A 115343-nucleotide genomic window follows, 5' to 3' on the forward strand; every position below is an offset into this window, starting at 1 on the left:
AGCTCGTACGCAAGTACGGGCTTTTTTTTTCGCATATTTCACAGCCTGGCGGGGATGAGAAGCCCGGACCGGGTTCGACTACTGGCGCAGCCAGTTGGACAGACTGAGAGCGCAGCGAACAGGCTGCCCGAAGGGCGAGCGAAGCGAGTCAATCCCCCCCTCACCGCCATATTCGAGAAATAGCTCGTACGCAAGTACGACCCTGGCGGGGATGAGAAGCCCGGACCGGGGTTCGACTACTGGCGCAGCCAGTTAGACAGACTGAGAGCGCAGCGAACAGGCTGCGAATCCCCGCCTCACCGCCATATCTTAAGAAGAGCTCGTACGCAAGTACGGGCTTTTTTTTCGCATATTGCATTTGCCGGATGCGGTGCAAGCACCTTATCCACCTTATGAATGACGAACAGCCTGTAGGCCTGATAAGCGAAGCGCCATCAGGCATAGCAGTTATTGTCGGCTGAGCAGCGTTAATACTTCATAATGTGCGGTGTGTGGGAACATATCGAAAAGCTGGACACGTTCAATGCGGTACCCTTGCAACTCGTGGATATCCTTCGCCATGGTTTGTGCATTGCAGCTTGAATAGACAATAAAACGTGGCGCCATGCGGGAAAGAAAATCGCACAGCGGTTTGCCAATCCCGCGACGCGGTGGGTTTACCAGCACCAGATCGGGGGCTTCGTCCTGGGCGGTAGCAAACTGAGTCGAATCCAGCGCCTGAAAATGCAGATTCTGCAACCCAAGCTCCTGCGCCGACTGTTTCGCACAGTTAATCGCCTCTGGCGCGATTTCAATACCTGTTAGTTTCATCTGCGACGTGGCGCAATGCAGACCAAAGCCCCCTACGCCGCAAAACAGATCCCACATATGAGTAACCGGAAGCTGACGCACCCAGTCGCGTGCGGTGGCATATAAATGCCCCGCCACCACTGGGTTGGTCTGAAAAAAGCTCTGCGGGCGTATCCACAACGGCACATCGTTAAAGCGTTCCGCCAGCGCCTGCTGTTCGGTCAGGAAGATTTCTGTCTCCCCTTCCATAATCGCCATATGCACCGGTTGAATATTAACAGTGATCACTTTTAACTGTGGCAATTGTGCCTGCAACCACGGTAGGGCTGCACGCAACTGCGCCAGTTTGGCGTCTGAACGCAGGACAAAGCGCAGCATCATACCGCCATCAAATCGGCTTTCCGTTAACAGCAGATATTTCAGCTCCCCGCGTTTACGCGCCACGTTATAGGGCGTTAACCCCGCCCGGGCGATAAACGGTTTGAGCGCGGCAAATACGGGCGCAAAAGAGGCGGGATAGAGCGGACAATCACACAAATCTTCCGGCGTACCGTCACGATGCAGCATCCCAAGCAGTGGTTTTTCCACGCTGCCGCTGACCACCATTTTGGCTTTGTTGCGAAAAGCGCGTTCCGGGCCGCTGACCGGTGCGCACCATTCTCCGACCGAATAATCAGCCAGCAGATTCTGCAGATCGGCTATTTTTGAGAGGAGTTGATCGGCGACAGGCTGTGTTATCCACTGACAGGAGCGGCAGCGCTCAGCGTCATATAGTGCGCACTGCATACAAAAACCTATAAATTAACAGGGGGCCAATATTATACACGTTATTGCAAACGGAAAAACCGCCGACTGGACGCGGGAACAAACAGTAGCAGCAACACCAGCATATCCGGCAACTTTTGCATCACCAGCGTACGCAGGATCTCACGTCTGGACTCTCCCGCAATGCTGAACAGTTCCGGATAACCATAGCCCAACGAGGCCGCCCACAGATAAACGCTGGCGATAATCTGGGTCAACAGATAGACCCAACGTGCCCAGTTCCGTCCTTTTACCAGCGAAAATGCGCAGTAGATTTCGATAAACAGCAGCGCCAGGCTGCCCAGAAACACCAGCGTCAAATTCCAGGTCTGCACGCTGCGATGAATAAATTCGCTGGTGCCACGCAACCCTAGCGTATTAAAAATCATCAACAGATCGAGACAGCGGATCATGATAATAGCCAGCGCCGCCACCTGCACCAACGCAGGGACGTTTAAGCGAGCATGTGATGTGGATGATTTCTTAAAAAATCCCAACGAGTCGTCTTCCATGAAAACGGCGCAGCCACCACAGCTGCGCCGTATAGACAGGTTGGCAGATTTTAGTTTTTTCAGCCGCGTCTTGCACGTTGGATATCGCGGATCCGTTGTTTTTCTGTTCGCGCCATCAGATACCACGCGATAAATCCGATAATTCCTACCACACCAAGGATCAGCGTCGCCAGCGCGTTGATCTCCGGGTTCACCCCCATACGTACGCTGGAGAACACCAGCATCGGTAACGTTGTGGCGCCAGGACCAGAGACAAAGCTGGCGATAACCAGATCATCAAGCGACAACGTGAAGGCCAGTAACCAGCCGGAGATCACCGCAGGCATAATCATCGGCAGCGTGATAACGAAAAAGACCTTCAGCGGCGTAGCGCCAAGATCCATCGCCGCTTCCTCAATGGAGTGATCCAGTTCGCGCAACCGTGAGGAAATCACCACCGCCACGTACGCCGTACAGAAGGTGACGTGCGCCAGCCAGATGGTCAACATACCGCGATCCGCAGGCCAGCCGATGGCGTGCGCCAGAGCTACAAACAGCAGCAGCAGCGACAAACCGGTAATGACATCCGGCATAACCAGCGGTGCGGTAATCATAAAAGCAAACCCATTCGATCCGCGAAAACGGCCAAAACGCACCATTACCACGGCGGCTATAGTGCCGAGGATTACCGCCATCGTCGCCGCACCCGCGGCAATCGTTAAACTCATGCCGACGGCGCTTATCATCGCGGTATCGTGGAAAAGCTCACCATACCAACGCGTTGACCACCCCGCCCAGACCGTAACCAGCTTCGAGCTGTTAAACGAATAGATAACCAGCATCAGCATCGGGGCATACAGGAAGGTAAAGCCCAGTACCAGAATAAAAATACGCCACGGCGAGCGAACGACCGGTAAGTTATTCATCCGTGTTCCCCCATGCTTTTTTGCTGATATTTGTGGAACCACATGATTGGCACAATCAGTAACAGCAGCATAATAATGGCAACGGCAGACGCCACCGGCCAGTCGCGGTTATTGAAAAATTCCTGCCACAGCACGCGACCAATCATGATGCTATCCGGGCCGCCCAGCAGTTCCGGAATGACAAACTCACCCACAGCCGGGATAAACACCAACATCGATCCGGCGATAATCCCGCCTTTGGTCAATGGCACAATCACGCTAAAGAAGGTTTTCAACGGTCGGGCACCCAAATCCAGCGCCGCCTCTACCAGCGAATAATCAATACGCGTCAGCGCGGTGTAAATCGGCAGCACCATAAAGGGTAAATAGGCGTAAACAATCCCGATATAGACCGCCAGATTGGTGTGCAGAATCGTCAATGGTTGATCGATAACGCCCAGCCACATCAGAAAGTTATTCAGTACACCGTTATTTTTCAGGATCCCCATCCAGGCGTACACGCGAATCAAAAATGACGTCCAGGACGGCAGGATCACCAGCAACAACAGAATATTGCGTGTCGAGGGTTTACTGTGTGCGACAGCCCACGCCAGCGGATATCCCAACAGCAGACAACAGATCGTCGAAATCCCCGCCACCTGCAAAGATTGCAGGTAGGCATCAAAATAGAGCGGATCGTCCGTTAACTGCAGGAAGTTGGCTAAGTTGAGCGTGATGGATAGCTGATCGTCAGCCCATGAAACGAGGTCGGTATAGGGTGGAATAGCGCGCGCCATTTCAGCCAAACTGATTTTGAAGACGATCAGAAAAGGCAGCAGAAACAGGAGCAGCAGCCACACATACGGCAGCGCAATCACCAGCTTGCGCCCGTGTTTCATTTGCAGCCGCGACATAAACAGCGTGAATCGCCCTGCTTTATCCACGCGTGCCGGAGGTTCAAGTGTACTCATCTTCGCTCCTTAAACCGTCAACACCACACAACTGTCTGCATCCCAGCACAAACGGACCTCGTCACCCCAGGTGGGTAATCCCTTGCGATAACGATGTTCATTTTGTAGCTGAGCACTCAGCATCTGGCCGCTTTTCAAACGTACGTGATATACCGACAAATCGCCCAGATAGGCAATGTGCACCACTTCGCCTACCGCGAAGTTATAACCATCTGGCGGAGGAGCCTCACAGAGCATGATTTTTTCCGGGCGCAGCGCAACATACACCGGGACGTTATCGACAATAGACGCATCTGCGTCCACTTTGAGCGGATGCACCAGTCCAGGAGATTCAATAATCAGACCATCTTCCTGGCGTTCTTTCAGTAGTCCCTCAAAAACGTTAACCGAACCGATAAACTCGGCGCTATAGCGCGTAGTCGGATGCTCGTAGATCTCTTCCGGTTCGCCAATCTGCACAAATTTGCCACGGTTCATGATCGCAATGCGCCCTGCCATCGTCATGGCTTCTTCCTGATCGTGCGTTACCATCACGCAGGTCACGCCGACGCGTTCAAGGATATCCGCCACTTCCAGTTGCATGCGGTCACGCAGCTTTTTGTCCAGCGCCCCCATGGGTTCATCCAGCAGCAGTAACTTCGGCCGTTTCGCCAGGCTACGCGCCAGGGCCACACGCTGACGCTGACCGCCAGAAAGCTGGTGCGGTTTGCGTTTGGCGAACTCCTGCATATGCACCAGGCCCAGCATCTCATTCACCCGGCTGGCGATTTCAGCCTTTGGCAGCTTGTCCTGCTTGAGGCCAAAGGCAATGTTCTGCTCAACCGTCATGTGCGGAAACAGGGCATAGGATTGAAACATCATATTGATCGGACGCAGATAAGGCGGGACGTGCGCTAAATCGACGCCATCAAGCATAATTTGCCCGGTTGTCGGCTGTTCAAATCCCGCTAACATGCGCAGCAGAGTCGATTTGCCACAGCCGGATGCGCCGAGCAGGGCAAATATTTCACCTTTGTAGATAGTAAGGTTGACGTCATCGACGGCGTGTTGGCCGTCAAACGACTTGGTCAGGTTGCGAATTTCAAGCAGCGGGGTAAGCGCCTTGCGGATTTTCGCGTGTGGGCGTGGGGTTGCATCATTCACTCAGGTGCTCTCCGGCATAAAACAAAGAAACAGTGCAAATAACGCACCACTGTGGTGCGTATTGCCGGGTTATATGTGTTTAGGATCAACACTGCCCGGCAGGCATCAATCCTGCCGGGTCATGTCCCAAACATCAGGTTATTTTCCGCTTTTTACCTTCGTCCACGCTCGGGTACGGACACGGTCGATCTTCGGATCCTGTACTTTCAGCGTGAACAGCTTGGCGCGCACATCCGCAGGCGGGTAGATGCCAGGGTTATCACGAACTTCCTGACTAACCAGAGCCGTCGCTTCTTTGTTGGCATTGGCATAGAACACGTGGTCGGAAATATGCGCAATCACATCAGGACGCAGCAGGTAGTTGAGGAACTGATAGGCTTCGTCTTTGTTTTTGGCATCGGCTGGCATCGCGAATACGTCAAAGAACGCCATTGCCCCTTCTTTAGGAATTGAGAAAGAGATATTGACGCCATTTTTCGCTTCTTTTGCACGGTTCGCCGCCTGCCATACGTCCCCCGCCCAGCCAATCGCTACGCAGGTGTCACCGTTTGCCAGGTCATTAATATATTGCGAAGAGTGGAAGTAGCGAATATTCGGACGCAGTTTCAACAGCAGGTCGGTCGCCGGTCCGGTGTAATCATCTGCTTTGGTACTGTTTGGATCTTTACCCAAATAGTTCAGTACGGTTGCAAACACCTCTTCAGGCGCATCAAGGAAAGAGACACCGCAACTTTTGAGTTTTTCCAGATTTTCCGGTTTGAGGATCAAATCCCAGCTATCAACCGGCGCATCTGGCCCCAGCACCGCTTTCACTTTGTCCACGTTATAGCCAATACCGGTCGTTGCCCACATATACGGCATCGCAAACTTGTTGTCCGGATCGTGTTTGCCCACCAGCTTCAGCAGTTCGGGATCGAGGTTTTTCCAGCCCGGTAATTTGCTCTTATCCAGCGGCTGGAAGACGCCTGCGGTTAGTTGACGTTCGAGGAAACTGGCGGAAGGAACAACGAGGTCAAAACCGGTGCTGCCCGCCATGAGTTTTCCTTCCAGTACTTCATTGGAATCAAATACGTCATAGATAACTTTAATTCCGGTCTCTTTTTCAAAGTTAGCCACCGTATCCGGAGCAATATAATCAGACCAGTTATAAATATGCAGCGTTTTTTGTTCAGCAGCGAGCGTGCCGGCAGAGATGGACATCAGAGCACCCACAACCAGGCCTGATAACCATTTTTTATTTAAGGCGGTCATAATCTCTTTCCTTCTGAAAGTTCGTTAACAAACGAACAAAAATGTCACACTCTAATGATATGCAAGAAACGTGCATATTCTTTCATGCGGCATCAATGAAAAGAGAGACCTCTCCCGATGCCGCTATCGCCCGCAGATATGCGCCCACTCATTCACCACGTATTGTAGCCACAGCTCAGGTCATACGGGGCAGTTAGAAAATTGACGTCTATATGCTTCGCAAGAATAACTTTAGCCAGGTTTTGTGGATATAGCCCAGATTAAAAAACGTCTTTTATCAATTTTTTATGCAGGAATTGTCTATGACATAAAGCAGAAGGAGCAGAATGGAAGTGAATAATTCTTTAATAAAAGGTTAAACACAGAATAAAAACAGGCCGTACGCAACCGCTCTGGTAGCGGCTGCGCAAAATGCGTCCAGATTCAGGGGGAATTAATGGAGGAAATGGACTTCAGCGTTGCTGTTTTGCGTATCTTCTTCAGCATTAAATAACAGCTGATGCGCCCCAGCTTCGAGGATCACCATCGATATCTGCTCTTCGCTCTGGCGAACAAAACATTCAAACTGCTCAAACGTTACGCCCGGCGTAACGGATAAAGACTGGCAAACCACCAGCTTTGGCAGATTATCATCCTGCATATCCAGAAATGCTTTTACCGTCAGTGAACTGGCATTAATCGCGGACAAATCGGCGGCCAGGGGCAGCAGTGCGGAAGGTCTGACTTCCGCCATCGCAGAAAACAGGATGACGTTATCCACCAAATCAACTTTTGCATCAAAGATGCCGTCGAAGTTCTGCATATGAGGTAAATGCAGCGCCTGACAGGTATCGCATTCAAAAAAACTCATGCCCAGGTCGTCGAGCCATTGACGCAACGTATCCAGAGTGGGAACGACCAGTGATGTCATAATAATGTGCGACCTCTAATGATGAAAAAAATACCGGCACAGCTTACGCAAAAAGAGCGTGTCATACCACGATCGCAATCGATATTGTGTTTAGCCGCCGATTTTAAGACAAAATTCAGGCGTAGCATGGCGCTCGATCCACTGGATCATCTTGCCGGCAATGTCTATCCCGGTGGTTTTCTCGACCCCTTCCAGACCCGGTGAAGCGTTAACCTCCATGACCAGCGGCCCACGTTCTGCACGCAGAATATCAACACCTGCAACATCCAGCCCCATTGTCTGAGCGGCTTTGAGCGCAATTTTTCTTTCGCGCGGCGTGATATTCGCAATCGTAGCAACCCCGCCGCGATGGAGATTAGAACGAAAATCGCCCTCTTTCGCACGGCGTTCAATGGCAGCCACCACCTCGTCACCCACCACGAAACAGCGAATATCCCGCCCTTGCGCTTCTTTGATATATTCCTGAACCAGAATATGAGCATTCAGCCCACGAAACGCATCCACGACACTTTCCGCGGCCTGCCGTGTTTCCGCCAGCACCACGCCGATCCCCTGTGTGCCTTCAACCAGTTTCACCACCAGCGGCGCGCCGCCAACCATATCAATCATGTCGCTGGTATCGTCCGGGGAGTGAGCAATCCCGGTGATGGGTAAATCAATCCCCTGACGCGCCAGCAACTGCAGCGAACGCAGCTTATCGCGCGCGCGAGTAATCGCTACCGATTCATTTAACGGATAGCTACCCAACATTTCAAACTGACGCAGCGCCGCCGTACCATAAAAGGTAATCGCTGAACCAATCCGTGGGATCACAGCGTCAAAATGGGGAAGCTGGCGGCCCTTGTAATGAATAGATGACGCCGCCGGGCTGATGTTCATATAGCAAGAAAGCGGATCGATAATTTCAACCAGGTGACCGCGCTGCATCGCCGCTTCACGCAGGCGCTTACAAGAATAGAGCGTTCCGTCCCGGGACAAAATGGCAATTTTCACCCTGCACCTCTCAATGACCTGGTAAAAGCAGGCGTATCATACACTGGGTTGAAATCTTTAGCGCGTGGCCCATCCCTGTTTATGCAAATATTCCAGGATAAAGGGACGACTTTCTTTAATGATGGTTCGACGAATGTGATCGCTCCAGGTGTCACGACGCGTATTGCTGCCGCGGGTCAGATAGTACTGCGCAAGCTGTTCGTCATACTGCGACAAAACGTCTGTATTGAGCGGCTGATACTGGTTTTCGTGCACAACCAGCGACGCAGGCAGGCGCGGCTTGATATCCGGGTTATCCGCAGGCCAGCCAAGGCACAAACCAAACAGCGGCAGAACATGCTGCGGCAATTTCAATAATTCCGTGACCGACTCAATATTGTTACGCAACCCACCAATATACACACCGCCAAGTCCCAGCGATTCTGCCGCCGTCAGCGCATTTTGCGCCATCATCGCCGTATCAACCACACCCAGCAGCAGTTGCTCTGCCAGCCCCAACTGCGCGTCAGGGCAAATCTGCAAATGACGGTTGAAGTCAGCGCAAAACACCCAGAATTCAGCGGCCTGCGCCACGTGCTTTTGACCACCAGATAAGGTAGCCAGCGATTCACGCAGCGTTTTATCGGTTATCCGAACAATCGTTGTGCACTGTAAAAAACTGGAGCTTGAGGTGCCCTGAGCGGCGGCAATGATTGCCTCTCGCTGTGCGTCAGAAATAGCTTCATCGGTAAAATGGCGAATGGAACGGTGGCTGCGGATTAAATCAATGGTTGGCGTCATCTCTTTTTTCTCTGTCTGAACGGGAAGAATCTTCGGGAGCGCACGACAGGAGCTGCGGCGCCAGCAGTTGAGCAATGCGCCACATCAACATCACTGCGGCGGGTAACATCAGCAGTACGCCCAGAAATATCATCACCACGCAGGCTAACGGGCTGTTAAGCGGCGCGGGTAAGGTCAGGTAATCATTAAGCGACAGCAGCGCCAGCGATAACAAAACCATCCCCATTATTTCCAGCATCAATACGCTTTTCGGTAATACACCGATGGTGCGCATAAGTGACCTCCCGGCGAAATGGCTTTTATTATAAAACGTTCCGGCTCGTCGTGTTTAACAGTTATAGCTTGAGGATATCAAAGCAACAGGCCGAACCTGCTTTCCATCCGTCACAAATCGCGGCATCATAATAAGTATTCGCCATCCGGCCTGATAAGTTCGAGGAGAGAGAGATGTTTGCCGTTATTTTTGGTCGCCCAGGGTGCCCGTATTGCGTGCGCGCAAAAGAATTAGCAGAAAAATTAAGCAATGAGCATGACGATTTTAACTTCCGCTACATTGATATCCATGCCGAAGGTATTACGAAAGCCGATCTGGAAAAGACGGTAGGTAAGCCGGTTGAAACCGTTCCGCAGATTTTTGTTGATCAAAAACACATCGGCGGCTGCACGGATTTTGAGGCGTGGGCAAAAGAGAATATGAATCTGTTCGCCTGATAGCTGTTTCTACGCCCTCCGCTGGAGGGCGTGATCAGTTCTTTTTCCGTCGTTGATGCTGATTGAACAAGCTACTGATAAACAAAAAACACAATGCGCCAAGCGCGCACCAAAACACCGCACTGAATAACCACGCCAGTTCTTGCCACAATGAACGCGTCGGCATAAAAACGAACCGCATTAGCAACAGACAGCATGGAGCCGCCAACATTGCACCCAGAAGAGGTCTGAGCACCTCCCGACGGTGGGAGAAAAAGCTTGCTGCAGCACCAGGCAAGATAAAAAACAACAACCCGACCTCAGGATGCCCTGCCGCTCTGAATGCCCCTTTCACGTTTAGCGTCAATGAAAGGCACACCACAATAAAGAGCACAAAGCAGCAGATCGCCCCCGCCCAACTTTGCTTATGTTTCAATCGTTCCTCCTGACACATTCTCTATCGAACACTCTTTTCGCCCGCAGGCGTCCAGTCAGATAAAGTAACTCGGCATTCCATGCCAAAAACACACCCACACGATTCTTATAGCCGTTGATACGTAATGAGATTAAACTATCCGCATATATTGTTATGCTGCATTAATCGGGGCTGTGTGCGGTGCTGTCGCCCCTTAATTTCTGGCAAAAACATTAGCGTAAATTGCCATTTCTTTCAATAGCTTACTAGTAAACAAGAAGTTAGCCTCAGTGAATATAAACGTCGCAGATTTGTTAAATGGGAATTACATCCTGTTATTATTTGTGGTCCTGGCTCTGGGCCTCTGCCTGGGTAAATTACGCCTGGGTTCAGTCCAACTCGGTAATTCCATTGGCGTTTTAGTGGTGTCCCTATTATTAGGTCAGCAGCACTTTAGTATTAACACCGATGCATTAAATCTCGGCTTTATGCTGTTTATTTTTTGTGTCGGCGTCGAAGCCGGCCCCAACTTTTTTTCGATTTTTTTTCGCGATGGGAAAAATTATCTAATGCTTGCTCTGGTGATGGTCGGTAGCGCAATGCTGATCGCCCTGGGGCTGGGTAAGCTATTTGGCTGGGACATCGGCCTGACGGCGGGTATGCTGGCCGGTTCGATGACCTCCACGCCGGTGCTGGTCGGCGCAGGCGATACCTTGCGCCATTCCGGAATGGCAGGCCCACAGCTTTCCACCGCCCTCGATAACCTGAGTCTGGGGTACGCCCTCACCTATTTGATTGGACTGGTCAGTCTGATTGTCGGTGCGCGCTACCTGCCAAAACTTCAACATCAGGACCTGCAAACCAGCGCCCAACAAATTGCGCGTGAGCGTGGTCTGGACACTGACGCCAACCGTAAGGTTTATCTGCCGGTGATCCGCGCGTACCGCGTGGGCCCGGAGCTGGTGGCATGGGCTGATGGTAAGAATCTGCGCGAACTGGGTATTTATCGTCAGACCGGCTGCTACATTGAACGCATCCGCCGCAACGGCATCCTGGCTAACCCGGACGGTGACGCAGTGCTGCAAATGGGCGACGAAATAGCCTTAGTAGGTTATCCAGACGCGCATGCCCGCCTCGATCCCAGTTTCCGTAACGGCAAAGAAGTGTTCGATCGCGATCTGCTCGATATGCGTATCGTCACTGAAGAGATTGTGGTGAAAAACCACAATGCCGTTGGCCGTCGCCTGGCCCAGTTGAAGCTGACCGACCACGGCTGTTTCCTCAACCGCGTGATCCGCAGCCAGATCGAAATGCCTATCGATGACAACGTCGTGCTCAATAAAGGTGACGTATTGCAGGTTAGCGGCGATGCCCGTCGCGTTAAAACGATCGCAGATCGTATCGGCTTCATTTCCATTCACAGTCAGGTGACCGATCTGCTGGCCTTCTGCGCCTTCTTTATCATTGGTCTGATGATTGGGATGATCACTTTCCAGTTCAGTAATTTCAGCTTCGGTATTGGGAATGCGGCTGGATTGCTGTTCGCCGGGATTATGCTCGGCTTCCTGCGTGCCAACCATCCAACGTTTGGCTATATCCCGCAGGGCGCGCTGAACATGGTGAAAGAGTTTGGTCTGATGGTATTCATGGCAGGCGTCGGTTTGAGCGCAGGTAGCGGCATTGGCAATGGCCTTGGTGCCGTTGGTGGTCAAATGCTGATTGCCGGATTGGTTGTGAGCCTGGTTCCGGTTGTTATTTGTTTCTTGTTTGGCGCTTACGTATTGCGCATGAACCGCGCCCTGCTGTTTGGTGCCATGATGGGCGCGCGTACCTGCGCTCCGGCAATGGAAATCATCAGCGACACGGCCCGCAGCAACATCCCGGCATTAGGCTATGCTGGCACCTACGCCATTGCCAACGTTCTGCTGACATTGGCGGGGACACTCATCGTCATTGTCTGGCCAGGCCTTGGTTAGCACTGAAAATCACCCTTAAACGAAAATTTTTTGCAGTTCAGCAGAACTTTTCTTCAAGGTGTCAGTCATAACTATTGCCACTGCTTTTCTTTGATGTCCCCAATTTGTGGAGCCCATCAACCCCGCCGTTTTGGTTCAAGGTTGATGGGTTTTTTGTTGCCTGAAATTTGCTATCCCCCCCTTCTCCCCGTAATCCCTCCCCCAAATTTGCAGCACGCCGGTTATGGCACATACTTTTAATCGGTGCTTAAAGGTGACGGGAGTTTACTATGTTGCTTACTGGAAAGGTTGCGGTGATCTTCGGCGGCAGCGGCGCTATTGGTAGCACGGTTGCACAGGCGATGGCGCGCGAAGGTGCTCATGTATACCTGGGCGCGCGCTGTCAGGAAAAGCTTGATTGGGCGGCCAGTCGCCTGCGAATGGCGGGGGGTACCGTCGATACGTTTATCACCGATGTGCTCGACGAGCACGACACCTCAACACAAGTTACCCGCCTGGTACAGCAAATCGGTGGAATTGATGTGGTGGTTAACGCGACCGGCTTTATGCATGAACAGGGCAAGCGCATCGACGCATTATCCCTCTCTGAGTTTATGAGCGGTATCACCCCTTTCCTTGCGGCTCAGTTCAATATCGCAAAAGCCGTAACGCCGCACATGGGCGGCAATCGAGCTGGCGTCATTCTCACCATCGTTGCTCCCGCCGCCACGATGGCGATGCCTGGGCATCTCGGCCACATCGTCGGTTGTGCAGGAACAGAAGCGTTTATTAAAGCGCTTGCCAGCGAGACGGGCCCCATAAACATTCGTGTCGTCGGCGTGCGCTCGCATGCGATTATGGATGCGGTAGCGGCCGGTTCCTATACCGGGGAGATTTTCACCGCGAAAGCGCAGTCAATGGGTTTAACCGTCGAACAATGGTTAGGCGGTGCGGCACAAGGCACCATGCTCGGACGTCTGCCTACGCTGGCACAAATCGCTGAGGTTACGACCTTTCTGGCTTCAGACCATGCCGGAGCAATGACCGCCACGGTGGTAAATATTACCGGGGGCGCAACCGTAAGCTAATTTACCCGCTTTTCACGCCGTGCGCTGCTGCGAGCCTTTTTTTGCACTCGGGCGGGAACACAATGCTATACCGCACATAATAACCAACGCGCTCACCAGATGATATGAATGCAGGGTGACGTGCAAAAACATAACGCTAAATAATCCGCCACTCAGTGGGATCAAGTGTGAATAGATCTCTCCGCGGGTTGCGCCAATAGCGCTAATCCCTTTGTTCCATAACAGATATGACAGCCAGGAAGGAAAAATAACAAGGTATGCCAGCCCAGTAATAACGCCTGTATTGGCATAGATATCCCAGCCCGGAATACCATTGCGCATCAGCGCCACAGCCAGTACCGGAATAAGCACCATCGCACCGAGCAGCGCGCTCACGGCGACAAAGGCATTTCCCTTCACCTCACGCGGTTTAATGCGCAAAAAAGCACAATAAACAGCCCAACTTACCGCCGACCCCATGGTCCAGACATCGCCCTGATTCAGATGTGCAAATACCCGCGTATGTATCATACCGCCCTGCGAAACCAGCCAGATAACACCAACGGTACTCAGGATCACACCTGCTATATTTCGCGCAGAAATCCGCTCTTTAAAAAAGAACTTATTGATTAACAGAACGAGCGCCGGGGTGGTGGACATATAAATCGCGGCATTGAGCGAGGTTGTATATTGCAGGCCGATATACAACGTTAAGGGGAAAAGAACCTGACCACAAAGCGCGAGGAAGACAATAGTACCAAAGGATTTTTTCATCACCGGCCATTGCTCTGTGACCTGACGAAAATAGAGCGCCATCAATAATAACGCGGTAAATATCCAGCGTGCCGCTGATAAAACAATGGGATTAACTTCAGCGACCAACAGGTGACCAACCACATAATTCCCCCCCCAAAAAAGGGCAGCCAGACTGAGTAAAAGATAGGGCATATTTGCGCCTTATTGTCAGTTGTACGGTATGACCACAAGGCTACGGCGGCGTGAAAATGAATGCTAATATAACGTTTTTATCCATCTGCATAGATTAAAACTATGAAATTTACACTAAGGCAACTTGAGTTTTACATCGCACTTGCAGAAACATTACAAATTTCCAAAGCTGCTGCGCGCTGTCATATTTCTCAGTCATCAATGACCATTGCCATGCGGAACCTGGAAGAAGCATTAGACGTGCAGCTATTTGTACGTTATCCCAAAGGTGTGAAGCTCACCGCCGAGGGCGAGCGCTTTCTGGCACATGCCTGCAACATCATCAACAGCAGCCACTCGGCTGTTGACGCCCTGCATGACAGAAGTGAAATTCTCACCGGCACAGTGCGCATAGGCATTGCCGAAACGCTCTCTGCCTATCTTATTCCGGATATACTCAACGATATTGAACGACGTTTCCCTTTGCTGGAGATCGTGTTTTATGAAGCTACTGCACCGGAACTGGTACAGGCTCTCCGGAAACACAAGGTCGATTTTTGCCTGCTTCTGACCTCAAATATCAGCCATGATAACGACCTGGAGATCGAAACATTTATTCGTTCACAGCGCCGCCTGTGGACGTCTATTGGGCATCCGCTACAGAGCAAGTCTTCAATCCGTTTAATAGACGTCGAGAAGCTACCATTTTTACTGCTGGAAACCGATAAGTACCCTGACGTAATCATCGATTACTGGCAGCAGCGTGGCTATACGCCCAATATCAGTTTTCGCAGCAACTCTTTTGAAGCAATAAGAAGCCTGGTTGCAAAAGGCAGAGGAATAACTATTTTATCCGACCTGGTGTATCGCCCGTGGTCACTGGATGGTCTGCGCGTCATGCACAGAACGATTGATGATTTTATTACTTATATGGATGTCGGGACGGTAAAAAAAGCCGCCCGGCCATTGACGCCAGAAGCGGTGAAAGTCGTTGATTTTTTACGTCAGGCCATTACCCGCCTCGACAAACCATTTTGATGATTTTATCTCTGCGGCAATCCGGCAATACGCTCCACCATCATCAGAATATCTTCCCGCGACAGCGGTTTTTTGTCGGTAACAAAATGCAGCGTCATTCCTTCGAGAAATGCATCCAGCGCCCGCGCAGTTACCGGTTCAAACCACTGTTCCAGCGTTTGTTGACTGCGTAACATCCAGTTTTGCATCACCGTTTTCAACGTCGGTTTGCGACTGGCGAAAGCATACAACTGGTACATGAGTTCCATATTATCGGGCGTTGTAACCTGGGAGCTGTAAATCATCTCGGTAATGGCATGGCAGGCTGCCTGCGCATCCGCAACGTCGGCAAAAAAAGCCTGATACTGCTGAGACATCGTGTCAGTAAAGCGCCCGAACGCCTCCATTAAAAGCTCATCTATTCCCGAAAAATAATAGGTCATTGAACCCAGCGGTACCCCGGCAATCATGGCGATTTTTCGGTGCGTAACCCCATGGACACCGTAGGCGATTACCGCCTCAAGGGTGGCCTGAACTATCTTTTCCCGCCGTAGCGGATCGTTCGCGCGTCGCACTGCATTTCCTCACCTTGCGTTTGTGTACAAATGTACACAGTCTTGCTAATGTTGTCTTCTTCCCTCTTTTCTTTGGCTCGAATTCATGACAGGCACCTCACCACGCAAAGCCTTAAGACGTCGCACCTGGGCGCTTTTCACGTTTTTCTTTTTACCCGGATTACTAATGGCTTCCTGGGCAACGCGTACTCCTGCCATCCGAGATATCCTCTCCATCTCCACCGCCGAAATGGGCGCGGTATTGTTTGGACTCTCTATTGGTTCGATGAGTGGCATTCTTTGTTCGGCCTGGCTGGTGAAACGATTTGGCACGCGTAAAGTGATCCGTACCACCATGTCCTGTGCCGTCCTCGGGATGGCTATCCTCAGCGCGGCGCTATGGTTGCATTCCGCATGGCTTTTCGCGTTTGGCCTGGGCGTGTTTGGCGCCAGCTTTGGCGCAGCGGAAGTCGCCATCAACGTCGAAGGCGCGGCAGTTGAGCGCGAAATGAACAAGACCGTGCTGCCGATGATGCATGGTTTTTACAGTCTGGGAACGCTGGCGGGTGCCGGGGTCGGGATGATGCTTACCGCCTTCAGCGTTCCAGCGACTTTACATATTTTACTGGCGGCAATGGTGGCAATCACTCCTGTCTTTATCGCCATCAAGGCCATTCCAGACGGCACGGGCAAGAATGCCTCTGACGGCGCTCACTCCAGCGAAAAAGGCGTGCCTTTTTATCGCGACATTCAGTTGCTGCTGATTGGCGTCGTAGTGCTGGCAATGGCGTTTGCTGAAGGTTCGGCCAACGACTGGCTGCCGCTGCTAATGGTGGATGGCCACGGGTTTAGCCCGACATCAGGCTCGCTGATTTATGCTGGATTTACGCTGGGTATGACCGTGGGTCGATTCACCGGCGGCTGGTTTATCGACCGCTACAGCCGCGTCGCGGTGGTGCGTGCCAGCGCGCTGATGGGGGCGCTTGGCATCAGTCTGATTATTTTTGTCGATAGCACATGGGTAGCGGGTGTTTCCGTTATTCTGTGGGGGCTTGGTGCATCGCTCGGCTTCCCGCTGACCATTTCAGCAGCCAGCGACACCGGTCCCGATGCGCCAACCCGCGTCAGCGTTGTAGCGACCACCGGCTACCTGGCATTCCTGGTAGGGCCGCCGCTGCTGGGCTATCTGGGTGAACATTACGGCCTGCGCAGCGCTATGCTGGTGGTGCTGGCGCTGGTGCTTATCGCCGCCATTGTCGCGAAAGCGGTGGCGAAACCGGATCTCAAAAATACCCCTGTGATGGAGAACAGCTAATGAGCATCAAATTAATTGCGGTCGACATGGATGGCACATTTTTAAGCGACCAAAAAACCTATAACCGTGAGCGGTTTATGGCGCAATACCGTCAAATGAAAGAACAAGGGATCCGCTTTGTCGTCGCCAGCGGCAACCAGTATTACCAGCTCATCTCCTTTTTCCCTGAACTGGCCAATGAAATCTCATTTGTCGCTGAAAACGGCGGTTGGGTAGTCAGTGAAGGGAAAGATATTTTTAACGGTGAACTGGCAAAAGATGATTTCAAGGCCATCGTGGCTCATCTGTTGACCCGTACGGACATCGACATTATTGCCTGCGGTAAAAACAGCGCCTATACGCTCAAAAAATACAGCGATAAGCATAAATCCGTTTCCGCCATGTACTATCATCGTCTTGAATTTGTAGATAATTTTGACAATCTCAACGACGTTTTTTTCAAATTTGGACTGAATATTTCAGACGATCGTATCCCGCAGGTGCAGGCCGATCTCCATGAGGCAATTGGCGATATCATGGTACCGGTGCACACCGGCTACGGCAGCATCGATTTAATTATTCCAGGTGTGCATAAGGCAAACGGTCTGCGCCTGCTGCAACAACGCTGGAATATTAGCGACGACGAGGTTGTTGTGTTTGGCGATGGCGGAAATGATATTGAGATGCTGCGTCAGGCGGGATTTAGTTTCGCAATGGCCAACGCTCACGAACCGGTTGTCCAGGCGGCAAAATATCGCGCGGGATCGAACAACGAAGAGGGTGTGCTGGATGTTATCGACCGCGTATTAAAAAACGAAGCGCCGTTTACGCATTAACGCCTCAGCACAGACGGCAACAAAATGATGATATGATCTATTCATAATCCGCCTCAAATTAACCCCACTGGATTATTACCTCCAGTGATTACTTCAGGCGAGCGGATCATGAAGAAAAGTGTACTGATGGCGACATTGTTGCTGGGTTTTGCGGGGACTTCATTTGCGCAAAGCGTTACCGTGGATGTACCAAGCGGTTATAAAGTGGTGGTCGTGCCCTCTTCCGTCAGCGTTCCGCAGGCGGTCAGCGTGACGACCGCGCCGCAAACGGTGTATGTTGCGCCGGCACCTGCCCCGGCCCCGGTCTATCGCGCGCATCCTTATGCGCGACATGTTGCCAGCGTAGGTGAAGGGATGATCATCGAACATCAGATTGACGATCACCACTAAGTTTTGCGAAGCCCGGGCAACCGGGCTTCAGCCTTCCCGGGAATTCCCTACCCGTTTATCTTTCAGAAAGATAACCATCAATATCAGCCACAGTACGCCGCTTGTCAGATTAAACAGGCTGAACAAGCCGTTTCCTCCCAGCAGATAAGCATGTTTGCTCAACTCAATACCGACGGTAAAAATCAGCATCTGCAACATGCCCATAGCGGCAGAAACCGTCCCCTTACTCATTTCACTGGCAAACAACGTCAGGCGGACCAGCCCCGCATTCGCCACGCCAATGCCAAACGCATAGAGACTCAAACCCGCCGTCATCCACAAATACGCATGGGATGACACTACCGTGGCCGCCGCGGCAATCACCAGCCCGACGGCGATAGGCCAGCCACCCATGATAATCAGCGAACGCACGGTCTTGCGCGAAGTCAGACGCGCCAGCACCAGATTACCGGCAATCAGCGCCCCAAAAATCGGCACCTGCAGCAGGCCATATTCGTAACTGCTGAGGTGTTCACCGCTGATGATAATAATCGGCGACTGGGCAATCCACGCCAGTAACGGCAGGCTGACAAAACCTAATGCCAGCGCGCCGGCAACAAAACGCCCATTTTTTAGCACCAGCTTATAATCTTTACCCAGATCTTTAATGGACAGCTTTTCACCAAGCCGGGTCGCTGTTTCCGGCATCGCGCGTTGCAGGCCAAAGAAGGAGATAGCTGCGAGAGCGGCAAACAGAATAAACATCCCTTCCCACGGCAGAACATGTACCCAGGCCGCGCCAACTAGCGGTCCCAGCAGCGGCGCAATCAGCGCCACGTTTGCCATCAACGCGGTAATTTTTATACACACCGCTTCCTCAAAGGATTCCTGAATTGCGGCGTAACCCACCGCGCCAATAAAGCACAGGCTTATCCCCTGCAAGAAACGCAGAAAAGTAAATTGCTCAATATTCTGTGCCAGCAGAGTCGCAAGGCAGGTCACAATGAACCAGATTACGCCGGTTAACATTACAGGGCGACGACCAATACGATCCGACAGCGGCCCTAACAGCCACTGTAAAAACATGCCACCCGCCAGATAGGCAGTCATGGAAGTGGGTACCCAGTCTAATCCGGCCTGATATTGCTCCACCACGGCCAACATTCCAGGTTGGATCATATCGTTACCGATATAAGTAGAGAATTCGTAAAGCACCAGACAGAGAGGGAAAAGTAATGCCTGACGCCCCAACCGGGCGCCTGAAGATAAACGGTTTTGCATGCAGTCTCTTAGCAAATGAAAAAACGCGCAAAGTGTAATAAATGCGCCGTACCGGTGATAGTGAATTATGTGATTTGAAAGCAAAATGCGCACATTTTTACATTCATTTGCCCAAGAACATTTTGCTTTAAGGTTAATTTAAGTTGAGGCCGCTATCATGCTCATTAAGTCTCATTAATTGTCTTAAAAATAGTCATTTAGCAGACAAATAAGACAAGACCGCTTTTTATCCTGTAACAGCAATTTTATGCTCTCCCCCTATGGGCCTTTTAACGAGTACACTGAGTCTGGACGTTATGCTGGAAAATCTTAATAATTCGCTGTTTTACCTGATCAACGCAACGCCGGACTCTGCGCAATGGGCTATTTCGCTCGCCATATTTATTGCCAAAGATTTAATCAGCATTGTCCCGCTGTTAGCGGTTATTCTCTGGCTTTGGGGACCGCGCGCTCAGGTTACTCTCCAGCGCCAGTTGGTCATAAAAATGGCGATAGCGCTGGCAGTTGGCCTGACTATTTCATGGCTGATGGGGCATCTGTTCCCCCACGATCGTCCGTTCGTTAACCACATCGGGTACAACTTCCTCCACCATGCGGCGGATGACTCTTTCCCGAGCGATCACGGCACGGTTATCTTTACTTTTGCTCTGGCTTTCCTGTTCTGGCATCGCCTGTGGACTGGCGCGCTGCTGATGGTTGTCGCCGTGGCGATTGCCTGGTCGCGCGTATACCTTGGCGTACACTGGCCGCTGGATATGCTGGGCGGATTCCTGGCTGGGCTGATCGGCTGCCTGAGCGCCCAGATGATCTGGCAACGGTTCGGCGCGCCCCTGTACTTCGGCTTGCAGACCTGCTATCGCACCTGTTTCGCTCTGCCCATCCGTAAAGGCTGGGTGCGTGACTAACCCACGGTAAAAAGAGTAGTATTAGGCGCAATACGAGCACTTATACTACTCTCCAGGGGAACTATGGAAACTCGACGCGACGAGCGTATTGGTCAGTTGCTACAGGCGCTGAAACGCAGCGATAAATTACACCTCAAAGAAGCCGCGACGCTGCTGGGCGTATCTGAGATGACCATTCGTCGCGACCTGAATAATAACAATGCGCCTGTCGTCTTACTCGGGGGCTATATTGTTCTGGAGCCCCGCAGCGCCAACCACTATTTAATCAGCGATCAAAAATCCCGTCTGGTTGATGAAAAACGCCGTGCCGCCCAGCAGGCGGCGAGCCTCGTGCAGGCGCATCAGACCATCTTTTTCGACTGCGGCACGACGACGCCGTGGATTATTGAGGCTATCGACAATGAACTGCCTTTTACCGCAATTTGCTACTCGCTGAATACGTTTCTGGTGTTGCAGGAAAAACCGCAGTGCCGCGTCATTCTGTGTGGCGGGGAATTTCATGCCAGTAACGCCATATTCAAACCGCTCGATTTCCAGGAAACACTGAATAATCTGTGCCCGGATATCGCCTTTTATTCCGCGGCAGGTGTGCACATTGAGAAAGGCGCGACCTGTTTTAATCTGGAAGAATTAGCGGTGAAACACTGGGCAATGTCGATGGCGCAGCATCACGTTCTGGTGGTCGACCACAGCAAGTTTGGGAAGGTACGTCCTGCGAGGATGGGGGAATTAAAACGCTTTGATACCATCATCAGTGATAGCCGCCCCGACGATGAGTTTGTTGAATACGCCAAGGCGCAACGCATAAAGCTGTTGTATTAGGTGATACTGCCGGACAGCGATGTTAGCGCCATCCGGCAATCGTTTAGATTAAGAGAACCAGCCGCCAAACCACTGGTGGAACTTCATCATCACAAAATCCCACATCCGGCTAAAGAAACCACCTTCTTCCACTGCTTCCATCACCATCAACGGACGCTGCTCGATAGATTTACCGTTCAACTGGAAGTTGATAGTCCCCACAACCTGCCCCTTTTTCAGCGGCGCGGTTAACTGTGGCTCGGTTAGCGTAAAGCTAGCTTTCAGGTTCTTAAGCTGACCGCGCGGGATGGTTACCGAACCCGCTTCCCCAGCACCCAAATTGACTTCGCTCTTATCACCAAACCAGACGCGCTGAGTCACGAAGGTGGCATCCGGTTTAATCGGCGTAACGGTTTCAAAGAAGCGGAAACCCCAGGTCAGCAGCTTTTCGGATTCATTAAAACGAATGCGGTCGGTTTTCGCCCCCAGCACCACGGAGATCAGGCGCATATCGCCCTGGGTCGCGGAAGCGACGAGGTTATAACCCGCGCCCGCCGTGGTACCGGTTTTCATTCCGTCCACGTTCAGATTGGTGCTCCACAACAGACGGTTGCGGTTCGGCTGGCGAATTTTATTAAAGGTAAACTCTTTCTCTTTGTGGATAGCGTACTCTTCGGGCACATCGTGGATTAACGCCTTGCCGAGCAACGCCATATCACGCGCGGTACTGAACTGCCCTGCCGCATCCAGGCCATGCACCGTCTGGAACGTGGTATTGGTCAGTCCCAGTTTTTTCGCGTAACCGTTCATCAGACCGATGAAGGACTCCTGACTCCCGGCAACGTAATCAGCGAGTGCAATACAGGCATCATTACCAGACTGAATGATAACGCCTTTGTTCAGATCGGATACCGCAACCTGATCGCCAGGTTTGAGGAACATAACCGACGAACCGCGCAGGGCCGGATTACCGGTCGCCCAGGCATCTTTGCCCACGGTGACCATGTCGTTGAGGTTAATTTTTCCGGCCTTCAGCGCCTGACCGACCACATAGCTGGTCATGATTTTGGTCAGACTGGCAGGATCCAGTTTCTCATCAGCATTACCTTCCGCCAGCACCTTGCCGCTGGCGTAATCCATCAGGATCCATGCACGCGCGTCCACGCTCGGAGGAGCCGTGGGTTGCTCCGCCGCCTGTACGGTCGGTGCCAAAAGGATTAAGAGTGCAGAACCAGCAGCAAAGCTGCGAAGTGAAGAGAAGTATTGCGTCATAAATGCCACCCGAGTATCCATTCTAAAAAACCACGTCATACCACACCGTGTTTACACAAAACTGGCCAGACAACCTCGGCCAACCCATTGCAGAAAAAGTCTGATGGATGACGTGTAAAATAAGTGCGGTGAGTAATAACGCACTAACGAGCTTAAAGAAACCGTAAGTTGGTAAAGTTTTTAAAGTTTATGCAATAACGCAGCGCAGCGCTGCCCCTGGCACGATTTTTTTAGACGTTGTTGCGTAAATATTAGGTTTCCCCCACCATGTGAGCTAGTCAGATGGCATCTGCAGCCATAAGCTGCTCAATTAATTTGCGGGGTTACTATGATTACACTGTGGGGTCGCAATAACTCGACCAACGTAAAAAAAGTATTGTGGACGCTCGAAGAACTGGAACTGCCGTATAACCAAATTCTGGCAGGCGGGCAGCATGGCGGTAACCGCGATGCCGACTATCTGGCGATGAACCCGAACGGGTTGGTCCCACTGCTACGCGATGATGAAACAGACGTTATCCTGTGGGAATCCAATACCATTGTCCGTTATCTGGCGGCGCAGTACAGGCAAAAGCGTTTGTGGATTGAGGCACCTGCCGCGCGTGCCGTCGGCGAAAAATGGATGGATTGGGCGAACCAGACGCTGAGTCCTGCGCACCGGGTCATCTTATTTGGTCTGGTCAGAACGCCAGCCGATCAACGCGACATGGCAGCCATTGAGGCAAGTATTCAGGTTTGCGATAACCTGTTTGCTATTCTGGATAACGCGCTGGCGGACCAGCCGTGGTTCTCCGGGGCGGAATTTGGCACGGCGGATATCGCCATTGCGCCATTCATCTATAACCTGTTCAACGTTGGTTTGACATGGACCCCGCGTCCACACCTGGAACGCTGGTATCAGCAACTGACGGAACGCCCGGCATTTCAAAAAGTGGTGATGATCCCGGTCAGTTAATCAGCTCAGGGACTCACTTTCAATAATTCCCCGTCGGACTCGTCGGTTAACACGTACAAATAGCCGTCTGGTCCGACGCGCACATCGCGGATCCGCTGTCCCCTTTCCTGCAACAGGCGCCCCTCTTCGGTGACCGTATTCCCTTTGACGCTCAGCACGATCACCTCTTTATCTTTCAACGCGCCGATAAACAGCTTCTGCCGCCACTGCGGGAAGGTATCGCTATTGTAAAAAGCCATTCCGCTGACTGCCGGTGACTTTTCCCAGTAAAAGATAGGCTGTTCTGTACCCGCAACAATTTGCCCCTTGGCTTCGGGAATTTTGAGACCACTATAGTTAATCCCCCAGGTTGCGATCGGCCAACCGTAGTTTTTGCCTCTTGCGGGGATATTGATTTCATCGCCTCCGCGCGGACCATGCTCATTGAGCCACAGCGCATCGCTCCACGGATTCATTGCCATACCTTGTGGATTACGGATGCCATACGACCAAATTTCTGCCCGCGCCCCCGACTGATTCACAAACGGATTATCCGGCGGCGTTTTGCCCTCGTCGGTCAGACGTACCACCTTGCCCTGCAATTTATTTAGATCCTGGGCGGTTGCACGTTGGTTATTCTCACCCAGGCCGATAAACAGATAGCCATGACCATCAAACACCATGCGCCCACCAAAATGGTTTCCGGTTGAGAGCTTCGGCTGTTGGCGAAAAACGGTCTGGAACGCTTGCAGGTGTTTGAGATCGTCGCTCAGTCGTCCGTAACCTACCGCCGTGCCGGCTTTACCCTCACTGTCGGCTTCAGCGAAGCTGAGCCACACTCGCCGGGATCGTTCAAAGTCAGGCGCTAACGCCACATCCAACAATCCTCCCTGACCATTCGCCCAGACTTTAGGTACGCCGGTCAGCGGGTCGGAAAGTCCCTTATCAGGCTGCCAGAGTCGAAGCTGGCCGCCTTTAAGGGTAATTAACATACCGCGATTATCGGGTAAAAAAGCCAGCGACCACGGGTGATCAAGTTTGGTTTGCAGCACCTCCACCTTTACCGCGGCGGCATAAGAGGAAAATAGCGCAAGTGGGATAGCACAGAGAAAGAGTTGACGCATAACACCTCCTGAATGGCTCTGCATAAAGCGTAGCCAGCAGGGGGAATTATCCCGCTACATTTACATAATCTTAACGAAAAGGGGGAGCGCCCTCCCCCTGATTCAGACGTGTTCCAGCGTTGGATAAGATTGCAAACACTGGATGCTCAGCGTCAGCGTTGTCAGGCAGTTTTCCAGTTTATCTGCGTTAACGGCAATAAAAGTTGGACAATCGTGATGTCCACTCATAAGACAAACAGCGGCGGCGGCTAACGCCCCTTCAGCACGATGAAGGGCATTCCACTCTTCCTGATCAAGATGCATACCGTGAAGCTGTGATTGCTCGTGCAGTTCGCGATTCAGCACAAAAAAATTATCACGCAGACGATCGCTCTCGCTGACTGACATGTAGCCTTTCGCTTTTCTCAACAGCAGATAAGCGGCAAGTTCGATACGGGCGTTTATCAATTTGTTGAGAAGATCGGTTCTCAGTCTGTCAACAACCATACTTTGTTCCTCCTCTTTCCAACCATGGTGCAACTTAATAGTATGGTTGTTTTTTGAACAAATAGATGTCCTACATCAACAAAGCTCAATTGATTAACATAATTTACAATGTTACAACTCCAGGCGATGCGCTTAGCGAAAATGGTCAGTTTCCCGCTGGCATGACATTTTTTGCTATACCTGATGTGATTACTGCCGTAGTGCTGATTATGAGGGGTCTATGTCGAAAGCAAATGATGCAGAGAAAATTCGCACACTATCAAAAATTGATCTCAATCTGCTGACGATTTTCTGTTTGATCTATAGCGTAGGCAGCATCTCCCGAGTCGCTGATATGTTGAATATCTCACCCTCTGCCGTCAGCCAGTCCTTGAGAAAACTGCGCGAAATGATGGGGGATAATCTGTTTGTCCGCAGCGGAAATGCGCTGTTACCGACGGTCTACTCTGATGAGCTGTATGATAATACGATCCCTATTATCGACAAACTGTCGTTGCTAATGCCGCTTTCCACGCCTGCCGCCAAAAAAAGGCTAACGCTCTATACGGAATCTTTTATATCCCCTATCGTCATTCCCGATGTTACCGCGAGAATAATCGATACCGACGCCGATATCAGTCTCCTGCACCTCACCGCCGACCTGAATGAACAGAGCATTATTGAGTTATTGAATATGCGCCAGGCGGATGTCGTTTTTTCAACTTTTTCCGTTGAGTCAGCAAGCCTTTCATGCCAGAAAATATGCGATATGCGCCTGGTACTGGTAGCGTCGCAGAATAATGCTTTATACGGTAGTTCCATTAGCGAAGCACAATTCAGAAACGCGAACCTGGTGGGTTATAATACCAAGAATGAAAAAATCATTTACCATCGCAGTATTGTGGATAAAAAATTCAGATCCGGGGATCGCTGCCTGCTGACCTCATCATTTACGGCGATACTGACGATTGTGTCCAATACCCATTGTATAGGGGTGATCCCGGAAAAGGTGTTTGCAACACATGCTCATCTGTATGGGCTGAAAAAAATAAACACGCCGTTTCCCCTGCCGCAATTCAGTGTGTTTGCTTCATCGCGCAAAGACAGCAATACCCATAAGATCCTCTCCCCCATTCTGGCCGATTTGCAAACCGCCTCCCTGTTATGAAAACCAGGGAGGCTCAGCGTTGGGAAAATTGCTATACGTGAATTTTAGCTATGCGCCAGATATGATCAGCATATTCCTGCACCGTTCTGTCAGATGAGAAATACCCCATGTTGGCAATATTGTGCAACGTCCTGGTCGTCCACTCCCGGGGAGTTCGATACAGCTCATCCACCGCATCCTGACAGTTCACATAGCTGCGGTAATCCGCCAACACCTGATAGTTGTCGCCAAAATTGATTAATGAATCCAGCACGTCTCTGTAACGTCCGGGCTCCTGCGGGCTGAACATACCCGTACCGATTTGCGTCAGCGCCTGGTGCAATTCCTCATCATTTTCAAAGATGCGTCGCGGGTCATAGCCATCGCGTCGTAAGGCTTCAACCTGATTAGCCGTATTACCAAAGATGAAGATATTATCTTCCCCAACGTATTCGCGCATTTCAATATTCGCGCCGTCGAGCGTACCGATGGTCAACGCGCCATTCATACCAAACTTCATATTGCTGGTCCCGGAGGCTTCCGTCCCGGCCAGGGAAATTTGCTCTGACAGATCGGCAGCAGGAATAATTAGCTGTGCGAGACTGACGCTGTAATCCGGGATGAAAACCACCTTTAGTTTGCCGCCTGTTTGCGGGTCATTGTTGACTAACTGCGCCACATCATTAATTAAGCGGATAATTTGCTTCGCCATGTAATAAGACGAGGCGGCTTTTCCGGCAAAAATATTCACCCGTGGAACCCAGTTGGCATCCGGCGCGGCTTTAATCCGGTTATAGCGCGTGATCACATGCAGCACATTCATAAGCTGCCGCTTGTATTCGTGAATACGTTTCACCTGCACATCAAACAGCGCATCAGGATCCACCACCACGCCGTAATGGGCGGCAATATGTTGCGCCAATCGCTGCTTATTTTCATACTTCGCCCGGCGCACCGCCTCATTCACCGTCGGATAATCTATGTATTGCTTTAACTCGCCCAATTGCATTAATTTGGTCCGCCAGCTTTCGCCAATATTCTCATCCAGCACATTGGCAAGCGGAGGATTAGCCAACGCCAGCCAACGCCGCGCCGTGACACCATTGGTTACGTTGGTGAAACGCAGAGGAAAGATACGCGCAAAATCAGCAAACAGAGAGTCGGTCATCAGCTTTGAATGCAACGCCGACACGCCATTTACCTTATGACTGACAACCACCGCCAGCCAGGCCATGCGCACCACGCGCCCATTAGATTCATCAATCAGCGATACGCGCTGCAGCAGTTTGCTATCATCGCGATAGCGCTCCTGTAACGTCTTCAGGAAGCGGTCGTTAATCTCAAAAATAATCTGCAAATGACGCGGTAAAAGTCGACTTAGCATTTCTACCGGCCAGGTTTCCAGCGCCTCGCTCATCAACGTATGGTTGGTATAAGAAAAAATCTGACAGGTCACGTCAAACGCGTTATCCCAACTAAACTGGTGATGATCAATCAACAAACGCATCAGCTCTGGGATCGCCAGCACCGGATGCGTATCATTGAGGTGGATAGCGATTTTATCGGCCAGATTATCGTATGTGCGGTGCAACTGATAATGACGGCTCAGGATGTCCTGAATCGTGGCCGAGGCCAGGAAATAGGCCTGGCGTAAACGCAGTTCACGTCCTGCATCGGTCGAATCATCAGGGTACAAAACTCGCGAGATCCTCTCGAAGTGATATTTGTTTTCCACTTCCGTAGCAAAGTCTTCCTGCTGATTCAGTTTGCCCGCATTGACCTCACTATTTACCTGAACGTTCCACAACCGCAATGTATTGGTGGTGTCCGTCGCATAGCCGGGAATAATCTGGTCATGGGCCACCGCCAGAATATCTTCAGTTTCTAGCCAGCGGGTTTTATTCCCTTCTTGTTGCAGTCGCCCGCCAAAGCGCACTTTATAATGCGTATTATGACGTTTGAATTCCCACGGATTACCGTATTCTAACCAATAGTCCAGCGACTCTTTTTGCACGCCATCAACGATATTTTGTTTAAACATACCGTAGTTATAGCGAATGCCGTAACCGCATCCCGGCAGGCCAAGCGTTGCCAGAGAATCAAGGAAACAAGCCGCCAGTCGTCCGAGACCACCATTTCCAAGTCCGGGATCATTTTCCTCGTCAATTAGCTCTTCCAGTTCCAGCCCCATTGCCTCAAGCGCGCTTCTGACTTCTTCGTAAATACCTAACGAGAGCAACGCATTAGACAGCGTACGGCCAATTAAAAATTCCATCGACAGATAATAAACCTGGCGCGCATCCTGAGAGAATTGTGCCCGATTAGAACGGTGCCAGCGCTCGACCATTCGATCGCGTACCGCATATAACGTCGCATTAAGCCACTCCCGTTTCGTGGCGATAGCGGGATCTTTGCCAATAGTAAATAAAAGCTTATTAGCAATATCATCTCTCAGTTTATCAACATCAGAGTCCGCCGCGAGCGGTAGTGGCGAAATATACATATTAACGTTACCTTTCAAATTTTGCAGGATGGGTAATAGACAGGTGAATTATTTAAACTCTGGGTTTGCGAGCGTCAGTTTTTTGCCGAATAATTTCATGACTGGCGATAAACGTTAATTCTGTCATTAATACACGCCAACTTAAGCCTGTAGCCAGTGAGATATAATATAAACTCACATCATTAGCATAAAGAGTTTTAGCCATTTCAAGTTTCGACTGCAAAACAATATCTTTCAAATTTAACCTCATTAATAACGCTCGACGAGATAAAATTTATGCTAATTAATTTCTACAGCCAAGAAGTGACACTTAAAGCCGGAATTAGACTCGCTAAACACCTTCCGCCAACCGATCCACTATTTATAGGTATTGGTCTTTATTCTCCCGGTCTTATGCCGATCAGATATAGATGTACCGTGACGGCATCTGTATAATCCCCCGATTACGAGCAATGTACAGTATAAGAAAATGGCAAAAATTGGTTTTATATCACTAGGTTGTCCGAAAAACCTCGTCGATTCTGAGCGCATCCTGACCGAACTTCGTACCGAAGGCTATGATGTTGTGCCAAGCTACGACGACGCGGATATGGTTATCGTTAACACCTGCGGCTTTATCGACAGCGCGGTTCAGGAGTCCCTGGAAGCAATCGGTGAAGCGTTGAACGAAAACGGCAAGGTGATCGTTACCGGCTGTCTGGGCGCGAAAGTCGATCAGATCCGTGAAGTCCACCCGAAAGTGCTGGAAATCACCGGTCCGCACAGCTATGAACAGGTTCTGGAGCACGTTCACCACTATGTGCCAAAACCAAAGCATAACCCGTTCCAGAGTCTGGTTCCTGAGCAGGGCGTCAAGCTGACTCCGCGCCATTATGCCTATCTGAAAATTTCTGAAGGCTGCAACCACCGCTGCACGTTCTGCATTATTCCCTCAATGCGTGGCGATCTGGTGAGCCGTCCGATCGGCGACGTTCTCAGCGAAGCCAAGCGTCTGGTAGATGCGGGCGTGAAAGAGATACTGGTCATTTCTCAGGATACCTCCGCGTACGGCGTGGATGTGAAGCATCGCACCGGTTTCCATAACGGCGAGCCGGTCAAAACCAGCATGGTTGATTTGTGCGAACAGTTATCAAAACTGGGGATCTGGACGCGTCTGCATTACGTCTATCCCTACCCGCACGTTGATGACGTAATCCCGCTGATGGCGGAAGGTAAAATCCTGCCGTATCTGGACATCCCGCTGCAGCATGCCAGCCCGCGTATTCTTAAACTGATGAAACGCCCAGGCTCCGTGGACAGACAGCTGGCGCGCATCAAACAGTGGCGTGAAATCTGCCCTGAACTGACGCTGCGCTCCACTTTCATTGTTGGTTTCCCGGGTGAAACGGAAGAAGACTTCCAGATGTTGCTCGACTTCCTGAAGGAAGCGCGTCTGGATCGCGTGGGCTGCTTTAAATACAGCCCGGTAGAAGGCGCTGGCGCTAATGACCTGCCGGATCAAATCCCGGAAGAGGTGAAAGAAGAACGCTGGAATCGCTTTATGCAATTGCAACAGCAGATCTCTGCTGAACGTTTGCAGGAGAAAGTGGGCCGCGAGATTCTGGTCATCGTTGATGAAGTTGACGAAGAAGGCGCAATTGGTCGTAGCATGGCTGATGCTCCGGAAATCGACGGCGCGGTATATCTGAATGGTGAAACCAAGGTGAAACCTGGCGATATCATCCGCGTGAAAGTCGAAAACGCAGATGAATACGATCTGTGGAGCACCCGCGTTTAATTAAGCGCAACCCAACGTAGGCCGGATAAGGCATTTATGCCGCATCCGGCAATGCCTGATGGCGACGCTGAAGCGTCTTATCAGGCCTACGGTTTACCCTTTTATTTTCGGGTCCAGCGCGTCGCGCAGACCATCTCCCAGTAAGTTAAACGCCAGCACCGTCAGGAATATCGCTACCGCCGGGAAAATCGCCACGTGCGGCGCGATCACCATATCAGCGCGCGCTTCATTAAGCATTGCCCCCCACTCAGGCGTTGGCGGCTGTGCGCCTAATCCCAGAAATGACAGGCTCGCGGCAGAGATGATCGACGTGCCAATTCGCATGGTAAAAAAGACCACGATCGATGAAACCGTACCCGGCAGGATATGGTTAAAAATGATGGTCGTATCGCTGGCACCAATACTGCGCGCAGACTCAATAAACGTCTGTTGCTTCAGCACCAGCGTATTCCCGCGCACCAGGCGCGCGAAGGCCGGAATGGAGAAAATGGCCACGGCAATAATCACGTTCGCAATACCGCTGCCCAGCACGGCGACCACGGCTATCGCCAGCAATATCCCCGGAAAGGCGAACAGCACATCGCAGATTCGCATAATCAGTCGATCCCACCAGCCTGCGTAGTATCCCGCCAGCAGACCCAGCACTGTGCCAATCGCCGCGCCAATAAACACGGCAAAGACCCCTGCCGCCAGCGAGATTTGCGCGCCAACCAGCACGCGGCTAAAGATATCCCGTCCCAGTGAGTCAACGCCAAACCAGTGCAGCATCGACGGTCCATCATTCAAACGGTCATAATCGAAGTAATTCTCGGCATCAAATGGCGTCAGCCAGCGGGCAAAAATCGCCAGCATGATCAGGAGCAATACAAACAATCCAGCGAACATCGCCATGTGCTGTCGACGGAAACGACGCCAGAACTCATGCCACGGTGTGCGTATCTGCTCTGGCTTAACAAGAGGCATCGCATTTAAAATCGCCTGTCGGCGCCAGTTAAAAAATCGCATCCTTACTTGTACCTGATAGCCGGATTAATGGCGGCGTAGAGCACATCCACCACTAAGTTAATAAGAATAAATTCCAGAGAAAACAACAGTACCTCAGCCTGAATCACCGGGTAGTCGCGCATTTCGACGGAGTCCACCAACAGTCGCCCAAGCCCAGGCCAGTTGAACACCTTCTCAACCACAATAGAGCCGCCGAGCAAAAAGCCAAACTGTAGCCCCATCATGGTGACAACCGGGATCATCGCATTACGCAGACCATGTTTTAACACCACCCAGGTTTCACTCACCCCTTTAGCCCGCGCGGTGCGCATATAGTCTTCGCTGAGCACATCCACGAACGAGGCGCGAGTAAACCGTGCTAACACCGCAGCCACCGCCGCGCCCAGCGTAATAGACGGGAGGATATAGTGCAGCCAGGTGTCGGCGCCAACGGTGGGTAACCAACCGAGCTCAACGGAGAATATCTGCATCAGCAGCATGCCGAGCGCAAACGCCGGGAACGAGATCCCGGTGACCGCCAGCGTCATACTCAATCTGTCCGGCCAGCGATTGCGCCATACGGCAGCAATAATCCCCGCTGTCATGCCGAACAATACCGCCCACGCCATACTGGCAATAGTCAGCCATAGTGATGGCATAAAACGGCTGGCTATCTCTTCGGAAACCGGGCGACGAGAAACCATCGAGGTCCCAAAATCGCCTTGCAACACGTTGGTCATGTAATGCCAGAACTGAACATGCAGCGGCTGGTCCAGACCCAGCTGCTTGCGCACCAGTTCGATCACCTCAGCGTCAGCTTCCGGTCCTGCAATCAGCCGGGCCGGATCGCCGGGTAGCAGGTGAACAAATAAAAATACCAGCACCGCAACAATCAACAGAGTTGGAATCAACCCCAGCAGGCGCTTGAAAACATAGTTAAGCATCACGCTCCCTTCGCCGGCCCCTACGCTTCGGGGCCGAATGAATAGCTTATTTTAAATCCGCATCATCAAAGCTAAATCCGGTATCCGGCATGATCCAGAATCCGGTCAACCTGGTGCTGTGCGCCGAAATCAGTTTTTCCACTACCAGCGGGATCCACGGCGACTCTTTCCAGATAATATCCTGCGCATCTTTGTACAGCTTCGCTTTCTGCGCTGGATCGTTGGTTTGCAAAGCCGCAGCGAGATCACTGTCCACCTGCTTATTGCTGTAGAACGCCGTGTTAAACAGGGTTGGCGGCCAGTTTTGTGATGCAAACAGCGGCGACAGCGCCCAGTCCGCTTCGCCTGTAGACGCAGACCAGCCGGTGTAGAACATCCGCACTCCGCTCTCTTTCTGCGCTTTACCTTCAACTTCCGCCGCACGCTGACCAGCGTCCATCGCCGTTACCTGAGCCTTAATGCCAACCTGCGCCAGCTGCTGCTGGGTAAATTGCAACACTTTCTGTGCAGTACTGTGGTTATGCGAAGACCACAGCGTGGTGGTAAAACCATTAGGGTAGCCTGCTTCTTTCAGCAGTTCGCGCGCTTTCGCCGGGTCGTACGGCCATGGCGTATAGCTTTGCGCATAGGCTATCGACGGTGGGAGAACGCCGGTTGCCGGCGTCGCGTAACCGGCAAAAGCCACTTTCACCAGCGCCTGGCGGTTGATGGCATAATTCAGAGCTTCACGCACCTTCGGGTTGTCGAACGGTTTTTGCGTGACGTTCATGCTGATATAACGCTGCATAATAGACGGACTGGCCACCAGTTCCAGGTTTTTGTTCTTCGCCAGTAACGCCGCCTGCTCGTAAGGGATTGGGAAGGCAAACTGCGCTTCCCCGGTCTGTAACATGGCCGCACGCGTATTGTTGTCGGTCACCGGACGCCAGGTAATCGTATCCAGCTTTGGCAGCCCCTGCTGCCAGTAACCTGCGAACTTCTTAACCTTCACAAAATCTGTCTGATTCCAGGTATCAAGCTGATACGGCCCGGTTCCAACAGGATGAAAACCAATCTCCTTACCGTATTTCTCCAGCGCAGCGGGAGAAATCATCGCCGTTGCCGGATGCGCCAGAATATTGATAAAGGCAGAGAACGGCTGTTTCAGCGTAATCTTCACCGTCGACGGATCGACGACTTCGGTTTTATCGATATTCTTATACAGGTTGTAGCGTTTCAGATGGTTTTCTGGGTTACTGGCCCGATCGAGGTTAGCTTTTACCGCATCGGCATTGAAGTCAGTACCATCCTGAAACTTCACACCCTGGCGCAGCTTAAGGGTATAGGTCAGCCCATCATCAGAAACCGTATAACTCTCCGCGAGCACATTTTTCAGCTTCATCTCTTTATCAAGACCAAACAGCCCCTGATAAAACGACTTCGCTACCGCCTGCGACAACGTGTCATTCGCGTCATAGGGATCGAGCGTCGTGAAATTGGATCCCACCGCCACCACCACATCTTTGGCGGCCCAGCCAGGCGATGCAGCCAGTGCAGAGGCCACTCCCACAGCAACCAGCCATTTTCGAGCAACAATTTTTGTCATGTTATTCTCCTTAAACCCTGCCTGCCTGTTATAAACGCGAAAGCGCATTTTCTGGTTGCCCACGCGCAACATAATGCCCCGGACCAACTAACTGGAGCGAAACGGGGGAAATTTCTTCGCCACGTTTGCGAATATTGCTGGGGATATCGTCCGACAACAGCACGCGCTGGGGACGGTGATGCGATGGATCGGCGACCGGAACTGCCGCCATCAGCTTGCGAGTGTACGGATGTTGCGGATTTTCAAACACCGCCCGCCGGGTGCCTATCTCAACGATCTGTCCCAGATACATGACCGCCACACGGTGACTGATCCGTTCCACCACCGCCATATCGTGAGAAATAAACAGGTATGCGATACCCAATTCTCGCTGCAGGTCGAGCATCAGGTTGATGATTTGCCCACGAATTGAAACATCCAGCGCCGAGACAGATTCATCAGCAATAATCACTTTGGGATTGAGCGCCAATGCCCGTGCAATACAGATGCGCTGACGCTGACCGCCGGAAAACTCGTGCGGATAGCGCCAGGCATGCTCAGGCAGCAAGCCTACACGTTCCAACAGCCATGCAACCCGTTTTGCCGCCGCATCACCTTGCAGTAATCCATGCACCCGTAACGGCTCTAAAATGGAATATCCCACCGTCTGGCGAGGATCGAGCGATGCATAAGGGTCCTGGAAGATAAACTGAATATCGCGGCGCAGCGGCTGCAGTTTGCTGGCGGCCAGGGTATCAATACGCTGTCCGTTGAAGATGATCTCTCCACGCTGAGACTCAACCAGGCGCAACAACGCCCGCCCGGTGGTGGACTTGCCGCAGCCCGACTCGCCCACCAGCGAGAGCGTTTCTCCTGGCCACAGGTCAAAGCTAACGTTTTCCACCGCGTGCACCTCACGGGTTACCCGGTTAAGAATGCCGCTGCGCAGAGGAAAACGCGTCACCAGATTGCGCACCCGTAGGATAGGCTCGCCTTCAACCACGGTGTCCTGCTCGGTTTGCGGTTCGACATGACTGGGATCGTGTAAAGAAATAAGTGGAAAACGGCGCGGATACGCTTGTCCGCTCATGGAGCCAAGCTGCGGTACGGCTGCCAGCAGCGCTTTAGTATAGGGATGCTGGGGAGCATGAAAGATCTGCTCAACGCTACCGGTTTCTACCGCCTCACCCTGATACATCACCAGCACACGGTCGGCAATATCCGCCACCACCCCCATATCGTGGGTAATAAAGATCACCCCCATCGACATATCCTGTTGCAACACTTTTATCAGTTGCAGGATCTGCGCCTGAATAGTGACATCCAGCGCGGTGGTCGGCTCATCGGCAATCAGTACCGCAGGGCGGCACGACAGCGCCATAGCGATCATCACGCGCTGGCGCATGCCGCCGGAAAGCTGGTGTGGATAGCGCGATAAAATCGCCTTCGCCTCAGGAATACGGACCTGATCGAGCATCCGTTTAGCTTCCAGCATCGCCTCTTCATGACTGGCCCCCTGGTGTAAGCGGATAGACTCGGCGATCTGCTCACCCACGGTAAACACCGGATTAAGCGATGTCATTGGCTCCTGAAAGATCATCGCGATATCCGCGCCGCGCACGTGGCGCATCTGTGATGCGCTCTGTTCACCCAGCTCTATCACCTGGCGGTTGCGGCGGCGGAGTAGCATTTCATCACAGCTCACCTCGCCGCCAGCCTGTTCAATCAGACGCATCAGCGACAAAGCCGTGACCGACTTTCCTGAACCGGACTCGCCAACTATCGCCAACGTTTCGCCACGCTTGAGGCGAAATGACAGATTACGCACCGCACTGACGCGCTGCTGTTCCTGTTCAAAGGTAATGTTCAGGTTGCTCACTGCCAGTACGTCACTGGCGTCAAGCTCATCGCTGTGTGGCAACGGTATCTCCTTTTTCCCGATAAATACCGGTGGTTGGCGTATCGCCCGCGTATCCCCAGGCACGGTACATGCCTTCACTATTAAACGGTAAAGCGACGTTACCCTCATGATCGATAGCAATTAAGCCACCGCTGCCGCCCAGCGCCGGTAATTTTTCCATCACCACACGCTCGCACGCCTCAGATAAACTCAGGCCGCCGTAGTCCATCAACGCCGCAATGTCATAAGCCGCCAGCGCACGAATAAAGACTTCTCCGGTTCCGGTGCAGGAAACTGCCACGTTGGCGTTATTGGCATAACAGCCGGCACCAACCAGTGGACTGTCACCCACCCGGCCCGGCAATTTGTTGGTCATCCCGCCGGTCGATGTCGCCGCCGCCAGATTACCAAACATGTCCAGCGCGACCGCCCCCACGGTACCCATTTTGTTATTTTCATCCAGTGGGGTAGCGTTATGATCCAGCATCGTTTCACCCGTCGTTCGCACCGCCAGCAATTGAGCGTAGCGTTCTGGCGTCGAGAAAATATCCGCCGAAACGCGCTCCATACCCTGCGCAATAGCAAAATTCTCTGCCCCCTCACCAATCATCATCACGTGTGGGCTGTGTTCCATCACCAGGCGTGCCGCGAGAACTGGATTTCGCAGATGGCTTACCCCCGCGACGGCTCCCGCTTGCAGGGTATTACCGTCCATCACGCAGGCGTCCAGCTCATGGGTTTCATCACGGGTATATACTGCGCCAATTCCGGCATTAAACAGCGGGCACTCTTCCAGCAGACGCACGGCCTCGGTCACCACATCCAGTGCTCTACGCCCCTCTTCGAGCATCCGCTGACCGGTTTCGACGATATCGGACAGCGCCTGTATGTAGCGCAACTCCTGCTCCTGGCTCAGCTGCGCGCGGGTAATAGCCCCAGCACCGCCATGAATTGCAATAACTGCTTTACCCATTTTTTCGTCCATTAAGGTGACTGGTTCCGGGGGTTATAAATATCAGAATTTCGGTGACTTATTGATTCGATTTTTGAATATAGAAAGATGCAGACGTCATGTAAAGGTAAAGGCCTGCACCTCATAATCGATACCATCAGGTCATACAGATAGAGTAAACAGGAATGAGATCCCCGACGACATTGAATAGCCTATTCAAGCAGATCGGTAATCTCTTTTTTTGCATAAAACACAAATCGTTGTACTGACGGCATAGATTCAGCCCAGTTCGTTTTGGTTAACCCCAGATATTCCGAACATGCAGCTTGCAGCGTGTCAGCATGCTCAACGGGCAATTGCGGCATGAGCCACGACGCGGCCTCATCCTTTGCGACAATATCGCCAGTAACGACGCTGTACCAGATACGCGCCAAAGCCAGCATGATATTGCGCTCATCACCCTCTACATCTGCCGGTTTTTGCCACTGTTCAAGGGTATGTCGAAACGTTTCCAATACATCATTGGCAGGAATGGCGTTGAATAATATATCAGCGGGTTCACCGAATAATGGTACGCTGGCGCGCCGGGCCTGGGTCAGCAAAATGGCAAGATCAGGATCCGCCAGCGCCGGTTCAAATACGCCGGCACCAATATCATCACGCAACCACTCACCAAATTGCATTTCTCTGACGGGTGGGAATCGCCACGGCACGATCTGCGAGAACAGAACAACGGTGACTTCCAGCGCGCGGTAACGTTCTGAGGTCCCGGGCTGCGCTGAAATGGTCAGCAATTTCCGCATTACGGTTTCTCTTAACCGGGCATCCATTGGTTCCCGTATGGTGACCAACAAATCGATGTCGCTTTGAGGTTTTAAACCGCTTTCGACAGCAGAACCATACAGATGAATAGCAACGAGATTCTCCTCGAAAACCTGGCGGATGAGCGCGCTGGCTGCATTCACCTGTCGTCGAATTGCCTCCGGGATAGTAGTAGCCATTTAGCCCCCTGGGGAAAAGAGCGGAAATATTGAGTCTATACTGCATTGTTCCTGTGTCGCTATCCTCTGGCATAAAACCTTGATCAGATCTGATTCTAAGCCTGAGGTAGCATACTGTCCGCGGCCATTTTCTGACATAATGGCCGGATTCGATTTTGCCCCGCAGGAGTCTTCTCATGGAATTTACCGCCGGACTGATGCCGCTTGAAACGGCTCTCTCTCAGATGCTGTCGCGTATTACCCCGCTCACCGCCGTCGAAACACTGCCGCTGGTTCAATGTTTTGGCCGTATCCTGGCCGCCGACGTCGTTTCCCCCATTGATGTACCGGGATTCGATAACTCGGCAATGGATGGCTATGCGGTGCGATTAGATGATTTACGCTCGGGTCTGCCGCTTGCGGTAGCAGGCAAAGCCTTTGCCGGACAGCCTTTTCACGGCGAATGGCCCGCGGGGACCTGTATCCGCATCATGACCGGCGCCCCGGTGCCTGCCGGTTGTGAAGCAGTGGTCATGCAGGAACAAACGGAACAAACCGACGACGGTGTGCGTTTTACCGCCGAAGTCCGCAGTGGACAAAATATTCGTCTGCGCGGTGAAGATATTGCGAACGGTGCAGTCGTCTTCCCCGCCGGGACCCGCCTGACAACCGCCGAACTCCCGGTTCTGGCCTCGCTCGGAATTGCTGATGTGCCTGTTGTGCGCAAAGTCCGCGTGGCGTTGTTTTCCACTGGTGATGAACTGCAACTGCCGGGTCAACCGCTGGGCGACGGACAGATTTATGACACCAACCGTCTGGCCGTTCACCTGATGCTGCAACAGTTGGGCTGCGAGGTGATCAACCTGGGGATTATTCGCGACGATCCCAACGCCCTGCGCGCGGCGTTTATTGAAGCCGACAGCCAGGCCGATGTCGTTATCAGCTCCGGTGGCGTTTCTGTCGGTGAAGCGGATTACACCAAAACCATTCTGGAAGAGTTGGGAGAAATTGCCTTCTGGAAGCTGGCCATCAAACCGGGCAAACCGTTTGCCTTTGGCAAACTAAGCAACAGTTGGTTTTGCGGTCTGCCGGGTAACCCGGTATCAGCAGCCCTCACCTTTTATCAACTGGTGCAACCAATGCTGGCGAAACTCAGCGGCAACACGGGCTGTGGGTTGCCTCCTCGCCAACGCGTGCGCACCGCGTCACGTCTGAAGAAAACGCCAGGACGTCTGGATTTTCAACGTGGCGTATTGCAGCGCACCGCAGAAGGCGAACTGGAAGTCACCACCACCGGACACCAGGGTTCGCATATTTTTAGCTCCTTTAGCCTCGGCAACTGTTTTATCGTGCTGGAACGCGATCGCGGCAACGTTGAAGCCGGAGAGTGGGTTGAAGTCGAGCCGTTTAACGCGCTGTTTGGAGGCCTGTAATGGCGGAACTCAGCGACCAGGAGATGATGCGCTATAACCGGCAAATCATTCTGCGCGGCTTCGATTTTGAAGGCCAGGAAGCGCTCAAGGAGGCGCGGGTACTGGTCGTTGGTCTGGGGGGACTTGGTTGCGCCGCGACCCAATACCTGGCAGGCGCAGGCATCGGGCATTTAACGCTGCTCGACTTTGACACCGTTTCCGTGTCGAACCTCCAGCGCCAGACGCTGCACAGCGATGCAACCGTAGGGCAACCGAAAGTGCTGTCCGCCCGCGACGCGCTGGCGCGGATTAACCCTTATATCGCCATTACGCCAGTGAATGCGCTGCTGGATGATAGCGAAATTCACGCGCTGATCGCCGAACACGATTTGGTGCTGGACTGTACGGATAACGTCAGTATCCGCAATCAGCTTAATGCCGGATGCTTTAGCGCAAAGGTTCCGCTGGTTTCCGGGGCGGCAATCCGCATGGAAGGGCAAATTACCATCTTTACCTATCAGGAAGGCGAACCCTGCTACCGTTGCCTGAGCCGCCTGTTCGGTGAAAATGCCCTCACCTGCGTAGAGGCTGGCGTAATGGCTCCCCTAATCGGCGTGATCGGCTCGTTACAGGCTATGGAAGCCATTAAATTATTGGCAAACTACGGTAAACCCGCATCTGGAAAAATCGTCATGTACGACGCCATGACCTGCCAGTTTCGCGAAATGAAGCTGATGCGTAACCCTGGCTGTGAGGTGTGCGGGCAATAACTGTAAGCCCCGGCGGCATTTATTTTCCGGGGCTGTACTAACATACATTCAATGCGTCAAAGATTTAATATCTTCCTCTGATAGCCCGGTGATTCTCACGATAAGCTCCCGTGGAAGACCATCGGCCAGCATTGAGTGGGCAATGCGCTGCGCTTCCTCACGGCGACCTTCAACCCGGCCTTGACGCATGCCTTCCCGTAGCCCCTTTCGCTGCCCTGCCCTACGTATTTTTTCGACAATATTCATTGTACGCTCCTTGTGTTCGGGTACCTGCTGCGCCAGCTTACGCATAAATCGCCCAAAGCGCGGTTTGTGACCATGCTGGATCAGCAGATAATTAAACAGCGCTTTTAGCTGGCTGTCATTAGCACATCCTGTAACCATCAGCGTAGCCAGATTGTCCACCAGTCCTAATAAATCGCGCTGGCGGATATGCTTTTGAATCAGTTCCAGCAGTGCGATACGCCGGTGCTGCATAATTTCTTCATCCGGGACCACGGTAATATCCACCAATGGAAATGCCGACAGATAAAGCTGACGCGCCAGGAGCGGATTATCAAACTCATCCAGCCAGCATAAAGAGAAGGGATAAGGCGTATCGACGCCATGATAAAACAGCATCGGCACGACTAATGGTAAGCGGGTATGCCCAGCGTCAAGGTGGCTTTGCATTGCCGCTATCGCATAACGCATCAGGCGAAACGACATATGCGCATCAGGACGACTTTGATGTTCAATCACGACATAGATATAACCCTCCCCTTCACTGGTTTTCATCGACCAAAGCACATCTGAATAATATGCGCGTAAGTTTTCTTCAATAAAACTGGCGGGTTGCAGTTCTAACGTCGCCAGATCGCAAAGCGAACGTAGCGTGGGAGGAAGATGAATTTCAATAAAATCACGGGCTGTTGCAGGGTATTTTAAAAATGTTTTAAACAGCGCATCGTGCGGTGTGGCTGTAGGTGTTTTTTTCATGGCGGTCCGTCAACTGATAAACATGATGACGTGACTGTACCCGTCGCGATGACGGGCCGCATGCAGGCTTTACCGGTTTTACGAGGGCGATTCGCAGTTTATTGCACCTAACTGCAACAGATTCATTTTAACGGAACCACCTACGCAAATATGCCGGAGTAATCCGGCATAAAACTAGATTGACGTGCGACCGAATGCGCTCTGCCAGTCGTGCTCGAACTTCGCTACGGCAGCATCAACGGCCGGAGAACTAATCATCTGCTGAGCGACATCCAGCGGCAGCGTGATGGATTCGCAGCCTGCCAGCAGGCAATCCAGCGCCTGACGCGGCGTTTTGAAGCTGGCTGCCAGTACTTTGGCGTGCGGCGCATGCATGTTCAGTAAGGTTTGCAGATCGGTCACCGTCTGAATACCATCTCCCCCCTGCGCATCCACGCGGTTTACATATGGCGCAACATATTCCGCTCCTGCCAGCGCCGCTAACAGCCCTTGAGCAGCACCGTATACCGCGGTACCCAGCGTCGGGATCCCTTCTTCTTTCAATAGTTTAATTGCCGCCAGACCTTCTGCCGTCACCGGTACTTTGACCACGATATCCGCGATAATTGCCCGCAGTTTACGCGCATCATTGACCATGCCTTCGGCGGTCGTCGCCATCACCTGTGCAAACAGCCGGCCTTGTCCCCCCATCGCTTCCTGCAGTTGCGGCAGCAACACTTCCAGCCTCTCTTTACCAGCCGCCACAATACTCGGGTTAGTGGTCACCCCGGCCAACGGAAAAATACGCGCCAGAGCTTTGACAGCGGCAACATCCGACGTATCTAAATAGAGTTCCATAACCTTTCCTCAAACGAATAATTAGCATGAATAAAAGGTAGCACGGCGAAACCTCACGGTTAGTTGACGCACGTCAATATAACTTTCATTCGAAAGTAATTTAATCTTTATACGAAAGAAAAGAGGCCGCTTATGATTTTCAATATCCAGCGCTATTCCACGCATGATGGCCCCGGTATCCGTACCGTGGTGTTCCTTAAGGGATGCTCCCTGGGCTGTCGTTGGTGTCAGAATCCGGAAAGCCGCGCCCGCACACAGGACCTGCTCTACGACGCACGTTTGTGTCTGGACGGTTGCGATCTCTGTGCTCAGGCGGCACCTGCGGTGATTGAGCGAGCGCTGAGCGGTCTGCTTATTCATCGCGAAAAAATGACCGATGACGCTTTCGCCGCCCTGACGGACTGCTGTCCAACCCAGGCGCTGACCGTCTGCGGAGAGGTAAAAAGCGTGGACGACATCATGGCGACCGTACTGCGTGATAAACCGTTTTACGATCGTAGCGGTGGCGGGCTCACCCTCTCCGGTGGCGAACCGTTTATGCAGCCAGAACTGGCGGCAGAATTATTCAAAGCCAGCCACGACGCGGGCATTCATACGGCGGTCGAAACCTGTCTGCATGTGCCGTGGAAGTATATCGAGCCGTCATTACCTTACATTGATCTGTTCCTGGCCGATTTAAAACATGTCGCCGACGCGCCGTTTAAACAGTGGACCGATGGCAGTGCCTCTCGTGTATTAGACAATCTGAAAAAATTGGCCGCTGCGGGTAAAAAAATGATTATCCGCGTACCGCTGATTCAGGGTTTCAACGCTGACGAAGCCGCCATCCAGGCTATTACCGATTTTGCTGCCGACGAGCTTCACGTCGGGGAGATCCATTTTTTGCCCTATCACACCCTGGGCATCAATAAATACCACTTACTCAGTCAACCCTACAACGCACCGGATAAACCGCTTGAGGCGCCAGCTCTGCTCGAATTTGCTCAGCAGTATGCCCGCCATAAAGGTTTAACCGCGACCCTACGAGGATAATCGCCATGACCACTCTGAAACTGGACACACTCAGCGACCGTATCAAAGCGCATAAAACAGCCCTGATCCACATCGTGAAGCCGCCGGTTTGTACCGAGCGCGCCCAGCACTATACCGAGATGTATCAACAACATCTGGATAAGCCGATCCCGGTACGCCGCGCGTTAGCGCTGGCCCATCATCTGGCGGAACGCACCATCTGGATCAAGCATGACGAACTGATTATCGGTAACCAGGCGAGCGAAGTGCGCGCCGCACCGATCTTCCCGGAATACACCGTCTCCTGGATTGAAAAAGAGATCGATGACCTCGCCGACAGGCCGGGCGCAGGCTTCTCAGTAAGTGAAGAGAACAAACGCGTATTGCACGAGGTGTGCCCGTGGTGGCGCGGCCAGACCGTACAGGATCGCTGCTACGGGATGTTCACCGATGAGCAGAAAGGTCTGCTGGAAACCGGCATTATCAAAGCCGAAGGCAACATGACCTCCGGCGACGCACACCTGGCGGTGAACTTCCCGCTGCTGCTGGAAAAAGGTCTCGACGGACTGCGTCACAAAGTCGATGAACGTCGCTCCCGTATCAATCTGACTTGTCTGGAAGACCTCCATGGCGATCAGTTCCTGAAAGCGATAGATATCGTGCTGGAAGCCGTCAGTCTGCACATTGAGCGCTTTGCCACGCTGGCATGCAAAATGGCATCCACGGAGACCCGCGCCAGCCGCCGCGAGGAACTGCTGACCATGGCGGAAAACTGCGATGTGATCGCCCATGAGCCGCCAAAAACGTTCTGGCAGGCGCTGCAGTTGTGCTACTTCATCCAGTTGATCCTGCAAATTGAATCGAACGGCCATTCAGTGTCGTTTGGTCGCATGGACCAGTATCTCTATCCTTTCTACCGTCGTGATGTGGAGCTGAATCAGACGCTGGATCGCGAGCACGCCATTGAGCTGCTGCACAGCTGCTGGCTGAAGCTGCTGGAAGTGAACAAAATCCGCTCCGGTTCCCACTCCAAAGCATCGGCGGGCAGCCCGCTGTATCAGAACGTGACCATTGGCGGACAGAATCTGGTTAACGGTCAGGCGGTGGATGCCGTCAACCCGCTCTCTTACGCCATTCTGGAATCCTGCGGTCGCCTGCGCTCTACTCAGCCTAACCTGAGCGTGCGCTATCACGCGGGGATGAGTAACGATTTCCTTGATGCCTGTGTGCAGGTCATTCGCTGCGGCTTCGGGATGCCAGCCTTTAACAACGATGAAATCGTCATACCTGAATTTATAAAGCTTGGTATTGAACCGCAGGACGCCTATGACTATGCGGCCATTGGTTGCATCGAAACCGCCGTTGGCGGCAAATGGGGCTACCGTTGTACCGGCATGAGCTTTATTAACTTTGCCCGCGTGATGCTGGCGGCGCTGGAAGGCGGACGCGATGCCACCAGCGGCAAAGTCTTCCTGCCGCAGGAAAAAGCGCTCTCGGCTGGCAACTTCAACAATTTCGATGAAGTGATGGACGCCTGGGATACACAGATTCGCTACTACACCCGTAAATCCATTGAAATCGAGTATGTCGTTGACACCATGCTGGAAGAGAACGTACACGATATTCTCTGTTCGGCGCTGGTAGACGACTGTATCGAACGCGCGAAAAGCATTAAGCAAGGCGGCGCGAAGTATGACTGGGTATCAGGTTTGCAGGTGGGTATCGCCAACCTCGGCAACAGCCTGGCGGCTGTGAAGAAACTGGTCTTCGATCAAGGCGCTATCGGCCAGCAGCAATTGGCTGCAGCACTGGCTGATGATTTTGACGGTCTGACCCACGAGCAATTACGTCAACGACTGATCAACGGCGCGCCGAAGTACGGCAACGATGACGATTCCGTTGATACACTGCTGGCCCGCGCTTATCAGACTTATATCGATGAACTGAAACAGTATCATAATCCACGTTATGGTCGCGGTCCGGTTGGCGGCAATTACTACGCCGGGACCTCTTCTATCTCCGCAAACGTGCCGTTTGGCGCGGCAACCATGGCAACGCCGGATGGCCGTAAAGCTCACACCCCGCTGGCTGAAGGCGCAAGTCCGGCTTCCGGGACGGACCATCTCGGCCCGACGGCGGTGATTGGCTCGGTGGGTAAACTGCCGACCGGTTCCATTCTCGGCGGCGTGTTGTTAAACCAGAAGCTGAATCCGGCCACGCTGGAGAATGAATCTGATAAGCAAAAACTGATGATCCTGCTGCGCACCTTCTTTGAAGAGCACAAAGGCTGGCATATTCAGTACAACATTGTGTCCCGTGAAACGCTGCTGGAAGCAAAAAAACACCCGGATCAATACCGTGACCTGGTGGTGCGTGTCGCAGGCTATTCCGCCTTCTTCACCGCCCTGTCTCCGGATGCACAGGACGATATCATCGCCCGTACTGAACACATGTTGTAACTCCCCCGCCCGGTGGCGCTGCGCTAACCGGGCCTACATATTTCCCCCGTAGCCGGGTAAGGCGAAGCTGCCACCCGGCCTTTTACTTTCATTCGAAATTAAATTTGTGCTTCAGGTCACATTGTTATTAGAATGTTTCTGGTCGCAGTTATGAGCCAGGAGCAAGTATGACCATCAAAGTTATCGTCACCGATATGGACGGAACTTTTCTCGACGACGCCAAGAAATACGATCGTGCACGTTTTATGGCGCAGTATCAGGAACTGAAAAAACGAGATATTGAATTTGTCGTGGCCAGCGGCAACCAGTATTTCCAGCTGATCTCCTTTTTCCCGGAGCTTAAAGACGAAATATCGTTTGTCGCTGAGAATGGCGCACTGGTTTATGAGCATGGCAAACAGCTGTTTCACGGCGAGCTTACCCGTCACGAATCACGCATTGTTATTGGCGAACTCCTCAAAGACAAGCAGCTCAATTTTGTTGCCTGTGGTCTGCAAAGCGCCTACGTCAGTGAGAATGCTCCTGAGTCTTTCGTGGCATTGATGTCGAAACACTACCATCGCCTGAAACCGGTGAAGGATTATCAGGACATTGATGATGTGCTGTTTAAGTTTTCGCTGAACTTACCCGACCAACAAATCCCGTTGGTTATCGATCACCTGCATACCGCTCTGGATGGCATAATGAAGCCCGTCACCAGCGGCTTTGGGTTTATCGATTTGATTATTCCGGGCTTACATAAAGCCAACGGTATCAGCCGCCTGCTGAAACGCTGGAACCTGTCTCCACAAAACGTCGTCGCCATTGGCGATAGCGGCAACGATGCAGAAATGCTGAAAATGGCGCATTACTCTTTCGCCATGGCCAATGCGGCAGAGAGCATTAAAGCGATTGCCCGCTATCAGACCGACGACAATAACCATCAGGGCGCGCTGAACGTGATTCAGGCGGTGCTGGATAACACCTCTCCTTTTAACGTCTGATCCTGCTAACCGGGGCGTGCTCCGGTTTTTCACTCTTTATTCATTCCGTGCCCACCATCAAGTTTTTAAACTTGCATTAACTTATTTTTAACTTATATTGCATGTGTAAGTTAAATAAGTTTCGAATGAAAGTTAATGCGAGGTGGTTATGGCTTTTACGTTTACCAGCGACACATTGCCCGCCGATCACAAAGCGGCAATCCGTCAGATGAAACAGCAACTGCGGGCACAGCTTGGGGATGTTCAGTTGATTTTCAATCAGCTGAGCGATGCCATTGCCACTCGCGTGGCGGAAATCAACGCCCTCAAAGCGCAAGGCTCCCCGGTTTGGCCAACGTTGTCCTATGCGGATATCAAAGCGGGACGCGTAAGCGCCGAGCAGCGTGAAGAGATTAAGCGTCGCGGATGCGCGGTCATTAAGGGGCATTTCCCCCGCGAACAGGCACTGGCATGGGACCAGTCGATGCTCGATTACCTGGATCGCAACCATTTTGATGAGGTCTACAAAGGCCCCGGTGATAACTTTTTTGGCACCCTCAGCGCATCCCGCCCGGAGATCTACCCCATCTACTGGTCCCAGGCGCAGATGCAGGCCCGCCAGAGCGAAGAAATGGCCAATGCGCAGTCATTCCTTAATCGCCTGTGGACGTTTACAAGCGACGGGAAACAATGGTTTAACCCGGACGTCAGCGTCATCTATCCTGACCGCATACGCCGTCGTCCGCCGGGAACAACGTCCAAAGGGCTGGGCGCGCATACGGATTCCGGCGCGCTGGAGCGTTGGCTTTTGCCGGCATATCAGCAGGTCTTTGCGAATGTTTTCAATGGCAAGCTGGAAGATTATGATCCCTGGCAGGCGGCGCATCGCACAGAAGTTGAAGAGTATACGGTAGATAACACCACCAAATGTTCAGTATTTCGTACCTTCCAGGGCTGGACGGCGCTGTCCGATATGCTGCCAGGTCAGGGATTGTTGCACGTAGTCCCGATTCCTGAGGCGATGGCATATGTGCTATTACGTCCATTGCTGGACGATGTGCCGGAAGATGAACTTTGCGGCGTAGCACCTGGCAGAGTCCTGCCAATTTCCGCACAATGGCATCCCCTGCTGATCGAGGCGTTAACCAGCATCCCACAACTGGAAGCCGGAGATTCGGTCTGGTGGCATTGTGATGTGATCCACTCCGTCGCGCCGGTGGAAAATCAGCAGGGTTGGGGCAATGTAATGTACATCCCTGCCGCGCCGATGTGCGAAAAGAATCTGGCTTATGCCCATAAAGTGAAGGCCGCGCTGGAAAAAGGCGCGTCGCCGGGTGATTTCCCGCGCGAAGATTATGAAACTGACTGGGAAGGACGCTTCACGCTGGAGGATTTGAATATCCACGGTAAGCGTGCGCTGGGGATGATTTAATCTGTAACTTATACTCTTTTCCCTAAGTATCTCATGTTACAGGTGCAACCATCACACCTGTAACACGAGAACGACGGGATAATTATTCGACGCCTTTACTACGCAGGTAATCTTCGTAGTTACCGGTGAAGTCGATCACGCGCTCCGGCGTAATTTCAATCACGCGGGTGGCCAGCGAGCTGACAAACTCACGGTCGTGAGAAACGAAAATCAACGTGCCCTGATACATTTCCAGCGCCATGTTCAACGACTCAATTGATTCCATATCCAGGTGGTTGGTTGGTTCATCCATTACCAGAATATTCGGTTTCTGCATCATCAGCTTACCGAACAGCATGCGCCCTTTTTCACCACCGGAGAGCACTTTTGCAGGCTTCTTGATATCGTCCTGGCTGAACAGCAGACGACCGAGGAAGCTGCGCACAACCTGCTCGTCGTCGCCTTCTTGTTTCCACTGACTCATCCATTCGAAGACCGTCAGATCGTTTTCAAACTCATATTCATGATCCTGCGCGTAGTAACCGACCTGCGCGTTTTCGGACCACTTCACGGTACCGTTATCCGGCTGCAAATCACCGACCAGCGTTTTCAGCATAGTGGATTTACCCACGCCGTTGGCGCCCAGAATGGCAATCTTCTCACCCACTTCGAGCAGCAGATTGAAGTTTTTAAACAATGGGCCTTCATCAAAACCTTTGGTAAGCGCTTCCACTTCCAGCGCGTTACGGAACAGTTTCTTATCCTGCTCGAAGCGGATGAACGGGTTCTGACGGCTGGAAGCTTTAACTTCTTCCAGTTTAATTTTATCGATCTGACGGGCGCGGGAAGTCGCCTGACGAGATTTCGATGCGTTAGCGCTAAAGCGGCTGACGAAGGATTGCAGGTCGGCAATCTGTGCTTTCTTCTTGGCGTTATCGGCCAGCAGACGTTCACGCGCCTGAGTCGCCGCCGTCATGTATTCGTCGTAGTTACCTGGATACACACGCAGTTCGCCGTAGTCCAGATCCGCCATGTGCGTACAGACCATGTTCAGGAAGTGACGGTCGTGCGAAATGATGATCATGGTGCTGTCACGTTCGTTCAGCGTCTGCTCCAGCCAGCGGATGGTGTCGATATCCAGGTTGTTCGTTGGTTCGTCGAGCAGCAGAATATCCGGGTTTGAGAACAGTGCCTGGGCCAGAAGCACACGCAGCTTCCAGCCGGGTGCGACTTCGCTCATCGGGCCGTAATGTTGTTCTACCGGAATACCCACGCCCAGCAGCAGTTCGCCCGCACGCGCTTCCGCAGAGTAGCCGTCCATTTCACCGTACTGAACTTCGAGGTCAGCCACTTTATAGCCGTCTTCTTCGCTCATTTCGGCCAGAGCGTATATACGATCGCGCTCCTGCTTCACTTCCCACAGTTCACCGTGACCCATGATTACGGTGTCAAGCACGGTGAATTCTTCAAAGGCGAACTGATCCTGGCGCAGCTTACCGATGCGCTCATTCGGATCGAGGGAAACGTTACCCAGCGTCGGTTCGAGATCACCGCCAAGAATTTTCATAAAAGTGGATTTACCGCTACCGTTCGCGCCAATCAGGCCGTAACGGTTGCCGCCGCCAAATTTGACGGAAATATTTTCAAACAGCGGCTTACTGCCGAACTGCATGGTGACGTTGCTGGAAACTAACACTGGCGTATCCTGAAAGAGAAAGAAATATGTGACAAACCGCTTATTATGCCATAAGTCTACGATAAGATCGCCCCTTCATGCTGAAGGGCTAAAGTGAAAGCAAAAGGAAAAAAATGTGATTTAGTACACATCCGAATTCCTTGTTGCTCAGATTGCACATATAATGCGTGCCCAACACTACATAAATCTCAACCCACTGACCTGCCTGGCACTGAATCTCGCATACATGAAGATGAATATGAAATTGACAACGCTTTTCGCGGCGGCACTTGCGGTAGTTGGTTTTTGCAACACTGCCTCAGCCGTCACGTACCCGCTGCCTACCGATGGTAGCCGTTTGATTGGCCAAAACCAGGTCATCACCATTCCTGAAGGCAATACCCAACCGCTGGAGTATTTTGCGGCAGAATATCAGATGGGTCTGTCTAACATGCTGGAAGCCAACCCTGGCGTGGATACTTTCCTGCCGAAGGGCGGCACTGTGCTGAACATTCCTCAGCAGTTGATCCTGCCGGATACCGTGCATGAAGGTATTGTTATCAACAGCGCTGAAATGCGTCTGTACTACTACCCGAAAGGCACCAACACCGTTATCGTTCTGCCGATCGGTATCGGTCAGTTAGGCAAAGACACGCCAATCAACTGGACCACCAAAGTAGAACGTAAGAAAGCGGGCCCAACCTGGACGCCAACGGCGAAAATGCATGCGGAATACCGCGCTGCGGGCGAACCGCTGCCAGCCGTGGTTCCGGCAGGCCCGGATAACCCGATGGGTCTGTACGCCCTGTATATCGGTCGTCTGTATGCTATTCACGGCACCAATGCTAACTTCGGCGTTGGCTTACGTGTCAGCCACGGTTGCGTCCGTCTGCGTAACGACGACATCAAATTCCTGTTTGAAAATGTGCCGGTCGGCACTCGCGTACAGTTTATCGATGAGCCGGTGAAAGCCACTACCGAACCAGACGGCAGCCGTTACATCGAGGTACACAACCCACTGTCCACCACTGAAGCACAGTTTGAAGGCGGGGAAATCGTACCGATTACGCTGAACAAGAGCATTACCAGCGTCACCGGTCAGTCTGACGTTGATCAGTCCGTCGTTGATCAGGCGGTACAGAACCGTTCTGGTATGCCGGTTCGTCTGAACTAATCTGCTATATATGCCCGATGGCGCTACGCTTATCGGGCATAATCCTCACATCACCTGTAGCAAACCATACCCTACCAGTCCCGCCCATATCAGCATCGGCAGCGAATACCAATGAAAACGCCACCAAATCCGTCGGTCGTTTGCCATGCGTAAAGCGATAAGATTTGCCAGCGATCCAGGCAGCAGCCCGAAGCCGCCCACATTAACTGCCCAGGCCAGCAACAGCGACGGCGGAACGTAGTTCAGCAACAAAATTGTACTGGGCACATTACTGATAAACTGCGACAGGCCAATGGCCGTCAACCACAGACCCGGCGCAGAGAGCGTGCCAATCTGGTGGGTTATCCCCTGCAATGCCGGTAGCTGCGTCAGCAAATGCACATCAATGAACATCGCCATAAACACCAGCAGCAGCGTCCAGTCCACGCTGAGGATGACGCGACGCGCCAGAACCATGAATCCCGCCGCCACAATCGCCAGGCCCCACAACTCTTGTTTTAACTCCAGCGCCGTCAGAAAGATGATATACAGCGCCAGACAGCTCCACACCAGGCGTGGTTGCCAGTCCGGCGCGCGCGTCCCGGTATGATAGTGCAATGCTTTGTTCGGGAAACTGAACCAGCACAGCACCACCAGCGTCAGCATCATGGCACCCGCGAGCGGCGCCATTTGCCAGGTAAACGCGGTAAATGACAACCCGGAGCGCCCCCACATCAGGATATTTTGCGGATTGCCTATTGGCGTCAGCAACGATCCAGCGTTTACCGCCAGCGCCTCAAAGATAATCAGACGATTTACCGGAATGGCGCATAATTTTTTCAGGGTGATGGTCAGCGGGACAACAATAAACAACGCAACATCGTTGGTCAGAAACGTCGACAGTAGCGCCGCCGCCAGCACCATAAATATCGCCAGTTGGCGTTCAGTGTGAAAGCGGCGGGTCATCTTGCGCCCTAACACATCGAAGTAACCGCTTAATTCAACGCCTTTGGTCAGTAACATCAGGCCGCTAAGGGTAATAATGGTGTGCCAGTCAATCGCTCCAGGCCAGGAGCGGGGCGTAAATGGCGTGAACACGCTCAGTACAACCCCGACGATGATTAACAGCTGGAAAAAACGATCGCGCTGCAAGGCGCGTAGTAAAGGAAAACTCATTCAGAGCCAGATCCTTGCTGTTGCGTAAAACGGCTAAAAGCCTCCAGCGTTTCCTTACTGACGTGGTGCTCCATTCCCTCAGCGTCACGGCGGGCAATTTCCGGGCTGATACCTAACATCAACAGGAAATTTTCCACAATCTGATGACGCTCCCGGCTCTCCTGGGCCAGGCGTTCGCCTTCTGCGGTTAAAAACACCCCGCGCCAGGGGATCATTTCAATCAACCCGACAGAAGCAAGGCGCTTCAACATTTTGGCAACCGTCGGCTGGGAAACCCCGAGTCGGGCAGCCATATCCACCTGGCGTGCCTCACCCACCTCAATAATGAGATCGGAAATCAGCTCTACGTAGTCATCAATCAGCTCGCGGCGATGTGCCTCCCGGACCTGACGAAATCCTTCAACGTGTTCTTCGACATTCACCAATTGCGTCACTTTTTTTGTTGTTGGCATACCTGCGCGACGACTCATTCTGCTTCCTCGTTACTGTGACGCGTTAACGGCATCTGATTAGAGAGCGCTCATTGTAAACCAGAGTTGCGTGGGCACAAAAAATTAACGTTTTAGCAATAGCTATATAATATAGCCTGTGCTATATCTGTATATAATAAAGACATCCCTCAAGGACCGATGGGATCGTGAAGTCAGGAGGTTTATATGAATGAATTTAAGAGGTGTATACGCGTGTTTAGCCACTCTCCCTTTAAAGTACGGTTGATGCTGATCTCTATGCTGTGTGACATGATCAACAGCAAACCAGAGCAGGATAAACCTTCAGGAAAATAATGCGGCGTCGCGGTACGCCGCTTCCTTTCCCTGCTGTCATCCGGGGTACAGTAGTGGTTTCGTCCCAATAACCCTTCTTTTTGTCAGTTTTGCCACCTCTCTCGCAAAACAATTTCCTTGTAGTAGTTGACCTTCTCTCATGCACACTCTATCTTTTCGCAGCCCTGCGTATATTGCGGCTCGCGGATGCGGACCCTATCCCTCTTCTCGCTCTCTCAGGCAGGCAATGACCCTTAACGCCAGGGTAAGCACATGGCGTTTTTGCATTAGTGGCGTATGAATTTAACCCTCAAAGATTCAATCATTGCTCGTAGCCGGGCCATTAGTCCGTGGACTGGCCTCTATTTCTTACAGTCTATGTTGATCAACCTGGCGTTGGGCTATCCGCTTAGCTTGCTCTACAGCGTTGCTTTCACCTGTATATTAATGCTGCTGTGGCGCAGCGCCCCGCGCGCGCAGAAAGTGCTGATTGGCATTTGCTCACTTATTGCGGCAATGTACTTTCCGTTTGGTCAGGCTTATGGTTCGCCTAACTTCAATACGTTGCTGGCGCTGCATTCAACCAATATGGAAGAGTCCACCGAGATCCTGACCATCTTCCCCTGGTACAATTATCTGGTTGGGGTATTTATTTTTGCCCTCGGCGTTATCGCCGTACGCCGTAAAAAAGAAGCGCAAAAGCGCAGCTGGAATAAATACGACAGCCTGTGTTTGTTATTTAGCGTCGTCGCGTTTTTTGTTACCCCGGTACAAAACCTGGCCTGGGGCGGCGTGTTCAAGCTTAAGGACACCGGTTATCCTGTTTTCCGCTTTGCCAAAGACGTGATCGTCAATAATAACGAAGTGCTCGATGAACAGGAGCGCATGGCGAAGCTGTCGAGTGTGAAAGACAGCTGGACGGTAACCGCCGTGAAGCCAAAGTATCACACCTATGTCGTGGTCATTGGTGAAAGCGCCCGCCGCGATGCATTAGGCGCGTTTGGCGGTCACTGGGACAACACCCCGTTTGCCAGTTCCGTTAACGGCTATCTGTTCGCAGATTACATTGCCGCAAGCGGTTCAACGCAAAAATCGCTTGGCTTAACGCTTAATCGGGTCGTTGATAATAAACCCCAGTTCCAGGATAACTTTGTCACTCTGGCCAACCGCGCGGGATTCCAGACGTGGTGGTTTTCCAATCAGGGGCAGATTGGTGAATACGATACGGCTATCGCCAGTATCGCAAAACGAGCTGATGAAGTGCACTTCCTCAAAAACGGTGATTTCGAAGCGGATAAAAATACCCGTGACGAAGAACTGTTGAAGATGACTGCCCAGGTGCTGGCCACCGAGCGCACTCAGCCGCAGCTCATCGTGCTGCATTTAATGGGTTCACATCCGCAGGCCTGCGACCGTACGCAAGGAAAATACGAGACCTTCGTCCAGTCAAAGGAGACATCTTGCTATCTGTACACCATGACGCAGACGGATGACCTGCTGCGCCAGCTTTACGAGCAATTACGCAACAGCGGTACCAGCTTCTCGATGGTCTATTTCTCCGATCATGGCCTCGCTTTTAAAGAGCGGGGAAAAGAGGTGCAGTACCTGGCGCATGACGACCGTTTCCAGCAGAATTTCCAGGTACCTTTTATGGTGCTGTCGAGCGATGATAAAGCCCATCGGGTGATAAAAGCCCGTCGCTCTGCGAATGATTTTCTTAGCTTTTTCTCTCAATGGACGGGGATCAGCGCGAAGGAAATTACCAACAGCTACCGTTTTATCTCAGAGAAAAAGGCCGGGCCAGTGTATATCACCAACTTCAAACTGCAGAAGGTGGATTACAACCATTTGGGTACCGATATCTTTGAGACCAAATCTCGTTAATATCTAAATTACACGCAAAAAAAATCCGCCTCAAAAGGCGGATTTTTTATATCACCGAAGTGATTAGAAGCGGTAACCCACGCCAGCGATCCAGGTGCCAACGTCAACGCTACGAATACGGCTCTGCTCATAGGAGAAGTCCAGAGCAACGTTTTCGATCGGGTTGAACTGCAGACCAGCACCGTAAGAGAAACCGTAGTCGCTGGTGGTGTGGTTGTCAGCCGGAGATGCTGCGTTCTGGAATTTACCGTAACCAACACCCACTACACCGTAGATGCTTGCCCAGTCGTTCAGACGGTAAGCCGGACCCGCAGTGATGCCGTAGTACTGGGTTTTGTTGTAGTCGCCAGAAGCATCGGTACGGTCTTTTTCAGTGTAAGTGAAGGAACCGATTACACCCAGCGGGTTGTTGTCCTGCTCGTAGCGATACTTCAGGTTGAAACCGTTCATTTTGTTCGCTGCGCCCTGAGCATCACTCTGAGCGTAACCACCAGTAACGGTAGAAGTAGCAGCTACAGCAGTACCTGCGGAGAAAGCCAGAACAGCGGCCAGTGCTGAAAGACATGCAATTTTTTTCATAACCACCTCAAATGTGCTTCAAGTAAATCCTAAGTTTTAAATATAACAAAAATTGATGGGAAACTCTTTGCGATTCGCGGTGTCTAACGGGCTCTTTCATGTAACAAAACATTTCACAAACCAGCTATACCTTTCAATTTACACCACTTTTTTAAGTTAATGAGCCATTATTGCGCGCACAATACGACACATTCATCCAGATAATTCCTAATCACGCAGATTATTAATCCACCAATTTCGTACCATTGTACGGATCTGAAGAATTTTTTTTTCAACCAATACTCAACCAGTTGAGTGTATTTCCATTACACTCGCTGTTTTACTTTTCTATACATTTTGCCATCCGCGTCGCAACGCCGCGCAGATGAAGAGATGTAACCATCATTTGTCAGGAGAAAGGATGCCGGGGTCGTTACGTAAAGCGCCAGTTTGGTTACCTATTTTGGTTTTACTCATTGCTATGTCTTCCATTCAAAGCGGTGCATCACTGGCAAAATCGCTGTTCCCACTCGTCGGTGCACCTGGTGTTACCGCGCTGCGCCTCGCGCTGGGCACACTCATCCTTATCGCCTTCTTTAAACCCTGGCGTTTACGTTTTGCTAAAGAACAGCGCCTGCCGCTGCTGTTTTATGGTCTGTCTCTTGGCGGGATGAACTACCTCTTTTATCTGTCTATTCAGACCGTCCCGCTGGGAATTGCCGTGGCGCTGGAGTTTACCGGCCCGCTCGCAGTGGCGTTGTTTTCATCCCGACGCCCTGTAGATTTTATTTGGGTAGCCCTGGCCGTTCTTGGGCTTTGGTTCCTGTTACCGCTTGGCCAGGACGTTTCTCATGTTGATTTAACCGGCGCAGCGCTGGCGCTGGGAGCTGGCGCCTGTTGGGCTGTTTATATTCTCACCGGCCAGCGTGCCGGCGCAGAACACGGTCCGGCAACCGTAGCGGTGGGTTCATTAATCGCTGCGCTGATTTTTGTTCCCATTGGCGCGATTCAGGCCGGCGATGCCCTGTGGCACTGGTCAATACTGCCGTTGGGCCTGGCCGTGGCCGTACTCTCCACCGCGCTCCCCTACTCATTAGAGATGATCGCACTAACGCGACTGCCAACGCGTACTTTTGGTACGTTGATGAGCATGGAACCCGCGCTGGCTGCGGTTTCGGGAATGATCTTCCTCGGTGAAACGTTAACGCTTATCCAGACGCTGGCCCTGGGGGCTATTATTGCCGCATCAATGGGTTCTACACTCACTATTCGCAAAGAACCGCAAATTAAGCAAGTTGACGTGAATTAACCCCCTTAATATTCTGCATGGTTTGCATAATCATGCAGAATATCCACTTGTTAATCTGCGTGATAATTTTCTAATAAATATCTTGTACCCACCCACATATTTCTTTTAATTTTTTACATTAACATAAAAATAACATTTCGTTGTAATGAAATCATGTATACCTATGATTTTATTAATTATTTTATTTCCATTCATCTCTTCACTATTAAAGCAATAGGTAACACCGGAAAAATAAATCCAAAATTAGCGCTATACTTATTCCCGTTGAAGAGTTGGGACATAAATATCAAGAGGATATGAAAATATGAGTACCGCAAAACTGGTAAAAACAAAAGCATCCGCCCTCGTTTATACTCGCAACGATGTGACAGACAGCGAAAAGAAAGCCACGGTAGAACTGCTGAATCAGCAAGTGATCCAGTTCATCGACCTGTCGTTGATCACTAAACAGGCTCACTGGAACATGCGCGGCGCGAACTTTATTGCTGTCCATGAAATGCTGGATGGCTTCCGTACTGCCCTGACCGATCATCTCGATACCATGGCTGAGCGCGCCGTACAGTTAGGCGGTGTGGCACTGGGTACGACCCAGGTCATTAACAGCAAAACGCCACTGAAAAGCTATCCGCTGGATATCCATAGCGTGCAGGACCACTTAAAAGAACTGGCCGATCGTTATGCAGTGGTCGCCAACAGCGTACGTAAAGCCATTAGCGAAGCAAAAGACGAAGATACAGCGGATATCTTCACCGCTGCGTCACGCGATCTCGACAAATTCCTGTGGTTTATCGAAGCCAACATTGAATAACAGCAGACATAAGAATTACCTATAAAACCCTCGCTCCGGCGGGGGTTTTGCACATTTATGGTGCATAACATTGATCATTCGTCACTCCAAAGTAAATTAATTGTAATAATCACCTCACACAATCGTTAACGAAAGATTGTTTTATCAACAATTTTTACGCTAAATAGTCATACCGTTTGCACCGTGTCAAGTACGCACCAAATGGGTGCCCCAAAATAGTGCAGATTTTCCGCTTTGCCCTACTTATTGTGCAGAGAAAAGAAATACCTTCTTTTTAAAACAATGAGTTGCAAAAGTGGCACGATTTTTTCATTAAGCCATATGTTCTCGCAGGGGATCGCCCCGTGGATATAAAAGGAAATCCTATGAAGTCTGTATTAAAAGTTTCACTGGCTGCACTTACCCTGGCTTTTGCGGTGTCCTCCCATGCCGCAGATAAGAAACTGGTTGTCGCAACTGACACCGCGTTTGTACCGTTCGAATTCAAACAGGGTGACAAATACGTTGGATTTGATGTGGATCTGTGGGCTGCCGTCGCCAAAGAATTGAAGCTGGATTATGAACTGAAACCAATGGATTTCAGCGGCATCATCCCGGCTCTGCAAACCAAAAACGTCGACCTGGCACTGGCGGGTATCACCATCACCGACGAGCGTAAAAAAGCGATCGACTTCTCTGACGGCTACTACAAAAGCGGTCTGTTAGTGATGGTCAAAGCGAATAATAACGACGTTAAAAGCGTGAAAGACCTGGATGGTAAAGTTGTTGCTGTGAAGAGCGGCACCGGTTCCGTTGATTACGCAAAAGCTAACATCAAAACCAAAGACCTGCGTCAGTTCCCGAATATCGATAACGCCTATATGGAACTGGGCACCAACCGCGCAGACGCCGTGCTGCATGACACGCCAAACATTCTTTATTTCATCAAAACCGCGGGTAACGGCCAGTTCAAAGCCGTAGGTGACTCGCTGGAAGCTCAACAATACGGTATCGCCTTCCCGAAAGGCAGCGATGACCTGCGTGAGAAAGTGAACGGCGCGCTGAAAACGCTGAAAGAGAACGGCACATATAACGAGATCTACAAAAAATGGTTCGGTACTGAACCTAAATAATAACTGGCAGTGATGCCCGGTGGCGCGATGCATACCGGGCCTTTCCCAGTATTTTTGAGACCTGTAAACCGGATAAGCACAGCGCATCTGGCAAAACGGGCATTTGAATCTTTACACCACGGTAACAGGAACGACATATGCAGTTTGACTGGAGTGCCATCTGGCCCGCCATCCCGCTTTTGATTGAAGGCGCCAAAATGACCTTATGGATCTCGATCCTTGGTCTGGCTGGCGGTCTGGTAATCGGGCTTGCAGCAGGGTTTGCACGTACTTTCGGCGGTTGGATAGCCAACCACATAGCGCTGGTGTTTATCGAAGTCATTCGTGGCACACCAATCGTTGTGCAAGTGATGTTTATCTACTTCGCCCTGCCAATGGCGTTTAACGATTTACGTATTGACCCCTTTAGCGCCGCCGTTGTCACCATCATGATCAACTCCGGTGCCTATATTGCGGAAATCACCCGCGGTGCGGTGCTCTCAATCCATAAAGGATTCAGCGAAGCCGGACTGGCGCTTGGGCTTTCACGCACTGAGACCATCCGTCACGTTATTTTGCCTCTCGCACTTCGTCGTATGCTGCCGCCGCTGGGCAACCAGTGGATCATCAGCATTAAAGATACCTCGCTGTTTATCGTCATTGGCGTCGCTGAACTGACCCGTCAGGGGCAGGAAATCATTGCCGGTAACTTCCGCGCACTGGAAATCTGGAGCGCCGTTGCGGTGTTCTATCTGATCATTACCCTGGTGCTGAGCTTCATTCTGCGTCGTCTGGAAAGAAGGATGAAAATCCTGTGATTGAATTTAAAAACGTTTCTAAGCACTTTGGTCCTACCCAGGTGCTGCACAATATTGATCTGAACATTAAGCAGGGCGAAGTCGTGGTCATCATCGGGCCGTCCGGTTCCGGTAAATCTACTCTGCTGCGCTGCATTAACAAGCTGGAAGAGATAACTTCCGGCGATCTGATCGTCGACGGTCTGAAAGTCAACGATCCCAAGGTCGATGAGCGGTTAATTCGCCAGGAAGCCGGGATGGTGTTTCAGCAGTTCTACCTGTTCCCCCACCTGACGGCGCTGGAAAACGTCATGTTTGGGCCGCAGCGCGTACGCGGGGCGAATAAAGAACAGGCAGAGAAGCTGGCGAAAGAATTACTGGCTAAGGTCGGCCTGGCCGAGCGTGCGCATCACTACCCTTCTGAACTTTCCGGCGGTCAACAACAGCGTGTGGCTATCGCCCGTGCACTGGCAGTGAAGCCGAAAATGATGCTGTTTGATGAACCAACCTCAGCGCTTGACCCTGAACTGCGCCACGAAGTTCTGAAAGTCATGCAGGATCTGGCGGAAGAAGGGATGACCATGGTGATTGTGACCCACGAGATCGGCTTTGCCGAAAAAGTGGCCTCACGTCTGATTTTCATTGATAAGGGACGTATTGCCGAAGACGGTAATCCGCAAGCCCTGATTGAAAATCCTCCCAGCCAGCGTTTACAGGAATTCTTGCAGCACGTCTCCTGATGCATTGACCTCCCTTCGCCCGAAGGGAGGTTTTCACCAGAATCCTCTCATTTCAATTCTCTTACGCTCTGGCATCTATACTTATCCTTTTGAATTTATTTTCTCATGGGAGGAGTCATGCGCTGGATCCTGTTGGTCTTCTTTTGTCTGCTGAGCATACCGTCTCACGCGGTGACGATACCCGGTGTCACAACCTCGACTTCAGCCGACCCGCAAGCCACCCCCGCAAAAGAGCCTGATGTTGAGCAAAAGAAAGCCGCTTACGCCGCGCTGGCTGACGTACTGGACAATGAAGCATCGCGCCAGGAGTTGATTGGTCAATTGCGCAAAGTCGCGGCAACGCCTCCTCCCGAACCCGTGCCGGTGATTGTCCCCCCCACGCTAACTGAAGAAAAAACGGTGTTGGAAAACGTGACAGATGTCAGTCGTCACTATAGCGAAGTTCTTTCCGACCGCTTTGCCCAGCTTTACCGCAACATCACCGACGCCCCGCATAAAACCTTTAACCCGCAAACCTTCACCAATGCCCTGACCCATTTTTTAATGCTGGCAGCGTCAGTGTTTGGGTTTTACTGGCTGATCCGCCTGTGCGCGCTGCCGCTGTATCGCAAAATGGGACAATGGGCGCGACGGAAAAACCGCGAACGCAGCAACTGGCTACAGCTTCCGGCAATGATCGTCGGCGCATTTATTATCGATTTATTACTGCTGGCGCTGACGTTGTTTATAGGGCAGATTCTGAGCGATCGAATGAACGCCGGGAGCCGCACCATCGCTTTCCAGCAAAGCCTGTTCCTCAATGCCTTTGCGTTGATTGAATTCTTCAAGGCGATTTTACGTCTGATATTTTGCCCGACGGTAGCGGAGCTACGCCCGTTTAACATTCAGGATGACGGCGCGCGCTACTGGAATCGCCGTTTGAGTTCATTAAGCAGCCTGATTGGTTACGGACTGATTGTTGCTGTTCCTATTATCTCAAATCAGGTCAACGTGCAGGTCGGTGCGATGGCAAACGTCATCATCATGCTGTGTATCACGCTATGGGCGCTGTATCTGATTTTTAGAAATAAGAAAGAGATCACACAGCATTTGCTCAATCTGGCGGAAAGATCGTTAGCCTTTTTCAGCCTGTTTATCCGCGCCTTCGCGCTGGTATGGCATTGGCTGGCCAGCGCTTACTTCATTGTGCTGTTTTTCTTCTCGCTGTTTGACCCTGGCAACAGTCTGAAATTCATGATGGGCGCAACGTTACGCAGCCTGGTGATTATCGGCATTGCCGCCTTTGTTTCCGGCATGCTTTCGCGTTGGATAGCCAAAACGATTACCCTGTCGCCACATACCCAGCGCAGCTATCCGGAATTACAAAAACGGTTGAATGGCTGGCTGTCGACGGCGTTAAGCGTGGCCCGGATCCTTACGGTGTGCGTCGCGGTGATGCTGCTGCTCAATGCCTGGGGATTGTTCGACTTCTGGAACTGGCTGCATTACGGCGCCGGAGAAAAAACGGTGGATATCCTGATTCGTATCGCGCTGATTCTTTTCTTCTCCGCCATTGGCTGGACGATCCTTGCCAGCCTGATTGAAAATCGTCTGGCTTCCGATATTCACGGTCGCCCGTTGCCCAGTGCCCGTACCCGTACGCTGTTAACGCTGTTCCGCAATGCGCTGGCGGTGATTATCAGCACCATCACCATCATGATTGTGCTGTCCGAAATTGGCGTCAATATCGCCCCCTTGCTGGCCGGGGCCGGGGCGCTGGGGCTGGCGATCTCTTTCGGCTCGCAAACGCTGGTAAAAGACATTATCACCGGGATCTTCATTCAGTTCGAAAATGGTATGAACACCGGGGATTTAGTCACTATCGGTCCACTCACCGGTACGGTTGAAAGGATGTCCATTCGTTCTGTGGGGGTGCGTCAGGATACCGGGGCGTACCATATCATTCCCTGGTCATCGATAACCACCTTCGCCAACTTTGTGCGTGGCATTGGCTCGGTCGTCGCCAATTACGATGTCGACCGTCATGAGGATGCGGATAAAGCCAATCAGGCGTTGAAAGACGCTGTCGCTGAGCTGATGGAAAAGGACGATATTCGCGGGCTTATTATCGGCGAGCCATCGTTTGCCGGGATCGTCGGGTTAACTAATACGGCTTTCACGCTACGGGTCTCATTTACGACCCTGCCGCTGAAACAGTGGACCGTACGTTTCGCGCTCGACAGCCAGGTGAAGAAACATTTCGATCTGGCCAACGTACGCGCCCCGGTACAGACGTATCAGGTCTTGCCTGCACCGGTGAATGGCCCTCCGTCGGCGGCAAGCGATCAACTGCCGCCAGGGGAGCCAACGCTTTAGCGTTTACGCGCCATAAAACGACGACGCTGATCGTTATCCATAAAGGTCCAGGCAATAAAGCGGCTCTGCTTTTGCCCCTGGGCCATCTCTTTTTTAACCACTTTCACCGCGCCCGCATCCGTTAATGCATGATACAGCGGAGGTAAATTCTCACCGCGCGAAACCAGCGTGGTAAACCACATCACCTGCCGACCAAAGGCCTGGCTTTCGGCGATCATTTTCTTGATGAACGCCACTTCGCCGCCTTCACACCACAACTCCTGCTGCTGTCCGCCAAAGTTCAGCGCATCATCTTTGTCCTGACCCAGATTACGACGCTTACGTTCGCTTCCGGCACGCGCAGAGGCCGCAGAATCATGGAATGGCGGGTTACATACAGTGGCTTCATACTGCTCGTTTTTATGAATGATACCGTTGAAGATTGACGCAGCATCTTTTTGTCGGCGCAAACGAATTGCGCGAGTTAACCCCGGATTGGCGTTAACGATCGCCTGAGCGCTGTTAAACGCTTCGCTACTGGTTTCGCTACCGGTGAATCGCCAGCCGTATTCATGCACGCCAATCAGCGGATAAATACAGTTGGCCCCTACTCCCACGTCCAGTACGCTCGCATTTGCCGGAATGGTTCCTGTCGTTTCACCTAACAGGTCGGCCAGATGGTGAATGTAGTCCGCACGACCAGGAACTGGCGGGCACAGAAAACCGTCTGGAATATCCCAGTTTTTCACCGCATAAAAATGCGCCAGCAGTGCTTTATTGAGCGCCTTCACTGCCTGCGGATTGGCGAAGTTAACGCTCTGCTCGCCGCCGGGCGTGAGGATGAGAAATTGCGTCAACTCGGGGGTAACCTGGCATAAAGTCGCAAGATCATAACGGCCATTGTGGCGGTTGCGTGGGTGTAATCCCGGTTTCTGGGGGGACATAGCATTCTCCTTTTAACAGCGGCGTAAGATACCCGCATAACGCCACGCGGTAAACACACTCATCAAGGAAATTTGATTCTTTATGCCTGTTTCACGTCGAATAAATCGTTCAAAAAACAGACGATTCATCATCAATTTTTTGCGGTAAATATCATCCGAAGGCGACCTAAACTTATCAGGCACCACCTGTTGTTTCTCAGAGGATATCACCATGAAGAAATGCCTCACATTACTTGCTGCTACCGTACTAACCGGTATGACGTTCGCGTCCTTTGCCGCACAGCCCAACACCAGCCCAGCCACCGGTCAGCTCCAGGCCTCCGGTACAGTATTCGCTACCGGAGCCTCTAACCTGAGCGATCTCGAAGACAAGCTGGCAGAGAAAGCAAAAGAGCAAGGCGCAAAAGGCTTTGTCGTTAACTCTGCGGGCGGTAAAAACCAGATGTACGGCAGCGCCACTATCTATAAGTAACCCACTTCACTCAGCGCAACTGCATTCGTCCAGAATGCAGTTTCCTGCACGAATGGTCTGAAATCTGATACCGCTGATGCATGGTCGTTTTTCAGCCATCATATTCGCTATACTTATTCTGTAGACAATGACAGGAGGTACATATGGCATCCGGATGGGCAAATGACGACGCAGTTAACGAGCAGATCAACAATACTATTGAAGATGCTGTTGCCCGCGCCCGCGGTGAATTACCGACCGGGGAAAGTCTGTATGAATGCGAAGAATGCGGTAATCCTATCCCACAGGCCAGACGTGAGGCGGTACCGGGCGTACGCTTATGCGTCGCCTGCCAGCAGGATAAAGATTCACATAAATTAGCATTTTCAGGATATAATCGCAGAGGTTCGAAAGACAGCCAGCTACGTTGACTCATCTTTACCAAAAGTTTCAGCGCAGACCATTTCCTTTACGAGCACGCTTTTTCGCATGCTGTGTAGCAAAATGTGCCGTTGCCGCTTTCTCTGTAAAGCGCAATGACAAGAACTGTAAATCCCTCTTTCGAATTTATTAATATTCAATAAGTTATTTGTCATTCAATTTTTTTGATTGATGCCGTCAATTCTATTCGATTTTCTCTCGCATAAAAAAACGTGATACTTCTCACATCGACGAAACAACGTCTTCTAAACAGAACACTGACTAACAGAACAAACCTGCGAGAGATTAATCATGAAAAATATCAAATTTGCCGTTGCCGCCATCGCCCTTTCTACCCTGTCATTTGGCGTTTTCGCTGCCGAGCAGGTTTCCTCCACTCAGGCACAAAGCATGAATAAAATTGGTGTCGTTTCTGCAGATGGCGCCACCACGCTGGATGGTCTGGAAGCAAAACTGGCTGAGAAAGCCGCCGCTGCCGGCGCAACGGGTTACAACATCACCTCCGCTGTCGGCAACGACAAAATGAGCGGCACCGCGGTTATCTATAAATAACCGAAAGAATACCTGTACGACCCAATGCTCCAACCCTCATTGACCCTGTTTGTTACCCTTTGTTTGCCCGTCCGCCACTGGACGGGCTTTTTTTTGCCTACTGTTCCAACCGTTGACGAAACTCTCGTAACACGGAGTCGGACATCCCTATTTGCCGCGCCGCTTCGCAAATTGCCTGCCAGCTTCCGGCATCCAGCGGAATACCTTGTTCCAGCCGTTCCTCACGAGTATTCACCTCCCACTCCCCTGGCAACAGGATCGGAGCGTCATCGGCATGCGGGGACGCTTTTACCCACTCAGCAAATGCCGCGACCTGGTTATCGCAGTCCGGCGCGCCGAACAGTTCCGGGTTCATAATGATGGTGGTCATGCAGTTAATGATGGCGTCTGCGCTGGTCTGCAGGCTCTCCTCATGTGTGGTTTTACCACCAGAAAGCGCGCCGCCCATAATTTCGCACATCGCCGCCAGCGCATAACCCTTGTGTTGAGCGAAGGTCAGCAACGAACCCAGTGGAGAGACCTGCATCACAGCAGGATCGGTGGTCGGCGCTCCCTCGGCATCAATCAGACATCCCGGAGCCACAGGTTCCCCCTTATGCCATGCCACACGGGTTTTGCCAAAGGCGATGGCGCTGGTTGCATAGTCCAGCAACAGCGGGAAGGTATTTTTACGCGGAAAAACGACGCAGAAAGGGTTGGTGCCAAAACGACTATCGCGACCGTGGAACGGTGCGACCATCGGGATACCCACCACATTCACAAAGTGTACTGAGACAAAACCTGCCGCCGCACATTGTTCCGCCCAGTAACCAATACGTCCGATATGGTGCGAATTGTGTAACGCCACGGCGGCGATACCGTACTGGCGCGCTTTTTCAATCCCAAGCGTCATTGCCTCGTGCGCCGCCACCTGACCAAATGCGCAATCGCCATCAAGCGTAATCACCGCTCCCGCATCTTTTACCACTTTGGCATGACGGTTGATCTGCAGATGTCCCTGCGAGAAGGAGCGAATATAGCTTGGGATCATGCCGATACCGTGGGAGTCGTGCCCGGCGAGGTTAGAGGCAATCAGATGGTCGGCCACCAGTCGCGCTTCCTGCTCGTTACTCCCCATCTGGTGAAAAACGGCCTGAATGAAGGCGTGCAGCGTTGGCACATGGAAGCGATGTCCACTGTTCATTGTTATCTCCTGTTGTGTCGCGTGTTTGTTGTGTTTCTTATTTTTCAACAAACTATGCTGCGCCACGCCAGTCAGGAGGTCAATAAACGTGCAGAAATTTCACGTTGTTGCAAAGAATGAACCGACAGGCCTGGAAATGGCCTGTCGGGGAAACAAGAATTTAGAAGCTTTGCCCGACGCGAGCCAGACCTTCAGCCAGCGAGGAAGATTCGCCGGTTGCGACCAGGCAGCAGGCCATCTGTATTTTCAACGAAGCCGGAACAGGCTCGCTACCGGCCAGACAACGTTCTATCCAGCGCGCGGTAGTTTCCGGATCTTTTGCCACCGGCAGCGGTACCGGTTCGTCAGGCATCTCACTCTGGCGGTCGTGCAATACGCGCACGCCGGAGGAATCGATCAGGCTTATCTGCGGGCAGCGCTGCGGGTTGGCATACACTTCGCCTTCTGTACCGTGCATCAACAGGCCGCGGCCGCCGATGTCGCCAAAGAATTTCGCCACGCGCGATACATATTCCGGATGTGACACGCTGGAAAGACGCAGCGCGGCATCGTCAGCAAACGGCGTGGCGAGTTTAGCCAACGTATGCGCGCTGTTACGCACACCCATTCTCCAGCGCATCGCCAACTGTTTCTCCAGCGGAGGACACAGCGCGCTCACCGGGATAAACACCGGCTCATGACCATCCAGCTTTGCCTGCGCCTGCCCGGCATGCAGCGTTGGCGTAATCCCCATCAGTTCGAAAATGGTTTCTGTCAGCACGCGGGTAGGATCCTCGCTGACGCCGTGTACCACCACCGGGAAGCCGAGCTTATGCAGTAAAATCGCCAGCAGCGGAGTCAAATTCGCCTGCTTACGCGCGCCATTGTAGCTGGGAATGACAATCGGCATAGGTTTGGCTACCGGCGGAGTCAGACGAATGGTGTGGTTTTGCATCGCTTCGTAAAAGCCCAGCATCTCCGCTTCGCCTTCGCCCTTGATACGTAGCGCAATCAGTACCCCGCCCATCTCAAGGTCAGGTACGTCGCCGTTCATCATATGGGTATACAGTCCGCGAGCAGTATCCCTGTCCAGGTCACGCGCGTGATTTTTTCCTCGCCCAATCTCTTTAATGATTTTGCGGTAATCCATCGATAACTCCTTGCCTGTTGCTCGCATCGTTAACGCCGACGACGGCGCGTGGGTTTCGCTTTTTCTTTTGGTTTTACTATAACGTCTGGCACAGCAGGTTGCTCTATCGGAAATATGGGTAACGCGTTCAGTAAACGCTTGCCATAGCTTTTGGTCAATAAACGCTTGTCATAAATAACCACTTCTCCCCAGCAGCCATGGCTACGGATGAGTCGCCCAACCTGCTGGATCAAATTAAACGACGCCGCGGGCAGGCTCTGCACCTCGAAGGGGTAGCGGTTCAGGCTTTTCAACCACTCGCCCTCGGTGATCACAACCGGGCTGTCGATAGGCGGAAAAGCAATTTTGTGAATATGCACCTGGGTCAACAGGTCGCCTTTCAAGTCCAGACCTTCAGCAAAAGATTGCAGCCCAACCAGCACGCTACGCTCGCCGTTAGTCACCCGCTTACGGTGCAACTCCACCAGACGATAGCGCGGCTGATCGCCCTGAACCAGCAACAGCAGGCGCAGATCGGTAACGTGCTCAAGAAAACGCTGCATCGCCCGACCGCTGGCAAAGAGTACCAGCATGCCCTGATGCTTTTTACTTTCCAGCTGTTCGCGGAAATAGGCGGCCATTTCCGCAATATGCTGCTCTTCGTTATCAATTAACGGTTCGTAGCGCATTTGCGGAATGACGATTTTGCCCTGTTCAACGTGATTAAACGGTGAATCCAGCGCGACAAACCGGTCCCCTGCTTTTTCCTTCAGACCGCTCATCTCCTGCAAACGCGAGAAGCTGTTGAGCGAGCGCAGCGTGGCGGAAGTGACAATAATATGCGGGACGCTACGCCACAGCAGTCGTTCGAGCTGATCGCTCACGCGGATCCCCACGCAGTGGAACCAGACGTGGATCTGCCCGTCACGCACCTCGCGCGTCGCCCATTTACTCACCGGCGCGCCTGACGACTGCGCGAGCGATGCCAGCCGCCACAGTTTGCTTTGCGCCTCAAACATGCCCAGCGCCCGGTTCATCTGCAAAATAACCCGATGCAGACGCACAATATCGTGAGTGCCGGTTTTTTCACTGAGATCGTTGAGGAACAGTTCCGCCAGACCGCGCAGCATTTCCGTGAGCTTCGCCAGACGCTGACAAATCTCCATCACTTCCGCAGGCAATTCGCCCATCGCGAAGCGGTGCTCCGCCTCCTGGGTAGCGGGCATGTACAGATTAAGAATGTTATTGAGCGATGAAATCAGCTCATACAATTCCTCACAGTGACCGTTCAGACGCTCGGCATTCGCCAGCGGCGGCGTAGTTTTTGGCCGAAACTGCTCCAGACAGGTAGCCACTAATTTGCAAAATAGATCCAACTGCAGTCGATACCAGGGGGCGCTGATTTCCGCGCTCATCTCCAGCGCATCGCGCGCGACATCCGGCAAATGGTGGCCTTCATCAAGCACCAACAGCAGATTTTTCGGCTCCGGCAAAACGGCTTCGCTTTCCATGGCTGCCATCACCAGCGCGTGGTTGGCTACTACCACTTCAGCTTCCTGAATCTCCCGGCGGGCGACAAAAAAAGGGCATTCACGATAGTAGTGACAGTTACGATTCAGACAACTGGCTTTATCGGTGCTCAGACGCTGCCAGAGTCCGTCGTCAATGGCGATATCGGTGTGATCGCGCAGCCCGTCCCACTTGTAGCTGTCGAGATCGCCTTTTAACCTGGCGCAGCGCTTTTGTTCTTCCTGGTTGTTGGGCGTCAGATCATCGTCGAGAAAAGCCAGCAGATCCTGCTGATTAGGTTCGGTGCTGGCCAGCGCCGCTAAGTTACGCGGGCAGACATAGCGTCCGCGACCAAACGCGGCAGTGAAACGCAGGTCGGGGATAATTTTGCGCAGCAGCGGTAAATCTTTGCTGTAGATCTGGTCCTGCAAAGCGACGTTGGCAGTACTGACCACCAGCGTTTTTTGCTCTTCACGCGCAATGGCAATACCGGGAATCAGATACGACAGGGTTTTCCCCACCCCGGTCGGTGCTTCAATCGCCAGATGCCGCCCTTCTTCCCCGGAAAGCGTTTTCGCGACGTCAGCAATCATCTGCCGCTGCGGCGCACGGGGGATAAAGTCGGGGATCTGTTCCTGAAGCGCCTTGTACCAGGCGGCGATTTGCGCTTTTAGCGCAGCCGTAAGTGCCATGAGAAAACCTGAAATACTGTATAAACAGCCACTATTGTGGCACATTTCAGGCGTTGGATGTACCTTTTTCCCCCATTCTGGAAAGCGCTTCGCAGCTCTGGCTTAAATTGCCGGATGGCTGCTTACACCCTATCCGGCCTACAGTCAGGTGCATTGCAGGCCGAATAAACGTGTCGGTTAATAGTATCCCAGCAGCTTCCACCACAGCATGCCCACGGCAAAAATGATGATCACATTTGCCGTTACCACACAGAGGTTAATTTTGTAAAAGCGCGGTCGTTCAAAATATCCCTGGGCAAAATAAATAGGACCAGGTCCGCCGCCATACTCGGTATTCCCCCACATCAGGTTACTAAAGATGCCGAAGCAAATAGCGACCATCATCGGCGGCGCACCCGCAGCGATCGCCGTGGCCGCGAAAGGAGCATACAGCGCAGCTACGTGTCCGGTAGCCGTAGCAAAGAGATAGTGGACGTAAATGTAAAGGATCCCCAGCACAATAAAGGACTCGATCGCACCAAAACCCTGAATTCCGCTGCCTAACTTTATTGTCATCCATTTAATAAAGCCCAGATCGGCAAGTCCGGTCGCCAGACTAATAATGACGCTAAACCAGATAACCGTATCCCAGGCCGCATGGTCATTAAGCAGGCTTTTCCAGCTAACGGCACCCGAGGCAAACAGATAAGCAGCCAGCCCAAGTCCGACAGATGTGGCAGACAATCCAGTAATCAAACTGGTGCCCCAGCCAACCAGCGCCAGCACAAAACCAAACGCGACTTTTTTCTCGTTGCTGCTCATCGAACCGAGCTCACCGAGCGCCTGCTTGCCCATCGCTTTTGCCTCTGGCGTACGTTTAAGCTCAGGATCCAGCAACTTATAGACCAGAAGCGGCATCAAACAGAAACAGGCCATCGCAGGAACAACAGCGGAAACAAACCACCCGCCCCAGGTTATCTCAACACCTAATGAGGATTTAGCCAGACTCGCCACCAGCGGATTTGCCGCCATCCCGGTGAGGAATATCGCCCCGGTAATGGGCGTAAACTGAAAGCACACCATGGTTAAAAAATAACCAATGCGCTTGCCGGTTACTCCCGGAGCCGAGCCTAATACGTCATTGATTGAACGAGTGATAGGGAAAATAATCCCTCCGGAACGGGCTGTAACTGACGGCATTGCCGGAGCCATAATCAGATCGGATACCCCCAGCGAGTAGGCGATACCCAGGCTACTGCCGCCAAATAGCGATAACATTTTATACGCAATACGTTTCCCAAGCCCGGAGGTGACAAACCCCAGAGAAAGAACATAGGCGCAGAAGATGAGCCATACTGTACCGGACGCAAACCCTGACAGCGCTTTCGCCTCTGGCAAGGTCTTGGTAAAAATCACCACACAAAGCGCAATCAGCATTACCGCCCCCGAAGGGAGCGGTTGGGTAAGAATGGCGGCAATGGTCGCGGCAAAAATAGCAAACATATGCCAGGCCTGAGGCGTCAGACCATCAGGTACGGGATAAAACCAAATTATCCCCCCAATCGCCAGCGGTATCAGGAACGCCAGAATGGATTTTCCCGCGACAGAATTCGTTGACATAAAAATATCCTTATTCCGTTAGCCCGAGAACCTTCATTTCTGCGACATATATTTGGCCAGCACCTGATCGACCATCGCGGGTGCCATTCCCAGGTAATTTGCCGGGTCGGTCAGTTTCTCAATCAACTGCGGATCCAGTCGTTCTGCAACGGATGGCATCGCATTCAGCACATCAGCCAGTCGTCCCCCCTGTTCGTTGACGATACGGCAGGCGTCGTACACAACATCATGCGCATCCTGACGACCGATGTATGGCGCCAGTCCCATCATGACCGCCTCAGCCACTATCAGGCCGTTGGTCATACCGAGGTTACGTTTCATCGCCGCTTCATCGACTATCAGTCCCGCCAGCATAAAATTGGCCTGATGCAACGCCCCTGCGCTGAGGACGAAACTTTCCGGGATAGCAATCCATTCCGCATGCCACGGCCCGGTCGCCCGTTCCAGGTCCTGCACCATCGCATCCAGCATCAGTCCCGCTTGCTGACGCACGCCTTTAGCACAGGCCAGCATCAGTTCGCTGGAGATCGGGTTGCGTTTTTGCGGCATGGTACTGCTGGCGCCACGCCCTTTAACAAACGGCTCATACAGCTCGCCAAACTCATTGGCTGCCAGCAACATTACGTCGTAGGCAATCTTACCCAGCGACCCGGTAATCACCGCTAACAAGTTAACCGCTTCGGCAAAACCATCACGCGCGACGTGCCAGGTGGACGTTGGAACATTCAGTCCAAGCTCTTCCATCATCGCTTTTTGTACCGCCAGCCCTTTATCCCCCAGCGATGCCAGCGTACCAGCTGCACCCGCAAATTCGCCGACCAGAACACGAGGACGCGCCTGGGTAAGACGTTCCGCGTGGCGTTCAAACATATCCAGCCAGATGGCCGCTTTATAACCGAAGGTCACGGGCAAAGCCTGTTGTAAGTGGGTTCTCCCGGCCATTGGCGTATCACGGTAGCGACGTGCGAGGTCTGCGAGCGTCGCACGAAGTTTGTTTATATCGGTCTCAATTAACGTGAACGCATCACGAATTTGTAGGACTACCGCGGTGTCCATAATGTCCTGAGTGGTTGCCCCCCAGTGCACATAGCCGCCGGACTCGCCAGCCTGTTTAGAAATCTGGTGCACCAGCGGTAGGATCGGATACCCCACTATTTCAGTTTCATGGCGCAATAAATCAAAATCGAGCGTGTCGGCATTACATTTCTCGGCAATTTCCTGCGCCGCCGCCTCAGGTATTACGCCACAGCGCGCTTGAGCCTTAGCCAACGCAACTTCCACTTCCACGTATTTGCGCACCAGCTCGCGATCGTCAAACACCGCGCGCATCGCCGGTGTGCCGAAAGAATCCCTAAACAGAACAGAATCAAGTACATTCGAAGCCATAAATCCCCCTGGAAAATCTGATAATGATAAGATGCTTGTTTACGGCGGTTTGTTGGATATTCAAACGCCGCCACAATGTCCAGACATTATCAAATGTCCGTACATTTAAATGTACGGACATTTATAGTATTCATAAGAAATGTAGGGAATAGTCCGTACAAATTTTCGTGATAAAGATCACTAATATTTTGATGAAACTGCGATGAAAGAATCTCTGTACAAGCGAATAGCACGTGAACTGGCGCAGCAAATTTCGGTGGGAACCTTTGCCCCCGGCTCGCTGTTTCCTACGGAAATGGAACTGTGCGAAACATGGCAGGTCAGCCGCCACACCATGCGTGAGGCGCTAAGGGAATTAACAGAGCAAGGTTTGATTTCACGGCGTAAAGGCGCAGGCACCCGCGTTTGCGAACCTAAGGCTAACGGCGTCAATCATCCGCTATCGCATCTTGAGGATCTGCTGCTGCTGGCCAGGAACAATCTGCGCGTCATCAAGAAAATCGATGAGATTGTGGCGGACATAGAGTTGTCCCAGTTGATTGGCTGTCCGCCAGGTTCCCGATGGCTGCACATTGCCAGTACCCGTGAAGATGCGCAAAACCCGGACGCGCCAATTTGCTGGACCGACAGTTACGCCAGCACGGACTACGCCAAGCTGCGCACATACATCCGCGATGATCCGCACTCGTTAATTAGCGATCTGATCGAAGCGCACTACGGTATTAAAAGTCATGAAGTTCACCAGACGATTACGGCAGTTGGCGTGCCTAAGAAGATGGCAAAAATCCTTAACGTAGCACCTGATTCTCCGGCGATGAGAATTGTGCGCCGCTATCTGGACAGGGAAGGAAAAGTTTTTGAAACGACGATTTCTGTTCACCCGGCAGGACGCTATACCTGCTCAATCGTGCTGAAATCGCAAAGCTCAGGGGAATGATTGACCTGGCCGGCCTACACATTATGTAGACCGGCTAGCGTGTTTATACTGCCATACAGCAGGTGAATTACTGCGCTGAAGACGGTCTGCGCGGACGGCGCGGTGGACGAGGCTTATCGCCTGCCGGTTTGCCTTCGCCGCTACGCGGTTTCGCTTTTGGCGCACCGCCATCCTGACGACGCGGCTGCTGGCCACGTCCTGCTCCGCCCTGACCGCGACCGCCACCACCACGCTGCTGGCGAACGTTCTGAATCGGCTCAGCTTTGATGGACGGGTCTGGCTCGTAGCCTGGCGTTGCAATACGCGGGATCTCTTTTTTCAGCAGCTTCTCGATGTCGCGCAACAGTTTGTGTTCATCGACGCATACCAGAGACAACGCTTCGCCGGTGGCAGCCGCACGACCGGTACGACCAATACGGTGCACGTAATCTTCCGGGACGTTCGGCAACTCGTAGTTCACCACGTGCGGCAGCTCTTCAATATCCAGCCCACGCGCGGCAATATCGGTTGCCACCAGCACGCGAATATCACCGGATTTAAAATCGGCCAGCGCACGCGTACGCGCCCCCTGAGATTTGTTACCGTGGATCGCCGCGCTGCGGATGCCGTCTTTATTCAGCTGTTCCGCCAGATGGTTCGCACCGTGTTTGGTACGGGTAAACACCAGCACCTGCTGCCAATTGCCCTGACCAATCATCTGCGACAACAGTTCACGTTTGCGTTTTTTATCCACGAAATGCACATGCTGAGTCACCTGCTCGGACGCGGTATTACGACGCGCCACTTCGATTTCCAGCGGGTTATGCAGCAGCTTTTCGGCCAGCGATTTAATATCGTCAGAGAACGTTGCCGAGAACAGCAGGTTCTGGCGTTTTGCCGGCAGTTTGGCCAGAACGCGACGAATGTCATGAATAAAGCCCATATCCAGCATGCGGTCAGCTTCATCCAGCACCAGAATTTCAACCTGATCCAGTTTCACCGCATTCTGGTGTTCCAGATCGAGCAAACGACCCGGGGTGGCAATCAGCACGTCTACACCGCCACGCAGCTTCATCATCTGCGGGTTAATGCTGACACCGCCGAAAACCACCAGCGAGCGAATATTGAGATACTTACTGTAATCACGAACGTTTTCGCCAATCTGGGCTGCCAGTTCGCGAGTGGGCGTGAGGATCAGCGCACGAACCGGACGGCGGCTTTTACCATGCGGCTGATGGGTCACAAGGTGCTGCAACAACGGCAGGGTAAAACCTGCCGTTTTCCCCGTACCGGTCTGGGCGCTGGCCATCAGATCGCGGCCTTCCAGCACGGCGGGGATCGCCTGCTGCTGAATAGGGGTAGGTTCACGGTAACCCTGCTCGGCAACGGCACGTAAAATATCAGGGTTCAAACCAAGGGAATCAAAAGACATAACAACTCCGAACCGCCCTGACCGTTACCGGTGTCGTTTTCAGGGAGATACACACAATAGAGATGACAAAAACCACAATGTCATGAAGGGGCGGAGTGTAGCAGTTTTTGTGATGTACCGCATAAATTATCCCTTCAACAGAAATTAATTCGCGGACTGGACAAGGTTGCACATCAGTCATAATCTTAATCAATCGATTGATTAAGATCAGAGTCGTGCCATGAATACACCCACCATGACAAGCAAAGGTGAACAGGCGAAAAATCAGCTCATTGCCGCCGCGCTGGCGCAGTTTGGCGAATATGGTTTGCACGCCACAACGCGCGATATCGCCGCGCAGGCCGGGCAAAATATTGCGGCCATCACCTACTATTTTGGCTCAAAAGAGGATTTATACCTCGCCTGCGCCCAGTGGATTGCGGATTTTATTGGCTCACAGTTTCGCCCGCATGCAGAAGAAGCCGAACGTCTGTTTGCTCAGCCGGAGCCGGATCGTGGCGCGATGCGCGAACTTATCCTGCGCGCCTGTAAAAATATGATCATGCTGTTAACCCAAGACGACACCGTTAACCTGAGCAAATTTATCTCGCGCGAACAGCTTTCACCCACCGCGGCTTATCAACTGGTGCACGACCAGGTGATCAATCCGCTGCATACCCACCTGACGCGCCTGATTGCTGCCTATACTGGTCGCGATGCTAACGATACCCAAATGATTCTGCACACCCACGCCATACTCGGCGAGGTGCTGGCCTTTCGTCTGGGGAAAGAGACCATTCTGTTGCGTACGGGCTGGTCAAAATTTGATGAGGATAAAACCGCGCTGATTGAGCACACCGTTACCTGTCACATCGATCTTATTCTGCAAGGTTTAACGCAAAGGAGTCTGGAGTCATGAAAAAACCTGTCGTTCTCGGGCTGGTTATCGCGGCCCTCGTTGCCGTGATTGCCGGTGGAACGTGGTGGTATCAAAGTCGGCAAGATAACGGTCTGACGCTCTACGGCAATGTCGATATCCGTAGCGTCAATCTGAGTTTTCGCGTCGGCGGCAGGCTGGCCTCGCTGGCGGTTGACGAAGGCGACGCCATTACCGCCGGTCAGGTGCTTGGCGAACTGGACCACGCGCCGTATGAAAACGCGCTAATGCAGGCAAAAGCGAATGTTGCCGCCGCCCAGGCACAGTACGATCTGATGCTGGCCGGTTATCGTGAAGAAGAGATTGCGCAAACCGCAGCGGCGGTCAAACAGGCGCAGGCCGCCTATGATTATGCGCAAAACTTTTACAATCGCCAGGTAGGACTGTGGAAAAGCCGCACCATCTCCGCTAACGATCTCGAAAACGCCCGTTCATCACGTGACCAGGCGCTGGCCTCACTGAAATCCGCCCAGGATAAACTCGCCCAGTATCGCAGCGGGAACCGTGTGCAGGATATTGAGCAGGCGAAAGCCACGCTCGAGCAAGCACAAGCTGAGCTGGCGCAGGCTGAACTGAATTTGCATGACACCACGTTAACCTCTCCGTCTGACGGCACGATTCTCACCCGGGCGGTTGAACCGGGTAGCATGCTGAACGAAGGAGGCACGGTACTGACGCTATCACTCACGCGTCCGGTCTGGGTTCGCGCCTACGTTGACGAACGAAATCTGAGCCAGGCGCAGCCAGGACGCAAAATTCTGCTCTACACCGATGGCCGCCCGGACAAGCCTTATCACGGTAAAATTGGCTTCGTGTCGCCCACCGCCGAGTTTACCCCGAAAACGGTCGAGACCCCTGACCTGCGTACCGACCTGGTTTATCGTCTGCGCATTGTGGTGACCGATGCAGACGATGCGTTGCGCCAGGGGATGCCGGTAACAATAAAGTTTGGCGATGAGGCACGGCATGACTGACGCCGTCATTACGCTGAATGGGCTGACGAAAAACTTTGCCGGAATGGAAAAACCGGCCGTCGCCCCGCTCGACTGTACCGTTCATGCCGGCTACGTGACCGGGCTTGTCGGGCCGGACGGCGCGGGCAAAACCACGCTGATGCGCATGCTGGCGGGTTTGTTAAAACCCGACGCCGGAAGTGCTGTCGTAATTGGCTTTGATCCCATCAAAGACGACAGCGCCCTGCATGCCGTGCTGGGTTATATGCCACAGAAATTTGGCCTGTACGAAGATTTAACGGTCATGGAGAACCTCAATCTCTATGCCGATTTGCGCAGCGTCACCGGCGACGTACGAGAAAAAACCTTTGCCCGGTTACTGGAATTTACCTCACTGGGTCCGTTTACCGGACGACTGGCTGGCAAGCTTTCCGGTGGCATGAAACAGAAGCTCGGGCTTGCCTGTACGCTGGTCGGCGAACCCAAAGTGTTGCTGCTGGATGAGCCAGGTGTCGGCGTCGACCCTATTTCCCGTCGCGAGTTGTGGCAAATGGTCCATGAACTGGCGGGCGACGGGATGCTGATCCTCTGGAGTACCTCCTATCTGGATGAAGCTGAGCAATGTCGTGATGTGTTGCTGATGAATGAAGGCGAATTGCTGTATCAGGGCGATCCGACCCAGCTTACGCAGACGATGGCCGGACGCAGCTTTTTAATGAGCAGCCCGCAGGAAAATAACCGCCGACTGCTGCAACGCGTGTTAAAACTGCCGCAGGTCAGCGATGGGATGATTCAGGGGAAATCCGTCCGTTTGATCCTGAAAAAAGAGGCCACGGCCCAGCAGATTCAGGACGCGAACGGTATGCCGGAGATAACCATCAACGAAACCGTTCCCCGTTTCGAGGATGCTTTTATCGATTTACTCGGCGGGGCCGGAACATCAGAGTCGCCGCTGGGTGCCATCCTGCATACCGTGGAAGGCACGCCTGGCGAAACGGTGATCGAAGCCAAAGCGTTGACCAAAAAGTTCGGCGATTTTGCCGCTACCGACCATGTAGACTTTGCCGTGCAGCGCGGCGAGATTTTTGGCCTGTTAGGCCCGAACGGCGCCGGAAAATCCACCACCTTTAAAATGATGTGCGGTCTGCTGGTTCCTACCTCCGGCAAAGCGCTGGTGCTGGATATGGACCTCAAAGTCAGTTCCGGCAAAGCGCGTCAGCATCTGGGCTATATGGCGCAGAAATTCTCCCTGTACGGCAACCTGACGGTTGAACAGAATCTGCGTTTTTTCTCCGGCGTCTACGGCCTGCGCGGTCGAGCGCAGAAAGAGAAGATCGATCGCATGAGTGAGGCATTTGGCCTGAAAAGCATCGCCTCCCACGCTACCGACGAGCTACCGCTGGGCTTTAAACAACGTCTGGCGCTGGCCTGCTCGCTGATGCATGAGCCAGATATCCTGTTTCTCGATGAACCCACTTCCGGGGTTGATCCCCTTACCCGTCGAGAATTCTGGTTACATATCAACAGTATGGTGGAAAAAGGCGTCACGGTGATGGTGACGACCCACTTTATGGATGAGGCGGAATATTGCGATCGCATCGGGCTGGTGTATCACGGCAAACTGATCGCCAGCGGCACGCCGGACGACCTGAAAGCAAAGGCTGCCGATAGCGACACACCGGACCCAACCATGGAGCAGGCGTTTATTACGCTCATCAATGACTGGGATAAGGAGCATACGCATGAGTAACTCCGCGCTCTCATGGCGACGCGTACGCGCGCTGTGCGTAAAAGAGACGCGCCAGATCGTCCGCGATCCCAGCAGTTGGCTGATTGCGGTGGTGATCCCGTTGTTGCTGCTGTTTATCTTCGGCTACGGGATCAACCTCGACTCCAGCAAGCTGCGAGTGGGAATTTTGCTCGAACAGCAGAGCGAAGAGGCGCTGGATTTCACCCACACCATGACCGGTTCGCCGTATATTGACGCCACCATCAGCGATAACCGTCAGGAATTGATTGAGAAAATGCAGGCCGGACGCATTCGCGGGCTGGTGGTGATCCCGGTAGATTTTGCCCAACAAATGGCGCGACCTGGCGACACAGCCCCTATTCAGGTGATCACTGACGGCAGCGAACCGAATACCGCCAACTTTGTGCAGGGTTATGTCGAAGGCATCTGGCAGATTTGGCAGCAACAGCGGGCTGAGGATCGCGGGGAATCATTTAAGCCGTTAATCGATGTGCAGACCCGCTACTGGTTTAACCCGGCGGCTATCAGCCAGCACTTTATAATTCCGGGGGCGGTAACCATCATCATGACGGTGATTGGCGCGATCCTCACCTCGTTAGTGGTGGCGCGTGAATGGGAGCGCGGCACCATGGAAGCGCTGTTGTCTACCGAAGTTACCCGCGTCGAGCTGCTGCTGTGCAAACTGATCCCCTATTACTTTTTAGGCATGCTGGCGATGCTGCTGTGTATGCTGGTATCGGTGTTTATTCTTGGCGTGCCCTATCGCGGCTCGTTGCTAATCCTGTTTTTTATCACCAGCCTGTTTTTGCTCAGTACGCTCGGCATGGGACTGCTTATCTCCACCATCACCCGTAATCAGTTTAACGCCGCGCAGGTTGCACTGAACGCCGCTTTCCTGCCCTCGATTATGTTGTCGGGGTTTATCTTCCAGATAGACAGCATGCCGGCGATTATCCGCGCGGTGACTTACATTATTCCGGCGCGCTATTTCGTCAGCACCCTGCAAAGCCTTTTTTTGGCGGGCAACATTCCGGTGGTGCTGGTTATCAACGTGCTGTTTTTAATCGCTTCGGCGGTAATGTTTATTGGCCTGACGTGGCTGAAAACCAAACGTCGGCTGGATTAAGGGGACGGGCATGTTTCATCGCTTATGGACATTAATTCGTAAAGAGCTGCAATCGCTATTACGCGAGCCGCAAACGCGAGCCATTTTGATTCTACCGGTACTGATTCAGGTCATTCTGTTCCCGTTCGCCGCGACGCTGGAAGTGACCAACGCTACTATCGCTATCTATAACGAAGATAACGGTAAACATTCGGTGGAGCTTACCCAGCGCTTCGCCCGCGCCAGCGCTTTTACGCATGTCCTGTTACTGAAAAGTCCGCAGGAGATCCAGCCCACCATCGACACGCAAAAAGCGCTGTTGCTGGTGCGCTTCCCGGCCAACTTTTCGCGGAATCTGGATACCTTCCAGCAAGCACCCATGCAAATTATCCTCGATGGACGTAACTCGAACAGCGCGCAAATTGCCGCCAATTACCTGCAGCAGATCGTGAAGGAGTACCAGCAGGAGCTGATGGACGGCAAGCCAAAACCGAACAACAGCGAACTGGTGATACGTAACTGGTATAACCCGAATCTGGACTATAAATGGTTCGTGGTTCCGTCGCTGATCGCCATGATTACCACCATCGGCGTGATGATCGTCACCTCGCTGTCTGTTGCCCGCGAACGCGAGCAGGGCACGCTCGATCAACTGCTGGTCTCCCCGCTTACCACCTGGCAGATTTTCATCGGCAAGGCGGTGCCTGCGCTAATTGTGGCCACTTTTCAGGCCACCATTGTGCTGGCGATCGGCATCTGGGCTTATCACATTCCGTTTGCCGGTTCACTGGGGCTATTCTATTTCACGATGGTGATTTACGGACTGTCGCTGGTCGGCTTTGGTCTGCTGATTTCATCGCTGTGCGCCACCCAGCAGCAGGCGTTTATCGGCGTATTTGTCTTTATGATGCCAGCGATATTGCTCTCAGGTTACGTCTCGCCGGTCGAAAATATGCCGGTATGGTTACAGAATCTGACGTGGATAAACCCGATCCGCCATTTTACGGACATCACGAAACAGATTTACCTGAAGGATGCGAGTCTGAAGATTGTCTGGGGAAGTTTGTGGCCGCTGTTGGTGATAGCGGCCACAACCGGCTCAGCGGCGTATGCGATGTTTCGCCGCAAGGTGATGTAGCTTTTTGTCTTTCGCCAACAGCGACACCACGGCGGGTCCGGCAAGGATCACCAGCCCCGCCAGGGCCAGCAAGACGTTGTTTTGCAGCACGCGCGACAACAGCCACAAAACGATCATCGCGGCACCGAAATACCACGTCGTAGTGAGTTCTTCCAGCACATCCGCCACGTCGCGCCAGCGCTGTTCATGGTGACGTTGTAAAGCCAGCATTAATAAAACCGTTACGCCGTAAACGACGCATAATCCCAGGCCGACGTGCACCAGCGTGCCGCTCATCCAGCCCATTACCAGTAATGCCACTACCAGTAAATGCAACACAATCTGCCAGCAACTTAGACCCGTTGCGACACGAACACGTTGTTGCCACCTCATGGCTTTTCTCCTGAAGGATTTTCGACTAATTGTTCAGAGTACCGGACTTTACGGAAAATTCCGCAACACCGCATCTTTTTGTGACGACGACTACACTATTTTAATCAGGAAAGTGACGCCAACGGGAGAATCATGGCCAGACAAACAGAACGGTTTTCATTCAATGTGCTCACCATTAATATTCATAAAGGGTTTACCGCCTTCAATCGGCGTTTTATTTTGCCTGAGCTGCGAGAAGCCGTCAGAACGGTCGGTGCGGATATTGTGTGCCTGCAAGAGGTAATGGGCGCACACGAGGTGCATCCACTGCATGTGGAAAACTGGCCGGACACCACGCACTACGAATTTCTGGCGGATACCATGTGGAGCGACTTCGCTTATGGACGTAACGCCGTGTATCCGCAGGGGCATCACGGTAACGCCGTGCTGTCGCGCTATCCTATTGAACATTATGAAAATCGCGATGTGTCGGTCGGCGCGAGTGAAAAACGCGGGGTCCTGTACTGCCGCATCGTGCCGCCGATGCTCTCCCACCCGGTTCACGTGATGTGTGTCCATCTCGGTTTGCGTGAGGCCCACCGTCAGGCCCAGCTCGCTATGCTGGCAGATTGGGTGAATGCCTTACCTGAGGGTGAGCCCGTCGTGGTCGCCGGTGATTTCAACGATTGGCGACAAAAAGCTAATCATCCGTTGAAAGCCAATGCCGATCTTGACGAGATCTTTACCCGCGCCCACGGTCGCCCGGCGCGGACGTTTCCGGTGCAGTTTCCCCTGCTGCGTCTCGACAGGATCTATGTGAAAAACGCGAATGCCAGTACCCCAACGACGCTGGCGCTGCGTCACTGGCGACATTTGTCCGATCATGCCCCTCTGAGTGCGGAGATTCATTTATGAAATTTGGCTGGCGTGAAGGCAATCAAATTCAACTGCTGGAAAACGGCGATCAGTACTACCCCGCCGTGTTTGACGCCATTGAACAGGCGCAGCAAAAAATTATCCTCGAGACCTTCATCTGGTTTGAAGATGCGGTCGGAAAACAGCTGCATGCCGCGCTGCTGAGTGCAGCACGTCGCGGCGTTAAAGCAGAAGTGCTGCTGGATGGCTATGGCTCACCGGACCTCAGCGACAGCTTCGTTAATGAGCTAACCGCAGCCGGCATTGTTTTCCGCTATTACGATCCGCGCCCGCGTCTGTTCGGCATGCGCACCAATCTCTTTCGCCGTATGCATCGCAAAATTGTGGTCATTGATGACCGCGTTGCTTTCGTCGGCGGCATCAATTATTCCGCTGAACATATGTCTGATTACGGCCCTGAGGCCAAGCAGGATTACGCCGTGCGCGTTGAAGGTCCCATCGTGGCCGACATCCTGACATTCGTGCTGGAAAACTTGCCGGGCCAGAGCGCCGTACGCCGCTGGTGGCGACGTCATCATCGCGCAGTCGAAAATCATCGGCCTGGCGAAGCGCAGGTACTATTTGTCTGGCGCGACAACGAAGAACATCGCGATGATATTGAACGTCATTATTTGAAAATGCTTACCCAGGCCAGACGGGAAGTGATCATTGCCAATGCCTACTTCTTTCCCGGCTATCGCTTTCTGCATGCCCTGCGTAAAGCGGCCCGACGCGGCGTTCGGGTAAAACTCATCGTGCAGGGTGAACCAGATATGCCGATTGTGAAAGTGGGCGCCCGCCTGCTGTACAACTATCTGGTAAAAGGCGGCGTCCATGTCTATGAATATCGCCGTAAACCTCTGCATGGCAAGGTAGCGCTGATGGACGATCATTGGGCGACGGTAGGCTCCAGCAATCTTGACCCGCTCAGCCTGTCGCTGAATCTGGAAGCGAATCTCATTATTCATGACCGTGCGTTTAACCAGACTCTGCGCGATAACCTGAACCCGATTATTGCGCAGGACTGCAAGCGGGTTGATGAATCCATGCTGCCCAAACGCACCTGGTGGAACCTGACCAAAAGCGTGCTGGCGTTCCACTTTTTACGCCATTTCCCGGCGCTGGTCGGCTGGCTTCCCGCACATACACCACATCTGACCGAGGTAGAGCCGCCCGCACAGCCTGCCATGGAAACGCAGGATCGCATTCAAACTGAGGATGTCGGAGGAAAATCCTGATGGCCAAAGCACATCCGCGCTGGCGGTTAGCGAAAAAAATACTCACGTGGCTATTTTTCATTGCCGTCATCGTGTTGCTGGTCATTTATGCCAGCAAGGTCAATTGGGAAGAGGTCTGGACGGTAATCCGGGATTACAATCGGACTGCCCTGCTCAGCGCCGTGGGGTTGGTAATCGTCAGTTATTTACTCTACGGCTGCTATGACCTGCTCGGCCGACATTACTGTGGGCACAAGCTGGCAAAACGCCAGGTCATGCTGGTGTCGTTTATCTGTTACGCCTTCAACCTGACGTTAAGCACCTGGGTGGGCGGTATTGGGATGCGTTATCGGCTCTACTCGCGCCTCGGGTTGCCGGGGAGCACTATTACGCGGATTTTTTCACTGAGTATTACCACCAACTGGCTGGGCTATATTCTGCTGGGCGGCTTTATTTTTACCTTTGGCGTGGTCGAGCTGCCCGCGCATTGGTATATCGATGAAGGTACGCTGCGCATTTTAGGCATTGCGCTACTGCTGATTATTGTCGTTTATCTGTGGTTTTGCGCCTTCGCGAAACATCGCCACATCACCATCAGGGGCCAAAAGCTGGTGCTGCCCTCCTGGAAATTCGCCATCGCGCAAATGGTGATATCCAGTACCAACTGGATGGTGATGGGAGCCATTATCTGGCTGTTGCTGGGTCAGGATATCAACTATTTCTTCGTGCTGGGCGTGCTACTGGTGAGCAGTATTGCCGGGGTTATCGTACATATTCCGGCGGGGATCGGCGTGCTGGAGGCGGTTTTTATGGCGTTGCTGGCGGGGGAAAATACTTCTCAAGGCAAGATTATCGCCGCCCTGCTTGCGTATCGCGTCCTCTATTATTTTATTCCGCTGCTGCTGGCGCTTATTTGCTACCTGTTGCTGGAAAGTCGGGCGAAAAAGCTGCGGGCGAAAAACGAGAAGGCAATGGCGAAATGATGGTGTATATAGTGCCGGATGCGGCGTAATGCCTTATCCGGCAACAGAGAATTAACGACGATTGCCGAAGATACGCAGCAGCATCAGGAACAGGTTGATAAAGTCCAGATACAGCGTTAGTGCGCCAAGAATCGCGTATTTGCGCAGATTAGAACTGTCACGCAGATCGATCTGCTCACCGATGTTTTTCAGCTTCTGCGTGTCATAGGCGGTCAGACCGACAAACACAATCACCCCAATGTAGGTTACCGCCCACATCAACGCTTCGCTCTTCAGCCAGAAGTTAACCAGTGAAGCCAGCACAATCCCGATTAGCGCCATAAACAGCATATTGCCGAAACCGCTGAGGTCACGCTTAGTGGTATAACCGTACAGGCTCATGATGCCAAACATCCCGCCGGTGACCACAAAGGTACTGGCGATAGACGAGTAGGTATAGACGATGAAGATGCTCGACAGCGTCAACCCGGTTAACGCCGAATAGAGCATAAACAGCGTGGTTGCCACACCGGCGCTCAGCTTTTGCACCATGCCGGACAAAACGAACACCAGCGCCAGTTGGGCGATAATCAGGCCAAAGAAGGTGATTTTACTGGAGAAGACAAACATCATCACCGCGGGCGTATTTGCCGCATACCAGGCGATAAACGCCGTCAGCAACAACCCGCAGGTCATCCAGCCATAAACCTGCGCCATATACGTTTGCAGGCCGGAACGCGCCTGCACAATAGAATCGGATCGTGGGAATCGGTCCATGACAATCTCCTGAATCAGTATGAGCCTACAACAATTGTACTCTACCAGCGTTTTGCTGCTAGCTTATCGCTGTCACGGGCATCCACCCAACGTTCACCTTCCGGCGTGGCCTCGCGCTTCCAGAACGGTGCGCGGGTTTTCAGATAATCCATAATGAACTGCCCGGCATCAAACGCGCTACTACGATGCGCGCTGGTCACGCCAACAAAAACGATTTCGTCGCCGGGCCACAGTTCGCCGATGCGATGAATCACCGTCACCCGCCCCAGCGGCCAGCGCGTACGCGCCTCGTCAACAATCTCCGCCAACGCTTTTTCGGTCATGCCGGGATAGTGTTCCAGTGTTAACGCCTGCACGCTGTCACCGAGATTGTGATTACGCACTTTACCGGTGAAAGTCACCACCGCGCCATCTTCATCGCGCTCGGCAAGCCAGGGATACTCTTCCCCAACGCTGAACGGCGCATGCCCAACAACAATTCGCGTCTCAGCCATCTTAACCTCCGGTTACCGGTGGGAAGAAAGCCACTTCATCACCTGCGTTAAGGGAGTGGTCAAAACTGACCAGCGTCTGGTTCACCGCCGCCAGCAGCTTGCCGTCTTCCAGCGCCAGCGCCCAACGATCGCCTTTCGCCGCCAGATGCTGGCGCAGCGCTTCGACCGTTGCAAATTCGGCGGTAACCTCTAACGCATCCGTGTTGACCAGTTCACGGACCTGGGCAAAGAAAAGAACCTTAATCATGCGCATCCACCTTAAAATCGCCCGACTTACCACCACTTTTTGCCAGCAGGCGCACCGGACCAATCACCATGTCCTTTTGTACCGCTTTGCACATGTCGTAGATGGTCAACGCCGCCACGGAGGCCGCCGTTAACGCTTCCATTTCCACACCGGTTTTCCCGCTCAGGCGACACAGCGTCTCAATGCGTACACGATCGTGTTCCGGTTCGGCATGCAGGTTAACTTCGACCTTGCTCAGCATCAGCGGGTGACACAGCGGGATAAGATCCCAGGTCCGTTTGGCCGCCTGAATACCGGCAATGCGCGCCGTGGCGAAAACGTCGCCTTTATGGTGGCTACCATCGATAATCATCGCCAGCGTTTCGCTGCGCATCGTCACGAATGCTTCAGCACGCGCCTCGCGTACCGTTTCTGCTTTACCAGAGACATCCACCATGTGGGCTTCGCCAGCGGCGTTAATATGAGTCAGTTGCGACATAATTATTTCTTCAAATGTGGGTGGAAATTACACGGACGCGTACGGGCATCAAGCTGCGGCGCAATGATATTTTCCCAGGCGGTACGACACGCTTTGGTCGAACCCGGCATGGCGAAAATCAGCGTTTTATTCGCAACCCCGGCAATTGCCCGGGATTGCAGCGTCGCGGTGCCAATCTCTTCAAACGAGAGCATACGGAATACTTCGCCAAAACCCTCAACTTCTCTGTCGAACAGTGGTTGCAGCGCTTCCGGCGCCTGGTCGCCTTCGGTCAGTCCGGTGCCGCCGGTAATAAGCACAACCTGCACATCGTCACTGGCAATCCAGGCGGAAACCTGGGCGCGGATGGCATAACGGTTCTCTTTGACAATTGCCTTGTCAACAATCTGATGGCCCGCTTCCTGCGCCGAGTCACGCAGGTAGTGACCGGAGGTGTCATCCTCTTCGCCGCGACGGTTGGAAACAGTAAGAATAGCAATGCGTGTCGGGATAAATTCAGCGCTTACCTGACTCATGAAAACTCCTTTTAGCGATCAGCCGCCAATGTAAGATAAGTTTTGCGTAATACCGGTATTGTTCTGATGCAGGAAATGGGTCTGCTTTTTCTCCAGCAGCGCGGTTGAAATGCGTTCTTCCAGCGCGGATTGCTGAGCGTCATCTTCCAGCAAGTCACGCAGGCTTACGCCGCCTTCACCAAATAAACACAGGTGCAGCTTGCCGACAGAGGAAACGCGCAGACGATTACAGGTGGCGCAAAAGTCTTTCTCATAAGGCATGATCAGACCAATTTCGCCAGCATAATCAGGATGACAGAAAACCTGAGCCGGGCCGTCGCTGCGCTGTCGGATCTGGTGGATCCAGCCGCGACGCAGCAGCTCATCGCGCAGTACCTGTCCGGAAATATGGTGTTTACGGAAGAGAGAGGTGCCCTCGCCCGTTTCCATCAGTTCAATAAAACGCAGTTGAATAGGACGAGGTTGTATCCACGCCAGGAAGGTGTCCAGTTGATGATGGTTTACATCGCGCATCAGCACCGTGTTGACCTTCACTTTTTCGAAACCGGCATCAAAGGCGGCGTCAATGCCCGCCATCACCTGCTGAAATTTGTCCTGCCCGGTAATGGCGTGAAACTGACGGGCATCGAGACTGTCGACGCTGACGTTGAGTGCCGTCAGACCTGCATCGCGCCAGGCGGCAGCATCGCGCGCCAGACGATAACCATTGGTCGTTACCGCAATCTGACGGATGGCGTCGTTTTCACGCACGGCGGCAATAATGTCGGTAAAATCGCGACGTAATGAGGGTTCGCCCCCTGTCAGGCGCACTTTTTCCGTCCCCAGACTGGCGAACGCACGGGTGACGCGGCGAATTTCATCAACGGTCAAAAAGCCGTTATTGGTGACCCCACCGGGCTTATAGCCATCCGGCAGGCAGTAGGTGCAACGAAAGTTACACACATCGGTAATCGACAAACGTAAGTAGTAAAACTTACGCGCGAAAGCATCGGTAAGTTGAGAGCCCATGTACACCTTTCCAAATACGGGAGACGCAGTCATTTCTTCCTGCGCCCTGGTGACAATCTCGTTCGAGCATTGCCACGGCCAAAGCACCGTATCATTTGACCCAGGTGCAGAGGCTAGAGTGTTTATACTCATCATACTTTGAGTACGTAGTGGTTATGCCGATACTAGCGTGTAAATGGCGATAATGCCAAGCACACTTACGCTGTATAAATGCGTATATAGCGACATGATCGTGCAATTTCGCTACAGAATAAGCAAAAACCACAGTTTTGCATTGATATACATCATCTTGCTGTCAGGTGCATGTCGTCAGAAAGGGGTAGATCGCCGAAAATTAATTTCGGCAAATGCCAACTGGATAATTGCTGAAAACACGCTATTTACGGTACTGTAGCGCCGATCAATTGATATCAGGAAACTCTATGCGCACTCGCACGCTGGCAGATTTAGATCGCGTTGTCGCTCTCGGCGGAGGGCATGGATTAGGACGCGTTCTCTCCTCACTTTCCCCTTTAGGTTCACGACTGACGGGTATCGTCACCACCACCGATAATGGCGGCTCCACGGGGCGTATTCGTCGTTCTGAAGGCGGCATCGCCTGGGGTGACATGCGTAACTGCCTGAACCAGTTAATTACCCAACCCAGCGTTGCATCCGCTATGTTTGAATACCGTTTTGGCGGTAATGGCGAGCTTTCCGGACATAACCTCGGAAATTTAATGTTAAAGGCGCTCGATCACCTCAGCGTGCGGCCTCTGGAAGCCATAAATTTAATTCGCAACCTGCTGAAGGTCGATGCGCATTTAATTCCGATGTCAGAGCTGCCGGTGGATCTGATGGCTATTGATGATCAGGGGCATGAAGTCTATGGCGAAGTGAATATCGATCAGCTCACTATCCCTCCTCAGGAACTGATGCTGTCGCCAAAAGTCCCCACCACGCGAGAAGCGGTTGAGGCAATCGCCGAAGCGGATTTGATTCTGATAGGACCAGGCAGTTTTTATACCAGCCTGATGCCGATCCTGCTGCTCGACGAACTGGCGCAGGCATTACGGCGTACCCCCGCCAGGATGGTCTACATTGGCAACCTGGGTCGCGAATTAAGCCTGCCAGCAGCCAGCCTGACGCTTAACGATAAGCTGGCAATCATCGAACAGTACGTTGGCAAGAAAGTGATAGACGCGGTGGTTGTCGGCCCGAAAGTAGATGTTTCCGCCGTTACCGGCCGCATTGTGATTCAGGAAGTACTGGAGGCCAGCGATATTCCGTACCGTCATGACCGTCAGCTGCTGCACCGCGCGCTGGAAAAAGCGGTACAGGCATTAGGCTGAACGGACCGGCCTGATGCGCCGCGCATCAGGCCGACAAACGCAAGCACCCCGTAGGCCGGATAAGGGGATACCCCGCATCCGGCACAAGCTTACGATGCCGCAATAAATAACTCGCGCAGTTGATGCAGTTGATCGCGGATCGTCGCGGCTTCTTCAAATTCGAGATTCTGCGCATGCTGCATCATTTGCCCTTCCAGCTCATGAATCTTCTGCTGCAAAGCTTTTGGCGTCATATCCAGTTCGACAACGTCAGACTTCGTACCCGCACGTGACTTCCCTTTGCCCTTCGCCTTGGTCTTCGCAATATTCTGACCCAGCGCCAGAATATCGACCACTTTCTTGTTCAGCCCCTGCGGCGTAATACCGTGCTCTTTGTTGTAAAGCTGCTGTTTCTCGCGACGACGTTCAGTTTCACCAATTGCCTTGGCCATCGAGGCGGTAATTTTATCGCCGTAGAGAATCGCCTTGCCGTTGATGTTACGCGCCGCGCGACCAATGGTCTGGATAAGTGAGCGTTCAGAGCGCAGGAACCCTTCTTTGTCTGCGTCCAGAATCGCCACCAGCGAGACCTCAGGCATGTCCAGGCCCTCGCGTAACAGGTTGATACCCACCAGCACGTCAAACTCGCCCAGACGCAGGTCACGAATGATTTCCATGCGTTCCACGGTATCGATGTCGGAGTGCAGATAGCGCACCCGCTCGCCGTGCTCTTCGAGGTATTCGGTGAGGTCTTCCGCCATACGTTTGGTAAGCGTGGTGACCAACACACGTTCGTTAATCGCCGCACGCGTGCGGATCTCCGACAGCAGATCGTCAACCTGCGTCGCCACCGGACGCACTTCTATCACCGGATCCAGCAGGCCGGTCGGTCGTACCACCTGATCAACCACGTCATCACCGGATTTCTCCAGCTCATAGTTCCCCGGCGTCGCCGAGACGTAGATGGTCTGCGGGGCCAGCGCCTCAAACTCTTCAAATTTAAGCGGACGGTTATCCAGCGCCGAGGGCAGACGGAATCCGTATTCGACCAGGGTCTCTTTACGCGCCCGATCACCGCGATACATGCCGCCAATTTGCGGAATAGTCACGTGGGATTCATCCACCACCAGCAGGCCATCGGCAGGCAGGTAATCAAACAGCGTCGGCGGCGGCTCGCCTGGACCGCGTCCGGACAGATAGCGGGAATAGTTTTCAATCCCCGAGCAATAACCCAGCTCGTTCATCATTTCCAGATCGAACTGTGTACGCTGGCTTAAGCGCTGCTCTTCCAGCAACTTGTTATTCGCCAGCAGATTTTTACGGCGGTCTGCCAGCTCGACTTTAATTTCTTCCATCGCCTGTACGATACGTTCGCGCGGCGTGACGTAGTGCGTTTTCGGGTAGATGGTATAGCGGGAAATAGTCGATTCAACCTGCCCGGTAAGTGGGTCAAACAGCGACAAACGTTCGACTTCCTCATCGAACAGTTCCACGCGCAGCGCAATGTCGTCAGATTCAGCCGGAAAAATGTCGATAACTTCACCACGTACGCGGAAGGTCCCGCGCTGGAATGCCTGATCGTTACGGGTATATTGCAGCTCCGCCAGACGACGCAGGATCGCGCGCTGGTCGATAATCATCCCCACCGTAAGGTGCAGCATCATTTTCAGGTACAGGTCCGGGTCGCCCAAACCATAAATGGCGGAAACCGACGCCACCACAACGACGTCACGACGTTCCAGCAGCGCTTTAGTCGCCGACAGACGCATCTGCTCAATGTGTTCGTTGACCGAGGCATCCTTCTCGATGAAGGTATCAGAACTCGGTACGTAAGCTTCCGGCTGATAATAGTCGTAGTAGGAGACAAAATATTCCACCGCGTTTTCCGGGAAGAACTCTTTCATCTCACCGTACAGCTGCGCAGCAAGCGTCTTGTTAGGCGCCAGCACCATGGTAGGACGCTGTAGGTCCGCAATTACATTCGCGATGGTGAATGTTTTCCCCGAGCCCGTCACCCCCAGCAGCGTCTGATGCGCCAGACCGTCCTCCAGACCTTCTTCCAGGCGACGTATCGCCTCAGGCTGATCGCCAGAGGGTTTAAAAGCGGAATTTAGTTTGAACGGTTTACTCATGAGCAGCTACCTGAAGCAATGGGCGGGCAGGTGTGTAATTTTACTCGCAGTAGTATATAATGCCAGTAAAATATACTGGATGAAAAAACAGTAACGCGCCAGAATATTTCTGTTACACCCGTCAAATGGCCGTGACGGCAGGCCAAAATTTGCCCCCAGACAAAATAAAACACCAGCAAAAACGTGTTATCCCCAAACCAATGCCTTTTTTAACATTTGTCAAGCCAGCCGATGAAAGTTTTATGGCAACACATGACACTTCTGCGACAGCCATTGATTTTATCTAACCACCTGTAATTTAATGATTATTATCTCAAGACGTCTTTCGCATCAATTTAGTCGCAAGCCGCGTCTTCTCTCGCTTACATTGTGTTTTCTAACCCTAATACACAAGGTTATCCACAGGAATAGTGGATAACTGCCTCCAGCCCGTGTGGACTGTAGCCTGGCAAAAACGCACTGACTCTCTTTTCCGGGGGGATAAAAAAAAATTATCGCTATTTTTTGATATTTATCAGCTAACGAGGCGGTCAGGGAGAGCCGAGATCTTGCTCGCATTTTCACCATATTCTTGTCCGCGTACTGCAATAGCGACCAGCGTTATTTCCCGCCTCGATTCAACCGGCTGATGCCGTCAAAGACAAAATGCTCAGATCGAGATAACGTCCGGTCGATGCCTGCTCAGGATCTTCTGCCAGCCAGGGAATTTCCCCCAGCATAGGTGCTGGAATCACGCGCTTCAGCGTCGCCATGTATTCCGCATGACGTTTGCCGGGCGGCGTCACATCATTGGCTACCCATCCGGCAAGCGTCAGTCCGGCCTGCTGCACCGCCTGGGCGGTCAGAATGGCGTGATTGATGCAGCCGAGCTTAACGCCAACCACCAGAATCACCGGCAACTGCTCCGTTTTGACCCAGTCGGAAAAACTCAGCGTTGGCGAAAGCGGCGTAAACCATCCCCCTGCCCCCTCCACCAGTACCCAGTCAGCTTGCGCTTCAAGCGTGCGTAAACCCGCAGACATCACGGAGGCCAGAATGGGGCGACCTTCGTCGGCGCTGATGATATGCGGCGAGGTGGGTTCGGCGAAGGTGTAGGGGTTAATCGCCGCATAGTCCGCCGCCACAACGCTATTGCGTTGTAATGCCAACGCATCGCTGTTTCGCAGGCCATCAGCCGTCATTTCACTGCCTGACGCCACCGGCTTGTAGCCGACGGTTCGCAACCCCAGCTCTCCCGCAGCCTGAAGCAACGCACAGCTGGCGATAGTTTTACCGACTTCGGTGTCCGTCCCGGTGACAAAATACGTTTTAGTCACGTTGAATTACTCCTAAAAAAAGATGGTAGGTCAGCGGGTATTTCCCCTGCTGACAGGGCCAGGCTAACTGTAGCTGGCGCAGCTGAGCGCGCGTCAGCACACGCTGCTCGCGCCCATCATGCAAATGCGTCGCGCCGATGCCTTTTAGCGAGCGCATAGCACTCAGCGCATCATCAAACCACAGCGTGACGGCATGAGACTGGTATTCAACATCCCAGTCATACAGGGCGTTTTCCAGTTGTTCCACGGGCAAAAAACGGTTGGCATGCTCCCGATCGTCAACCGCCTGCCAGGCCTGACGAAGTTCCAGCATCGAACCCTGCGCCAGGGTACTAAACGCCACCGTCCCGCCAGGACGCACCACCCGGTAAAGCTCGCTTAACGCGCCGCGCAGGTCACTACACCACTGTACGGCCAGATTACTCCAGGCCAGGTCAAAGCTCGCGGTTGCCTGCGGGATGGCTTCGATATCCGCCAGTAGATAGTGATGGGCGACATCGTGACGCTGCGCTTCAGCCAGCATTTGCGATGACAGATCCAGCGCGCAAACCTCGCTCCCCTGCTCGCGCCAGTAGCGACTCATACGCCCCGGCCCACAGCCCGCATCCAATACCTGCGAGAACGTACTGCCATCCAGTAGCGCCAGTAACGCATCGGTACTCTGACGCTGTAGCTCTGCGTGTTGTTCATAGTGAGTGGCAGCGCGGCCAAACGCGGCGGCAATCGCCTGTTTATTGACCTGCGCCATGCAACACCTCCAGTAGACGATCGATATCCTGCACCTCATGTGCCTGCGTCAGCGTCAGCCGTAATCTGGCCGTACCGGTGGGCACCGTCGGCGGGCGAATTGCCGTCACCCAGCATCCCTGTTGCCGTAGCGCATCCGCCAGCTGCAAGGCTTTATGGTTATCGCCAACAATCAGCGGCTGAATAGCACTGGCAGAATTCGCCAGCGTTAAGCCCGCCGTATTCACCCCAGCGCGAAAACGCTGGATCAGCATCGCTAACTTTTCCCGGCGTTCATCGCCTTCACGGCTGCGGATCACCGCCAGCGCGGCGCGCAGGGCCTGAGCCTGTGCCGGAGGCATACTGGTGCTGTAGATCAGATGGCGGGCAAACTGCAACAGATAGTCGGCCACGCTGTCAGAACACAGGATTGCCGCGCCGCTGACGCCAAATCCTTTACCAAACGTCACCACTAACAGTTCGGGTTTCACCTGCTGTCGCCAGCAGGAGCCGCGCCCTTCTGCACCGGTTACGCCAACGCCGTGCGCATCGTCCACCAGCAGCCACGCACCGTGTCGTTCCGCCGCCGCGTGGATTTCAGCGAGCGGCGCGCTGTCGCCATCCATGCTGAATACGCCTTCAGTGACCACAAGCTGCTGCCCCGGACAGGGGACAGTCAGCAGACGATCCAGATGTTGCGGATCGTTATGGGTAAAGCGACGTAAAACAGCCGGGCTAAGGCTGGCGGTCTCCAACAGCGAGGCATGGCTAAGCCTGTCGGCGACAATGCGATCGTCTTTTTTCATCAATGCGGCTATCACCGCCTGATTAGCGGCAAAACCGGAGATAAATAACAACGCCCGCGAATAGCCCAGCCACTGCGCCAGCTCTTCTTCCAGCGCCTGGTGAGCCACGGAATAACCGCTGACATGACCCGATCCGCCGCTGCCGACGCCAAAACGTTCAGCTCCCTGCTGCCACGCGCAGATAATCTGCGGATGGTGGCTTAAGCCAAGGTAGTCGTTGCTGGAGAAATTCAGATACTGGCGGCCGTCGGTCTGCAACCAACGACCGGCGCCCTGAGTCACCGCATAGCGCCGACGCCACGCATCAGCGCAACGACACGCCGTGAGCGCATCGTCAATTTTTTGCTGCCAGGTCATACGGTTGCCGCGTTGTAGTAATCGTCGGTATCCGGGGTACGCAGCGCCTGCTCCAGACGTTGTTGCTGTTCGTTATCCCCCGCCAGCACCGCCGTTTGCTGCGGGTTGAGACCCAGCTTGCGGAACAACAGCAAATCTTTATCTTCATTCGGGTTCGGCGTGGTCAGCAATTTGCAGCCGTAGAAAATCGAGTTAGCCCCGGCCATAAAGCACATCGCCTGGGTTTGCTCGTTCATCTGCTCGCGCCCGGCAGAAAGACGCACGTAAGAGGTTGGCATCATGATGCGCGCCACGGCGATGGTACGGATGAAATCAAACGCGTCGACGTCGTCGTTATCGGCAAGCGGCGTGCCCTTCACTTTCACCAGCATGTTGATCGGCACGCTTTCCGGCGGCGTCGGCAGATTGGCTAATTGCAGCAGCAGACCGGCGCGATCGGTGACCGTTTCGCCTAATCCGACAATACCGCCTGAGCAGACTTTAATCCCGGCTTCACGCACTTTATCCAGCGTATCCAGACGTTCCTGATAAGACCGGGTGGTGATGATATTGCCGTAAAATTCCGGCGAGGTGTCGAGGTTATGGTTGTAGTAATCCAGACCCGCATCGGCCAGGCGCTGGGCCTGGGTTTCGTTGAGCGTGCCCAGCGTCATACAAGCTTCCAGCCCCAACTCTTTCACGCCCTGAACCATCTGTTCCAGGTAAGGCATATCGCGCTCGTGCGGGTTCTTCCACGCCGCCCCCATGCAAAACCGCGTTGAACCGGCCTGCTTCGCTTTACGCGCCGAGTCCAGTACCTGTTCCACTTCCATCAGGCGTTCCGTTTCCAGACCCGTTTTATAGCGGGAACTTTGCGGACAATATTTGCAGTCTTCCGGGCAGGCGCCGGTCTTAATCGACAACAGCGTACTGACCTGTACCTGCTGCGGATCGAAGTGCTGACGATGAACCTGTTGCGCTTCAAACAGGAGATCAAGCAGTGGTTTTTCAAATAATTCGGTGACTTGCGACATTGTCCAGCGAGAAGAATGAGCCATATTGGTATACGTTTCGTTGTCAGTTTGGTGTAGACTCGTAAACCTAAATCTTTTTAATTTGGTTTACAAGTCGATTATGACAACGGACGATCTTGCATTTGACCAACGCCATATCTGGCACCCTTACACCTCCATGACCTCCCCGTTGCCGGTTTATCCGGTGGCGCAAGCCGAAGGTTGCGAACTGGTTTTAGCCAGCGGTGAGCGGCTGATTGACGGCATGTCGTCCTGGTGGGCGGCGATCCACGGTTACAATCACCCGCAGTTGAACGCCGCAATGAAAACGCAGATTGACGCTATGTCGCATGTGATGTTTGGCGGCATTACCCATGCCCCGGCCATCACGCTATGTCGCCAACTGGTGGACATGACGCCCGAAGCGCTGGAGTGCGTTTTTCTCGCAGATTCAGGTTCGGTCGCCGTGGAAGTGGCGATGAAAATGGCGCTGCAATACTGGCAGGCTAAAGGGGAATCTCGCCAGCGTTTCCTGACATTTCGTAACGGTTATCACGGCGATACCTTCGGCGCGATGTCGGTCTGCGATCCCGACAACTCGATGCACAGTCTGTGGAAAGGGTATCTGCCGGAAAACCTGTTTGCACCTGCGCCGCAAAGCCGCATGGGCGGCGAGTGGGACGAACTGGACATGGTGCCTTTTGCCCGCCTGATGGCCGCGCATCGTCACGAGATTGCGGCGGTGATCCTCGAGCCAATTGTGCAGGGCGCTGGCGGCATGCGCATGTACCATCCTGAGTGGTTAAAGCGTATCCGTAAGATGTGCGACCGGGAAGGCATCCTGCTGATTGCCGATGAGATTGCCACCGGATTTGGCCGCACCGGCAAGCTGTTTGCCTGCGAGCACGCCGATATTACGCCGGATATTTTGTGCCTCGGCAAAGCGTTAACCGGCGGAACGATGACCCTTTCCGCGACCCTGACCACCCGCCTGGTCGCAGAAACCATCAGCAATGGCGAAGCGGGCTGCTTCATGCACGGCCCGACCTTTATGGGCAATCCGCTGGCTTGTGCCGTCGCCTCCGCCAGCCTGTCGCTTCTCAACACCGGCGAGTGGCGCTCGCAGGTCGCGGCCATTGAAGCACAGTTGCGTGCAGAACTCGCTCCGGCGGCGGACTCCTGTTGGGTCGCCGACGTACGCGTGCTCGGCGCAATCGGCGTGATAGAAACCACCCAGCCGGTAAATATGGCGGCATTACAGAAGTTCTTTGTTGAACAGGGCGTGTGGGTCCGACCGTTTGGCAAGCTGATCTATCTGATGCCACCGTACATTATTCAGCCCGAGCAGTTGCGCCGCCTGACTCAGGCCGTCAATGAAGCTGTGTGCCATGCAACATTTTTTAGCGATTAATCAGCGGTAAGCTCTACGGTTTCTGGCTACACTTTTTGGCTAACGAGAGGAGTCAGTATGAAACTAATCAGTAACGATCTGCGTGATGGGGAGAAGCTTGGGCATCGTCACGTCTTTAACGGCATGGGATATGACGGGGATAATATTTCTCCGCATCTGGCATGGGATGATGTGCCCGCCGGGACTAAAAGCTTTGTCGTGACCTGTTACGATCCTGATGCGCCCACCGGCTCCGGCTGGTGGCACTGGGTAGTCGTAAATCTGCCTGCGGATACCCGCGTTCTCACGCAAGGCTTCGGCTCCGGGCTGGTTGCACTGCCGGATGGGGTGATTCAGACCCGTACGGATTTTGGTAAAGCCGGTTATGGCGGCGCAGCGCCGCCGAAGGGGGAAACTCATCGCTATATCTTTACGGTTCACGCACTGGATGTAGAGCGTATTGATGTCGATGAGGACGCCAGCGGCGCGATGGTTGGATTTAATGTTCACTTCCACTCGCTCGCCAGCGCCTCGATTACGGCGATGTTTAGTTAAGTGCTGTTGTGCCGGATGTCGGCTTCGCCTTCATCCGGCCTACAAAGCAGACCGTAGGCCTGCGCCATCAGGCATTTCTCTACAGAAATTCAGGCAGCAATTTCAGCAACGTTCCTTGCGCTAACAGTTCAGTCGCACACTCAATATCCGGGGCGAAAAAGCGATCCTGCGTATAATGGGCAACCCGCTCGCGTAGCGCCCGGCGCGCTTGCTCGAGCAATGGACTTGAGGTTAACCCTTCACGTAGATCGATTCCCTGACACGCCGCCAGCCACTCGACGGCAATCACGCCGCGCGTATTCGCCGCCATCTCCCACAGCCTGCGACCCGCCGCGGGAGCCATAGAGACATGATCCTCCTGGTTGGCGGATGTCGGTAAGCTGTCTACGCTATGCGGATGCGCCAGCGCTTTGTTCTCGCTCGCCAGCGCGGCAGCCGTCACCTGAGCAATCATAAAGCCGGAGTTAACTCCGCCATTTTTCACCAGGAAAGGCGGCAGTTGCGACATGTGTTTATCCATCATTAACGCAATGCGTCGCTCCGATAAGGCCCCGATTTCCGCAATCGCCAGCGCCAGGTTATCCGCCGCCATCGCCACGGGTTCAGCATGGAAGTTGCCGCCGGAAATCACATCACCTTCTTCGGCAAACACCAGCGGGTTGTCGGAAACCGCGTTAGCTTCCACCAGCAGAACATCCATCACCTGGCGCATTTGCGTCAGACATGCCCCCATCACCTGCGGCTGACAGCGCAGAGAATACGGGTCCTGCACTTTTTCACAGTTATGATGCGACTGCGAAAGCGCACTGGAATCCGTCAACACATGACGGTACAGCGCCGCGGCGTCAATCTGTCCGCGTTGTCCTCGCGCGGCATGAATCCGCGCGTCAAACGGACGACGAGAGCCTAGCACGGCTTCGGTGGTCATCGCCCCGCACACCGTTGCGGACGCAAACAGCTCCTGAGCTTCAATTAGCCCACGCAGCGCAAAGGCCGTCGAAGCCTGGGTGCCGTTGAGCAGCGCCAGCCCTTCTTTCGCTTCCAGCGTTATCGGCTCCAGCCCGGCCTTTTTCAGCGCTTCGGTCGCCGGGAGCCATTCCCCCTGCCAGCGCGCCTTCCCTTCGCCCAGCAGCGTCAGGGACATATGTGCCAGCGGTGCCAGGTCACCCGATGCTCCTACGGAGCCTTTCGCCGGGATCAGGGGATACACCTCGGCATTCACCAGCGCAATCAGCGCTTCAATCACGCTCAGGCGAATACCGGAAAAACCGCGTGCCAGGCTGTTGATTTTCAGCACCATAATCAGACGCACCATCGCGTCGTCCAGCGCCTCGCCGACGCCAGCCGCATGGGAAAGCACCAACGAGCGCTGCAGATTCTGCAAATCTTCTGTGGCGATACGGGTCTGGGCCAGCAGTCCAAAACCGGTATTAATACCGTATGCTGTACGGCCTTCAGCGACAATGTTATTGACGCAGGCGACGCTTGCGTTAATGGCGTCAATCGCGCTGGCATCAAGGCTTAGTTGGACCGGTTGCTGCCAGATGTCGCGGAGCTGTGCAAAAGTCAGTTGGCCCGGCGTTAATGTCATGGTATTCATCTCAGCGTTTCCCCTGCGTCGCAGCAACCATCGGCAAATTCAATCCTTCTTCGACAGCACATTCCACCGCAATATCATACCCGGCGTCAGCGTGGCGCATCACCCCGGTGGCCGGATCGTTATGCAATACCCGGGCAATACGTGCAGCGGCTTCATCAGTGCCATCACAAACAATGACCATCCCGGCATGCTGGGAGAACCCCATTCCCACTCCGCCACCGTGGTGCAATGACACCCACGTCGCGCCGCTGGCGGTGTTCAGCAGCGCATTCAGCAGCGGCCAGTCGGATACGGCGTCAGACCCGTCGCGCATGGCTTCGGTTTCGCGGTTCGGACTGGCAACGGAGCCGGAGTCCAGATGGTCACGGCCAATAACAATTGGCGCGGACACTTCGCCGCTGCGCACCATTTCATTAAACGCCAGCCCCAGCTTCTGACGCCATTCCAGGCCGACCCAGCAGATACGCGCCGGTAAGCCCTGGAAGTTAATCCGCTCACGCGCCATATCCAGCCAGTGATGCAGGTGTTTATCGTCAGCCACGATCTCTTTCACTTTGGCATCGGTTTTATAAATATCCTGCGGATCGCCAGAAAGCGCCACCCAGCGGAACGGGCCAATGCCACGACAGAACAGCGGTCGAATATACGCTGGCACAAAGCCGGGGAAATCAAAGGCATTTTCCACGCCCATCTCTTTGGCCATCTGGCGAATGTTATTGCCATAATCAAACGTCGGTACGCCCATTTTGCTAAATGCCAGCATCGCTTCAACATGCGTTGCCATTGAGCGTTTCGCCGCCTGCACTGTACCCTGCGGATCGGACACCGCTTTCGCCTGATACTCTTCCCAGCTCCAGCCGGACGGCAGATAACCATGCAGCGGATCGTGGGCGCTGGTCTGGTCGGTCACCATATCCGGGCGCACACCACGTTTCACCAGCTCCGGCACAACGTCGGCGGCGTTCGCGCACAGCGCAATGGAAACCGCTTTACCCTCACGGGTGTACTTATCGATACGCGCCAGCGCATCGTCCAGCGATGTCGCCTGCTCGTCCACGTATCGGGTACGCAGACGAAAATCAATGCGGCTTTGCTGACATTCAATGTTCAGCGAGCATGCGCCCGCCAGCGTCGCGGCTAACGGCTGCGCCCCGCCCATCCCGCCCAGCCCGGCGGTTAGCACCCAGCGTCCGCTCAGGTTACCCTGATAATGCTGACGCCCGGCCTCAACAAAGGTTTCATACGTCCCCTGCACGATGCCCTGGCTACCAATGTAGATCCAGCTCCCGGCGGTCATCTGACCGTACATCGCCAGTCCTTTAGCATCCAGCTCGTTGAAGTGCTCCCAGGTTGCCCAGTGCGGAACCAGGTTAGAGTTAGCAATCAGTACACGCGGGGCGTTGTCATGGGTTTTGAACACACCGACCGGTTTACCCGACTGGACCAGCAGGGTCTCATCGCTCTCCAGTTGCGTCAGCGCATTAACGATGGCGTCGTAACATTCCCAGTCACGCGCGGCGCGGCCAATCCCGCCGTATACCACCAGCTCATGCGGATTTTCCGCCACGTCGGGATCCAGGTTGTTCATTAACATGCGCAGCGGGGCTTCGGTCAGCCAGCTTTTGGCCGTTAGGGTGGTGCCACGCGGGGCACGAATATCCTGCTGACGATATTTGCTATGGGACATGACAGAAAACTCCTCACGAACGTCGGATAGATAAGTAACATATACTTGTCTATACAAGCTGCCGCAAGGATGATTTTAACAATTAAGATACATTTTTATTATATTGCGTCAGCAATCACGGTTTTGGTATCCCGACATCAGGACATAAACCGTCCTTGCAGGCGATAGCGGGAACCCGGAAACAGCAAACGGGCATGAGAGACAATGGATGACGCGGACCAGGTTTTGCGGCGGATCAGCAAGCAGGGATCGTGTTCTTTGATATTCAGCAACGTGCACTCTTCAGCAGTGGCGCGTACCGCTTCGACAATGTGCTCACCTTCCGTTAAAGGGGCGATCAGCGACAGGTAAGCGTGCGGCGTGGTCTGGCTGTAATCCTGCGCCAGATACTCCGGCACAATCTCCGCATTCACACAGCGATCTTCAATTTGTACCGGCAAATCGTTCTCGTAGTGCACCATGATGGAGTGAAAAATGGGGGTGCCTTCTTTAACGTTTAACACCAAAGCCTGCTGCGCGTTGGCCTGGGTTCTTTCCAGCGTCAGAACTTCACAACGGTGCTGATGCTGACGCGCGTTGATTTCATCCGCAATGCTGCGAATTTCAAACAGCGCAGACTGACCTTTTGGCTCGGCGACAAACGTCCCCACCCCCTGCAAACGTACCAGCAACCCCTCATCCGTTAACTCACGCAGTGCCCGATTGATGGTCATTCGGCTAAAACCATACTGTGCCACCAGCTCTGCCTCAGACGGGATACGATCGTGAGCTTGCCAGATGCCGCTGGCAATTTTTTCGCTGATCTCCTGTTTTACCTTTTCGTAAAAAGGGGCCGGAGCAGAACGGGATGGGAGCATGCGTGTGCCTTCCTTAAGCTGAAATGTGAATGGGTATAGTTTACAGACATTACCCGAACCTGATAAGCGTAACGCCCTCAGGCATGTCAGTGCCACCAGTGCGCAATTTGCCAGCCTAATCGCGCCGCAACGCGTGCCGCTCTGCCATCATCGTCAAAGCGTGGATTAAATTCAACCATATCCACCGCCTGCAGTTTACCGCTACGACAAAGGGGTTCAATCAGCCCCAACAGCGTCGCCAACGGTACGCCCAGCGCAGCGGGCGCTGACACCGCGGGCATTTCCCAAACCGGCAGCACGTCAAGGTCGATAGTCAGATAGATGACATCCACGCCAGAGGCAAACTGCGCCAGCTGGGCTTGTGCCGACTCACAGTGCAAATCTTCCACCACGGTGACACCGAGCCGCTGCGCTTCATCCCACAGCGCCTGGGTATTTGCCGCCCGACTGACGCCGATACAGGCATAGTGAAATCCGCGCTGCTGTTCATCGCAAAGGTGCGCTAACTGACGAAACGGCGTACCGGATGTGGCCTGTTCGGCATGACGCAAATCGAGATGCGCGTCGAAATTGATGATGCCCACTTTTGCCTGCGGGAACGCATCCAGCACGCCAGCGCCATGCGCAAACGCGGTTTCGTGCCCTCCCCCCAGTACCAGGGTACGCATATTCTCCTGCTGACAGCGCTGTACCGCCTTGCGTAGCGCCTGCTGCGCACCCTCAAGGTCGGGGGCCTGCGCCACAATATTACCCAGATCCACCAGCCGCTGATGCCCGTCGTGACTGGCTAAATTCGCCAGCGCTTTACGTAGCGCGTCTGGCGCTCCGGCGGCTCCCGTGCGCCCCTGATTATGTTTAACGCCTTCATCACAGGCAAAACCAAGCAGTGCTATCTGCTCAGAGTACATTTCCGGGGAGAACGCCGGACTCAGCGTAATGGTCTGAAACAGGCGCAGCGCAGTCGGTGACTCGGCGCGGTCATCTCGCCCCTGCCAGAGCGCAGGAGAAGCAGGTTGCCAGTTAGTCATGCAGGTTGTCCTTTGAATACACGTTGGTAGAGCGGGTTACGCCCAGGCTCATAGAGGATCTCGACCGGGAGTTCGGCATCCCACACCACAAAATCGGCCACAAACCCGGCCTTCAATTGACCGTGAGTGGCATGACGGCCCAGCGCCCGGGCCGCATGACGGGTGACGCCAGCCCACGCTTCTTCCGGCGTTAAGCCAAACTGGACGCAAGCCATGTTCATCGCCCAGTGCAGACTGATAAACGGACTGGTGCCAGGGTTGAAGTCGGTCGCCACCGCCATCGGCACCTGATATTGCCGTAACAGCTCTACCGGCGGACGCTGTTGCTCTTTGAGGAAATAGAAAGCGCCGGGCAACAACACCCCAACCGTACCGCTTTGGCTCATCGCCGCCACGCCCGCTTCATCAAGATATTCAATATGGTCGGCTGATAAACCGTGGTAGCGGCTCACCAGTTGGGCGCCACCGAGCAATGACAGTTGTTCAACATGCGCTTTGACCGGGATGCCCAGCGCCTGTGCGGCCTGAAACACCCGCTCACTCTGCGCCAGCGTAAAACCGACGCTTTCACAGAACAGATCGACGGTCTCGAACAGCCCTTGTTCCCACAACCGCGGCAAAATAGTCTCGCATACCAGCGTAATATAGCCGTCAGGATCGCCCTGGTATTCCGCCGGGGTAGCATGCGCGGCCAACAGCGTGGGGCTTATTTCGACGGTGTTTTCCGCCGCCAGCGCTGCCACGACCCGTAATATTTTCTCTTCTGTCTGCAAATCCAGACCATATCCAGACTTTATTTCCAGTAGCGTAACGCCTTCTTTGATTAACCTCTCCATTCTCTGATGCGCTATATGAAGAAGTTGTTCATCAGTGGCGCTGCGGGTCGCCGACACGGTGGCATTAATACCGCCCCCCTGGGCGCTTATCTGCTGGTAGGAAACACCGTTAAGCCGCTGCTCCCATTCACCTGCGCGATTCCCGCCAAAGATCAGGTGCGTATGGCAGTCGATCAGGCCAGGGGTAACCAGCCGGCCCTGCATATCAAAGGTATTGTCATGTGTGAGGTATAACGAAGACTCCGGCACAATAGCGCGAATCTTACCCTGGCGGACGATCAACGCATATCCATCCACCAGCCCATACGGGTTATCACGTTCAGGATCCATGGTCGCCAGGCGAACATTGCGCCAGATAACATCATCAGGGAAGAATTGCTGCATTTGACTCACCACTTGTCATAGGTTGTATAGACATTTATTTTTGATTCTGCGGATGTTGTCAACCTGAAGGACCATAATTGTTATCTATTTGTGATATAAGGTCTCTCCGCGCCGGGCATTACGGCGATAAAAAAGAACTTTTTACCTTTTAACCTTCCCGTTTCGCTCAACTTAGTATAAAAAAGCAGGCTTCAATGGATAACTTTCAAAGCCCGGAGCAACCTGTGAACATATCATCAGTTTCCCGTCTGGCGCTGGCAATGGCTTTTGGCGTGACGCTGACCGCCTGTAGCTCTACACCGCCCGATCAAATTCCTTCCGATCAGACCGCGCCAGGTACCGCTTCGCGCCCGATTCTGTCGGCCAATGAAGCAAAAAACTTCGTCGCCGCGCACTATTTTTCCGCGCTGACGCCAAATACCGCGCCATGGAGCCCCTCTGCTATTACTTTACCCGCGCAGCCTGACTTTGTCGTTGGCCCGGCAGGCACCCAGGGCGTGACGCATACCAGCATTCAGGCTGCGGTTGATGCGGCAATCATCAAACGTACCAACAAACGTCAGTACATCGCGATCATGCCGGGTGAGTATCAGGGCACGGTCTATATTCCGGCAGCGACGGGTAGCCTGACGCTTTATGGTACTGGTGAAAAACCGCTGGATGTGAAAATTGGCCAGGCCATTGACGGTGATATGAGCACCGCTGACTGGCGTCGTACGGTGAACCCAGGCGGTAAATATATGCCGGGCAAACCTGCGTGGTATATGTTTGATAATTGCCAGAACAAGCGCGGCACGAATATTGGCGTGATGTGTTCGGCGGTCGTTTGGTCGCAAAATAACGGTCTGCAATTGCAGAACCTGACCATCGAAAACAACCTCGGTGATAGCGTTGATGCAGGAAACCATCCGGCCGTCGCCCTGCGTACCGATGGCGATAAAGTGCAGATCAACAAGGTCAACATCCTGGGCCGTCAGAATACCTTCTTCGTGACCAACAGCGGCGTACAAAACCGTCTGGAAAACGATCGCCAGCCGCGTACGCTGGTGACGAACAGCTACATTGAAGGCGATGTGGATATCGTGTCTGGTCGTGGCGCGGTGGTATTCGATAACACCGATTTCCGCGTTGTGAACTCCCGTACCCAGCAGGAAGCTTACGTGTTTGCACCGGCTACCCTGTCAAACATCTACTACGGTTTCCTGGCTATCAATAGCCGCTTCACGGCAAGTGGTGATGGCGTGGCGCAGCTGGGCCGCTCGCTGGATGTTGATTCTAACACCAATGGACAGGTGGTTATTCGCGACAGCGTGATTAACGAAGGCTTTAACATGGCGAAGCCGTGGGCTGACAGCGTTATCTCAAAACATCCATTTACCGGTAATACCGGGGCGGAAGATGATAAAGGCGAAATCCAGCGCAACCTGAACGACACCAACTTCAACCGCATGTGGGAATACAACAACCGCGGTATTGGTAGCAAAGTGGTTGCAGAACCTAAGCAGTAAACGTCATCCCCTTCTGTAGGCCCGGTATGCAGATTTGCGCTACCGGGCAATGTGCCGGAGGGCGGAGAAAACCGCCATCCGGCCTACAGGTCGCTTTACGCCAAACGCGCTTTGTTAAAGTTAATCAAACTCCCTGCCTTAATAATTTCACGCTCTTCTACGGTCAGACTTTCCATATACAAACTGATTTCACTCACCGCACCATCATCATGAAGGACGTACGCTTTGATCGTGTTACTGCATTGATCCAACGCGTGTCGGATTCCGGGAATGTAGATGTAGTCCCCGACCTCAAAAGTTGGTTTCTCGGTCATTTGTAGCGGCAACATACCCCAGTTGATCACATTAGAGCGGTAACGCTTAGTGGCATATTCCTGGGCGATGTTCGCCAATCCGCCAATCACTCGCTGACAGCTTGCCGCCTGCTCGCGTGCGGAACCATCCCCAGGCTTCACGGCGTACACCATGCTGCCAATCTCAGTGTCCAGCGGTTGCACATTTTCGTGACCAGCTATCTGTCGGATGCGTTCGAAGACTGGCACCAGTTCACTGATATCACCTGAGAGGCGCCTTTTTTCCAGCTCAGCAGTGGCTTTACTTCTCGCCACATACCCGGGATCGCGTCGGGAAAGCGTAAATTCCGCCAATCCCAAAGGATTAGAGCGATATGAAGAGGTTTCTCCGGACGGTATCAGCTCATCCGTCGTCGTCACGTCATCAAGGATCTTTGAGGCCACTTTCAGCAGAATATTTTGCGTAAGCGCCCCCATTTCCGGCCAGTCTTTGATATTGGGGCCATAAATTAACGGCTGCTGCGTGGCCCCTTTGACATACCCCTGATAAACGCGGCTTTTATAAGGCGCAGGGTTAAACGCATAGTCCGGCACCTTATCCCAGCAGTCCAGTTCGGTCGCGGCGGTGAGGTATCCTCCACGGGCCGCCGTCGCCGCTATCGAACGCGCATCCATCAGCGCAACAGCGGACATTTGCCCATTGCCCGGTTTCGAACCTTCACGGTTAGGGAAGTTACGCGTGGTATGGCGGATGCTAAGCCCGTTGTTGATTGGCGTATCACCCGCGCCGAAGCAAGGACCGCAGAAAGCGGTTCTGATGATCGCACCTGCGCCGAGCAGATCCGCAACGACCCCTTTCTGCGCTAAATCCATAAACACCGGCTGTGACGAGGGATAAACGGCCAGCGAGAAAGCATCGCTGCCGCAGGATTGACCGCGTAATGCCTGCGCCGCAGCAATGACGTTTTCATAGTTGCCTCCCGAGCATCCGGCAATGATCCCCTGCTGTACTTTTAATCGACCATTTTCCACTTTATCCAACAGCGACAGGCTGGCTTTACCCTGTGCAATACGCGCAGATTCAATTTCGATCTCGCGCAGAATATCCGTCAGATTTTCATTGAGCGTAGCAATCTCGTAGACATTACTTGGATGGAAGGGCAGCGCGATCATCGGTTTAATCGCACTCAGGTCAACATAAATACAACCATCGTACCAGGCCATTGGCTGCGGGGTGAGCTGACGATAATCTTGTTCACGGCCATGTAATGCCAGCCAACTGCGAGTCTCGTCATCCGTCTGCCAGACGGAGCTCAGGCAGGTGGTTTCGGTGGTCATCACATCCACACTGTTACGGAAATCCGTTGAGAGATGACTGATGCCAGGGCCAACAAACTCCATGACTTTATTTTTGACGTAGCCATTTTTAAACACTGCGCCGATAATCGCTAATGCGACATCCTGTGGGCCTACGCCCGCAGCGGGTTTACCGGTCAGATACACGGCCACAACGCCGGGATAATCAATATCCCAGGTATCGTTTAACAGCTGTTTGACCAGCTCCCCGCCCCCTTCTCCCACAGCCATTGTGCCTAATGCGCCGTAACGCGTATGGCTGTCTGAGCCGAGGATCATTTTTCCGCCACCTGCCATCATTTCACGCATATATTGATGGATGACGGCAATATGTGGCGGTACAAAGATACCGCCATAACGCTGCGCCGCTGACAGACCAAACATGTGATCGTCGCCGTTGATGGTTCCGCCTACCGCACATAATGAGTTATGGCAGTTAGTCAGTACATACGGCAGCGGAAACCGCTCCATACCCGAGGCTTTTGCCGTCTGAATAATACCGACAAAAGTAATATCGTGTGAGGTTAATGAATCAAACTTGATTTTAAGTTTGTTCATGTCTGCGGAAGTATTATGCGCAGAAAGAATCGACCACGCGATAGTTCCTTTTTTCGCCTCTTCTTTACAAATATATTCAGGCAAATTTTCCTCAGCGATAATTTCATTATTACCGGAGAGGTAAATTCCTTTCTCATAAAGTTTAATCATTAGATACTCCACATTGCTGTGCTCTGAACAGAGCACAGACAACCAATGAAAGATGTAATTTAATTAGACCAGGTTCCAGCCAATCAACATATTCCACCACCAGATCCCCAGCGTAATATGGACCAGGAACGTTAAGAACGTCAGCATTGCACCAACCAGCCACCACGATTTGATATCGTTATATCCGACACCAAAAATGACCGGTCCAGCAGCGCCACCATAATGGGTGACCATTCCGCCATACGAGTTAGAGAAGAGTAATGCCAGCGCGGTTAACATCAACGGTGCGCCGGAGACATTCGCCAGCATGGCAAACACCGGCATCATCGCCACAATATAGGCGCTGCCTGAGGCAAAGAAATAACGAACGATAATACTCAAAAAGAGAATAACAAAGAACGCAACGTTGCCATGATTGCCAAAGTCGAGGTTATTTTTGAAGAGTTCAGCTAACCAGTCAAAAAACTTCACTTTTGATAATAATGAACTTAAGCCGATAATACCGCCGTACCAGATTAAGGTATTCCAGCCACCCTTATTTTTAACGACATCATCCCAGGTTACGACACCTAACAAGAGCATCATACCCATTACGACAATAGCCACCGTTGATTCATCAACGCCGAGCGTTTTACTGAAGATCCATCCCAATAGCGCGAGGACAAAAATGCCCAGCAGCATTTTTTCTCGCACCTTCATGGGCCCCAAATCCTCAAGCCCGGCCTTGGCGATAGTTTTGTTATCAACCTTTTTGATTTCAGGTGGATACATAAAATAGATGACTAACGGCGTCGCCAGCAACATAACCAGGCCTGGCAAACTCGCAGCAAGCGCCCACCCACCCCAACTCAGTTGCAAGTGGCAGATATCATTGATCATCTTCAATGCCAGAATATTGCCTGCCATCGCGGTAAAAAACATATAGCTGGTTGTTTTGGTCACCATATAGACCGTCATCATCAGATAGTGGCCTACACGTCGTGGGCTTTTGTCTGGTTCAGAACCCAACGCTACCGCCACGCTATTGATGATGGGTAATACGATTCCTCCTGCTCGCGCGGTATTTGACGGTGTGGCCGGGGCCAATACCAGGTCAAGAAACACGGTCACATAGCCAAGACCAAGCGTGGTATTGCCTATTTTACCGATCAGGATATAAGCAATGCGCTTGCCCAACCCCGTAGTCACAAAGGCGGCGCTTAAGGTAAATGCCGAGAAAACCAACCACGTGGTGCCGGAAGCATAGCCGCTCAACACACTGCTGGTTTTCAGTACCCCGTGGCCTAAATTGCCGACAACCACCATTGAAGCGGCAACGGCAATTAATAACACGACGGGTTCAGGAAAAGGCTTGATCACCAGTCCGACAATGGCGGCAAGATAAATACCAAACAGCACCCATGCCAGTTCACTTAATCCCGCTGGCGCAGGAATAAATCCTATAATACAGGGGATGACTAATATTAATATTAGCTTCCATAATGACTTAACGTTCATTTTTGAATCCTGGATAATCTGTACAGGTCATACAGAATGTTTCTCGATTTTCCGTAATCACAGCAAAATGAGGTCAATGCTGTCAGGGAAGATAAACGTCACCAGCGAAAATTTTTCTGGCGGTACGAATAACCGAAGCCCGGATGGTAGAAGGTTCGTCTCCCTCATTAGTTAAATAAATATCAAGAACGCCGCCAGGATGTTCGATAGTGATATTTCCATACTGTGCACCTGCCGTTACCTGACGCGTGACAGTACCGTTAATGGCACAACTGCTGGCGATAGCTATCGCCCCGGTAATCGCCAGTGCTTTATGGCATGAGTGCGGCATAAAATAACGAACATTAATTGCGCCGCCATTTTGCGCCGTAGAAATGAGAATGGGTTTTGGGATCACCTTATTACTGACATCACCCAGCCCCATCGCCTTACCAGCCTGTAAACGAATAGACTCAATACGCGATAATAATTCGCTGTCAGCATCCAAATTTTCCGGTAACTCATATCCGGTTTTCCCCAGATATTCGGCAGGGATAATTACCACTGGCGTCGCCATATCCATACAGGTAACAGGAACGGAGTCGATATAATCGATCTGCTGTCCCGTCGGAAAAATATGTCCAGTTTTCGAGCCCGCGGCATTGAGAAACGTCAGCGCAATAGGGGCGGATGTTCCCGGTACACCATCAATTCTTGCGGTTCCTTCATACTCAACAGCACCGTGCGGTGTCTGGATATCAGCTTCGATAAAGGTGTTGGTGTTCACATTGCGAATACGCACGCGGGTGGTCGGCGCGGAAGCGGTAATCAGCCCCTTTTCAATAGCAAACGCGCCAACGGCGGAAAGCATATTGCCACAGTTCGGCGTGGTATCGACCCGTTGTTCATGTACCAGTACCTGCGCAAATAAATAATCGATATCAGCACCAGGATCGTTTGAACGGCTGACAATGGCCACTTTACTGGTTAACGGATTGCCACCGCCAATACCGTCTATTTCCAGCGCATTGCCCGAACCCATAATGCCAATCAATACTTCATCACGCAGCGTTTCTTCTTGCGGCAGGTCTTGTGCTAATAAAAATGCGCCTCTGGAGGTTCCTCCGCGCATCATAACGCAAGGTATTTTTTTCATAATAATGCTCTCAATGTTATTTCCACTCAGTACATGGTTTCATGCCATGAATTGGGTGGCTAATGACTTTGTTGGCATGATTAGTGATTTATTTTTATTAATGAGAGTTAGAAAATGCAGATACACTGGGTACATTCATCAAAGGTAGGGGATCCCCCTGATATTGTCCGGAGTCAGAATGAAACACGAGCTATCGAGCATGAAGGCATTCGTCACGCTGGCAGAATCCGATTCGTTTAACAAGGCTGCAAACTTACTTAATATTACGCAACCTGCATTAACGCGCAGAATTAAAAAAATGGAAGAGTATTTACATACTCAGCTCTTTGAAAGAACCACTCGCAAAGTAACATTAACAAAAGCGGGGGAAATGTTATTACCTGAAGCCAGAAAATTAATCAGAACGCTAGATGAAACTATATTTAACATTAGTGAAATAAATACTCATCATCACGGAATGGTGACATTATCTTGTATTCCCACCGCGGTATTCTATTTTTTACCGTTGGCGATAGGGAAATTTAATGAACGGTATCCCAACATCAAAGTGCGAATTATTGAACAAGGTACGAATAATTGTATGGAATCCGTACTGTGTAACGAGGCTGATTTTGGAATAAACATGAACAACATCACAAATTCCTCTATCGAGTTCACACCTCTGGTTAACGAACCGTTTGTTCTGGCCTGTCGGCGCGATCATCCGCTCGCGAGTAAGCAATTGGTTGAGTGGGAAGAGTTGCTGAATTACAAATTGATAGGCGTTCGATCCTCAAGCGGTAACCGATTGCTGATTGAACAACATTTGGCCGATAAGCCATGGAAATTGGATTGGTTCTATGAGGTTCGCCATTTGTCGACGTCACTGGGGCTGGTTGAGGCCGGGCTTGGCGTTTCCGCGTTACCGGGACTTGCAATGCCACAGACGCCGCATCCCACGCTGATAGGGATCCCGCTGATTGAACCAGTCATCAGACGCACTATGGGAGTTATCCGCCGAAAAGATGCGGTTCTCTCACCGCCCGCTGAACGCTTTTTCTCCCTGCTGCTTAATTTATGGGCTGACCACAAAGATAGCCTTTGGAAATCTGTTGCCGAACTCCAGGAAAGTGTACCGCGGCTTAAATAAGCATAAAAAAATCCGCAACCTGTAAAGGATTGCGGATCGCTTATCATCCCGCGCGTTTTTAGTACGCGTTAACCACCACCCACATCGGGCCCTGGCCTACCGCATAGCGGCCTTTTTCAGTCAGCAGTCCTTGGGCACCTGCGATCTCGTACACCGCGATGTGATGAGATTTTTGCCCGGCGGCGATCAGGTATTTACCGCTGTGGTCGATATTAAAACCGCGCGGTTGCGTTTCGGTCGGCTGGAAGCCTTCTTTCGTCAGCACACTTCCGTCTTCTGAGACGCTAAACACCGTAATCAGGCTGGCGGTACGATCGCAGGCATACAGATGACGACCATCCGGCGTAATATGAATATCTGCCGCCCATCGGGTATCGGAGAAATCAGTTGGCATCATATCCAGCGTCTGCACACACTCAATTTTGCCGTGCGGATCTTTCAGCTCCCAGACGTCAACAGAGCTGTTCAGCTCATTCACGCAATAGGCGTATTGCTTATTCGGATGGAACACCATATGACGCGGACCCGCACCTTCCACGGTGGTCACTTCTGCTGGCTCCTGCGCGACCAGATGGCCATCATCGCTGACGTCAAACAGACAGATACGATCCTGTTTCAATGCCGGAACCCACAGAGTACGGTTATCCGGAGAGATGTTGGCCGAGTGGCAGCCGTCAAGACCTTCAATCACATCCACCAGCCCCACCGGTAGACCATCTTCCAGACGCGTGACGCTCACGCTGCCCGCATTATAGGAGCCGACAAACACAAAACGCCCCTGATGATCGGTAGAAATATGCGTCGGGCTACCCGGCAGTGCAGACTCCGCAACGAAGGTCAGCGCACCGTCATCAGGCGCAATACGATATGCCAGAACACGAAACTCCGGGCGCACACCGACATAGAGATAGCGCTTATCCGGGCTGACGACCATCGGCTGTACCTGACCCGGCACATCAACCACCTGGGTCAGCGTCAAAGAACCGTCGTGATTCAGGCTCCAGACATGAATTTGCTGACTCTCAGGACTGGCGGTATAAACGGTTTGTTTCATGAATACTCCTTTGCTTGTTGGCAGGTGGCTGCAATTGCCTGACACACGCCTAAGGTAGACGCTTTTAACGGTGAATGCTTAATTAAGACTCAGAATTTTGTCCGGCTCCCGTCTCGGTGTACCATTCCAGCAGACACAATTCTCAACCTTAATCTGGAAAAACCTATGACCGCACGCGTGATTGCCCTGGATTTAGACGGTACCTTGCTGACCCCGAAAAAAACCTTGTTGCCATCCTCTCTTGAAGCGCTCTCACGCGCCAGAGAAGCAGGCTACCAACTTATCATTGTCACAGGTCGCCATCACGTTGCTATTCATCCTTTTTATCAGGCGCTGGCGCTGGATACACCTGCAATTTGCTGCAACGGCACTTACTTGTATGATTATCATGCAAAAAAGGTACTGGAATCCGATCCTCTTCCGGTTGACCAGGCATTGCAGCTGATCGAAATGCTGGATGAACATCAAATTCATGGACTGATGTATGTTGACGAGGCCATGCTGTATGAGCGTCCGACCGGGCATGTGGTGCGTACCGCTAACTGGGCGCAAACGCTGCCGCCGGAACAGCGCCCAACCTTCACCCAGGTTCCTTCGCTGGCGCAGGCCGCGCATGATGTCAACGCTGTGTGGAAATTTGCCCTGACCGACGAAGATATTCCAAAACTGCAGCAGTTTGGTAAAGACGTTGAACAACAGTTGGGGCTGGAGTGTGAATGGTCCTGGCACGATCAGGTCGATATTGCCCGTAAAGGTAACAGCAAAGGGCGACGTCTTACTCAGTGGATCGAAGCGCAGGGTGGGTCAATGGAAAATGTGATCGCCTTTGGCGACAACTTTAACGATATCAGCATGCTGGAAGCCGCAGGCACCGGCGTGGCGATGGGTAACGCTGATGACGCGGTCAAAGCCCGCGCCAACATCGTGATTGGTGACAATACCACCGACAGCATCGCGAAGTTTATCTACACCCACCTGCTGTAATCAGGCGGTGATCGACACGCTCTTAATTTGCGCGTACAGCCACAGGCCAGGTTTGATGCCAAGCTCATCCCTGGCCCACGGGCTGATCCTCGCCCACAGCGTTTTCCCGCCTACCTCAAGCTGCACTTCCACCTGGCCGTTATCGTCATAGCACTGGGCGACCTTCGCACGCAGTATGTTACGAATACTGGTCTGCTGCGGCGGTTGGAGTACCAGCGAAACATCAGACGCCTGAATGCGAATGCGCAGCACGGATTGCAGCGGTTGCTCAAGCTTGTTGACCCACAGATGCTGATCGCCCAGCGCCAGCGCGGTCATCGCGTAGTGAGGATGATGCTCCAGCACGCTGACTTTCAGAATGCTGCTCTGCTGTTCTTTCGGCAGCCAGGGGTGCATTACGCTACTCCCCCAGACATCCTCCAGCGAACCAAATGCTTTGACCTGCCCATTTTCCAGCACCATCACTTTGTCTGCCAAGTGCAAAATCTCATCAAGCGAGTGGCTGACATACAGCATCGGAATATTAATTTCACGCGCCAGACGTTGCAGATAAGGCAGCAGTTCGCGTTTGCGCGGAATATCCAGTGAGGCTAACGGTTCATCAAGCAGCAATAACTCTGGCGCGGTAAGCAGCGCCCGACCAATGGCCACGCGCTGTTTTTCACCGCCGGAAAGACTTCCTGGTAGGCGCTCGAGCAGCGGTTCAATGCCCAGCAGCGCCACCAGCTTGTCAAACTGCCCGGCCATGTTTTTCGCCATACCGTAACGCAGGTTACCGCGCACCTTATAATGAGGAAACAGACGCGCATCCTGGAATACATAGCCCACCCGACGTTTTTCAGGCGTTAAGCAGATACCGTTTTCGACATCGTTTAACACCCGACCGTTAAGCACAATACGTCCGGACTGCGGCTGCGTCAGGCCGCTGATAGCGTTTATCAGCGACGTTTTCCCTGCGCCGGAAACACCAAAAATAGCGGTAATCCCACTGGCAGGCAGCGTTTCGTTGAGCGTCAGACAATGGGTTCCCAGCGTCTGGGAGAAGTTAAGCTCCAGCATAATTATCGCCCCGTCCGCTCACGGCTAATACGCGCCAGCCATTCAGAAATCAGCAGTGAAATCAGCGCCAACACAATAGAAATGATACATAACCTTGCCGCTGCGCTTTCACCGCCAGGCGTTTGGATCAGGGTATACATCGCCGAGGGGATGGTGCGGGTTTCGCCAGGAATATTGGAGACAAAGGTAATCGTTGCGCCGAATTCCCCGAGGGAACGCGCGAACGCCAGCACCGTCCCGACAATAATGCCAGGCAGCATCAGCGGTAAGGTAATCGTCATGAATACGCGCCAGCGCCCGGCTCCCAGCGTTCGGGCGGCCTGCTCCAACTTGACGTCGACGCCTTCCAGCGCCAGACGAATTGCCCGTACCATAAGAGGGAAAGACATCACCGCCGCAGCCAGCACCGCACCGCGCCAGCTAAAGGCAAAGGTGATGCCAAACCAGTCATACAGCCGCTCGCCGATAAATCCGCGCCGCCCCATGGCGATCAACAGCAGATACCCCACCACAACCGGCGGCAGCACCAACGGCAAATGCAAAACGCTGTCGAGCAGCGCTTTGCCCGGGAACTTGCATCGCACAAGCAGCCAGGCAAAGAAGATCCCAAACGGCAAACTAAACAGCACGGCCAGGGAAGAAACTTTCAGGCTCAGTATGACGGCCTGCCATTCAGGATCGGTCAGTATCATTACTTGGTCGTAAATCCATAACGTTTAAAGATTTCAGCAGCCTGCGGTCCTTTCAGGTAATCATAGAACGCGCTGACCGTTGCGTTTTTGTGCCCATCAACAATCGCGATAGGGTATTCCACTTTTTTGTGTGAATCTTCCGGGAAGGTCGCGACAACCTTGACGCCTTTGCTGGCGACAGCATCGGAACCATAGACGATCCCCAGCGGCGCTTCGTTACGTTCTACCAGCGCCAGCGCACCGCGAACGTCTTCCGCAGGTGCCAGTTTCGGCGCCAGAGTATCCCATGCGCCCAATTTTTGCAGTGCTTCCTTGGCATAAATGCCCGCCGGAACATGTTCCGGATCGCCGACAGCCAGGCGTCCACCATTCAGCAAACGGGTCCAGTTGGTTTTACTGTCGATAGTAAAGTCTTTCTGAGCGCTGGCTTTCGGCGCTACCACCACCAGACTGTTGCCTAACAGCGTTGCTCGCGTGGCGGTATCAATCGATTTTTTGTCTACCGCATAATCCATCCATTTCTGATCGGCAGAAATAAACAGGTCAGCAGGCGCGCCTGCTTCAATCTGACGCGCCAGCGTAGAAGAAGAGGCAAAAGAGGAGACGACGTCAACGTTCTTCTCTTTTTTGTATTGCGTAGCAATATCCTGCATCGCGTTGGTGAGCGAAGCCGCTGCGAATACCGTGATTTTCCCTTCATCCGCCAATGCTTGTCCTGCGACAGAAAGAGAAAGCGTCGCCCCTGCAAACAAGCGTAACCATGTGCGTGCCATCTGTAGCTCCTTTGAGTTTCGTTATGTACGCGCAAATATAACGGTTAAGTCAGGATTTTCCCAGCGGTTATTAATACCAATTAGAGGTTACACCATGAAAATATCGGCAGGAGAAGCAGGATCTTGAGAAACTGTTGTCAGAGAAAACGAGCTGATAGGCAAAAATATAAACGCCCGACTGAGCGGGCGTTTGGGGAATCAATGATTCTGTCTGGACTGGTCTTTCTGACCGATACCGGAAAAAATGTTGAACACTTCACCCAATCCGTAAATCAGACCCAGAATGATGGCCATCACCACAGGTACCATGATTACGG

108 protein-coding genes and 1 riboswitch (1 of these 109 running past the window's edge) are annotated in these 115343 nt (G+C 52.9%); of the genes, 45 read left to right on the forward strand and 63 right to left on the reverse strand.

The genetic code is table 11. The features are described from left to right. Positions 1–447 precede the first annotated feature (447 nt). The 10 genes from rlmC to FDX04_RS12270 form a co-directional block, all read right to left on the reverse strand. The gene (rlmC, locus tag FDX04_RS12225; protein ID WP_137371005.1) at positions 448–1575 is read right to left on the reverse strand and encodes a 23S rRNA (uracil(747)-C(5))-methyltransferase RlmC; all 1128 of its coding nucleotides are present in this window, start codon (positions 1573–1575) and stop codon (positions 448–450) included. A gap of 41 nt (positions 1576–1616) precedes the next feature. Continuing rightward, positions 1617–2105 carry a YbjO family protein gene (locus FDX04_RS12230; RefSeq protein ID WP_137371006.1) on the reverse strand — a complete coding sequence of 163 codons (489 nt, stop codon included), beginning with the start codon at positions 2103–2105 and terminating at the stop codon, positions 1617–1619. Between the two features lie 59 nt (positions 2106–2164). Further along, positions 2165–3010, reverse strand: coding sequence for a putrescine ABC transporter permease PotI (gene potI, locus FDX04_RS12235; RefSeq protein ID WP_042309508.1), 846 nt, complete (start codon positions 3008–3010; stop codon positions 2165–2167). Next, the gene (gene potH, locus FDX04_RS12240; protein WP_137349289.1) at positions 3007–3960 is read right to left on the reverse strand and encodes a putrescine ABC transporter permease PotH; all 954 of its coding nucleotides are present in this window, start codon (positions 3958–3960) and stop codon (positions 3007–3009) included. Before potH ends, potI begins: the two co-directional genes overlap by 4 nt. A 9-nt stretch (positions 3961–3969) precedes the next feature. Continuing rightward, a complete protein-coding gene (gene potG / locus FDX04_RS12245; protein WP_061381880.1) occupies positions 3970–5103 on the reverse strand; it encodes a putrescine ABC transporter ATP-binding subunit PotG in 1134 nt (377 codons plus the stop codon). Between the two features lie 138 nt (positions 5104–5241). Continuing rightward, entirely contained in the window at positions 5242–6354 is a 1113-nt protein-coding gene (gene potF, locus FDX04_RS12250) for a spermidine/putrescine ABC transporter substrate-binding protein PotF (RefSeq protein WP_042309515.1), read from the reverse strand. A 433-nt stretch (positions 6355–6787) separates the two neighbouring features. Continuing rightward, a complete protein-coding gene (locus tag FDX04_RS12255) occupies positions 6788–7264 on the reverse strand; it encodes a YbjN domain-containing protein (protein WP_042309517.1) in 477 nt (158 codons plus the stop codon). A 90-nt stretch (positions 7265–7354) separates the two neighbouring features. Next, positions 7355–8257 carry a 30S ribosomal protein S6--L-glutamate ligase gene (rimK, locus tag FDX04_RS12260; RefSeq protein ID WP_038639233.1) on the reverse strand — a complete coding sequence of 301 codons (903 nt, stop codon included), beginning with the start codon at positions 8255–8257 and terminating at the stop codon, positions 7355–7357. 57 nt (positions 8258–8314) lie between these two features. Then, positions 8315–9037: a nitroreductase NfsA gene (nfsA, locus tag FDX04_RS12265; protein ID WP_042309520.1), complete on the reverse strand. Its 723-nt coding sequence runs from the start codon at positions 9035–9037 to the stop codon at positions 8315–8317. Next, a complete protein-coding gene (locus FDX04_RS12270; RefSeq protein ID WP_137371007.1) occupies positions 9021–9311 on the reverse strand; it encodes a DUF1418 family protein in 291 nt (96 codons plus the stop codon). Before FDX04_RS12270 ends, nfsA begins: the two co-directional genes overlap by 17 nt. 173 nt (positions 9312–9484) lie before the next feature. Between FDX04_RS12270 and FDX04_RS12275 the strand changes: the two genes are divergently transcribed. Continuing rightward, entirely contained in the window at positions 9485–9748 is a 264-nt protein-coding gene (locus tag FDX04_RS12275; protein ID WP_016152408.1) for a GrxA family glutaredoxin, read from the forward strand. A gap of 34 nt (positions 9749–9782) precedes the next feature. On the opposite strand, the gene FDX04_RS12280 is transcribed toward FDX04_RS12275, so the two are convergent. Continuing rightward, positions 9783–10163, reverse strand: a complete 381-nt coding sequence (locus FDX04_RS12280; protein ID WP_061388467.1) for an inner membrane protein YbjM — start codon at positions 10161–10163, stop codon at positions 9783–9785. Between the two features lie 269 nt (positions 10164–10432). Here FDX04_RS12280 and FDX04_RS12285 point away from each other — a divergent pair, with 269 nt between their 5' ends. Together FDX04_RS12285 and FDX04_RS12290 are read left to right on the forward strand one after the other, a co-directional pair. Then, on the forward strand, positions 10433–12118 hold the full coding sequence (locus tag FDX04_RS12285; RefSeq protein WP_137361315.1) for an aspartate:alanine antiporter: 1686 nt from the start codon (positions 10433–10435) through the stop codon (positions 12116–12118). A 269-nt stretch (positions 12119–12387) separates the two neighbouring features. Continuing rightward, a complete protein-coding gene (locus FDX04_RS12290) occupies positions 12388–13185 on the forward strand; it encodes an SDR family NAD(P)-dependent oxidoreductase (protein ID WP_137371008.1) in 798 nt (265 codons plus the stop codon). Between the two features lie 12 nt (positions 13186–13197). Here the strand turns inward: FDX04_RS12290 and FDX04_RS12295 are convergent, their stop codons facing one another. Next, positions 13198–14112 carry a DMT family transporter gene (locus tag FDX04_RS12295; protein WP_137371009.1) on the reverse strand — a complete coding sequence of 305 codons (915 nt, stop codon included), beginning with the start codon at positions 14110–14112 and terminating at the stop codon, positions 13198–13200. 102 nt (positions 14113–14214) lie between these two features. On the opposite strand from FDX04_RS12295, the gene FDX04_RS12300 reads away from it, so the two are divergent. After that, positions 14215–15129 carry a LysR family transcriptional regulator gene (locus FDX04_RS12300; RefSeq protein WP_137371010.1) on the forward strand — a complete coding sequence of 305 codons (915 nt, stop codon included), beginning with the start codon at positions 14215–14217 and terminating at the stop codon, positions 15127–15129. Between the two features lie 5 nt (positions 15130–15134). On the opposite strand, the gene FDX04_RS12305 is transcribed toward FDX04_RS12300, so the two are convergent. Next, on the reverse strand, positions 15135–15683 hold the full coding sequence (locus FDX04_RS12305) for a TetR/AcrR family transcriptional regulator (RefSeq protein WP_137371011.1): 549 nt from the start codon (positions 15681–15683) through the stop codon (positions 15135–15137). Between the two features lie 85 nt (positions 15684–15768). On the opposite strand from FDX04_RS12305, the gene FDX04_RS12310 reads away from it, so the two are divergent. The 3 genes from FDX04_RS12310 (at position 15769) to FDX04_RS12320 (ending at position 18182) form a co-directional block, all read left to right on the forward strand. Continuing rightward, positions 15769–16977, forward strand: a complete 1209-nt coding sequence (locus FDX04_RS12310; RefSeq protein ID WP_137371012.1) for an MFS transporter — start codon at positions 15769–15771, stop codon at positions 16975–16977. Continuing rightward, positions 16977–17792, forward strand: coding sequence for a Cof-type HAD-IIB family hydrolase (locus tag FDX04_RS12315; RefSeq protein WP_137371013.1), 816 nt, complete (start codon positions 16977–16979; stop codon positions 17790–17792). The genes FDX04_RS12310 and FDX04_RS12315 overlap by 1 nt, the downstream gene beginning before the upstream one ends. Positions 17793–17900: 108 nt before the next feature. After that, positions 17901–18182 (forward strand): hypothetical protein, encoded by a 282-nt coding sequence (locus FDX04_RS12320; RefSeq protein ID WP_137371014.1) that lies wholly within the window; start codon positions 17901–17903, stop codon positions 18180–18182. A 27-nt stretch (positions 18183–18209) separates the two neighbouring features. On the opposite strand, the gene FDX04_RS12325 is transcribed toward FDX04_RS12320, so the two are convergent. Next, positions 18210–19442 (reverse strand): MFS transporter, encoded by a 1233-nt coding sequence (locus FDX04_RS12325; protein WP_137371015.1) that lies wholly within the window; start codon positions 19440–19442, stop codon positions 18210–18212. Between the two features lie 296 nt (positions 19443–19738). Between FDX04_RS12325 and ybjG the strand changes: the two genes are divergently transcribed. Both ybjG and deoR read left to right on the forward strand, forming a co-directional pair. Then, positions 19739–20347, forward strand: a complete 609-nt coding sequence (gene ybjG, locus FDX04_RS12330; RefSeq protein WP_042309539.1) for an undecaprenyl-diphosphate phosphatase — start codon at positions 19739–19741, stop codon at positions 20345–20347. A gap of 63 nt (positions 20348–20410) precedes the next feature. After that, a complete protein-coding gene (deoR, locus tag FDX04_RS12335; protein ID WP_042309541.1) occupies positions 20411–21169 on the forward strand; it encodes a DNA-binding transcriptional repressor DeoR in 759 nt (252 codons plus the stop codon). A gap of 48 nt (positions 21170–21217) precedes the next feature. Here the strand turns inward: deoR and dacC are convergent, their stop codons facing one another. Then, complete coding sequence (gene dacC, locus FDX04_RS12340) at positions 21218–22420, reverse strand: serine-type D-Ala-D-Ala carboxypeptidase (RefSeq protein ID WP_137371053.1); 1203 nt, start codon at positions 22418–22420, stop codon at positions 21218–21220. Positions 22421–22748: 328 nt separating this feature from the next. Between dacC and FDX04_RS12345 the strand changes: the two genes are divergently transcribed. Then, positions 22749–23375: a glutathione S-transferase family protein gene (locus FDX04_RS12345; protein WP_137371016.1), complete on the forward strand. Its 627-nt coding sequence runs from the start codon at positions 22749–22751 to the stop codon at positions 23373–23375. Positions 23376–23380: 5 nt separating this feature from the next. Here FDX04_RS12345 and FDX04_RS12350 read toward each other — a convergent pair whose 3' ends face one another. Together FDX04_RS12350 and bssR are read right to left on the reverse strand one after the other, a co-directional pair. Then, on the reverse strand, positions 23381–24478 hold the full coding sequence (locus FDX04_RS12350) for a PQQ-dependent sugar dehydrogenase (protein WP_137361325.1): 1098 nt from the start codon (positions 24476–24478) through the stop codon (positions 23381–23383). A 102-nt stretch (positions 24479–24580) separates the two neighbouring features. Continuing rightward, positions 24581–24964, reverse strand: coding sequence for a biofilm formation regulator BssR (gene bssR, locus FDX04_RS12355; RefSeq protein WP_038639191.1), 384 nt, complete (start codon positions 24962–24964; stop codon positions 24581–24583). A 220-nt stretch (positions 24965–25184) separates the two neighbouring features. On the opposite strand from bssR, the gene FDX04_RS12360 reads away from it, so the two are divergent. Then, the gene (locus tag FDX04_RS12360) at positions 25185–26111 is read left to right on the forward strand and encodes a LysR family transcriptional regulator (protein ID WP_042309545.1); all 927 of its coding nucleotides are present in this window, start codon (positions 25185–25187) and stop codon (positions 26109–26111) included. Between the two features lie 31 nt (positions 26112–26142). Here FDX04_RS12360 and glgP read toward each other — a convergent pair whose 3' ends face one another. Beyond that, positions 26143–28593, reverse strand: coding sequence for a glycogen phosphorylase (gene glgP, locus FDX04_RS12365; RefSeq protein WP_137361327.1), 2451 nt, complete (start codon positions 28591–28593; stop codon positions 26143–26145). Positions 28594–28645: 52 nt separating this feature from the next. After that, positions 28646–28831: a glycine cleavage system protein T gene (locus tag FDX04_RS12370; RefSeq protein ID WP_249935534.1), complete on the reverse strand. Its 186-nt coding sequence runs from the start codon at positions 28829–28831 to the stop codon at positions 28646–28648. Between the two features lie 231 nt (positions 28832–29062). Here FDX04_RS12370 and rimO point away from each other — a divergent pair, with 231 nt between their 5' ends. Beyond that, a complete protein-coding gene (gene rimO, locus FDX04_RS12375; RefSeq protein WP_137371018.1) occupies positions 29063–30370 on the forward strand; it encodes a 30S ribosomal protein S12 methylthiotransferase RimO in 1308 nt (435 codons plus the stop codon). A gap of 93 nt (positions 30371–30463) precedes the next feature. Here rimO and gsiD read toward each other — a convergent pair whose 3' ends face one another. The 6 genes from gsiD to FDX04_RS12405 form a co-directional block, all read right to left on the reverse strand. Continuing rightward, entirely contained in the window at positions 30464–31375 is a 912-nt protein-coding gene (gsiD, locus tag FDX04_RS12380; protein ID WP_137371019.1) for a glutathione ABC transporter permease GsiD, read from the reverse strand. A gap of 2 nt (positions 31376–31377) precedes the next feature. Further along, entirely contained in the window at positions 31378–32298 is a 921-nt protein-coding gene (gene gsiC, locus FDX04_RS12385) for a glutathione ABC transporter permease GsiC (RefSeq protein ID WP_032942797.1), read from the reverse strand. A gap of 46 nt (positions 32299–32344) precedes the next feature. Beyond that, positions 32345–33883 carry a glutathione ABC transporter substrate-binding protein GsiB gene (gene gsiB, locus FDX04_RS12390; RefSeq protein ID WP_079936827.1) on the reverse strand — a complete coding sequence of 513 codons (1539 nt, stop codon included), beginning with the start codon at positions 33881–33883 and terminating at the stop codon, positions 32345–32347. Between the two features lie 28 nt (positions 33884–33911). Then, positions 33912–35783, reverse strand: coding sequence for a glutathione ABC transporter ATP-binding protein GsiA (gsiA, locus tag FDX04_RS12395; protein WP_137371020.1), 1872 nt, complete (start codon positions 35781–35783; stop codon positions 33912–33914). Next, entirely contained in the window at positions 35767–36735 is a 969-nt protein-coding gene (gene iaaA, locus FDX04_RS12400) for a beta-aspartyl-peptidase (RefSeq protein ID WP_137361330.1), read from the reverse strand. Before iaaA ends, gsiA begins: the two co-directional genes overlap by 17 nt. Positions 36736–36926: 191 nt before the next feature. Beyond that, on the reverse strand, positions 36927–37715 hold the full coding sequence (locus FDX04_RS12405; protein WP_137361331.1) for an aminoglycoside adenylyltransferase family protein: 789 nt from the start codon (positions 37713–37715) through the stop codon (positions 36927–36929). A gap of 176 nt (positions 37716–37891) precedes the next feature. On the opposite strand from FDX04_RS12405, the gene moeA reads away from it, so the two are divergent. Together moeA and moeB are read left to right on the forward strand one after the other, a co-directional pair. Continuing rightward, entirely contained in the window at positions 37892–39127 is a 1236-nt protein-coding gene (moeA, locus tag FDX04_RS12410) for a molybdopterin molybdotransferase MoeA (RefSeq protein ID WP_061381897.1), read from the forward strand. After that, on the forward strand, positions 39127–39876 hold the full coding sequence (gene moeB / locus FDX04_RS12415; RefSeq protein WP_137361332.1) for a molybdopterin-synthase adenylyltransferase MoeB: 750 nt from the start codon (positions 39127–39129) through the stop codon (positions 39874–39876). The genes moeA and moeB overlap by 1 nt, the downstream gene beginning before the upstream one ends. 48 nt (positions 39877–39924) lie before the next feature. Here the strand turns inward: moeB and FDX04_RS12420 are convergent, their stop codons facing one another. Continuing rightward, the gene (locus FDX04_RS12420; protein ID WP_137361333.1) at positions 39925–40854 is read right to left on the reverse strand and encodes an Rpn family recombination-promoting nuclease/putative transposase; all 930 of its coding nucleotides are present in this window, start codon (positions 40852–40854) and stop codon (positions 39925–39927) included. Positions 40855–41028: 174 nt separating this feature from the next. Beyond that, entirely contained in the window at positions 41029–41691 is a 663-nt protein-coding gene (gene fsa / locus FDX04_RS12425) for a fructose-6-phosphate aldolase (protein WP_137361334.1), read from the reverse strand. Positions 41692–41823: 132 nt separating this feature from the next. Here fsa and FDX04_RS12430 point away from each other — a divergent pair, with 132 nt between their 5' ends. From FDX04_RS12430 to FDX04_RS12445, 4 genes are all read left to right on the forward strand, one after another. Continuing rightward, positions 41824–42723, forward strand: coding sequence for a glycyl-radical enzyme activating protein (locus tag FDX04_RS12430; RefSeq protein WP_137371021.1), 900 nt, complete (start codon positions 41824–41826; stop codon positions 42721–42723). Positions 42724–42728: 5 nt separating this feature from the next. Next, positions 42729–45161, forward strand: coding sequence for a glycyl radical protein (locus FDX04_RS12435; RefSeq protein WP_137371022.1), 2433 nt, complete (start codon positions 42729–42731; stop codon positions 45159–45161). A 167-nt stretch (positions 45162–45328) separates the two neighbouring features. After that, entirely contained in the window at positions 45329–46144 is an 816-nt protein-coding gene (locus FDX04_RS12440) for a Cof-type HAD-IIB family hydrolase (RefSeq protein ID WP_137361337.1), read from the forward strand. Between the two features lie 148 nt (positions 46145–46292). Further along, positions 46293–47555: a DUF1479 domain-containing protein gene (locus tag FDX04_RS12445; protein ID WP_137361338.1), complete on the forward strand. Its 1263-nt coding sequence runs from the start codon at positions 46293–46295 to the stop codon at positions 47553–47555. Positions 47556–47637: 82 nt separating this feature from the next. On the opposite strand, the gene FDX04_RS12450 is transcribed toward FDX04_RS12445, so the two are convergent. Next, the gene (locus FDX04_RS12450; protein WP_137371023.1) at positions 47638–49230 is read right to left on the reverse strand and encodes an ABC-F family ATPase; all 1593 of its coding nucleotides are present in this window, start codon (positions 49228–49230) and stop codon (positions 47638–47640) included. A 232-nt stretch (positions 49231–49462) separates the two neighbouring features. Here FDX04_RS12450 and ldtB point away from each other — a divergent pair, with 232 nt between their 5' ends. Continuing rightward, complete coding sequence (ldtB, locus tag FDX04_RS12455) at positions 49463–50383, forward strand: L,D-transpeptidase (protein WP_042310152.1); 921 nt, start codon at positions 49463–49465, stop codon at positions 50381–50383. 45 nt (positions 50384–50428) lie between these two features. Here ldtB and FDX04_RS12460 read toward each other — a convergent pair whose 3' ends face one another. Continuing rightward, positions 50429–51538 (reverse strand): anion transporter, encoded by a 1110-nt coding sequence (locus FDX04_RS12460; protein WP_137371024.1) that lies wholly within the window; start codon positions 51536–51538, stop codon positions 50429–50431. Continuing rightward, the gene (gene mntR, locus FDX04_RS12465) at positions 51535–52008 is read right to left on the reverse strand and encodes a manganese-binding transcriptional regulator MntR (RefSeq protein ID WP_042309579.1); all 474 of its coding nucleotides are present in this window, start codon (positions 52006–52008) and stop codon (positions 51535–51537) included. Before mntR ends, FDX04_RS12460 begins: the two co-directional genes overlap by 4 nt. Positions 52009–52194: 186 nt before the next feature. On the opposite strand from mntR, the gene mntS reads away from it, so the two are divergent. Then, positions 52195–52323: a manganase accumulation protein MntS gene (gene mntS, locus FDX04_RS12470; RefSeq protein WP_042309581.1), complete on the forward strand. Its 129-nt coding sequence runs from the start codon at positions 52195–52197 to the stop codon at positions 52321–52323. Between the two features lie 276 nt (positions 52324–52599). Then, positions 52600–54186 carry a phosphoethanolamine transferase gene (locus tag FDX04_RS12475; protein WP_137361536.1) on the forward strand — a complete coding sequence of 529 codons (1587 nt, stop codon included), beginning with the start codon at positions 52600–52602 and terminating at the stop codon, positions 54184–54186. Between the two features lie 63 nt (positions 54187–54249). On the opposite strand, the gene ompX is transcribed toward FDX04_RS12475, so the two are convergent. Then, positions 54250–54765 carry an outer membrane protein OmpX gene (gene ompX, locus FDX04_RS12480; protein WP_003035257.1) on the reverse strand — a complete coding sequence of 172 codons (516 nt, stop codon included), beginning with the start codon at positions 54763–54765 and terminating at the stop codon, positions 54250–54252. A gap of 400 nt (positions 54766–55165) precedes the next feature. Between ompX and rhtA the strand changes: the two genes are divergently transcribed. The 6 genes from rhtA to ybiO all read left to right on the forward strand — a co-directional run bounded on the left by rhtA (position 55166) and on the right by ybiO (position 61844). After that, a complete protein-coding gene (rhtA, locus tag FDX04_RS12485) occupies positions 55166–56053 on the forward strand; it encodes a threonine/homoserine exporter RhtA (protein WP_042309586.1) in 888 nt (295 codons plus the stop codon). 304 nt (positions 56054–56357) lie between these two features. After that, positions 56358–56861 (forward strand): DNA starvation/stationary phase protection protein Dps, encoded by a 504-nt coding sequence (dps, locus tag FDX04_RS12490; protein WP_038639118.1) that lies wholly within the window; start codon positions 56358–56360, stop codon positions 56859–56861. A gap of 365 nt (positions 56862–57226) precedes the next feature. Continuing rightward, positions 57227–57973: a glutamine ABC transporter substrate-binding protein GlnH gene (glnH, locus tag FDX04_RS12495; protein WP_061381903.1), complete on the forward strand. Its 747-nt coding sequence runs from the start codon at positions 57227–57229 to the stop codon at positions 57971–57973. A 137-nt stretch (positions 57974–58110) separates the two neighbouring features. Further along, positions 58111–58770 carry a glutamine ABC transporter permease GlnP gene (glnP, locus tag FDX04_RS12500; protein WP_137371025.1) on the forward strand — a complete coding sequence of 220 codons (660 nt, stop codon included), beginning with the start codon at positions 58111–58113 and terminating at the stop codon, positions 58768–58770. Then, entirely contained in the window at positions 58767–59489 is a 723-nt protein-coding gene (gene glnQ, locus FDX04_RS12505; protein WP_042309588.1) for a glutamine ABC transporter ATP-binding protein GlnQ, read from the forward strand. The genes glnP and glnQ overlap by 4 nt, the downstream gene beginning before the upstream one ends. A 117-nt stretch (positions 59490–59606) precedes the next feature. Next, positions 59607–61844 (forward strand): mechanosensitive channel protein, encoded by a 2238-nt coding sequence (gene ybiO / locus FDX04_RS12510; protein WP_079224874.1) that lies wholly within the window; start codon positions 59607–59609, stop codon positions 61842–61844. Here the strand turns inward: ybiO and rlmF are convergent. Next, positions 61841–62767 carry a 23S rRNA (adenine(1618)-N(6))-methyltransferase RlmF gene (gene rlmF / locus FDX04_RS12515; protein WP_079224876.1) on the reverse strand — a complete coding sequence of 309 codons (927 nt, stop codon included), beginning with the start codon at positions 62765–62767 and terminating at the stop codon, positions 61841–61843. The genes ybiO and rlmF overlap by 4 nt on opposite strands. Positions 62768–62978: 211 nt before the next feature. Here rlmF and mcbA point away from each other — a divergent pair, with 211 nt between their 5' ends. From mcbA to ybiJ, 3 genes are all read left to right on the forward strand, one after another. Further along, the gene (gene mcbA / locus FDX04_RS12520; RefSeq protein ID WP_006685368.1) at positions 62979–63239 is read left to right on the forward strand and encodes a DUF1471 family periplasmic protein McbA; all 261 of its coding nucleotides are present in this window, start codon (positions 62979–62981) and stop codon (positions 63237–63239) included. A gap of 143 nt (positions 63240–63382) precedes the next feature. Next, positions 63383–63649, forward strand: a complete 267-nt coding sequence (locus tag FDX04_RS12525) for a DksA/TraR family C4-type zinc finger protein (protein ID WP_042309595.1) — start codon at positions 63383–63385, stop codon at positions 63647–63649. 301 nt (positions 63650–63950) lie between these two features. Further along, on the forward strand, positions 63951–64211 hold the full coding sequence (gene ybiJ, locus FDX04_RS12530) for a DUF1471 family protein YbiJ (protein ID WP_137371026.1): 261 nt from the start codon (positions 63951–63953) through the stop codon (positions 64209–64211). Between the two features lie 97 nt (positions 64212–64308). On the opposite strand, the gene FDX04_RS12535 is transcribed toward ybiJ, so the two are convergent. From FDX04_RS12535 to FDX04_RS12555, 5 genes are all read right to left on the reverse strand, one after another. Then, on the reverse strand, positions 64309–65394 hold the full coding sequence (locus FDX04_RS12535; RefSeq protein ID WP_137371027.1) for a malate/lactate/ureidoglycolate dehydrogenase: 1086 nt from the start codon (positions 65392–65394) through the stop codon (positions 64309–64311). Between the two features lie 160 nt (positions 65395–65554). Next, positions 65555–66523 carry a DNA-binding protein YbiB gene (gene ybiB, locus FDX04_RS12540; RefSeq protein ID WP_137371028.1) on the reverse strand — a complete coding sequence of 323 codons (969 nt, stop codon included), beginning with the start codon at positions 66521–66523 and terminating at the stop codon, positions 65555–65557. 29 nt (positions 66524–66552) lie between these two features. After that, on the reverse strand, positions 66553–68703 hold the full coding sequence (gene dinG, locus FDX04_RS12545; protein WP_032942770.1) for an ATP-dependent DNA helicase DinG: 2151 nt from the start codon (positions 68701–68703) through the stop codon (positions 66553–66555). Between the two features lie 177 nt (positions 68704–68880). Then, a complete protein-coding gene (locus FDX04_RS12550) occupies positions 68881–70302 on the reverse strand; it encodes a DASS family sodium-coupled anion symporter (RefSeq protein ID WP_137371029.1) in 1422 nt (473 codons plus the stop codon). A 33-nt stretch (positions 70303–70335) separates the two neighbouring features. Then, positions 70336–71688, reverse strand: coding sequence for an adenylosuccinate lyase family protein (locus tag FDX04_RS12555; protein ID WP_085047469.1), 1353 nt, complete (start codon positions 71686–71688; stop codon positions 70336–70338). 202 nt (positions 71689–71890) lie between these two features. On the opposite strand from FDX04_RS12555, the gene FDX04_RS12560 reads away from it, so the two are divergent. Next, a complete protein-coding gene (locus FDX04_RS12560; protein ID WP_079224891.1) occupies positions 71891–72625 on the forward strand; it encodes a GntR family transcriptional regulator in 735 nt (244 codons plus the stop codon). 67 nt (positions 72626–72692) lie between these two features. Here the strand turns inward: FDX04_RS12560 and rhlE are convergent, their stop codons facing one another. Next, entirely contained in the window at positions 72693–74036 is a 1344-nt protein-coding gene (gene rhlE, locus FDX04_RS12565) for an ATP-dependent RNA helicase RhlE (protein ID WP_137371030.1), read from the reverse strand. Between the two features lie 220 nt (positions 74037–74256). Here rhlE and cecR point away from each other — a divergent pair, with 220 nt between their 5' ends. The 5 genes from cecR to FDX04_RS12590 are packed head-to-tail and all read left to right on the forward strand — an operon-like array spanning position 74257 to position 79898. After that, complete coding sequence (gene cecR / locus FDX04_RS12570) at positions 74257–74934, forward strand: transcriptional regulator CecR (protein WP_137371031.1); 678 nt, start codon at positions 74257–74259, stop codon at positions 74932–74934. After that, complete coding sequence (gene hlyD, locus FDX04_RS12575; RefSeq protein WP_137371032.1) at positions 74931–75926, forward strand: secretion protein HlyD; 996 nt, start codon at positions 74931–74933, stop codon at positions 75924–75926. The genes cecR and hlyD overlap by 4 nt, the downstream gene beginning before the upstream one ends. Next, positions 75919–77655 (forward strand): ATP-binding cassette domain-containing protein, encoded by a 1737-nt coding sequence (locus FDX04_RS12580; RefSeq protein ID WP_137371033.1) that lies wholly within the window; start codon positions 75919–75921, stop codon positions 77653–77655. The genes hlyD and FDX04_RS12580 overlap by 8 nt, the downstream gene beginning before the upstream one ends. After that, positions 77648–78781 (forward strand): ABC transporter permease, encoded by a 1134-nt coding sequence (locus tag FDX04_RS12585; protein ID WP_042309610.1) that lies wholly within the window; start codon positions 77648–77650, stop codon positions 78779–78781. Before FDX04_RS12580 ends, FDX04_RS12585 begins: the two co-directional genes overlap by 8 nt. Positions 78782–78791: 10 nt before the next feature. Next, positions 78792–79898, forward strand: a complete 1107-nt coding sequence (locus tag FDX04_RS12590; RefSeq protein WP_137371034.1) for an ABC transporter permease — start codon at positions 78792–78794, stop codon at positions 79896–79898. Here FDX04_RS12590 and FDX04_RS12595 read toward each other — a convergent pair. Then, the gene (locus FDX04_RS12595; protein WP_042309614.1) at positions 79860–80270 is read right to left on the reverse strand and encodes a YbhQ family protein; all 411 of its coding nucleotides are present in this window, start codon (positions 80268–80270) and stop codon (positions 79860–79862) included. The genes FDX04_RS12590 and FDX04_RS12595 overlap by 39 nt on opposite strands. Before the next feature lie 132 nt (positions 80271–80402). On the opposite strand from FDX04_RS12595, the gene FDX04_RS12600 reads away from it, so the two are divergent. Genes FDX04_RS12600 through FDX04_RS12610 form a run of 3 tightly spaced genes read left to right on the forward strand, consistent with a single transcriptional unit; the run spans position 80403 to position 83364 of the window. Further along, positions 80403–81164: an endonuclease/exonuclease/phosphatase family protein gene (locus tag FDX04_RS12600; protein WP_137371035.1), complete on the forward strand. Its 762-nt coding sequence runs from the start codon at positions 80403–80405 to the stop codon at positions 81162–81164. Further along, positions 81161–82402, forward strand: coding sequence for a cardiolipin synthase ClsB (gene clsB / locus FDX04_RS12605; RefSeq protein WP_038639075.1), 1242 nt, complete (start codon positions 81161–81163; stop codon positions 82400–82402). Before FDX04_RS12600 ends, clsB begins: the two co-directional genes overlap by 4 nt. Then, positions 82402–83364 carry a YbhN family protein gene (locus FDX04_RS12610; protein WP_121528792.1) on the forward strand — a complete coding sequence of 321 codons (963 nt, stop codon included), beginning with the start codon at positions 82402–82404 and terminating at the stop codon, positions 83362–83364. Before clsB ends, FDX04_RS12610 begins: the two co-directional genes overlap by 1 nt. A gap of 51 nt (positions 83365–83415) precedes the next feature. On the opposite strand, the gene FDX04_RS12615 is transcribed toward FDX04_RS12610, so the two are convergent. The 6 genes from FDX04_RS12615 to moaA form a co-directional block, all read right to left on the reverse strand. Beyond that, positions 83416–84120, reverse strand: a complete 705-nt coding sequence (locus FDX04_RS12615; RefSeq protein WP_038639068.1) for a Bax inhibitor-1/YccA family protein — start codon at positions 84118–84120, stop codon at positions 83416–83418. Between the two features lie 41 nt (positions 84121–84161). Next, positions 84162–84614, reverse strand: a complete 453-nt coding sequence (moaE, locus tag FDX04_RS12620) for a molybdopterin synthase catalytic subunit MoaE (protein ID WP_047025512.1) — start codon at positions 84612–84614, stop codon at positions 84162–84164. A gap of 1 nt (position 84615) precedes the next feature. Then, positions 84616–84861: a molybdopterin synthase sulfur carrier subunit gene (moaD, locus tag FDX04_RS12625; RefSeq protein ID WP_137361548.1), complete on the reverse strand. Its 246-nt coding sequence runs from the start codon at positions 84859–84861 to the stop codon at positions 84616–84618. Beyond that, positions 84854–85339: a cyclic pyranopterin monophosphate synthase MoaC gene (moaC, locus tag FDX04_RS12630; RefSeq protein ID WP_061381915.1), complete on the reverse strand. Its 486-nt coding sequence runs from the start codon at positions 85337–85339 to the stop codon at positions 84854–84856. Before moaC ends, moaD begins: the two co-directional genes overlap by 8 nt. Before the next feature lie 2 nt (positions 85340–85341). Further along, the gene (moaB, locus tag FDX04_RS12635; protein ID WP_003035187.1) at positions 85342–85854 is read right to left on the reverse strand and encodes a molybdenum cofactor biosynthesis protein B; all 513 of its coding nucleotides are present in this window, start codon (positions 85852–85854) and stop codon (positions 85342–85344) included. An 18-nt stretch (positions 85855–85872) separates the two neighbouring features. Next, entirely contained in the window at positions 85873–86862 is a 990-nt protein-coding gene (gene moaA, locus FDX04_RS12640; RefSeq protein WP_137361550.1) for a GTP 3',8-cyclase MoaA, read from the reverse strand. Further along, positions 86850–86995: riboswitch (molybdenum cofactor riboswitch) on the reverse strand. (Overlaps the previous gene by 13 nt.) Before the next feature lie 289 nt (positions 86996–87284). Here moaA and yvcK point away from each other — a divergent pair. Next, positions 87285–88193 carry a uridine diphosphate-N-acetylglucosamine-binding protein YvcK gene (gene yvcK, locus FDX04_RS12645; protein WP_137361551.1) on the forward strand — a complete coding sequence of 303 codons (909 nt, stop codon included), beginning with the start codon at positions 87285–87287 and terminating at the stop codon, positions 88191–88193. A gap of 89 nt (positions 88194–88282) precedes the next feature. Here yvcK and uvrB read toward each other — a convergent pair whose 3' ends face one another. The 5 genes from uvrB to bioB form a co-directional block, all read right to left on the reverse strand. Next, positions 88283–90304 (reverse strand): excinuclease ABC subunit UvrB, encoded by a 2022-nt coding sequence (gene uvrB / locus FDX04_RS12650; RefSeq protein ID WP_137371036.1) that lies wholly within the window; start codon positions 90302–90304, stop codon positions 88283–88285. 617 nt (positions 90305–90921) lie between these two features. Next, on the reverse strand, positions 90922–91620 hold the full coding sequence (gene bioD, locus FDX04_RS12660) for a dethiobiotin synthase (protein WP_137361553.1): 699 nt from the start codon (positions 91618–91620) through the stop codon (positions 90922–90924). Then, positions 91613–92368 (reverse strand): malonyl-ACP O-methyltransferase BioC, encoded by a 756-nt coding sequence (bioC, locus tag FDX04_RS12665; RefSeq protein ID WP_137371037.1) that lies wholly within the window; start codon positions 92366–92368, stop codon positions 91613–91615. Before bioC ends, bioD begins: the two co-directional genes overlap by 8 nt. After that, on the reverse strand, positions 92352–93509 hold the full coding sequence (bioF, locus tag FDX04_RS12670) for an 8-amino-7-oxononanoate synthase (RefSeq protein ID WP_137371038.1): 1158 nt from the start codon (positions 93507–93509) through the stop codon (positions 92352–92354). The genes bioC and bioF overlap by 17 nt, the downstream gene beginning before the upstream one ends. Next, positions 93506–94546 carry a biotin synthase BioB gene (bioB, locus tag FDX04_RS12675; protein ID WP_042309634.1) on the reverse strand — a complete coding sequence of 347 codons (1041 nt, stop codon included), beginning with the start codon at positions 94544–94546 and terminating at the stop codon, positions 93506–93508. Before bioB ends, bioF begins: the two co-directional genes overlap by 4 nt. Positions 94547–94622: 76 nt before the next feature. Here bioB and bioA point away from each other — a divergent pair, with 76 nt between their 5' ends. Next, complete coding sequence (gene bioA / locus FDX04_RS12680; protein ID WP_137371039.1) at positions 94623–95912, forward strand: adenosylmethionine--8-amino-7-oxononanoate transaminase; 1290 nt, start codon at positions 94623–94625, stop codon at positions 95910–95912. 57 nt (positions 95913–95969) lie between these two features. Continuing rightward, a complete protein-coding gene (locus tag FDX04_RS12685; protein WP_038639028.1) occupies positions 95970–96446 on the forward strand; it encodes a kinase inhibitor in 477 nt (158 codons plus the stop codon). Positions 96447–96525: 79 nt separating this feature from the next. On the opposite strand, the gene hutH is transcribed toward FDX04_RS12685, so the two are convergent. The 5 genes from hutH to hutI all read right to left on the reverse strand — a co-directional run bounded on the left by hutH (position 96526) and on the right by hutI (position 102838). Further along, positions 96526–98046 (reverse strand): histidine ammonia-lyase, encoded by a 1521-nt coding sequence (gene hutH, locus FDX04_RS12690; RefSeq protein WP_137371040.1) that lies wholly within the window; start codon positions 98044–98046, stop codon positions 96526–96528. Position 98047: 1 nt separating this feature from the next. Beyond that, positions 98048–99733: a urocanate hydratase gene (gene hutU / locus FDX04_RS12695; protein ID WP_137361556.1), complete on the reverse strand. Its 1686-nt coding sequence runs from the start codon at positions 99731–99733 to the stop codon at positions 98048–98050. Positions 99734–99870: 137 nt separating this feature from the next. After that, entirely contained in the window at positions 99871–100590 is a 720-nt protein-coding gene (locus FDX04_RS12700) for a histidine utilization repressor (RefSeq protein ID WP_137371041.1), read from the reverse strand. 86 nt (positions 100591–100676) lie between these two features. After that, positions 100677–101618 (reverse strand): formimidoylglutamase, encoded by a 942-nt coding sequence (gene hutG, locus FDX04_RS12705; protein ID WP_137371042.1) that lies wholly within the window; start codon positions 101616–101618, stop codon positions 100677–100679. Beyond that, on the reverse strand, positions 101615–102838 hold the full coding sequence (gene hutI, locus FDX04_RS12710) for an imidazolonepropionase (RefSeq protein ID WP_137371043.1): 1224 nt from the start codon (positions 102836–102838) through the stop codon (positions 101615–101617). Before hutI ends, hutG begins: the two co-directional genes overlap by 4 nt. 224 nt (positions 102839–103062) lie before the next feature. Between hutI and FDX04_RS12715 the strand changes: the two genes are divergently transcribed. Then, positions 103063–104346 carry a putative acyl-CoA thioester hydrolase gene (locus tag FDX04_RS12715; protein WP_047025540.1) on the forward strand — a complete coding sequence of 428 codons (1284 nt, stop codon included), beginning with the start codon at positions 103063–103065 and terminating at the stop codon, positions 104344–104346. Between the two features lie 95 nt (positions 104347–104441). On the opposite strand, the gene FDX04_RS12720 is transcribed toward FDX04_RS12715, so the two are convergent. From FDX04_RS12720 to FDX04_RS12730, 3 genes are all read right to left on the reverse strand, one after another. Then, positions 104442–106703, reverse strand: a complete 2262-nt coding sequence (locus FDX04_RS12720) for a hydratase (RefSeq protein ID WP_137371044.1) — start codon at positions 106701–106703, stop codon at positions 104442–104444. 63 nt (positions 106704–106766) lie between these two features. Then, entirely contained in the window at positions 106767–108200 is a 1434-nt protein-coding gene (locus FDX04_RS12725; protein ID WP_047025498.1) for an anion permease, read from the reverse strand. Between the two features lie 82 nt (positions 108201–108282). Then, a complete protein-coding gene (locus tag FDX04_RS12730; RefSeq protein WP_137371045.1) occupies positions 108283–109335 on the reverse strand; it encodes a 4-oxalomesaconate tautomerase in 1053 nt (350 codons plus the stop codon). 178 nt (positions 109336–109513) lie between these two features. On the opposite strand from FDX04_RS12730, the gene FDX04_RS12735 reads away from it, so the two are divergent. Continuing rightward, positions 109514–110464, forward strand: coding sequence for a LysR family transcriptional regulator (locus tag FDX04_RS12735; RefSeq protein ID WP_137371046.1), 951 nt, complete (start codon positions 109514–109516; stop codon positions 110462–110464). A 58-nt stretch (positions 110465–110522) separates the two neighbouring features. On the opposite strand, the gene pgl is transcribed toward FDX04_RS12735, so the two are convergent. Next, on the reverse strand, positions 110523–111518 hold the full coding sequence (gene pgl, locus FDX04_RS12740; protein WP_137360329.1) for a 6-phosphogluconolactonase: 996 nt from the start codon (positions 111516–111518) through the stop codon (positions 110523–110525). A gap of 165 nt (positions 111519–111683) precedes the next feature. Here pgl and FDX04_RS12745 point away from each other — a divergent pair, with 165 nt between their 5' ends. Beyond that, positions 111684–112502, forward strand: coding sequence for a pyridoxal phosphatase (locus FDX04_RS12745; protein ID WP_042309653.1), 819 nt, complete (start codon positions 111684–111686; stop codon positions 112500–112502). Here FDX04_RS12745 and modC read toward each other — a convergent pair whose 3' ends face one another. From modC to FDX04_RS12765, 4 genes are all read right to left on the reverse strand, one after another. Further along, positions 112503–113561 (reverse strand): molybdenum ABC transporter ATP-binding protein ModC, encoded by a 1059-nt coding sequence (modC, locus tag FDX04_RS12750; RefSeq protein ID WP_137360330.1) that lies wholly within the window; start codon positions 113559–113561, stop codon positions 112503–112505. Between the two features lie 2 nt (positions 113562–113563). After that, complete coding sequence (modB, locus tag FDX04_RS12755; protein WP_042309655.1) at positions 113564–114253, reverse strand: molybdate ABC transporter permease subunit; 690 nt, start codon at positions 114251–114253, stop codon at positions 113564–113566. Continuing rightward, positions 114253–115026 carry a molybdate ABC transporter substrate-binding protein gene (modA, locus tag FDX04_RS12760; protein ID WP_042309657.1) on the reverse strand — a complete coding sequence of 258 codons (774 nt, stop codon included), beginning with the start codon at positions 115024–115026 and terminating at the stop codon, positions 114253–114255. The genes modB and modA overlap by 1 nt, the downstream gene beginning before the upstream one ends. A 198-nt stretch (positions 115027–115224) precedes the next feature. Further along, on the reverse strand, positions 115225–115343 hold the 3' portion of the coding sequence (locus tag FDX04_RS12765; RefSeq protein WP_003023026.1) for an AcrZ family multidrug efflux pump-associated protein. Its footprint extends 31 nt past the window's final position; the window shows 119 of its 150 coding nt (coding positions 32–150); its start codon lies beyond the right edge, outside the window — the gene reads right to left on this strand; its stop codon occupies positions 115225–115227.

This window comes from Citrobacter sp. wls615, from assembly GCF_005281355.1.
Classification (GTDB): domain Bacteria; phylum Pseudomonadota; class Gammaproteobacteria; order Enterobacterales; family Enterobacteriaceae; genus Citrobacter; species Citrobacter werkmanii.

What these genes read in the sequence shown, in the direction of transcription:
- FDX04_RS12730 (WP_137371045.1), bottom strand. Translation starts at nt 109,335, where the DNA reads ATGAAAAAAATACCTTGCGTTATGATGCGCGGAGGAACCTCCAGAGGC.
- yvcK (WP_137361551.1), top strand. Translation starts at nt 87,285, where the DNA reads ATGCGCACTCGCACGCTGGCAGATTTAGATCGCGTTGTCGCTCTCGGC.
- dacC (WP_137371053.1), bottom strand. Translation starts at nt 22,420, where the DNA reads ATGACGCAATACTTCTCTTCACTTCGCAGCTTTGCTGCTGGTTCTGCA.
- rimO (WP_137371018.1), top strand. Translation starts at nt 29,063, where the DNA reads ATGGCAAAAATTGGTTTTATATCACTAGGTTGTCCGAAAAACCTCGTC.
- FDX04_RS12550 (WP_137371029.1), bottom strand. Translation starts at nt 70,302, where the DNA reads ATGTCAACGAATTCTGTCGCGGGAAAATCCATTCTGGCGTTCCTGATA.
- bioB (WP_042309634.1), bottom strand. Translation starts at nt 94,546, where the DNA reads ATGGCTCATTCTTCTCGCTGGACAATGTCGCAAGTCACCGAATTATTT.
- hlyD (WP_137371032.1), top strand. Translation starts at nt 74,931, where the DNA reads ATGAAAAAACCTGTCGTTCTCGGGCTGGTTATCGCGGCCCTCGTTGCC.
- hutG (WP_137371042.1), bottom strand. Translation starts at nt 101,618, where the DNA reads ATGACTAACTGGCAACCTGCTTCTCCTGCGCTCTGGCAGGGGCGAGAT.
- moaA (WP_137361550.1), bottom strand. Translation starts at nt 86,862, where the DNA reads ATGGGCTCTCAACTTACCGATGCTTTCGCGCGTAAGTTTTACTACTTA.
- dinG (WP_032942770.1), bottom strand. Translation starts at nt 68,703, where the DNA reads ATGGCACTTACGGCTGCGCTAAAAGCGCAAATCGCCGCCTGGTACAAG.
- FDX04_RS12290 (WP_137371008.1), top strand. Translation starts at nt 12,388, where the DNA reads ATGTTGCTTACTGGAAAGGTTGCGGTGATCTTCGGCGGCAGCGGCGCT.
- uvrB (WP_137371036.1), bottom strand. Translation starts at nt 90,304, where the DNA reads ATGAGTAAACCGTTCAAACTAAATTCCGCTTTTAAACCCTCTGGCGAT.
- rhlE (WP_137371030.1), bottom strand. Translation starts at nt 74,036, where the DNA reads ATGTCTTTTGATTCCCTTGGTTTGAACCCTGATATTTTACGTGCCGTT.
- FDX04_RS12745 (WP_042309653.1), top strand. Translation starts at nt 111,684, where the DNA reads ATGACCGCACGCGTGATTGCCCTGGATTTAGACGGTACCTTGCTGACC.
- bioF (WP_137371038.1), bottom strand. Translation starts at nt 93,509, where the DNA reads ATGACCTGGCAGCAAAAAATTGACGATGCGCTCACGGCGTGTCGTTGC.
- FDX04_RS12430 (WP_137371021.1), top strand. Translation starts at nt 41,824, where the DNA reads ATGATTTTCAATATCCAGCGCTATTCCACGCATGATGGCCCCGGTATC.
- hutU (WP_137361556.1), bottom strand. Translation starts at nt 99,733, where the DNA reads ATGTCCCATAGCAAATATCGTCAGCAGGATATTCGTGCCCCGCGTGGC.
- FDX04_RS12275 (WP_016152408.1), top strand. Translation starts at nt 9,485, where the DNA reads ATGTTTGCCGTTATTTTTGGTCGCCCAGGGTGCCCGTATTGCGTGCGC.
- FDX04_RS12300 (WP_137371010.1), top strand. Translation starts at nt 14,215, where the DNA reads ATGAAATTTACACTAAGGCAACTTGAGTTTTACATCGCACTTGCAGAA.
- glnH (WP_061381903.1), top strand. Translation starts at nt 57,227, where the DNA reads ATGAAGTCTGTATTAAAAGTTTCACTGGCTGCACTTACCCTGGCTTTT.
- FDX04_RS12360 (WP_042309545.1), top strand. Translation starts at nt 25,185, where the DNA reads ATGTCGAAAGCAAATGATGCAGAGAAAATTCGCACACTATCAAAAATT.
- dps (WP_038639118.1), top strand. Translation starts at nt 56,358, where the DNA reads ATGAGTACCGCAAAACTGGTAAAAACAAAAGCATCCGCCCTCGTTTAT.
- FDX04_RS12435 (WP_137371022.1), top strand. Translation starts at nt 42,729, where the DNA reads ATGACCACTCTGAAACTGGACACACTCAGCGACCGTATCAAAGCGCAT.
- ybiB (WP_137371028.1), bottom strand. Translation starts at nt 66,523, where the DNA reads ATGGATTACCGCAAAATCATTAAAGAGATTGGGCGAGGAAAAAATCAC.
- FDX04_RS12525 (WP_042309595.1), top strand. Translation starts at nt 63,383, where the DNA reads ATGGCATCCGGATGGGCAAATGACGACGCAGTTAACGAGCAGATCAAC.
- FDX04_RS12255 (WP_042309517.1), bottom strand. Translation starts at nt 7,264, where the DNA reads ATGACATCACTGGTCGTTCCCACTCTGGATACGTTGCGTCAATGGCTC.
- cecR (WP_137371031.1), top strand. Translation starts at nt 74,257, where the DNA reads ATGAATACACCCACCATGACAAGCAAAGGTGAACAGGCGAAAAATCAG.
- FDX04_RS12475 (WP_137361536.1), top strand. Translation starts at nt 52,600, where the DNA reads ATGAATTTAACCCTCAAAGATTCAATCATTGCTCGTAGCCGGGCCATT.
- hutI (WP_137371043.1), bottom strand. Translation starts at nt 102,838, where the DNA reads ATGCAGCAATTCTTCCCTGATGATGTTATCTGGCGCAATGTTCGCCTG.
- moaE (WP_047025512.1), bottom strand. Translation starts at nt 84,614, where the DNA reads ATGGCTGAGACGCGAATTGTTGTTGGGCATGCGCCGTTCAGCGTTGGG.
- FDX04_RS12580 (WP_137371033.1), top strand. Translation starts at nt 75,919, where the DNA reads ATGACTGACGCCGTCATTACGCTGAATGGGCTGACGAAAAACTTTGCC.
- rlmC (WP_137371005.1), bottom strand. Translation starts at nt 1,575, where the DNA reads ATGCAGTGCGCACTATATGACGCTGAGCGCTGCCGCTCCTGTCAGTGG.
- FDX04_RS12600 (WP_137371035.1), top strand. Translation starts at nt 80,403, where the DNA reads ATGGCCAGACAAACAGAACGGTTTTCATTCAATGTGCTCACCATTAAT.
- glgP (WP_137361327.1), bottom strand. Translation starts at nt 28,593, where the DNA reads ATGTATATTTCGCCACTACCGCTCGCGGCGGACTCTGATGTTGATAAA.
- potF (WP_042309515.1), bottom strand. Translation starts at nt 6,354, where the DNA reads ATGACCGCCTTAAATAAAAAATGGTTATCAGGCCTGGTTGTGGGTGCT.
- gsiC (WP_032942797.1), bottom strand. Translation starts at nt 32,298, where the DNA reads ATGCTTAACTATGTTTTCAAGCGCCTGCTGGGGTTGATTCCAACTCTG.
- glnP (WP_137371025.1), top strand. Translation starts at nt 58,111, where the DNA reads ATGCAGTTTGACTGGAGTGCCATCTGGCCCGCCATCCCGCTTTTGATT.
- FDX04_RS12320 (WP_137371014.1), top strand. Translation starts at nt 17,901, where the DNA reads ATGAAGAAAAGTGTACTGATGGCGACATTGTTGCTGGGTTTTGCGGGG.
- modC (WP_137360330.1), bottom strand. Translation starts at nt 113,561, where the DNA reads ATGCTGGAGCTTAACTTCTCCCAGACGCTGGGAACCCATTGTCTGACG.
- rhtA (WP_042309586.1), top strand. Translation starts at nt 55,166, where the DNA reads ATGCCGGGGTCGTTACGTAAAGCGCCAGTTTGGTTACCTATTTTGGTT.
- FDX04_RS12735 (WP_137371046.1), top strand. Translation starts at nt 109,514, where the DNA reads ATGAAACACGAGCTATCGAGCATGAAGGCATTCGTCACGCTGGCAGAA.
- ldtB (WP_042310152.1), top strand. Translation starts at nt 49,463, where the DNA reads ATGAATATGAAATTGACAACGCTTTTCGCGGCGGCACTTGCGGTAGTT.
- FDX04_RS12555 (WP_085047469.1), bottom strand. Translation starts at nt 71,688, where the DNA reads ATGGCTTCGAATGTACTTGATTCTGTTCTGTTTAGGGATTCTTTCGGC.
- ybiO (WP_079224874.1), top strand. Translation starts at nt 59,607, where the DNA reads ATGCGCTGGATCCTGTTGGTCTTCTTTTGTCTGCTGAGCATACCGTCT.
- gsiB (WP_079936827.1), bottom strand. Translation starts at nt 33,883, where the DNA reads ATGACAAAAATTGTTGCTCGAAAATGGCTGGTTGCTGTGGGAGTGGCC.
- modA (WP_042309657.1), bottom strand. Translation starts at nt 115,026, where the DNA reads ATGGCACGCACATGGTTACGCTTGTTTGCAGGGGCGACGCTTTCTCTT.
- moeA (WP_061381897.1), top strand. Translation starts at nt 37,892, where the DNA reads ATGGAATTTACCGCCGGACTGATGCCGCTTGAAACGGCTCTCTCTCAG.
- iaaA (WP_137361330.1), bottom strand. Translation starts at nt 36,735, where the DNA reads ATGGGTAAAGCAGTTATTGCAATTCATGGCGGTGCTGGGGCTATTACC.
- potI (WP_042309508.1), bottom strand. Translation starts at nt 3,010, where the DNA reads ATGAATAACTTACCGGTCGTTCGCTCGCCGTGGCGTATTTTTATTCTG.
- FDX04_RS12345 (WP_137371016.1), top strand. Translation starts at nt 22,749, where the DNA reads ATGATTACACTGTGGGGTCGCAATAACTCGACCAACGTAAAAAAAGTA.
- mntR (WP_042309579.1), bottom strand. Translation starts at nt 52,008, where the DNA reads ATGAGTCGTCGCGCAGGTATGCCAACAACAAAAAAAGTGACGCAATTG.
- FDX04_RS12615 (WP_038639068.1), bottom strand. Translation starts at nt 84,120, where the DNA reads ATGGACCGATTCCCACGATCCGATTCTATTGTGCAGGCGCGTTCCGGC.
- moeB (WP_137361332.1), top strand. Translation starts at nt 39,127, where the DNA reads ATGGCGGAACTCAGCGACCAGGAGATGATGCGCTATAACCGGCAAATC.
- FDX04_RS12445 (WP_137361338.1), top strand. Translation starts at nt 46,293, where the DNA reads ATGGCTTTTACGTTTACCAGCGACACATTGCCCGCCGATCACAAAGCG.
- bioA (WP_137371039.1), top strand. Translation starts at nt 94,623, where the DNA reads ATGACAACGGACGATCTTGCATTTGACCAACGCCATATCTGGCACCCT.
- FDX04_RS12560 (WP_079224891.1), top strand. Translation starts at nt 71,891, where the DNA reads ATGAAAGAATCTCTGTACAAGCGAATAGCACGTGAACTGGCGCAGCAA.
- bioC (WP_137371037.1), bottom strand. Translation starts at nt 92,368, where the DNA reads ATGGCGCAGGTCAATAAACAGGCGATTGCCGCCGCGTTTGGCCGCGCT.
- FDX04_RS12595 (WP_042309614.1), bottom strand. Translation starts at nt 80,270, where the DNA reads ATGAGGTGGCAACAACGTGTTCGTGTCGCAACGGGTCTAAGTTGCTGG.
- FDX04_RS12685 (WP_038639028.1), top strand. Translation starts at nt 95,970, where the DNA reads ATGAAACTAATCAGTAACGATCTGCGTGATGGGGAGAAGCTTGGGCAT.
- potH (WP_137349289.1), bottom strand. Translation starts at nt 3,960, where the DNA reads ATGAGTACACTTGAACCTCCGGCACGCGTGGATAAAGCAGGGCGATTC.
- moaC (WP_061381915.1), bottom strand. Translation starts at nt 85,339, where the DNA reads ATGTCGCAACTGACTCATATTAACGCCGCTGGCGAAGCCCACATGGTG.
- mcbA (WP_006685368.1), top strand. Translation starts at nt 62,979, where the DNA reads ATGAAGAAATGCCTCACATTACTTGCTGCTACCGTACTAACCGGTATG.
- FDX04_RS12310 (WP_137371012.1), top strand. Translation starts at nt 15,769, where the DNA reads ATGACAGGCACCTCACCACGCAAAGCCTTAAGACGTCGCACCTGGGCG.
- bssR (WP_038639191.1), bottom strand. Translation starts at nt 24,964, where the DNA reads ATGGTTGTTGACAGACTGAGAACCGATCTTCTCAACAAATTGATAAAC.
- FDX04_RS12700 (WP_137371041.1), bottom strand. Translation starts at nt 100,590, where the DNA reads ATGCTCCCATCCCGTTCTGCTCCGGCCCCTTTTTACGAAAAGGTAAAA.
- fsa (WP_137361334.1), bottom strand. Translation starts at nt 41,691, where the DNA reads ATGGAACTCTATTTAGATACGTCGGATGTTGCCGCTGTCAAAGCTCTG.
- pgl (WP_137360329.1), bottom strand. Translation starts at nt 111,518, where the DNA reads ATGAAACAAACCGTTTATACCGCCAGTCCTGAGAGTCAGCAAATTCAT.
- ybjG (WP_042309539.1), top strand. Translation starts at nt 19,739, where the DNA reads ATGCTGGAAAATCTTAATAATTCGCTGTTTTACCTGATCAACGCAACG.
- FDX04_RS12420 (WP_137361333.1), bottom strand. Translation starts at nt 40,854, where the DNA reads ATGAAAAAAACACCTACAGCCACACCGCACGATGCGCTGTTTAAAACA.
- FDX04_RS12325 (WP_137371015.1), bottom strand. Translation starts at nt 19,442, where the DNA reads ATGCAAAACCGTTTATCTTCAGGCGCCCGGTTGGGGCGTCAGGCATTA.
- FDX04_RS12350 (WP_137361325.1), bottom strand. Translation starts at nt 24,478, where the DNA reads ATGCGTCAACTCTTTCTCTGTGCTATCCCACTTGCGCTATTTTCCTCT.
- clsB (WP_038639075.1), top strand. Translation starts at nt 81,161, where the DNA reads ATGAAATTTGGCTGGCGTGAAGGCAATCAAATTCAACTGCTGGAAAAC.
- ompX (WP_003035257.1), bottom strand. Translation starts at nt 54,765, where the DNA reads ATGAAAAAAATTGCATGTCTTTCAGCACTGGCCGCTGTTCTGGCTTTC.
- modB (WP_042309655.1), bottom strand. Translation starts at nt 114,253, where the DNA reads ATGATACTGACCGATCCTGAATGGCAGGCCGTCATACTGAGCCTGAAA.
- nfsA (WP_042309520.1), bottom strand. Translation starts at nt 9,037, where the DNA reads ATGACGCCAACCATTGATTTAATCCGCAGCCACCGTTCCATTCGCCAT.
- FDX04_RS12295 (WP_137371009.1), bottom strand. Translation starts at nt 14,112, where the DNA reads ATGCCCTATCTTTTACTCAGTCTGGCTGCCCTTTTTTGGGGGGGGAAT.
- ybiJ (WP_137371026.1), top strand. Translation starts at nt 63,951, where the DNA reads ATGAAAAATATCAAATTTGCCGTTGCCGCCATCGCCCTTTCTACCCTG.
- FDX04_RS12230 (WP_137371006.1), bottom strand. Translation starts at nt 2,105, where the DNA reads ATGGAAGACGACTCGTTGGGATTTTTTAAGAAATCATCCACATCACAT.
- FDX04_RS12590 (WP_137371034.1), top strand. Translation starts at nt 78,792, where the DNA reads ATGTTTCATCGCTTATGGACATTAATTCGTAAAGAGCTGCAATCGCTA.
- moaB (WP_003035187.1), bottom strand. Translation starts at nt 85,854, where the DNA reads ATGAGTCAGGTAAGCGCTGAATTTATCCCGACACGCATTGCTATTCTT.
- FDX04_RS12610 (WP_121528792.1), top strand. Translation starts at nt 82,402, where the DNA reads ATGGCCAAAGCACATCCGCGCTGGCGGTTAGCGAAAAAAATACTCACG.
- FDX04_RS12405 (WP_137361331.1), bottom strand. Translation starts at nt 37,715, where the DNA reads ATGGCTACTACTATCCCGGAGGCAATTCGACGACAGGTGAATGCAGCC.
- deoR (WP_042309541.1), top strand. Translation starts at nt 20,411, where the DNA reads ATGGAAACTCGACGCGACGAGCGTATTGGTCAGTTGCTACAGGCGCTG.
- FDX04_RS12585 (WP_042309610.1), top strand. Translation starts at nt 77,648, where the DNA reads ATGAGTAACTCCGCGCTCTCATGGCGACGCGTACGCGCGCTGTGCGTA.
- moaD (WP_137361548.1), bottom strand. Translation starts at nt 84,861, where the DNA reads ATGATTAAGGTTCTTTTCTTTGCCCAGGTCCGTGAACTGGTCAACACG.
- FDX04_RS12270 (WP_137371007.1), bottom strand. Translation starts at nt 9,311, where the DNA reads ATGCGCACCATCGGTGTATTACCGAAAAGCGTATTGATGCTGGAAATA.
- gsiD (WP_137371019.1), bottom strand. Translation starts at nt 31,375, where the DNA reads ATGCGATTTTTTAACTGGCGCCGACAGGCGATTTTAAATGCGATGCCT.
- FDX04_RS12720 (WP_137371044.1), bottom strand. Translation starts at nt 106,703, where the DNA reads ATGATTAAACTTTATGAGAAAGGAATTTACCTCTCCGGTAATAATGAA.
- mntS (WP_042309581.1), top strand. Translation starts at nt 52,195, where the DNA reads ATGAATGAATTTAAGAGGTGTATACGCGTGTTTAGCCACTCTCCCTTT.
- hutH (WP_137371040.1), bottom strand. Translation starts at nt 98,046, where the DNA reads ATGAATACCATGACATTAACGCCGGGCCAACTGACTTTTGCACAGCTC.
- rlmF (WP_079224876.1), bottom strand. Translation starts at nt 62,767, where the DNA reads ATGTCCCCCCAGAAACCGGGATTACACCCACGCAACCGCCACAATGGC.
- FDX04_RS12535 (WP_137371027.1), bottom strand. Translation starts at nt 65,394, where the DNA reads ATGAACAGTGGACATCGCTTCCATGTGCCAACGCTGCACGCCTTCATT.
- FDX04_RS12725 (WP_047025498.1), bottom strand. Translation starts at nt 108,200, where the DNA reads ATGAACGTTAAGTCATTATGGAAGCTAATATTAATATTAGTCATCCCC.
- FDX04_RS12315 (WP_137371013.1), top strand. Translation starts at nt 16,977, where the DNA reads ATGAGCATCAAATTAATTGCGGTCGACATGGATGGCACATTTTTAAGC.
- FDX04_RS12460 (WP_137371024.1), bottom strand. Translation starts at nt 51,538, where the DNA reads ATGAGTTTTCCTTTACTACGCGCCTTGCAGCGCGATCGTTTTTTCCAG.
- FDX04_RS12440 (WP_137361337.1), top strand. Translation starts at nt 45,329, where the DNA reads ATGACCATCAAAGTTATCGTCACCGATATGGACGGAACTTTTCTCGAC.